General features: G+C 59.3%; 79 protein-coding genes, 5 tRNA genes, 1 rRNA gene and 2 pseudogenes. 58 read left to right on the top strand and 29 right to left on the bottom strand.

Translation table 11 applies throughout. The features are described from left to right. Positions 1–388 precede the first annotated feature (388 nt). Entirely contained in the window at positions 389–1,345 is a 957-nt protein-coding gene (locus HNR62_RS12080) for an AEC family transporter (protein WP_204796339.1), read from the bottom strand. Positions 1,346–1,467: 122 nt separating this feature from the next. Then, complete coding sequence (gene rnk / locus HNR62_RS12075; RefSeq protein WP_204796338.1) at positions 1,468–1,875, bottom strand: nucleoside diphosphate kinase regulator; 408 nt, start codon at positions 1,873–1,875, stop codon at positions 1,468–1,470. 242 nt (positions 1,876–2,117) lie between these two features. Between rnk and HNR62_RS12070 the strand changes: the two are divergent. The 4 genes and pseudogenes from HNR62_RS12070 to HNR62_RS12055 all read left to right on the top strand — a co-directional run bounded on the left by HNR62_RS12070 (position 2,118) and on the right by HNR62_RS12055 (position 5,603). Next, a pseudogene (locus HNR62_RS12070) lies at positions 2,118–2,707 on the top strand (OmpW family outer membrane protein). A gap of 501 nt (positions 2,708–3,208) precedes the next feature. Beyond that, positions 3,209–3,538: pseudogene (locus HNR62_RS12065) on the top strand (5-methyltetrahydropteroyltriglutamate--homocysteine S-methyltransferase); the annotation flags it as partial. Between the two features lie 39 nt (positions 3,539–3,577). Next, positions 3,578–4,480, top strand: a complete 903-nt coding sequence (metF, locus tag HNR62_RS12060) for a methylenetetrahydrofolate reductase (RefSeq protein ID WP_204796337.1) — start codon at positions 3,578–3,580, stop codon at positions 4,478–4,480. A gap of 505 nt (positions 4,481–4,985) precedes the next feature. Further along, complete coding sequence (locus tag HNR62_RS12055; RefSeq protein WP_204796336.1) at positions 4,986–5,603, top strand: LysE/ArgO family amino acid transporter; 618 nt, start codon at positions 4,986–4,988, stop codon at positions 5,601–5,603. A gap of 113 nt (positions 5,604–5,716) precedes the next feature. Here HNR62_RS12055 and HNR62_RS12050 read toward each other — a convergent pair whose 3' ends face one another. The 3 genes from HNR62_RS12050 to HNR62_RS12040 form a co-directional block, all read right to left on the bottom strand. Further along, positions 5,717–6,985: an O-acetylhomoserine aminocarboxypropyltransferase/cysteine synthase family protein gene (locus HNR62_RS12050; RefSeq protein ID WP_204796335.1), complete on the bottom strand. Its 1,269-nt coding sequence runs from the start codon at positions 6,983–6,985 to the stop codon at positions 5,717–5,719. Between the two features lie 68 nt (positions 6,986–7,053). Beyond that, positions 7,054–8,433 (bottom strand): ATP-binding protein, encoded by a 1,380-nt coding sequence (locus HNR62_RS12045; RefSeq protein ID WP_204796334.1) that lies wholly within the window; start codon positions 8,431–8,433, stop codon positions 7,054–7,056. Next, positions 8,423–9,148: a response regulator gene (locus tag HNR62_RS12040; protein WP_204796333.1), complete on the bottom strand. Its 726-nt coding sequence runs from the start codon at positions 9,146–9,148 to the stop codon at positions 8,423–8,425. The genes HNR62_RS12045 and HNR62_RS12040 overlap by 11 nt, the downstream gene beginning before the upstream one ends. A 177-nt stretch (positions 9,149–9,325) precedes the next feature. Here HNR62_RS12040 and HNR62_RS12035 point away from each other — a divergent pair, with 177 nt between their 5' ends. Further along, positions 9,326–9,847, top strand: a complete 522-nt coding sequence (locus HNR62_RS12035; RefSeq protein ID WP_204796332.1) for a hypothetical protein — start codon at positions 9,326–9,328, stop codon at positions 9,845–9,847. A gap of 63 nt (positions 9,848–9,910) precedes the next feature. On the opposite strand, the gene asnC is transcribed toward HNR62_RS12035, so the two are convergent. Next, on the bottom strand, positions 9,911–10,381 hold the full coding sequence (gene asnC, locus HNR62_RS12030) for a transcriptional regulator AsnC (protein WP_204796331.1): 471 nt from the start codon (positions 10,379–10,381) through the stop codon (positions 9,911–9,913). Positions 10,382–10,523: 142 nt separating this feature from the next. Between asnC and asnA the strand changes: the two genes are divergently transcribed. Next, on the top strand, positions 10,524–11,516 hold the full coding sequence (gene asnA / locus HNR62_RS12025) for an aspartate--ammonia ligase (RefSeq protein ID WP_204796330.1): 993 nt from the start codon (positions 10,524–10,526) through the stop codon (positions 11,514–11,516). A gap of 67 nt (positions 11,517–11,583) precedes the next feature. On the opposite strand, the gene HNR62_RS12020 is transcribed toward asnA, so the two are convergent. Beyond that, positions 11,584–11,970: a CBS domain-containing protein gene (locus HNR62_RS12020; protein ID WP_420827160.1), complete on the bottom strand. Its 387-nt coding sequence runs from the start codon at positions 11,968–11,970 to the stop codon at positions 11,584–11,586. Positions 11,971–12,243: 273 nt separating this feature from the next. Here HNR62_RS12020 and HNR62_RS12015 point away from each other — a divergent pair, with 273 nt between their 5' ends. The 10 genes from HNR62_RS12015 (at position 12,244) to birA (ending at position 23,234) form a co-directional block, all read left to right on the top strand. Further along, positions 12,244–13,698, top strand: a complete 1,455-nt coding sequence (locus HNR62_RS12015; RefSeq protein ID WP_204796328.1) for a sensor histidine kinase — start codon at positions 12,244–12,246, stop codon at positions 13,696–13,698. Then, complete coding sequence (locus tag HNR62_RS12010) at positions 13,691–14,263, top strand: hypothetical protein (protein WP_204796327.1); 573 nt, start codon at positions 13,691–13,693, stop codon at positions 14,261–14,263. Before HNR62_RS12015 ends, HNR62_RS12010 begins: the two co-directional genes overlap by 8 nt. Then, the gene (locus tag HNR62_RS12005; protein WP_204796326.1) at positions 14,260–15,603 is read left to right on the top strand and encodes a sigma 54-interacting transcriptional regulator; all 1,344 of its coding nucleotides are present in this window, start codon (positions 14,260–14,262) and stop codon (positions 15,601–15,603) included. Before HNR62_RS12010 ends, HNR62_RS12005 begins: the two co-directional genes overlap by 4 nt. A 75-nt stretch (positions 15,604–15,678) precedes the next feature. Next, positions 15,679–16,704, top strand: coding sequence for a protein-methionine-sulfoxide reductase catalytic subunit MsrP (gene msrP / locus HNR62_RS12000; protein WP_204796325.1), 1,026 nt, complete (start codon positions 15,679–15,681; stop codon positions 16,702–16,704). After that, a complete protein-coding gene (msrQ, locus tag HNR62_RS11995; protein WP_204796324.1) occupies positions 16,704–17,348 on the top strand; it encodes a protein-methionine-sulfoxide reductase heme-binding subunit MsrQ in 645 nt (214 codons plus the stop codon). Before msrP ends, msrQ begins: the two co-directional genes overlap by 1 nt. A gap of 81 nt (positions 17,349–17,429) precedes the next feature. Beyond that, on the top strand, positions 17,430–17,891 hold the full coding sequence (locus tag HNR62_RS11990) for a hypothetical protein (protein WP_204796323.1): 462 nt from the start codon (positions 17,430–17,432) through the stop codon (positions 17,889–17,891). Positions 17,892–17,974: 83 nt separating this feature from the next. After that, the gene (locus HNR62_RS11985; RefSeq protein WP_204796322.1) at positions 17,975–19,918 is read left to right on the top strand and encodes a DNA topoisomerase III; all 1,944 of its coding nucleotides are present in this window, start codon (positions 17,975–17,977) and stop codon (positions 19,916–19,918) included. A 105-nt stretch (positions 19,919–20,023) separates the two neighbouring features. Beyond that, positions 20,024–21,130, top strand: coding sequence for a trypsin-like peptidase domain-containing protein (locus tag HNR62_RS11980; RefSeq protein WP_204796321.1), 1,107 nt, complete (start codon positions 20,024–20,026; stop codon positions 21,128–21,130). A gap of 107 nt (positions 21,131–21,237) precedes the next feature. Further along, a complete protein-coding gene (murB, locus tag HNR62_RS11975) occupies positions 21,238–22,272 on the top strand; it encodes a UDP-N-acetylmuramate dehydrogenase (protein ID WP_204796320.1) in 1,035 nt (344 codons plus the stop codon). Continuing rightward, on the top strand, positions 22,260–23,234 hold the full coding sequence (birA, locus tag HNR62_RS11970) for a bifunctional biotin--[acetyl-CoA-carboxylase] ligase/biotin operon repressor BirA (RefSeq protein ID WP_204796319.1): 975 nt from the start codon (positions 22,260–22,262) through the stop codon (positions 23,232–23,234). Before murB ends, birA begins: the two co-directional genes overlap by 13 nt. Before the next feature lie 126 nt (positions 23,235–23,360). On the opposite strand, the gene coaA is transcribed toward birA, so the two are convergent. Beyond that, the gene (gene coaA, locus HNR62_RS11965) at positions 23,361–24,302 is read right to left on the bottom strand and encodes a type I pantothenate kinase (RefSeq protein ID WP_204796318.1); all 942 of its coding nucleotides are present in this window, start codon (positions 24,300–24,302) and stop codon (positions 23,361–23,363) included. Between the two features lie 313 nt (positions 24,303–24,615). On the opposite strand from coaA, the gene HNR62_RS11960 reads away from it, so the two are divergent. The 18 genes from HNR62_RS11960 (at position 24,616) to cysG (ending at position 44,688) form a co-directional block, all read left to right on the top strand. Beyond that, positions 24,616–24,691 (top strand) — tRNA-Thr (locus HNR62_RS11960). A 9-nt stretch (positions 24,692–24,700) separates the two neighbouring features. Continuing rightward, positions 24,701–24,785 (top strand) — tRNA-Tyr (locus HNR62_RS11955). 71 nt (positions 24,786–24,856) lie between these two features. Beyond that, a tRNA-Gly gene (locus HNR62_RS11950) sits at positions 24,857–24,931 on the top strand. Between the two features lie 3 nt (positions 24,932–24,934). Continuing rightward, positions 24,935–25,010: transfer RNA gene (locus HNR62_RS11945), tRNA-Thr, on the top strand. Positions 25,011–25,119: 109 nt separating this feature from the next. Further along, positions 25,120–26,304 carry an elongation factor Tu gene (gene tuf, locus HNR62_RS11940; protein WP_204796317.1) on the top strand — a complete coding sequence of 395 codons (1,185 nt, stop codon included), beginning with the start codon at positions 25,120–25,122 and terminating at the stop codon, positions 26,302–26,304. Between the two features lie 52 nt (positions 26,305–26,356). Continuing rightward, positions 26,357–26,433: transfer RNA gene (locus HNR62_RS11935), tRNA-Trp, on the top strand. Positions 26,434–26,498: 65 nt separating this feature from the next. After that, positions 26,499–26,870, top strand: a complete 372-nt coding sequence (gene secE, locus HNR62_RS11930; RefSeq protein WP_204796316.1) for a preprotein translocase subunit SecE — start codon at positions 26,499–26,501, stop codon at positions 26,868–26,870. A 9-nt stretch (positions 26,871–26,879) separates the two neighbouring features. Then, on the top strand, positions 26,880–27,428 hold the full coding sequence (gene nusG, locus HNR62_RS11925) for a transcription termination/antitermination protein NusG (RefSeq protein WP_204796315.1): 549 nt from the start codon (positions 26,880–26,882) through the stop codon (positions 27,426–27,428). A 128-nt stretch (positions 27,429–27,556) separates the two neighbouring features. After that, the gene (rplK, locus tag HNR62_RS11920) at positions 27,557–27,985 is read left to right on the top strand and encodes a 50S ribosomal protein L11 (protein WP_204796314.1); all 429 of its coding nucleotides are present in this window, start codon (positions 27,557–27,559) and stop codon (positions 27,983–27,985) included. Between the two features lie 4 nt (positions 27,986–27,989). Next, positions 27,990–28,685, top strand: a complete 696-nt coding sequence (rplA, locus tag HNR62_RS11915) for a 50S ribosomal protein L1 (RefSeq protein ID WP_204796313.1) — start codon at positions 27,990–27,992, stop codon at positions 28,683–28,685. 241 nt (positions 28,686–28,926) lie between these two features. Next, entirely contained in the window at positions 28,927–29,430 is a 504-nt protein-coding gene (rplJ, locus tag HNR62_RS11910; RefSeq protein ID WP_204796312.1) for a 50S ribosomal protein L10, read from the top strand. Positions 29,431–29,484: 54 nt separating this feature from the next. After that, positions 29,485–29,847, top strand: coding sequence for a 50S ribosomal protein L7/L12 (gene rplL, locus HNR62_RS11905; RefSeq protein ID WP_204796311.1), 363 nt, complete (start codon positions 29,485–29,487; stop codon positions 29,845–29,847). Positions 29,848–30,070: 223 nt separating this feature from the next. Then, positions 30,071–34,099: a DNA-directed RNA polymerase subunit beta gene (gene rpoB / locus HNR62_RS11900; RefSeq protein WP_204796310.1), complete on the top strand. Its 4,029-nt coding sequence runs from the start codon at positions 30,071–30,073 to the stop codon at positions 34,097–34,099. 87 nt (positions 34,100–34,186) lie between these two features. Then, a complete protein-coding gene (rpoC, locus tag HNR62_RS11895) occupies positions 34,187–38,398 on the top strand; it encodes a DNA-directed RNA polymerase subunit beta' (protein WP_204796309.1) in 4,212 nt (1,403 codons plus the stop codon). A gap of 455 nt (positions 38,399–38,853) precedes the next feature. Continuing rightward, a complete protein-coding gene (locus HNR62_RS11890; protein ID WP_204796308.1) occupies positions 38,854–40,650 on the top strand; it encodes an assimilatory sulfite reductase (NADPH) flavoprotein subunit in 1,797 nt (598 codons plus the stop codon). Continuing rightward, positions 40,650–42,353: an assimilatory sulfite reductase (NADPH) hemoprotein subunit gene (cysI, locus tag HNR62_RS11885; protein ID WP_204796307.1), complete on the top strand. Its 1,704-nt coding sequence runs from the start codon at positions 40,650–40,652 to the stop codon at positions 42,351–42,353. Before HNR62_RS11890 ends, cysI begins: the two co-directional genes overlap by 1 nt. After that, on the top strand, positions 42,331–43,110 hold the full coding sequence (locus tag HNR62_RS11880) for a phosphoadenylyl-sulfate reductase (RefSeq protein ID WP_239552768.1): 780 nt from the start codon (positions 42,331–42,333) through the stop codon (positions 43,108–43,110). The genes cysI and HNR62_RS11880 overlap by 23 nt, the downstream gene beginning before the upstream one ends. 168 nt (positions 43,111–43,278) lie before the next feature. Beyond that, positions 43,279–44,688 (top strand): siroheme synthase CysG, encoded by a 1,410-nt coding sequence (gene cysG / locus HNR62_RS11875; RefSeq protein ID WP_204796306.1) that lies wholly within the window; start codon positions 43,279–43,281, stop codon positions 44,686–44,688. Positions 44,689–45,095: 407 nt separating this feature from the next. Here the strand turns inward: cysG and ppa are convergent, their stop codons facing one another. Beyond that, entirely contained in the window at positions 45,096–45,626 is a 531-nt protein-coding gene (gene ppa, locus HNR62_RS11870) for an inorganic diphosphatase (RefSeq protein ID WP_204796305.1), read from the bottom strand. A 205-nt stretch (positions 45,627–45,831) separates the two neighbouring features. On the opposite strand from ppa, the gene mpl reads away from it, so the two are divergent. From mpl to HNR62_RS11845, 5 genes are all read left to right on the top strand, one after another. Next, positions 45,832–47,205, top strand: coding sequence for a UDP-N-acetylmuramate:L-alanyl-gamma-D-glutamyl-meso-diaminopimelate ligase (gene mpl / locus HNR62_RS11865; RefSeq protein WP_204796304.1), 1,374 nt, complete (start codon positions 45,832–45,834; stop codon positions 47,203–47,205). Continuing rightward, entirely contained in the window at positions 47,192–47,824 is a 633-nt protein-coding gene (locus tag HNR62_RS11860) for a flavin prenyltransferase UbiX (protein ID WP_204796303.1), read from the top strand. The genes mpl and HNR62_RS11860 overlap by 14 nt, the downstream gene beginning before the upstream one ends. 98 nt (positions 47,825–47,922) lie before the next feature. Then, positions 47,923–48,453 carry a hypoxanthine phosphoribosyltransferase gene (gene hpt, locus HNR62_RS11855; protein ID WP_204796302.1) on the top strand — a complete coding sequence of 177 codons (531 nt, stop codon included), beginning with the start codon at positions 47,923–47,925 and terminating at the stop codon, positions 48,451–48,453. 92 nt (positions 48,454–48,545) lie between these two features. Continuing rightward, entirely contained in the window at positions 48,546–49,469 is a 924-nt protein-coding gene (locus HNR62_RS11850) for an ABC transporter ATP-binding protein (RefSeq protein WP_204796301.1), read from the top strand. Beyond that, positions 49,466–50,239, top strand: a complete 774-nt coding sequence (locus HNR62_RS11845; RefSeq protein ID WP_204796300.1) for an ABC transporter permease — start codon at positions 49,466–49,468, stop codon at positions 50,237–50,239. The genes HNR62_RS11850 and HNR62_RS11845 overlap by 4 nt, the downstream gene beginning before the upstream one ends. A gap of 59 nt (positions 50,240–50,298) precedes the next feature. On the opposite strand, the gene panD is transcribed toward HNR62_RS11845, so the two are convergent. From panD to dksA, 7 genes are all read right to left on the bottom strand, one after another. Then, the gene (gene panD / locus HNR62_RS11840; protein ID WP_476703923.1) at positions 50,299–50,685 is read right to left on the bottom strand and encodes an aspartate 1-decarboxylase; all 387 of its coding nucleotides are present in this window, start codon (positions 50,683–50,685) and stop codon (positions 50,299–50,301) included. Between the two features lie 100 nt (positions 50,686–50,785). After that, positions 50,786–51,634, bottom strand: coding sequence for a pantoate--beta-alanine ligase (panC, locus tag HNR62_RS11835; protein ID WP_204796299.1), 849 nt, complete (start codon positions 51,632–51,634; stop codon positions 50,786–50,788). Positions 51,635–51,643: 9 nt separating this feature from the next. Further along, positions 51,644–52,438 (bottom strand): 3-methyl-2-oxobutanoate hydroxymethyltransferase, encoded by a 795-nt coding sequence (panB, locus tag HNR62_RS11830; protein ID WP_204796298.1) that lies wholly within the window; start codon positions 52,436–52,438, stop codon positions 51,644–51,646. Between the two features lie 11 nt (positions 52,439–52,449). Beyond that, on the bottom strand, positions 52,450–52,938 hold the full coding sequence (folK, locus tag HNR62_RS11825) for a 2-amino-4-hydroxy-6-hydroxymethyldihydropteridine diphosphokinase (RefSeq protein ID WP_204796297.1): 489 nt from the start codon (positions 52,936–52,938) through the stop codon (positions 52,450–52,452). Then, on the bottom strand, positions 52,935–54,290 hold the full coding sequence (gene pcnB, locus HNR62_RS11820; RefSeq protein ID WP_239552772.1) for a polynucleotide adenylyltransferase PcnB: 1,356 nt from the start codon (positions 54,288–54,290) through the stop codon (positions 52,935–52,937). Before pcnB ends, folK begins: the two co-directional genes overlap by 4 nt. Before the next feature lie 73 nt (positions 54,291–54,363). Then, positions 54,364–55,287: a tRNA glutamyl-Q(34) synthetase GluQRS gene (gene gluQRS, locus HNR62_RS11815; protein WP_204796296.1), complete on the bottom strand. Its 924-nt coding sequence runs from the start codon at positions 55,285–55,287 to the stop codon at positions 54,364–54,366. 15 nt (positions 55,288–55,302) lie between these two features. Next, positions 55,303–55,755, bottom strand: coding sequence for an RNA polymerase-binding protein DksA (gene dksA / locus HNR62_RS11810; protein WP_204796295.1), 453 nt, complete (start codon positions 55,753–55,755; stop codon positions 55,303–55,305). A gap of 308 nt (positions 55,756–56,063) precedes the next feature. On the opposite strand from dksA, the gene sfsA reads away from it, so the two are divergent. Beyond that, entirely contained in the window at positions 56,064–56,822 is a 759-nt protein-coding gene (gene sfsA / locus HNR62_RS11805) for a DNA/RNA nuclease SfsA (RefSeq protein WP_338044109.1), read from the top strand. A 24-nt stretch (positions 56,823–56,846) separates the two neighbouring features. Here the strand turns inward: sfsA and thpR are convergent, their stop codons facing one another. Next, positions 56,847–57,368, bottom strand: a complete 522-nt coding sequence (thpR, locus tag HNR62_RS11800; protein WP_239552767.1) for an RNA 2',3'-cyclic phosphodiesterase — start codon at positions 57,366–57,368, stop codon at positions 56,847–56,849. Between the two features lie 70 nt (positions 57,369–57,438). Between thpR and hrpB the strand changes: the two genes are divergently transcribed. The 3 genes from hrpB (at position 57,439) to HNR62_RS11785 (ending at position 62,829) form a co-directional block, all read left to right on the top strand. Beyond that, positions 57,439–59,871 (top strand): ATP-dependent helicase HrpB, encoded by a 2,433-nt coding sequence (hrpB, locus tag HNR62_RS11795; RefSeq protein WP_338044108.1) that lies wholly within the window; start codon positions 57,439–57,441, stop codon positions 59,869–59,871. 2 nt (positions 59,872–59,873) lie between these two features. Next, on the top strand, positions 59,874–62,204 hold the full coding sequence (gene mrcB, locus HNR62_RS11790; protein ID WP_204796292.1) for a penicillin-binding protein 1B: 2,331 nt from the start codon (positions 59,874–59,876) through the stop codon (positions 62,202–62,204). A 199-nt stretch (positions 62,205–62,403) separates the two neighbouring features. After that, positions 62,404–62,829, top strand: a complete 426-nt coding sequence (locus HNR62_RS11785) for a VOC family protein (protein WP_204796291.1) — start codon at positions 62,404–62,406, stop codon at positions 62,827–62,829. A 5-nt stretch (positions 62,830–62,834) separates the two neighbouring features. On the opposite strand, the gene hemL is transcribed toward HNR62_RS11785, so the two are convergent. After that, the gene (hemL, locus tag HNR62_RS11780) at positions 62,835–64,121 is read right to left on the bottom strand and encodes a glutamate-1-semialdehyde 2,1-aminomutase (RefSeq protein ID WP_204796290.1); all 1,287 of its coding nucleotides are present in this window, start codon (positions 64,119–64,121) and stop codon (positions 62,835–62,837) included. 219 nt (positions 64,122–64,340) lie between these two features. Here hemL and HNR62_RS11775 point away from each other — a divergent pair, with 219 nt between their 5' ends. The 4 genes from HNR62_RS11775 to HNR62_RS11760 are packed head-to-tail and all read left to right on the top strand — an operon-like array spanning position 64,341 to position 65,701. Further along, positions 64,341–64,499 (top strand): hypothetical protein, encoded by a 159-nt coding sequence (locus HNR62_RS11775; RefSeq protein WP_204796289.1) that lies wholly within the window; start codon positions 64,341–64,343, stop codon positions 64,497–64,499. A gap of 55 nt (positions 64,500–64,554) precedes the next feature. Then, positions 64,555–64,899, top strand: coding sequence for an iron-sulfur cluster insertion protein ErpA (gene erpA, locus HNR62_RS11770; protein WP_204796288.1), 345 nt, complete (start codon positions 64,555–64,557; stop codon positions 64,897–64,899). Positions 64,900–64,937: 38 nt separating this feature from the next. Further along, positions 64,938–65,279, top strand: a complete 342-nt coding sequence (locus HNR62_RS11765) for a glutaredoxin family protein (RefSeq protein ID WP_204796287.1) — start codon at positions 64,938–64,940, stop codon at positions 65,277–65,279. Continuing rightward, positions 65,276–65,701 (top strand): HIT domain-containing protein, encoded by a 426-nt coding sequence (locus tag HNR62_RS11760; RefSeq protein WP_338044107.1) that lies wholly within the window; start codon positions 65,276–65,278, stop codon positions 65,699–65,701. Before HNR62_RS11765 ends, HNR62_RS11760 begins: the two co-directional genes overlap by 4 nt. Before the next feature lie 25 nt (positions 65,702–65,726). On the opposite strand, the gene HNR62_RS11755 is transcribed toward HNR62_RS11760, so the two are convergent. Next, the gene (locus tag HNR62_RS11755) at positions 65,727–67,025 is read right to left on the bottom strand and encodes a peptidoglycan DD-metalloendopeptidase family protein (RefSeq protein ID WP_204796286.1); all 1,299 of its coding nucleotides are present in this window, start codon (positions 67,023–67,025) and stop codon (positions 65,727–65,729) included. 168 nt (positions 67,026–67,193) lie between these two features. Here HNR62_RS11755 and tyrS point away from each other — a divergent pair, with 168 nt between their 5' ends. After that, entirely contained in the window at positions 67,194–68,390 is a 1,197-nt protein-coding gene (gene tyrS / locus HNR62_RS11750; RefSeq protein ID WP_204796285.1) for a tyrosine--tRNA ligase, read from the top strand. A 191-nt stretch (positions 68,391–68,581) separates the two neighbouring features. Here the strand turns inward: tyrS and HNR62_RS11745 are convergent, their stop codons facing one another. From HNR62_RS11745 to gltB, 6 genes are all read right to left on the bottom strand, one after another. After that, the gene (locus HNR62_RS11745) at positions 68,582–69,211 is read right to left on the bottom strand and encodes a trimeric intracellular cation channel family protein (protein WP_204796284.1); all 630 of its coding nucleotides are present in this window, start codon (positions 69,209–69,211) and stop codon (positions 68,582–68,584) included. A gap of 64 nt (positions 69,212–69,275) precedes the next feature. After that, positions 69,276–70,121, bottom strand: a complete 846-nt coding sequence (locus tag HNR62_RS11740) for a cobalamin-binding protein (RefSeq protein ID WP_204796283.1) — start codon at positions 70,119–70,121, stop codon at positions 69,276–69,278. 22 nt (positions 70,122–70,143) lie between these two features. Next, complete coding sequence (locus HNR62_RS11735) at positions 70,144–71,073, bottom strand: cobalamin biosynthesis protein (RefSeq protein WP_204796282.1); 930 nt, start codon at positions 71,071–71,073, stop codon at positions 70,144–70,146. A 5-nt stretch (positions 71,074–71,078) separates the two neighbouring features. Continuing rightward, a complete protein-coding gene (gene mtnN, locus HNR62_RS11730) occupies positions 71,079–71,777 on the bottom strand; it encodes a 5'-methylthioadenosine/S-adenosylhomocysteine nucleosidase (RefSeq protein WP_204796281.1) in 699 nt (232 codons plus the stop codon). A gap of 141 nt (positions 71,778–71,918) precedes the next feature. After that, positions 71,919–73,334: an FAD-dependent oxidoreductase gene (locus tag HNR62_RS11725; RefSeq protein ID WP_204796280.1), complete on the bottom strand. Its 1,416-nt coding sequence runs from the start codon at positions 73,332–73,334 to the stop codon at positions 71,919–71,921. Between the two features lie 12 nt (positions 73,335–73,346). Further along, on the bottom strand, positions 73,347–77,804 hold the full coding sequence (gltB, locus tag HNR62_RS11720) for a glutamate synthase large subunit (RefSeq protein ID WP_204796279.1): 4,458 nt from the start codon (positions 77,802–77,804) through the stop codon (positions 73,347–73,349). A gap of 615 nt (positions 77,805–78,419) precedes the next feature. Here gltB and arcB point away from each other — a divergent pair. Genes arcB through HNR62_RS11705 form a run of 3 tightly spaced genes read left to right on the top strand, consistent with a single transcriptional unit; the run spans position 78,420 to position 83,551 of the window. Further along, positions 78,420–80,852, top strand: coding sequence for an aerobic respiration two-component sensor histidine kinase ArcB (arcB, locus tag HNR62_RS11715; RefSeq protein ID WP_204796278.1), 2,433 nt, complete (start codon positions 78,420–78,422; stop codon positions 80,850–80,852). Beyond that, complete coding sequence (dgt, locus tag HNR62_RS11710) at positions 80,849–82,216, top strand: dGTPase (RefSeq protein WP_204796277.1); 1,368 nt, start codon at positions 80,849–80,851, stop codon at positions 82,214–82,216. The genes arcB and dgt overlap by 4 nt, the downstream gene beginning before the upstream one ends. Positions 82,217–82,222: 6 nt before the next feature. Then, entirely contained in the window at positions 82,223–83,551 is a 1,329-nt protein-coding gene (locus tag HNR62_RS11705; RefSeq protein ID WP_204796276.1) for an inverse autotransporter beta domain-containing protein, read from the top strand. 56 nt (positions 83,552–83,607) lie between these two features. Here the strand turns inward: HNR62_RS11705 and rfaH are convergent, their stop codons facing one another. The 4 genes from rfaH to metN form a co-directional block, all read right to left on the bottom strand. Further along, the gene (rfaH, locus tag HNR62_RS11700; protein WP_204796275.1) at positions 83,608–84,105 is read right to left on the bottom strand and encodes a transcription/translation regulatory transformer protein RfaH; all 498 of its coding nucleotides are present in this window, start codon (positions 84,103–84,105) and stop codon (positions 83,608–83,610) included. A 97-nt stretch (positions 84,106–84,202) separates the two neighbouring features. Then, positions 84,203–85,027 carry a methionine ABC transporter substrate-binding lipoprotein MetQ gene (metQ, locus tag HNR62_RS11695; protein ID WP_204796274.1) on the bottom strand — a complete coding sequence of 275 codons (825 nt, stop codon included), beginning with the start codon at positions 85,025–85,027 and terminating at the stop codon, positions 84,203–84,205. Positions 85,028–85,045: 18 nt separating this feature from the next. Then, entirely contained in the window at positions 85,046–85,699 is a 654-nt protein-coding gene (locus HNR62_RS11690) for a methionine ABC transporter permease (RefSeq protein WP_204796273.1), read from the bottom strand. Next, complete coding sequence (metN, locus tag HNR62_RS11685; protein WP_204796272.1) at positions 85,680–86,723, bottom strand: methionine ABC transporter ATP-binding protein MetN; 1,044 nt, start codon at positions 86,721–86,723, stop codon at positions 85,680–85,682. The genes HNR62_RS11690 and metN overlap by 20 nt, the downstream gene beginning before the upstream one ends. 248 nt (positions 86,724–86,971) lie before the next feature. Between metN and HNR62_RS11680 the strand changes: the two genes are divergently transcribed. The 7 genes from HNR62_RS11680 to HNR62_RS11650 form a co-directional block, all read left to right on the top strand. Next, complete coding sequence (locus HNR62_RS11680; protein WP_204796271.1) at positions 86,972–87,991, top strand: ABC transporter permease subunit; 1,020 nt, start codon at positions 86,972–86,974, stop codon at positions 87,989–87,991. Further along, the gene (locus HNR62_RS11675) at positions 87,984–89,057 is read left to right on the top strand and encodes an ABC transporter permease (RefSeq protein ID WP_204796270.1); all 1,074 of its coding nucleotides are present in this window, start codon (positions 87,984–87,986) and stop codon (positions 89,055–89,057) included. The genes HNR62_RS11680 and HNR62_RS11675 overlap by 8 nt, the downstream gene beginning before the upstream one ends. A 12-nt stretch (positions 89,058–89,069) precedes the next feature. Beyond that, positions 89,070–90,872, top strand: a complete 1,803-nt coding sequence (locus tag HNR62_RS11670) for an extracellular solute-binding protein (protein WP_204796269.1) — start codon at positions 89,070–89,072, stop codon at positions 90,870–90,872. After that, positions 90,872–91,852, top strand: coding sequence for an ABC transporter ATP-binding protein (locus HNR62_RS11665; protein ID WP_204796268.1), 981 nt, complete (start codon positions 90,872–90,874; stop codon positions 91,850–91,852). The genes HNR62_RS11670 and HNR62_RS11665 overlap by 1 nt, the downstream gene beginning before the upstream one ends. Positions 91,853–91,884: 32 nt before the next feature. Continuing rightward, positions 91,885–92,949 carry an ABC transporter ATP-binding protein gene (locus HNR62_RS11660; RefSeq protein ID WP_204796340.1) on the top strand — a complete coding sequence of 355 codons (1,065 nt, stop codon included), beginning with the start codon at positions 91,885–91,887 and terminating at the stop codon, positions 92,947–92,949. 31 nt (positions 92,950–92,980) lie between these two features. Beyond that, positions 92,981–93,538, top strand: a complete 558-nt coding sequence (gene gmhB, locus HNR62_RS11655) for a D-glycero-beta-D-manno-heptose 1,7-bisphosphate 7-phosphatase (protein WP_204796267.1) — start codon at positions 92,981–92,983, stop codon at positions 93,536–93,538. A gap of 356 nt (positions 93,539–93,894) precedes the next feature. Further along, positions 93,895–93,960, top strand: a 16S ribosomal RNA gene (locus HNR62_RS11650); the annotation flags it as partial.

The raw sequence follows: 93,960 nt of genomic DNA, 5'->3' as shown, positions 1-93,960 counted from the left end.
AGTGCACTGAAGTCGGTTTGTTGAAGGTTATCCATAGAATCAATCATCAAGATAGGATGAGAGTAATTAGATCACATTTTTACTTAGATTGGTATTACAGCCATTACCGGGGCGCCAGTGCAGAGGAGAAGCGTCAGCTGCTGATCATTGGCCTGATGATGCTGCTGACAGCCATCGGGATGAACCAACTGTGCCGGGCGGTTCCGGTGGAAAGACCGAGCCCGACCCTGACTTTCGAGCATGTTTTCCGTCTGACCGAACTGGCAGGCTTCAAGACCAAGGACGCCTCCGGTGACAGCTTTCCCGGTGATCACGGCCTTATGCTGATGATCTTTACCGCCTTTGTCTGGCGTTTTCTGTCCTGGAAGGCTGGGCTGATTCGAGCCTCTCAGAACCAGCCCAGCCCCTTTAGCAGGGCGGCGCCGAGGCTGGTGCTCAGCAAGGAGCCAAGGGTGGTGACGGCAATGATATTGGCGGCGAGTACGGCGTTGCCGCCCATGGCGCGTACCATGACGTAGCTGGCGGCGGCGGTGGGTGAGGCGTTGAGCAGAAACAGAATTGCCAGCTCAACATCACGAAAGCCGACCAGGTAGCCGCCCAGGGTAAGACATGCGGGGATGGCCAGTAACCGCAGCAGGGCAACGGTTGGCAGCAGTCCGTTCTCTTCCTTGCCGCTTTTCAGGCTCAGGCTGGCACCGGTGCAGAGTAGCGCCAGAGGCAGCGTCATCTGGGCAAGATACTGGCCGGTTTTCATCAGCGTCTCCGGCACAGTCCAGTCGTTGGCGGCAAAGGGCAGGGCCGCGACAATACCGATGATCAGCGGGTTTTTGACGATCCCCCTGAGTACTTTCCCCACCGGCAGACTTTCGCCTTGGTTCAGGCTGCGATTCAGCGTGATCACGGCCAGAATATTGAACAGTATGGTCAGGCAGGCCACGTACATGGCGGCGGCGGCGACTCCCTGGCTGCCATAGGCATTATTGACGTAGGCAAGGCCGATAATGCCCATATTGGCACGAAAGGCGCCCTGCACCAGAATACCACGCACAGGTTTGTCGGCGGTCATGCGAATAGTCAGCCATTCCAGCAATACAAAGGCCAGCAGGGTGGCCGCTATGCCATAAAGAATGAGGGAGGGGCTGGCCATCTGGTTGAAGTCGGTTTGCGCTATGCTGGTAAACAACAACATCGGCAGGGCGATATTGAATATCAGCTTGCTGGCCCCGTCGATAAAACCTTCATTCATCATCTGGCTTCGACGCAGGCCAATACCCAGTAATAGCAGCAGGCAGATAGGACCGGTAATGGAGATGGAAAACAGGATGCTGTCAATAAGCTGGTTCATTAGGTCTGTAATTCGGGTCTAGGGGTAATCAGCATGCCTCGAGCGCTCATGATGAGCAAGACACGTATTACCTTTGACAGTCTATAAATAGAAAAAGGCGCATCCACTGCGCCTTTTTCTATTTATGACCGATAATCGCCAGCACGCTCCGGCTGGTAATCAATGGAGGTAATGGTGACCTGCAGCGTTTTGCCGTTGGGTCCGGGCCACTGGATGCTCTGGCCAATGGCCAGACCGATCAGGGCCGCGCCAATAGGTGCCAGTACCGAAATTTTTTCTTTGGCACCATCCATATCCCGTGGGTAGCACAGCGTCTTGGTAAAGGTCTCTTTGCTGCCGGCCATGGTAAAGGTGATGGTGGAATTCATGGTCACGATATTGTCCGGAACCTCGGTGGGACCGACGACATTCGCCCGATCGAGTTCGTCTTCAAGTCGTCTGACGGCATCGGAGTCGGGCTGTTTTTCAAGCAGGGCCTCGAGCCGGGCCAGATCCAGAGTAGATACAGTAATAGGTGGCAACTGGGCCATATAAACCTCCATAAAAAAGCAGGCAACGCTAAAAGCGCTGCCTGAACCCGATGGTTAAGATATACCTCAAGCCGTTCACTTTAGCCAGTGATAGCGCAGGCTATTTGTTTGAAAAATGCCAAAACTCAAGGGGTAAAGGGGTTTTGGGCACTGGTTTGCGTTAAATCAAAAAAGCTCTGTTTCGAATGAGGCAAACTGCCCGCAGTTGACTTGTTTGCCTCAAAATACATTAAGGACAGTGTATGAAAAAGCATTCCCTGCTGGTTGCCGTCGCTTTATTAGCCCCTTCCGCCTTCGCCCATCAGGCCGGTGATATTCTGGTGCGCGGTGGTGCTATCAACGTCAGCCCGACCACCGACACCAATGATGCCCTCGATGTACAATCCAACACCCAATTGGGGCTGACTCTGTCCTATATGATAACCGACAACTGGGGGGTGGAATTGCTGGCCGCTACCCCCTTCTCTCATGATGTTAATCTGGGTGGCAGTGAAGTGGCGAATGTAAAGCACCTGCCGCCGAGCCTGATGGCCCAGTACTACTTCGGTGATGCCCGGAGCAAGGTGCGTCCCTATGTGGGGGCCGGTATCAACTACACCTTCTTCTTCGATGAAGAGGGGCGAGGGATCCTAACTGGAACCAATGTCGAAGCCGATGACTCCTGGGGCTGGCGGCCCAGGCCGGTATCGACATGGACATCAACGACAACTGGTTCGTGAATGGCTCCGTCTGGTAGATGGACATCGACACCGAGGTGAAAATCACTGCGGGTACTTTTGACACCAGCATAGATCCCATCGGTCTGATGGTCGGTCTGGGTTACTGTTTCTGAGTGATTTGCAATGTGGGTTGAGAGGCGTTAAGCCTGTCACTGTTTGGGCAGACCGCTTGGTCTGCCCTTTTTTAGCTGTTGGGTGCGCCAGATGCCATCAGGCGACGACTGCGCCTTCCTCGACCCGGGTGCTGTCCAAGCGGGGCGTGCGCTAACAGCCTCTACCGAATACCGAAGCGGGCGGCCGCCCGACCTGGCTGTTATCTGCTCTTGTTCTCTCCTTTTGTCTTCTTCAGCCATAGATATACATCACTCGAGCCTTTCCTTCCTTAATATGCTTTTACGTATTAATAAATCAGTGTTTATCACTTTTTTAAAAGAAGGCCTTGCTCTCGGAAGTTCGGACGTGTAAATATAAAGCCATTCAGACGTCTGAACGTCCCTTTGGCTGGGGAGAGCGCGGAGATAACAACGATGGTGTTATCGCACAACCTGGGGTTTCCCCGCGTCGGCCATCGCCGCCCACTGAGGTTTGCATGCTAGTCTTGCAGGAAAGAGCAGGCCGCCTACCTGAATTGGGCCGAAAAAGCCTGCCGCTTGAGTGCATCGGCAGTGGCGGACAGTACCCGGATCCACACGCACATGTGTTATTCTGAGTGCAACGACATCGGGCCTGGCGTGTACGATATTCGCTCCCCGCGGACCCCGTTGGTAGCGGAAATGGTCAAGCGGATTGAAAAAGCCGTGGAGCCTCTGCCCAAGGAGTGTATCTGGGTCAACCCCGATGGCGGTCTCAAGACTCGCAACCGGGAAGAAACTCGTGCAGCCCTGGCCAGGATGGTGGCGGCCACGCAGGAATTGCGTAAGGCCTACGCCGAAGCCAAGGCATAAGGAATTGTTTTAATTTAAGTTGTCAGGAGATAAATAAACATGGGTTTTCACAGCGCGCGTCATGTCGAAGCGCTTAATCAGTCAATGGCCGAGCTGAATGGCGATATCAACGTCTCGTTCGAGTTTTTTCCGCCCAACAGCGAGCAGATGGAGCAAACCCTGTGGAGTTCCATCGAGCGGCTGAAAACGCTGGCACCCAAGTTTGTCTCCGTCACTTACGGCGCCAACTCCGGCACCCGGGACAGAACCCATAAGGTGATCAAGGACATTCAGGATAAAACCGGCCTGATTGCGGCTCCGCACCTGACCTGTATCGATGCCAGCCGTGACGAGCTGCGCGGTATCGCCCGGGATTACTGGAACAACGGCATTCGCCAGATCGTGGCCCTGCGTGGCGACCTGCCCAAGGGCATCGAAAAGCCGGACATGTACGCCGCCGATCTGGTGAGCCTGCTGAAGGAAGAAGCCGATTTCGATATTTCGGTAGCGGCCTATCCCGAGGTGCATCCGGAGGCGAGAAGTGCCCAGGCCGATCTGCTCAGCCTGAAGCGCAAGATAGACGCCGGCGCCAACCGGGCCATTACCCAGTTCTTCTTCGATGTGGAGTCTTACCTGCGGTTTCGTGATCGCTGCGTGACCATAGGTATCGACGTGGAAATCGTGCCGGGCATACTGCCGGTGTCCAACTATCAAACGCTGATCAAGTTCGCCGGTTTTTCCAACGTCAAGATCCCGAACTGGATGCACCAGCGTTATCAGGGTCTGGAAGACGATCAGAATACCCGCAACCTGCTGGGTGCCAGCATTGCCATGGATCAGGTTCGGGTACTGAGCCGGGAGGGGGTGAAGGACTTCCACTTCTACACTCTGAACCGCTCCGAACTGACCTACGCCATCTGCCACAGCCTGGGCGTAAGGCCGCCGGTTGCCGTCGCTCAATAAGCTTCCCTTATAAAAAGCCCCCGCAACGTCGTTGCGGGGGCTTTTTTTTTTACATGTGCAGAGTGAAGAGTGAAGGGTGAGGAGCGAGGTGATCCTCATTCCTTATACCAATCGGATTGGCTATGTACTAGTTCAGTGTGTCTGATTCGGCAATAACCTGTTTTTATTGGAGTTAATGTAAGCACGAAAGAGCCTACTCTAAGGCTGATACACGGATAGACACAGTTAACTCATACATAGCCAATCGGATTAATCATGTGCCCAGTCCATCATCCTGACGAAAGTCAGGATCTCCATGCAGGAAGATACCGGGTACGTCATGCTGATACTGAATCAAGTTCAGCATGACGAAGATTCAGTACCGGTATGACTGGACTTTAAGCCCTGGAGATACCTCCCGAGTCAAGCGGTGGCCTGATTTGGCGGATTTTGTCATGGTATAGGGTGTACTAACCCCGGCTCACTCATTAGTCTGGCAGTCAAAAGAATCAGAGGGATGAATGGGATGATGTACTGGTTACCCTGGGTGCAGGGATTTACGCTGGGGGCGGGACTGATTATTCCCATCGGGGCGCAGAATGCCTTCGTACTCAATCAGGGCATACGGCGGCAATATCACCTGCTGGTGGCGGCCATCTGCAGCCTGTTCGATGTGGCATTGATAAGCTTGGGGGTATTCGGTGGCGGTGCCGCCCTGCAGTCTCACGGTGTGCTCTACTGGGGCATCAGCCTGGCGGGCATGGCATTTTTGCTGTTGTACGGTGCTCATTGCTGGCGTCGGGTGTTCCGGCAGGGGCAGGCGGTGGCGCTGAGCGGGCGTGAACGGGGGCTGAAGGCGGTGATTATCGGGGTGCTGGCGGTGACTCTGCTCAATCCTCAGGTCTATATCGAAACCGTGATGATACTGGGTTCGGTCGGCGGCGGTTTTGCCGAACGGGAAAAATGGGCCTTCGCTATCGGGTGTTTCAGTGCCTCGCTGATCTGGTTTTTCACCCTGGCGCTGGCGGCGGCGCGGATGAGCCGCTGGCTCAACCGGCCTCTGGTGCAGAAGGTCATGGATGCCACCATCGGCACCCTGATGTGGCTGCTGGCCGCCAAGCTGGCGCTGGGGTTGATGGAGTAAGCGGTGAAGCCGTGAACGTCGGCGCATCACCTCAAAAACCGGCCCCGTCGAGCTTGGTTCGACGGGGCCCTTGTCATTAACCGCGGCTTACCTGAAACCGGTTTTCTTCCGGCTCAGGCCTTCAGCGCCTGCTCCAGGTCGGCAATGATGTCGTCGCTGTGCTCGATACCGATGGACAAACGGATCATCTCCGGCTTGACGCCGGCCTGGGCCTGCTCGGCTTCGCTCATCTGGCGGTGGGTGGTGGAGGCCGGGTGGCAGGCCAGGGACTTGGCGTCACCTATGTTCACCAGTCGCTTGATGAGCGCGAGCGCATCGTAGAAACGAACACCCGCATCAAAGCCACCCTTGAGGCCGAACGACAGTATGGCCGAGGGTTTGCCGTTCATGAAACGCTGAGCGCGTTCGAAGTCCGGGTGTTCCTTTAACCCGGCATAGTTGACCCAGGCCACCTGCGGATGCTCTTTCAGGAAGTTGGCCACCTTGAAGGTGTTTTCCACATGGCGTTCCATGCGTAACGGCAGGGTTTCCAGACCCTGCAGCAGCAGGAAGGCGTTGAGCGGCGCCAGGGCGCTGCCGGTGTTGCGCAGCGGCACGGTGCGGGCGCGGGCGATGAAGGCCGCCGGGCCGAAGGCCTCGGTATAGACGACACCGTGGTAGGCCGGTTCGGGCTCGTTGAACTGGGGGAAACGCGCCTTGTGCTCGGCCCAGGGGAATTTTCCGCTGTCGACGATGATGCCGCCCAGGGAGTTGCCGTGACCGCCGATATATTTGGTGAGCGAGTGCACCACTATGTCGGCGCCGAAGTCGATGGGCTTGCACAGCAGGGGCGTGGCGACTGTGTTATCTACGACCAATGGCACGCCCTGGGCATGGGCCACGTCGGCCAGCCCCTGCAAGTCGGCGACGTTGCCCGCCGGGTTGCCGATACTTTCGCAGAATACCGCCTTGGTGTTGGCGTCGATAAGCTTGGCAATGGCTTCGGGGCTGGCGTCTTCGGCGAAGCGCACCTCGATGCCGAGGCTGGGCAGCATGTGGGCAAACAGGGTATAGGTGCCGCCGTACAGCTGGGGCGTGGTGACAATGTTGTCGCCGTTCCTGGCCAGGGTGATCAGGGCGTAATGGATGGCGGCGCTGCCCGCCGACACCACCAGGCCGGCGATGCCACCCTCCAGCGCGGCCACCCGTTGCTCCAGCACGTCGTTGGTCGGGTTCATGATGCGGGTATAGATGTTGCCCGGTACTTCCAGGTTGAACAGATCGGCCCCGTGCTGGGCACTGTCGAACTCGTAGGCCACGGTTTGATAGATAGGCACGGCCACGGATTTGGTGGTGGGATCCGTGGTATAGCCGTGATGGACCGCCAGGGTTTCGTCTTTCATCGGATACGTTCCTTGTAGGTGTCAAGCCGTCCAATGTAGGAGCTTTCATTCCGACTGTAAAGCCGCCCTCAGCGGGGTAACAGCACCTGAACCAGCAGGCCTCCCCGGGGGTGATTGTCCAGCGTGAGTTCGCCGCCGTGCTGGTGGATCAGGGTGCGGGCGATGGCCAGCCCCAGCCCTATGCTGCCGTCTTCCGGGTTGCGGGCCGGATCCAGCCGGGTGAAGGGTTTGAACACCTCTTCCAGCTGATCCTGTGGAATGCCGGGACCGAAGTCACGGATCAGCACGCGCACCCGTCTCGGTTCGGCCAGCAAGCTGACTTCCACCTTGCCGCCGTATTTGACGCCGTTTTCCAGCAAATTCTGCAGCGCCCGACGCAGGGCGGTGGGGCGGCCCCGGTAGATGACGGTATCCTGCTCTTCCAGCGAGACCTCATGGCCGTTGTCCTGCAGATCGTCGCACAGGCTTTGCAGCAGGCTGGGCAGATCCAGATCCCGTACCGGCTCGGACAGGCCGTCTTCCCGGGCAAACCGCAGGGTGGCGTTCAGCATCTGTTCCATCCGTTTCAGACCCTGCTGCAGTTTCTGTTTGTCGTCGCCTTCGGGCAGAAACTCGCAGCGCAACTGCAATGTGGTGATGGGGGTACGCAAGTCGTGTGAAATGGCTGCCAGCATGCGGGTGCGATCGGACACGAAGCGATCGAGCCGGTCCTGCATGCGGTTGAAGGCGGACAGCATTTCGCGAATTTCGCTCGGGCCGCTTTCAGGGAGGGGATCCAGCTTGTCGCCCCGGCCCAGCCGTTCGGCCTGGCGGGCCAGCTCTTTCAAGGGCCGGGTGGTGCGCTGCAGTAGCCAGATCATCATCCCGGCCAGCAAGGCGGCCAGCACCACAAAGGACAGTATCGCCCTGGCGGACCAGGCGGGAAGGTCTCGGTCGAGCAGCGAAGTAAAACTCAGCCAGCGGCCGTCGGCCAGCTCGATCACACCATGGAGGCGAATATCGGACCGCAGCGGAGGGGGGTGATGCCGACGTCGCTCCTGTCCCCGTTCCCGGGGGGGCCAGTCGCGCAAGCCCTGGCGGGACTCGATGCTGATATGAATGTCTCGCCGCGCGGGGTAGTCGAGCTTGTTGCGTATGATGCGTTCGAAGTTTGTGCTGCGCACACCGGGCTGGGGGCGGATGTCCGTCACGGTCAGCAGCAGGGTTTCGCTGCGGCTGGCGCGTAGAATCTCGTCGTGCAGGGCGGGGGGCGCCTGATTGAGCAGGCGGGTGACCGCAATCAGCCGTTGCAGGGTAAAGCGGCTGTTGACCATCCCCAGGGTTTCTTCCCGCTCCATGCGGTAAATCTGTACGCCTACCAGCTGGATCAGCACCAGGGCAAACAGGGCGACCAGTATCACCTGGCCGGTGAGGCTGCCCAGCCAGTAGCGCAGGCGATTAGTCCCCATGGTGAATATCGGCCGCCAGCATATAGCCGCCGCCCCAGATGGTCTTGATAAGCTGCGGGTGCCGGGAGTCGGACTCCAGCTTGCGCCGCAGCCGGCTGACCAAGGTGTCGATGGCGCGGTCGAAAGCCTGAGCCTCCCGCCCCCGGGCCAGATCCAGCAGCTGATCCCGGCTCAGCACCCGGTGGGGATGTTGGGTAAAGACCCGCAGTAGATCGAATTCGGCGGTGCTCAGGCTGATGGTCACGCCCTTGTCGTCGAGCAATTCCCGGCGGGCCAGATCCAGGGTCCAGTGATCGAAGCGGAGCCGCCGGGGTTCATCGGCCGATGGTGTCAAGCCCGGTTCCGGCCGGCGGCGTAATACCGCCTTGATGCGGGCCAGCAATTCCCGCGGGTTGAAGGGTTTGGGCAGATAGTCGTCCGCGCCCATTTCCAGCCCCACGATGCGGTCGGTTTCCTCACCCACGGCGGTGAGCATGATGATGGGCACCTCGTTGCCCTGGCCACGCAGCTCGCGGCACAGGGTCAGGCCGTCGTCTCCGGGCAGCATCAAATCCAGAATGATCAGATCGGGGCTATGGCGGCTCAGATACTGGCGCATTTCCTGGCCGTCACGCGCGCCCTGTACCCGATAGCCGTGCTGTTCCAGAAAACGCTTCAGCAGATCGCGGATCTCCCCGTGATCGTCCACCACCAGTAACTGCCTGCCTTTGTTCATATCTCACCCCTCATTTTGACCCCGCCAGTATAGGCGTCTTCAAACGGGAAATAATGCCAAAGTATGGCAGTGGGCAAAGGTGTCACATTCTGTGACAAAAAAGCCGCCGGGTGACACAGTTGGCTGACAAGCGGCTGCTTTAATTGATGATGAAACCACCACTCGATAGAGGTCATTATGATGAAAGCCAAACACAGCACCCTGTTGCTTGCCGCCACCTTGTTGACGGCTCCCGCTCTGGTGAGTGCCGCTCACCACGACACCGACGGCCAGCCGGGGGCGCATGAAGGGCGCAAGGCGCAAATGATGAAAGAGGGCTGCGAAGGCGATGGCAGAGGCATGAAAAATCGGGGCCATCATGGCCAGGATCATCACGGGCAGCGCCATCACGGCCGGGGTCATCATGGCATGATGGACGGCAATATGATGGATCCGGCCCGCTTCGAGCAGCACCTGAACAAGAAACTGGAAAAGCTGGACAGCCCCGAGCTGAAGGCGCAGTTTCTGGCCACGCGCAAGGCCGGTCTGGCGGCCATGGAACAGCAGATGCTGCTGCACAAGCTGATGGCCGAACACAAGGCGGACAGGATAGAAAATGCGGAGCTGAAAGCCGCCACCCTGGAGAAAATTGCCGCCGACAGCAAGGTGAAACAGCTGCGCCTCAAGCAGATGCAGGAGACGTTGAACAAGCTGAACTGAGTAAGGTGTGAGGGGGGGGGGAAATTACTCACTCCTCACCCCTCACCCCTCACCCCTCACAGTTCAAGGCTTCACATCTCTGTCTATCGGCTGTTGCAGGGAGATCAGGGTTTCGGTGGACTGGATCTCGTCGATGGGTTGCAGCCGGTGGACCAGTACCTGTTGCAGTTCGTCGATGGAGCGGGTCATTACCTTGATGAAGATGTTGTAGTGGCCCGTGGTGTAGTAGGCCTCGACCACTTCTTCCAGCTGTTCCAGCTTGGCCAGCGCCTGGGGATAGTCCCGGGCGCTTTTCAGTATGATGCCGATAAAACAACAGACGTCATAGCCCAGCTTCTTGGGGTTCACCTGCACGCGGGTGCCTTCGATGATGCCCGCCTGTTTCATCTTTTCTACCCGCACATGAATGGTGCCGGGGCTGACCGCGAACCGCTTGGCCAGTTCCGCATAGGGCACACGGGCATTTTCCATCAATGCCATCAGAATGGATTTGTCCAGATTGTCGATTCGATAATGAAGGTCGTTTTTTTCCATTATATTTTAAACATCCTGCAAAAATAAGGCGGTATTTTGATGAATTTAAATTAAGTATCGAGACTTTACCATTCAATGTTGAATTTAAGGTGATATTCCCTGAGTATTCATCAAAACCAATCAGCAACCTCAGGTGAATGAGATGAAGCAATCCTATATTGAACGCCAACGTCAGATCCGTTTTGTGAAGGAGTATTTCTCCGGCCAACTGGCGCAGCAACTCAATCTGCTGGAAGTGCAGGCTCCCATTCTCAGCCGCCTGGGTGACGGTATGCAAGACAACCTGTCCGGCTCCGAAAAAGCGGTACAGGTAAAGGTCAAGGCCATTCCCGCCGCTTCCTTTGAAGTGGTGCATTCACTGGCCAAATGGAAACGGCATACCCTGGGTCGCTTCGGCTTCGAACCGGGCGAGGGTATCTATACGCACATGAAGGCGCTGCGCCCGGACGAAGATCGCCTGAGCCCCATCCACTCCGTCTATGTGGATCAGTGGGACTGGGAGCAGGTGATGTCGGCGCAGGAGCGGGATGCCGATTTTCTGGTTGGCACCGTTAATCGTATCTATGGCGCCATCAAGCGCACCGAACAGGCCGCCGCCGCCGAATTCGGCCTGACGCCCTTCCTGCCCGAGCAGATCCAGATTCTGCATGCGGAAGAACTGCTGACCCGTTATCCGGATCTGGACGCCAAGGGCCGCGAGCGCGCCATTGCCAAAGAGCTGGGGGCCGTCTTCCTGGTCGGCATCGGCTGTCAACTCAGCCACGGCGATATTCACGATGTGCGGGCCCCGGACTATGACGACTGGTCGAGCGCAGGCAAGGACGGTCTGGCCGGTCTGAACGGCGATATCCTGGTGTGGAACCCGGTACTGGAAGACGCCTTCGAGCTTTCCTCCATGGGGATTCGGGTCGACCAGGAAGCGCTGCGCCGCCAGCTGGCGCTGACCGGTCATGAAGACAGGGCCGGTCAGGAATGGCACCAGGCCCTGCTGGCCGGTGAACTGCCCCAGACCATAGGTGGCGGCATCGGTCAGTCGCGCCTCGCCATGCTGCTGCTGCAACTGTCGCACATCGGTCAGGTGCAGTGCGGCGTCTGGCCGGCCGAGCTGCATGAGTCGGTCGACGCCCTGCTGTAATTGACCGCACGAATGGCATAAAAAACGGGAACCCAAGGGTTCCCGTTTTGCATTCCGAATGCGGTGGTCAGTAATTGGTGGAGCAGCTCTGCAGTTGCCTGTTGAGAAACTGCATGACCTGATGCCGGGTGACTATGCCGATGACCTTGGTGTCTTCGACCACCGGATAGAGCTTGGGTTTGGCGCCGCCCATGATGCGGGCCAGCTCGAAGACGTCGTCATCGGGCGTGACCGTCAGCGGATCTCTGCGCATCAGATCATTGACCGTGACCCTGCTGTCACAATGGTAGCTGGCATTGATCAACTTGGGAATACAGTCCTGCTCGGAAAGAAAGCCGATAATCTGTCGCTGCGCATTCACCACCGGCAAGCCGCTCAGGCCGGACTCCAGCAGCCTGTCCAACGCCTCGGTGATGGGCATGTCGGCTCTCAGCATCGGCAGGCTGTGCCGCATGATTTCACTTACTGTTGCCATCGCCATTCTCCTTTTATTGCTCATAAGCTGAGTGTGGCATCGTTACGTCAGGTAAGCCAATCGGTGCAGCCTGAACCATTGATAGGCAGGGCCCTGCCGTTGCAATAGCCGCCACTGCGTTGCGGCCAGGGCCTGGCTTACCAAGACATCAAGGGGGACCGTTGTTGTTTCTGCAGTCTGCGTTTGCGGGCATTTTTGTTATCCTGCGTTGCTAGGCCAACAGACCCTAATAACCGAGTGAGTGGATGGATAATGGCTAACGTGGTCGGGGGATTCACCCCCCGCTCTTTGCTGCGACTGGTGTTGATCGCCTTTACCCTGGTATTGCTGCCGCTGATCCTGCTGATCATCCAGAATGGCCGCAGCCTGGACCGGGTCAACCTGCTGGCGCAGGAGGGGATTGAAAGCGCGGTTATCGATACCCGGCGGGCGTCGGACATGAACGACCTGGCCCTCGAGATGGAGCGGGCCATCCGTCGCTATGCGGTATTGGGCAATCCGGAACTACGCCACTCTTACCTGCGATTGCTGGAGCGCTACCGGCTGGAGTTGAACCAGCTGTTGCTGGGGATAGACGGTGGCAACCTGGGTGCCTCGCTGCAGCATCAGCTGGTGTATCTGGTGGATCTGGCCCAGGCCAGTGGTGAGCAGATTCGCGAGCGGGTAGAGATGTTCAACGCCTTCAACAGTGCCACCCTGGCACTGGATCAGCTGACCCGGGCGCAGATTGACGGACGCATTCGGCAACTGCGGGAACATGTCATTCAGGTGCGGCAGCAACTGTGGATGCTGAGTGCGGCCCTGGGAGGGGCCAGCCTGTTACTGGTGCTGCTGTTTACCTACCTCATTATCCGTCCGGTACGACAGCTGGAGCGGCGTATTCTTAGCCTGGGCGCCGGGATCGAGCCGGACGAAAAACCGATACGGGGGCCGGCGGAGCTGGTGGCGCTGGGTGACAAGCTGCAGTGGCTGCACCTGCGATTGCGCGAGCTGGAAGCGCAGAAGCTGCAGTTTTTGCGTCACCTTTCCCATGAGCTGAAAACGCCGCTGGCCAGCCTGAGGGAGGGCGCCGATCTGTTGCTGGAACAGGTGACGGGCCCGCTGACCGCCGAGCAGGAAGAAATCTGCGAACTGCTGGTGCATAACAGCTTTCGCCTGCAGGGTCTGATCGAGCAACTGCTCGATTACAACCGTATTCAGCAGGTGCAGGTCTATCAGGAGCCGGTGATGGTGTTACCCTTGCTGGAACAAAGCCTGGCGGCCCATCGGTTGGCCATCGAAAACAAGAGATTAGAGGTCAGTCTGACGTTGGATGATGCATGCCCGCTGGCGGATGGGCACCGATTGAAGCTGGTACTGGATAATCTGATCTCCAATGCGGTCAATTACGCCGATGTGGATGGCCTGTTGCGGGTGGAAGCCCGGCTCGAGCCGGAAGCGTATGTGCTGACGGTGGCCAACACCGGCCAGCCAATACCGGAACGGGACCGAGAGCGCATTTTCGAACCCTTCGTGCAGGGTAGCCAGGTGCGCAAGGGGGTGCTGAAAGGCTCCGGCATCGGGCTGAGCATAGCGCGGGAGGCCGCCATCAGCATGGGCGGGCGCCTGATATTGAATACCTCTATGGCAGATACCACTATGGCAGAGCTGGTTTGTTTTGAACTGAGCCTGCCCGGAAACAAGGATCAAGGAACCATACATGACTAGAGCCTGGTGTTGCGGTGTGCTGGCACTGATGTTGTCCGCCTGCTCATTGCCTTTTTCGCAGCCTTATTGGCAGCAAGCAGAACCCACCCGGAATCCGGCCTCCGACAGGCTGGAGCTGAATGACTGGTTGCAGCTGTCGGCCGAGATGATGCGCAGCAGCGAAAGCGAGCGCCGGCAAGAGTTGCAGCAGTTGCAGAACATGTCCACCAAGAATCAGCCCGCCAACCATCAGTCTATCAACCATCAGCCCATCAACCATCAGTCCGCTAACCTTCAGCCCGCTGACAGGGAGTTGCAGCTGGCCCTGTGGCTGAGTCATCCCGAGGCCGGTATCAACCAGCGGCAGCAGGCCCAGCAGCTGTTCAAACAACATTTGCCGGCGGTGAGTACCCGGGTGCAGCAATTGTTAGGTGCCTATCAGATCTATAATCAGGAGTTGCTGACCCTTAACCGGCAACTGGCCGATCGGCAGCAACAGATCGACAGCCTGACCCGTAAACTGAAGGAGCTGGCCAGCATCGATGAGCAGATCAACGAACGTAAATTCCGAGAGCAGATGCCATGAAGCGTAAAGCCAGAATACTGCTGGTGGATGACGACGTCAGCCTGCTGAAGCTGCTGGGGCTGCGCCTGAAGAGCGAAGGCTTCGAGGTGAGTACGGCCGCAAGCGGCGCCGAAGCGTTGGAATGGCTGGAGCAGGAAAGGCCGGATATGGTGTTGAGCGATTTGCGCATGGATGGCATGGATGGCCTGGCCCTGTTCGACCGGATTCAGCGCCAGCATGTGGGGCTGCCGGTGGTGATCATGACCGCCCATGGCTCCATTACCGATGCGGTCACCGCCACGCGTTCCGGTGTGTTCGGTTTTCTGACCAAGCCCATCGACAAGGAAGCGCTGCGCCAGACCATCAACCAGGCCCTGTCGGTGTCGCTGCCGGCGATGGAAGACGAATGGCAACAGAGCATCATGACCCGCAGCCCGACCATGGTGGCCTTGCTGGAGCAGGCCCGGCGTATGGCCCCGCTGGATATCAGCGTGATGCTGACCGGGCCCTCCGGCTCGGGCAAGGCCTTGATGGCCGAGGTATTGCACTATGCCAGCCCGCGGCGGGATTACCCCTTTATTTCCCTCAATTGCGGCGCCATGACAGAGCAACTGCTGGAATCCGAGCTGTTCGGCCATGTCAAGGGGAGCTTCGAGGGAGCCGTGTCCGATCATCCGGGGGTTTTTCTCACCGCAGAGGGGGGCACCCTGTTACTGGAAGAAGTAGGTGAACTGTCATCGTCGCTGCAGATAAAACTGTTGCGGGCACTGGAGCAGCAACAGGTGCGACCGCTGGGCGCCACTCGCAGCATCAAGACCGATGTGCGGGTGCTGTCTTCCACCAATCGGGATCTGGTGTCTGCCATGGAACAGGGGATCTTTCGGGACGACTTGTTTTATCGGCTCAACGTGGTGAACCTGAACCTGCCGGCGTTGCAGCAAAGGCCCGAAGATATTCCACTGCTGGCGCGCCATGCGCTGGATCGGCTCAGGCAGCGCCAGCAGACCCAGGTGACCGGTTTTGCGCCCGAGGCGCTGTCGATGCTGGCGACGGCAAGCTGGCCGGGGAATGTGCGGCAATTGCTGAATGTGGTAGAGCAGGCGGTGGCGCTGGCTTCGGCCCCGGTCATAGGCCCGCAGCTGCTCGAAGGCATACTGGCGGGCAGCGGCGAACCCTTTCCCACTTTCAACGAGGCCAGAGCCGAGTTCGAGCGGCTGTATCTGCACAAGATACTGCGCATGACAGAGGGTAATGTCAGCCAGGCGGCGGGGCTGGCCGGTCGCAACAGAACCGACTTCTACAAGCTGCTCAACCGGCACGGTATAGAGGCAGGCACCTACAAGGAAAAGGGCAAGGGGTGAAATTTTTCCGCAGGGGTGACGCTCTTTGTATGCAACAAGATCGGTATGCAAGCAGGCAGACACAAGAGACCTCATATGCGGATTCACAACAAGAAAAAATCACAACTGAGCGAAAACCGGGTGACGCCGGAGCCCATTTACCGCCAGCGCCGGCAGATATTGCAAGGCCTGGGGTTCGGCCTGGGGGCGGCGGCACTGAGCGGCCCGGCCAGCGCCGGCTTTCTCGGCTCTCTGCTGGGTAACAAGGAATCCGCGCCCAGTACCGGCGCGGCCACCACAGACCCCCTTACCTTTGCGCGTCCCGACGCCTATCGGCTGGCCCTGCCGCAAACGGCCGAGCGGGTGGCGACCAGCTACAACAACTTTTACGAGTTCGGCGCCGACAAGTCGGATCCGGCACGGTATGCCCAGCAGTTCAAGACCCGGCCCTGGACCCTGACCATTTCCGGTGAAGTGGATAATCCCCAGACGCTGGATGTATGGGCATGGATGGAAAAACAGCGACTCGAAGAGCGAATCTATCGCCATCGCTGTGTCGAGGCCTGGTCCATGGTCATCCCCTGGCTGGGGGTGCCCCTGGCGGACATCATCACGGCGGCCGGGCCCACCTCCAGGGCCAGGTATGTCGCCTTTGAAACCCTCTACGATCCGGAGCAGATGCGCGGCCAGGCCTCGCGTTTTACCGGCGGTGGCATTGATTATCCCTATGTGGAAGGGCTGCGCCTGGACGAAGCCATGCACCCGCTGGCACTGCTGACGGTAGGAATGTACGGCAAGACGCTACCGCCCCAGAACGGGGCGCCGATTCGGCTGGTGGTACCCTGGAAATACGGTTTCAAGGGCATCAAGTCCATCGTTCGCATCCACCTTACCGACAGGCAGCCGCCCACCACCTGGAATCGGCTCGCTTCCTACGAATACGGCTTTTATGCCAACGTTAACCCCAAGGTGGATCATCCCCGCTGGAGTCAGGCCAGCGAGCGGGTGATCGGCGAAGGCGGCCTGTTCGGCAGCGAGCGGCAGCCGACCCTGATGTTCAACGGCTATGAAGACGAAGTGGCCGGCCTCTACCGGGGCATGGATTTGAGGAAATTCTACTGATGAAACTGACTCCCAAAGGCCTGGGGTGGCTAAAGGCGGGGCTGCATGTGGCGGCCGTGCTACCGCTGCTGTGGTTGCCCTGGGCCTTCGAGCTCGGGCGCTTCAGCGCCGACCCCATTCCCGAACTGATGCAGTATCTCGGTGACTGGGCGCTGCGGCTCTTGCTGCTGACGCTGTGCATCTCGCCCCTGGCCAAACAACTGAAAAGCGGCGCCCTGATCAGGGTGCGTCGCTTGCTGGGACTCTGGTGCTTCACCTATGCCAGCCTGCATCTGCTGGTGTGGCTGCTGCTCGACCTGCAGCTGGCCTGGGGCCAGATTGGCGAGGAGATCGTCAAACGCGGCTTTATTACCCTGGGCATGGTGTCCTGGCTGGTATTGCTGTTGCTGGCGCTCACCTCTACCCGGGGCTGGCAGCGCCGACTCGGCAGCCGCTGGCAGCGGTTGCATAACTGGGTGTATCTGCCGGCACTGCTGATACCGATACACTTCTGGTGGGGCGTCAAGTCCGGCTGGATAGAGCCGGCCATTTATCTGGCGCTCAGCCTGGGTCTGTTGTGGTGGCGGCGTGACAAGCTGAGCCGCTGGTGGCAAACCCGGCTGAAAGCGAAGAGCGAGAAAAAAGCGGTCAACAACAAGGCCTGATCGGGCCTTGCAGCTCACCCCTCACATCTTTGCCGGCTATCGGTTAAACTGGCGGCTTTTGGGCAAGCAGCGGAGTAGTGAATGGATAACCGGTTATGGGGATTGTGTTTTCTGGATGAAGGGGTGGCGCTGTCGGTGATCAGCCGCAAAGAGACCCGCTGCCAGTGGCTGAGCGACGAAGATCAGGCCCGGCATTATCTGCTCAATGATTACCTGGAACATGTGGCCGAACTGGGTGAGCTGGATCAACAACAAACCACGGTAGCCCGGGAGCGGTTCGAGTTGCTGATGGAGCAATATCCGGAGCCGGAAACCCTGGTGGAATACCTCAACGATCTCACCAGTGGTCTGACCCGCATCCTCTGGTTTGGCCCGCTGTCTGCCCTGGCCGAAGACTACGGTGACTTTCCGCTGGCACTGCGCGCCTATTACTGGGAAGAGTACGGCGAGGGTGATGAAGACCCGGTAACACCTGTAGTGGAAGACGACTGGATTTATCTGGTGGAAGCCATGGACGACTTCTTGCTGCAGGACGATTATTGAAGTCGATCCCGCCCTGCTGCTAACCTGTATCCATATACAGTAGCCTATAGGCAGCCATTATTTGCAGTAAAAAGCGCACCCCTATGATCCTCTATATTGCCGAAAAACCCAGCCTGGGCCGCGCCCTGGCCGAGGTGTTGCCCAAACCCCATCAGAAGGGAGAGGGTTTTATTCGTGTGGGCAACGGTGATGTGGTCAGCTGGTGCATCGGCCACCTGCTGGAGCAGGCCCAGCCCGACGCCTATGATCCGGCCTTCAAGCAATGGCGGCTGGAACACCTGCCGATCATCCCCCGCGAGTGGAAGCTCGAAGCCAAGCCCAAGACCCGCAGCCAGCTGACGGTGCTGAAAAAGCTGCTGAAACAGGCGAATGACATCGTCCATGTTGGCGATCCGGACCGCGAGGGCCAGCTGCTGGTGGACGAGGTGATCAGCTTCTGCGGGGTCTCCGCCGCCCGTCGGGAAAAGGTGCAACGTTGCCTGATCAGCGATCTCAATCCTAGTGCGGTCAAAAAGGCGCTGGCGGCGCTGCGGCCCAACCGGGACTTTGTGCCGCTGTCGGTGTCGGCGCTGGCCCGTTCCCGGGCCGACTGGCTCTATGGCATCAACATGAGCCGGCTCTGTACCCTTCAGGGTCAGAAAATGGGTTATCAGGGGGTGCTGTCGGTCGGGCGGGTGCAGACCCCGCTGCTGGGGCTGGTGGTGCGCCGGGATCAGGAGATTGGCGCCTTCACCGCCAAACCCTACTTCGAGGTGCAGGCGCTGCTGCAGACCGAGGCCGGCGAGCGGTTCAAGGCCAAATGGCAACCCAGCGAAGCCTGTCGGCCCTGGCAGGATGAAGAAGGTCGGGTCTTGTCCCGCGCCCTGGCAGAAAACGTCATCAAACGCATTCAGGGCCAGCCGGGGCGGGTGGTCGGGGCCGAACGCAAGCAGCGTCGGCAGGCGCCGCCCCTGCCTTACAACCTGTCGACCTTGCAGATTGACGCGGCTCGTCGCTTCGGCCTCAGTGCCAAGCAGGTGCTGGATGTGTGCCAGACCCTGTATGAGCGGCACAAGCTGATCACCTATCCCAGATCCGACTGTCGCTACCTGCCGGAAGATCATTATCATCAGGCCGGGTTGGTTACCGGGGCCCTGGCTCAAACCTGTCCCGAGCTGGCGCCGGCGGTGGCCGAAGCGAAGTTAAGCCTGCGCAGCAAGGCCTGGAACGACAAGAAAGTCGAGGCACACCATGCCATTATTCCCACCGCCAAGGCGATGGACGGCGGCAAGCTGTCCGGGGCCGAGCAAAATGTCTATCAGTTGATTGCCCGCCAGTATCTGGCCCAGTTCTATCCGCCCTGGGAATACGACGACAAGCAGCTGGATGTCGATATTGCCGGTGGCCGCTTTATCGCGCGGGCGCGGCAGCAGCTGAAGCCAGGCTGGAAAGCCCTGTTTGCCCGCCCGGACAAGAAAGAAGAGGAAGATTCCGAGTTACAGCCAACTCTGCCTGCGCTGGCAGTGGGGGATGCGCTCTTGTGTCTCGAAGGCGAGCTGCTCGACAAGCTGACCCAGCCGCCGAAACAATTTAGTGACGCCACCCTGCTGGCGGCCATGACCAATATCGCCCGTTATGTCACCGACGCCGAGCTGAGAAAAATACTGCGCGACACCGATGGCCTGGGCACGGAGGCGACCCGGGCCGGCATTATCGAGCTGCTGTTCAAGCGCGGTTTTCTCGTGCGCGAAGGCAAGCAGATCCGTGCTACCGAAGCGGGCATCAAGCTGATTGCCAGCCTGCCCGTGTCGGCCACCACCCCGGACATGACCGCGCGCTGGGAGGCGGTGCTCGATGCCATCAGTCGAAAACAGGCCGGTTATCAGGCCTTTATGGCCGAGCTGGAAGCCTCGCTGCCGGTGCTGATAAGCCAGGTAGATCCGGCGGCGTTCAGTGGGCTGCAGGGCGGCGGCAAGCCGAAGCAATTTCGCAAGCGCAAGCCGCGCAAGGCGGCCACCGGCGCCTCGACCAGGGCGAAAAAACGCTAGACGAGCAACTGCAAAGCTCGGCGGAATACTGCGTTGGTGGCCTGCTATGCTTAGGCTTTCAACTCGCCGGTGCCGTGGTTGTTGCGCCGCAGACGGAAGCCCATCATGGACAAGACACCCCTGCTGTTCGCCCTCGGCGCCCTGTTGCTCGTCGGCTGCGGCCTGAGCGGAGAGGCCGGGTATCAGGCCGGTTACGCCGCCCGGCTCGCCGGAGACGACGACAAGGCCTTTGCGTATTATCTGGATGCGGCCAAGAGCGCTGATTACCCCGAGGCGCGCCTTGAAATCGCCGCTATGTATCTGGAAGGCAGGGGAACCCGGCAGGATACCGGCCAGGCCATCGGCTGGTTAACGCAACTGGCGAATGCCGATGATCCGCAGTGGAGCCGCCAGGCGCATCGACAGCTGGGTCTTATCTACCGGGGCGATTATGGGGCAGGATATCGGGATCGGCGTCAGGCGGCGGCGCATTTCCGTCTCTGCGCCGGGCAGGGCAATGCAGACTGTGGCCGCTTGCTGGCGCTGCTGTCCCCGCCGTCCTTGCGGGTCGTGGCGGCAAGCAACGAAAGCGCGGCTTCCGGCCTGTCGGCGGTGGATATCTATGCCCGCCATGCGCCCAGCGTGTACAAGATAGTGGTGTACGAGCAACTGGGGGCGGGCCTCGAGCCCATCAGTGTCGGTTCGGCCATTGCCATAGATCCGTATCGTGCCATCAGCAGTTATCATCTGCTGCAGGCCGGCGGCGTGCCGGTCAGCATAGATAGTCGTGGCGATAATCAAAACGTGCGGGAATCGGATGTGCGGGTATGGCGGGTTACCCGGGTGGATCCCCGGCGGGATCTGGCCCTGCTGACCCTGGCCGAGCCGGTTCGCCCCCTGAACTTCACCCATACCATGGCGCCATTCGACCGGGTGCGGGTCGGCGAAAGGGTGTTCGCCATCGGCGCCCCGGCCGGGCTGGACAAAACCCTGACCGAGGGCATTGTCTCGGCGTTGCGAACCGAACGCGGGGTGCGGTTGATCCAGACCACGGCCCCCATCACCTATGGCTCTTCGGGCGGCGCCCTGTTCGATGCCGAAGGCAAGCTGATCGGCATGACCATCAAGGGCGTGCAGGCCTGGGGCAACTTCAACTTCGCCCTGTCGATGGACGAGGTGCAGGCCTTTCTGACGGAACAACGGGCGTCATCACTCGAGCTGGACTCGCGGTAACGAGCGGTCAGCGGGTGTCGGAATTGTACCTGTGTCGTTGCGGCGCGGCTTAACCCGCTTGGGCACTTGGGGTACACTTGGGCGGCATTTATTCAGGAACCGCGACCATGCAGCTCACCCCGGCATCCCTTGCCCCCTATAACACCTTTGCCCTGACCCAGACCGCCGATCGCGTGACGGTGCTGGAGCAGAGGGAACAATTGCTCGCCTTGTGGCACGCCCGACAGGACGAGCCCCTGCTGATCGTGGGAGAAGGATCCAACCTGCTGTTTACCGCGCCTTTTCACGGCCTGGTGCTGGTTAACCGCCTCAAGGGTATCAAGGTGACCGAAACCGATGATGCCTGGTTGCTGAAGGTGGAGGGCGGCGAAAACTGGCATCAGCTGGTGTGCTGGACCCTGGCGCAGCAGATGCCGGGGCTGGAAAACCTGGCGCTGATCCCCGGCACCGTCGGTGCCTCGCCGATCCAGAATATCGGTGCCTACGGAGTGGAGCTGGCCCAGTATTGCGAGCAGGTGGAAAGCCTTGACTGGCAGACGGGGGAGAGCCATTACTGGTCGGCCGCCGAGTGCGCCTTCGGCTACCGGGACAGCGTGTTCAAGCATGAGGCGCGTCATCACCTGATCCTGAGCGTCACCCTGCGGCTGCCCAAGGCCTGGCAACCGGCGCTGGGGTATGGCCCGCTGACGGAGCTGGGCGAGGCGGCGACGGCAGAACAGATTTTCGAGCGGGTCTGCGCCACCCGCCAGGCCAAGCTGCCGGATCCGGCAGTGCTGGGCAATGCCGGCAGCTTCTTCAAAAATCCCAAGGTGGTGACCGCCCAGGCCGAGGCGCTCAAGCTGGCCTGGCCCGCGCTGCCGGTGTTTGCGGCAGAAAGCGGACGGAGCAAGCTGGCGGCCGGTTGGCTTATCGACAAGGCAGGCCTCAAGGGTACCCGTGTCGGTGATGCCGGTGTGCATACCGAACAGGCACTGGTACTGGTCAATCATGGCGGCGCCACCGCCGAAGATGTGTTGCGGCTGGCGGCGTTGGTGCGGGAGCGGGTAGAGCAATTGTTTGGTGTGCGGCTCGAACCCGAGGTGCGCATGATAGGCGCCGTTGGCGAAACTCATCTGGATGAGGCGCTGGCATGTCTGAACTGACCCCATTGCGCGGGACACTGCTCCGTCTGCTGGCCGATGGCCAGTTTCATTCCGGCGAACAGCTGGGCGAGCGACTTTTGGTCAGTCGAGCGGCGGTCGGCAAGCATGTGCAGGCACTCAAGGCGCTGGGGCTGGATGTCTACAGTGTGAGCGGTAAGGGCTACCGGCTGGCGGTGCCGCTGCAACTGCTGGATCAGGCGCGGCTGAACGAGGCGCTGGCGCCGGGCCGGGCCGAACTGGTGCCGGTGATTGGCTCCACCAATCAGCACTGGATGGAGTCGCTCTCCCGGCTGGAAAAGGGCGATATCTGCGTGGCCGAATGTCAGACCGCCGGGCGTGGTCGACGCGGTCGTCAGTGGATCTCTCCCTTCGGCGGTCAGCTGATCATGAGCATGTACTGGCGGCTGGAGCAGGGCATGGCGGCGGCCATGGGCCTGAGCCTGGTGGTGGGCATTGCCGTGGTGGAAGCGCTGGAGACGCAAGGTTTTGCCGGCGTGCAGCTCAAATGGCCCAACGACCTCTACCTGAATGGTCGCAAGCTGGCGGGCATACTGGTGGAAATGTCCGGCACCGCCGGAGGCCCCTGTCAGCTGGTCATCGGCATGGGGCTGAATCTGTTGCTGCCGCGGACCGAGCAGGAACGTATCACTCAGCCCTGGGCCGAGCTGGCCGAGCTCGGCAATATCGAGGATCGCAATGGTCTTGTTATTGCGCTGAGTCGGGGCCTGCAGCGTCGTCTGGCCCTGTTTGAGAGCGAAGGTATTGCCGCCTTTCGCGAGCAGTGGAACCGGCTGGACTACTTCAACGGCAAGGCGGTACGGGTGTTGATGGGCGAGCAGGAGATACAGGGTATTGCCCGGGGCATTGACGACCAGGGCGCCCTGCTGCTGGAGCTGGAAAGCGGTGAAATCAAACGTTACCTGGGCGGCGAGATCTCGCTGCGCGGGGAAAAGCAGCGGTAAACCGTAAACGGGTAGACAGGTTGGAATGAGCACAGCGAATTCCAACACCAGGCCGGCGGTGAAATGTTGGGATTCGCTTCGCTCATCGCCAACCTACACCCTATTCCCTAACCCCTAATCCCGTTTTTATTTTTTGAGCCACACCTGATCTATGCCGTGTTCTCTGCCCTTGGTGAGAATGAGCTCGGCCCTGTCCTTGGTGGGCAGGATATTCTGCTTCAGGTTCTTGTAGTTGATTTCCTGCCAGATGCGGCTGGCAGTGGTGATGGCCTCTTCTTCCGACAGCCGGGCATAATGATGGAAGTATGACTCGGGGTTGCTGAAGGCACCGGAACGCAGCGTGAGAAAACGCTCCACATACCAGGTTTTCAGCAGCCGCTCGTCCGCATCCACGAAGATGGAAAAATCCACGAAATCAGACACAAATACCCTATGCGGCTCGTGCGGATAATCCATGCCGCTCTGCAGCACGTTCAGGCCTTCGATAATCACGATATCCGGCTGCTCCACCACGACTTCCTGTCCCGGCACCACATCATAGCTCAGGTGAGAATACACCGGCGCCGTGACCCTGGGTTTGCCGGACTTGATATCGGAGACAAACTGTACCAGCCGGCGAATATCATAAGACTGGGGGAAGCCTTTCTTGCGCATCAGCCCCCGTTCTTCAAGCACCGCATTGGGATAGAGAAAGCCGTCGGTCGTCACCAGTTCCACCTTGGGATGCTGAGGCCAGCGCTCCAGCATGGCCGCAAGAATACGCGCCGTGGTGCTTTTGCCCACCGCGACCGATCCGGCGATGCTGATGATATAGGGCACGTGACGGGGTTCTTTACCGAGAAACTGATCCAGCACCCGATTACGGCGCTGCTTGGCCTTGATGTAGAGGTTGAGCAGGCGGGACAGGGGCAGATAGATGTCTCTGACTTCCGCCAGTGACACCTTGTCGTTGATACCCCGCAGACGCTTGAGTTCTGCTTCGCTCAGGGGCTGATGTATCGCATCGCGTAATTCTGACCAGGTTTCGCGAGAAAAGGCCAGATAGGGGGAATAGTTGTCTATCGTCATGGGCGTGTCCTGTGGGTGCCCGAGGACGATACACTATGGTTCGGGAGTGAACAAGGCGAGGTTCGAGGGCGAACAAGGCGGGGTTCGAGGGTGAACAAGGCGGCAAAGGGTTACAGCCGGAGCCGTAAACCGCGCTTTTATGCCGGTGAGCATGCCGGTGAACGGCGAATACCCGACCCGCCGCGGGGGAGGCGACGTCAAAAGGGGCTTGATTTGTTGTTTTTTTGCTCATTCGAACCCGCAACTGAAAAAACTTGCGGTAAAGGTATTGCATAGAGTCATGGCCTTGCCCTAGAATTCCGCTCGCTCAAGTGCCGGCATAGCTCAGTTGGTAGAGCAACTGACTTGTAATCAGTAGGTCCCGAGTTCGACTCTTGGTGCCGGCACCATTAAAATCTGGAGGGGTTCCCGAGTGGCCAAAGGGATCAGACTGTAAATCTGACGGCTCAGCCTTCGCTGGTTCGAATCCAGCTCCCTCCACCACATTTCCGGATTTGTCCATCGCGACGGGTTCGAAATAAAACAGCCAATCGCTGTTAAAAGTAAAGCGTATTGCGGGCATCGTATAATGGCTATTACCTCAGCCTTCCAAGCTGATGATGCGGGTTCGATTCCCGCTGCCCGCTCCAGTTGCTGATATAGCTCAGTTGGTAGAGCGCACCCTTGGTAAGGGTGAGGTCCCCAGTTCGAATCCGGGTATCAGCACCACTTCTTTGCTCCTCTAGCTCCCCATACATCAAGCCTGTTTTTGCTATATACTTTCTAATTGCGATTCGCGTGGTTTAGTTGTGCCACACAACCAGTTAGAGGGACGAGCATGTCTAAAGAAAAATTTGAGCGTAATAAACCGCACGTAAACGTCGGCACCATAGGCCACGTTGACCACGGTAAAACGACCCTGACCGCTGCCATCACCAATGTCCTTGCCAAACAGTGGGGCGGCGCTGCCCGTGCCTTCGACCAGATCGATAACGCTCCCGAAGAAAAAGCCCGCGGTATCACCATCGCCGCTTCTCACGTCGAGTACGACACCGAAGCACGTCACTACGCCCACGTTGACTGCCCCGGCCACGCCGATTACGTTAAAAACATGATCACCGGTGCTGCCCAGATGGATGGCGCCATCCTGGTGGTTGCCGCGACCGACGGCCCCATGCCGCAAACTCGTGAGCACATACTGCTGGCCCGCCAGGTAGGCGTACCTTACATCGTTGTGTTCATGAACAAGTGTGACATGGTCGACGATGAAGAGCTGCTCGAGCTGGTGGAAATGGAAGTGCGTGAACTGCTGTCCGAGTACGATTTCCCGGGTGACGATATTCCGGTTATTCAGGGTTCTGCGCTGAAAGGCCTGGAAGGCGACCCCCAGTGGGAACCGAAGATTCTGGAACTGGCCGCTGCTCTGGATTCCTACATCCCCGAGCCCGAGCGTGCCGTTGACGGTGCCTTCCTGCTGCCGATCGAGGACGTGTTCTCCATCCAGGGTCGTGGTACCGTGGTGACCGGTCGTGTCGAGCGCGGTATCGTTAAAGTGGGTGAAGAAGTGGAAATCGTGGGTATCAAGGATACCGTCAGGACCACTTGTACCGGCGTTGAAATGTTCCGCAAGCTGCTGGACGAAGGCCGTGCCGGCGAGAACGTCGGCGTGCTGCTGCGTGGTACCAAGCGTGAAGACGTCGAGCGTGGTCAGGTGCTGGCCAAGCCGGGCTCCATCAACCCGCATACCGGCTTCGAATCCGAAGTCTACGTGCTGTCCAAGGAAGAAGGCGGTCGTCACACGCCGTTCTTCAAGGGCTACCGTCCCCAGTTCTACTTCCGTACCACCGATGTGACCGGTACCATAGAACTGCCGGAAGGCGTTGAAATGGTCATGCCCGGCGACAACATCCAGATGGTGGTCAACCTGATTGCGCCCATCGCGATGGAAGAGGGTTTGCGCTTCGCGATTCGTGAAGGTGGCCGTACCGTGGGTGCCGGTGTAGTCGCCAAAATCATCGAGTAATTGCGCTTACAATCGCATCGGAAAGCCCCTATAATAGGGGCTTTCTTGTATTAGGGGCGTAGTTCCAATTGGTAGAACGGCGGTCTCCAAAACCGACGGTTGGGGGTTCGAGTCCCTCCGCCCCTGCCATTTACCTCGCCAACAGCGGGGTTTTCGCGTCTGTGACAGACTTCAAGTTTTTAGACAGGTAGCTTATGAGTGTAAACACCGAGAGCCAGGGCGGGGCCAAAGACACCCTGTTATGGGGGCTGGTTTTCATCATTTTGATCGCAGCCGTGGTCGCCAACTATATCTACAGTGACCTGGCGGTGGTTATTCGCGCTGCCGGTGTCGTGGTGGCGGCCGGCGTAGCCGGTGTGCTGGCCTATCAGACCCAGAAAGGCAAGAACAGCTTTGCCTTTGCCAAAGAATCCCGTCTGGAAATGCGTAAAGTGGTCTGGCCGAGCCGCCAGGAAGCGATCCAGACCACCCTGATTGTATTGGCCGTCACCGCTCTGGTTGGCCTTTTTCTGTTTTTGCTGGATGGCCTGCTGGTGTGGCTGGTCAATCTGGTCACCGGAGTATAAGGATTAACCATGTCAGAACCAGAACAAAGAATGCGTTGGTATGTGGTCCAGGCGTTTTCCGGGTATGAAGGTCGCGTTGCCAAGACGCTGCGTGAATATATCAAGATGCAGGACATGGAAGAACAGTTCGGCGAAGTGCTGGTTCCTACCGAAGAAGTGGTAGAAATGCGCGCCGGCCAGAAACGCAAAAGCGAACGCAAATTCTTCCCCGGCTATGTGCTGGTGCAGATGCAGATGAACGATGCCACCTGGCACCTGGTGCGCAGTATTCCCCGGGTGATGGGCTTTATCGGTGGTACCCCCGAGCGTCCGGCACCGATTTCCGACAAGGAAGCGGACGCCATCCTCAACCGTCTGCAGGATGCGATCGACAAGCCGAAACCCAAGACCCTGTTCGAGCCGGGCGAAGTGGTTCGGGTCTCCGACGGTCCCTTTGCCGACTTCAACGGCGTGGTGGAATCGGTCGATTACGAGAAGAGCCGGGTCAAGGTATCGGTACTCATCTTCGGTCGTTCTACACCGGTGGAGCTGGAGTTCGGTCAGGTAGAAAAATCCTGAGCGAAATTCAGCCATAAAACTTGCGAGGGGCGGCAAATAAAACTACAATCTGCCGCCCTTTTAACACTGGGGAGCCGTTCTGGAGCCAGACTCCGAGGCGTTATCACCCATTAACGAGGTATTAAACAATGGCTAAGAAAGTACAAGCCTACATCAAGCTGCAGGTTGCAGCCGGTGCAGCTAACCCGAGTCCGCCCGTTGGTCCCGCTCTGGGTCAGCACGGCGTTAACATCATGGAATTCTGTAAGGCGTTCAACGCTCGTACAGAAAGCCTGGAAAAAGGCTCGCCGATCCCGGTTATCATTACCGTGTACAGCGACCGCTCTTTCACCTTCGAAACCAAGACTCCGCCCGCAGCCTACCTGCTGCTGAAAGCGGCTGGTCTCAAGTCCGGTTCCGGCAAGCCCAACACCGATAAGGTGGGTACCGTTACCCGCGCTCAGCTGGAAGAAATTGCCGGCGTGAAGCAGCAAGACATGACCGGCGCCGATCTGGATGCTCGTGTTCGTTGTATCGAAGGTACTGCCCGGTCCATGGGCCTGGTAGTGGAGGGCTAAGACGATGGCTAAACTGACTAAGCGTATGCGTACTATCCGTGAGCGTGTAAGCGCCACCAAAGAGTACCAAATCAACGAAGCCGTTGCCCTGCTGCAAGAGCTGGCTACCGCCAAATTCGTAGAAAGCATCGATGTTGCCGTTAACCTGGGCATCGACGCGCGTAAATCCGACCAGAACGTACGTGGTGCTACCGTACTGCCGAACGGCACCGGTCGTGACGTTCGCGTTGCCGTATTCGCCCAGGGCGCCAACGCCGAAGCCGCCAAGGCTGCCGGTGCCGAACTGGTTGGTATGGACGATCTGGCCGACCTGGTCAAGAAAGGCGAAATGGACTTCGACGTCGTTATCGCTTCTCCCGATGCCATGCGCGTTGTGGGTCAGCTGGGTCAGATCCTGGGCCCGCGCGGCCTGATGCCGAACCCGAAAGTAGGTACCGTGACCCCGAACGTAGCCGAAGCCGTTAAAAACGCCAAGGCCGGTCAGGTGCGCTACCGCAACGACAAGAACGGTATCATCCACACCACTATCGGTAAGGTTGATTTCGACGCTGAAAGCCTGAAAGGCAACCTGGAAGCCCTGCTGGGTGCGCTCAAGCGCGCCAAGCCTGCTTCCGCCAAAGGCGTGTTCATCAAGAAAGTGACGCTGTCCACCACCATGGGTGCCGGCGTGACTATCGAACAGGCTAGCCTGGACGCTTAATAAGCATTTACAAGGCGCACTGATTCCCGTAGAATTTTGCGCCTTGTGATTTGGTTGGGGGCTTCGACTCCCGTCCAAGACCGCTGGAGACTTTAACGTCTTAATTTTCCAGCGTAGATGGTGCCGGGACCCAGTTAGAAAGCATTCCTTTCTTCTGGAATCTGCCACCTTGGTGCCCCTTGTGAATAAGGGGCGTGTGTTTAATCTGGGTATATCCCAGGTGGATCCAGGAGTTTAGCCAATGGCATTAAGACTCGACGACAAAAAAGCAATTGTTGCTGAAGTCAACGAAGCTGCCAAGGGCGCCCTGTCTGCGGTAGTTGCCGATTCTCGTGGCGTTACCGTGGCTGCCATGACCACACTGCGCAAGCAAGCCCGTGAAAACGGAATCTACCTCAAGGTAGTCCGTAACACGCTGGCTCGCCTGGCCGTGAAAGAGACCAGCTATGAATGCCTGAACGAGGTATTTGTTGGTCCTACCCTGATTGCGTTTTCCAACGAACACCCGGGCGCTGCCGCTCGTCTGTTCAAGGATTTTGCCAAAGAGCAAAACGCTTTCGAGGTGAAAGGTCTGGCATATGAGGGCGAGTTCATCCCCGCAGCCGATATTGACCGTCTCGCAAAACTGCCGACTTACGACGAAGCAATTGCGAAGCTGATGGCGACTATGAAAGAAGCCTCCGCTGGCAAGCTGGTTCGTACCATCGCTGCCCTGCGCGACAAGAAAGAAGCCGAAGCCGCCTAAGCTGTTTCTGGCTGCTTGATTACCGAAAACTTCAGAACATTAGGAATTTGAGTCATGTCTATCACTAAAGACCAAATCATCGAAGCCGTTGCAGAAATGTCTGTAATGCAAGTTGTTGAACTGATCGAAGCAATGGAAGAGAAGTTCGGCGTTTCTGCCGCTGCTGCTGTTGCCGTTGCCGGCGAAGCTGCTGTTGTTGAAGAGCAGACCGAATTTGACGTTATGCTGACTGCAGCTGGCGCCAACAAGGTTTCTGTTATCAAAGCCGTACGTTCTGCTACCGGTCTGGGCCTGAAAGAAGCCAAGGGCCTGGTTGAAGCCGCTCCGTGTGCTGTTAAAGAAGCACTGAGCAAAGGCGAAGCCGAAGCACTGAAGAAAGAACTCGAAGAAGCCGGTGCTTCTGTTGAGCTCAAATAAGCTAGACTATAGCTTAGCGGCCTGAGCAATCAGGCTAGGGCTGGTGAATCTTTATTCACCGGCCCTTTTGCGCTGTGGGATGAGAGGAATTTTCACATCGTTTCTACCTCTCGTTGTACCAGCCACCGGGTGTTGTCGAGACGTCCGGTCTGACAAAAAACGATGTTTTAGAGCTGTCCCATTTGGACAGAGTGGGTCACTTATCAGCGAGCTGAGGAACCCTATGGTTTACTCTTACACAGAGAAAAAGCGCATTCGTAAGGACTTCGGTAAACGTGACCAGGTCTTGGACACGCCTTACCTGCTATCAATCCAGCTTGACTCCTTCAAACAGTTTATTGAAGCAGATCCGCAAGGCGAGTACGGACTGGAAGCGGCTTTCCGCAGCGTTTTCCCCATCACCAGCTATTCCGGCACTGCCGAATTGCAGTATGTCAGTTTCCGTCTGGGCGAGCCCGTGTTTGACGTGCAGGAATGTCAAATCCGCGGAGTTACCTATTCGGCACCGCTGCGTGTTAAGTTGCGGATGGTCCTGTATGACAGAGAGGCTGCGGCCGGTACTGTCAAGGACATCAAAGAGCAAGAAGTCTACATGGGCGAAATCCCGCTCATGACTGAAAACGGTACCTTCGTCATCAATGGTACCGAGCGGGTAATTGTCTCCCAGCTGCACCGCAGCCCGGGTGTGTTTTTCGATCACGATCGTGGCAAGACCCACTCTTCCGGTAAGGTCCTGTATAACGCGCGCGTGATCCCCTACCGTGGTTCCTGGCTCGATTTTGAGTTTGATGCGAAAGACAACCTGTTCGTTCGTATCGACCGTCGTCGCAAGCTGCCCGCGTCCATCATACTGCGCGCGCTGGAGTACAGCACCGAAGAGATCCTGGAGCTCTTCTTCGAAACGACCCGTTTCGAGGTGACCGACGGCAAATTGATGATGGAGCTCAAGCCCGATCGTCTGCGTGGTGATACCGCCTCTTTCGACATCCTGGTGGATGGCGAAGTGCTGGTGGAAACCGGACGCCGCATTACTGCCCGCCATATCCGTCAACTGGAAAAGGCCGGCATCGACAAACTTGAAGTGCCGGTGGAATATGCCGTCGGTAAAGTGGCCGCCAAGGACTATATCAACGCCGATACCGGTGAAGTGATTATCCCTGCCAACAGCGAGCTGAGCCTGGAAAACCTGGCCAACCTGTCTGTGGCCGGCATCAAGCAGTTCGAGACCCTGTTCACCAACGAACTGGATCACGGCGCCTACATGTCCGAGACCCTGCGTATCGATTCTTCCAACAGCCGCCTCGAGGCGCTGGTGGAAATCTATCGCATGATGCGTCCCGGCGAGCCGCCGACCCGCGAAGCGGCCGATACCCTGTTCGAAAACCTGTTCTTCTCCGAAGACCGTTACGATCTCTCCACCGTAGGCCGGATGAAATTCAACCGTCGCCTGTTCCGTGATGAGTCTACCGGTGCCGGTACCCTGACCAAGTCCGATATCGTCGACGTGATGAAGCGTCTGATCGATATCCGTAACGGCAACGACGAAGTGGACGATATCGACCACCTGGGTAACCGTCGTATCCGTTCCGTGGGCGAAATGGCAGAGAACCAGTTCCGCGTCGGTCTGGTCCGCGTCGAGCGGGCGGTGAAAGAGCGTCTGTCTCTGGGCGATCTGGACACCCTGATGCCGCAGGATCTGATTAACGCCAAGCCGATTTCGGCGGCCGTTAAGGAATTCTTCGGTTCCAGCCAGCTGTCCCAGTTTATGGATCAGAACAACCCGCTGTCGGAAGTGACCCACAAGCGCCGTATTTCGGCCCTGGGCCCGGGCGGTCTGACCCGTGAGCGCGCCGGCTTTGAAGTGCGAGATGTACACCCGACCCACTACGGTCGTCTGTGTCCCATCGAAACGCCTGAAGGTCCGAACATCGGTCTGATCAACTCACTGGCCTGTTACTCGCGCACCAACGAATACGGTTTCCTCGAGACCCCGTATCGCAAGGTGAACGACGGCCAGATTACCGATGAAGTGGATTACCTGTCCGCCATCGAGGAAGGTCACTTCGTGATCGCCCAGGCCAACGCGGCCATCGATGAAGAAGGCCGTCTGCTGGACGAACTGGTTCCGTCCCGTCACAAGGGTGAAGCCACCTACATGAATGCGGACCAGGTTCAGTACATGGACGTGAGCCCGCAGCAGATCGTGTCTGTTGCTGCCTCCCTGATCCCCTTCCTCGAGCACGATGATGCCAACCGGGCCCTGATGGGTTCGAACATGCAACGTCAGGCCGTACCGACCCTGCGCGCCGACAAGCCGCTGGTAGGTACCGGTATCGAGCGCGCGGTGGCGGTAGACTCCGGTGTGACCGCGGTCGCCAAGCGTGGCGGCACCGTCGACTACGCCGATGCGTCTCGCATCGTGGTCAAGGTGAACGAAGAAGAGATGCTGCCGGGCGAAGCCGGTATCGACATCTACAACCTGACCAAATACACCCGTTCCAACCAGAACACCTGTATCAACCAGCGTCCCTGCGTGATGCCGGGCGAGCGGGTACTGGCCGGTGACGTACTGGCCGATGGCCCGTCCACCGATCTGGGCGAACTGGCGCTGGGTCAGAACCTGCGCGTCGCCTTCATGCCCTGGAACGGTTACAACTTCGAAGATTCCATCTTGCTGAACGAGCGGCTGGTTGAAGAAGATCGTCTGACCACCATTCACATTCAGGAACTGACCTGTATCTCCCGTGACACCAAACTGGGTCCGGAAGAGATCACCGCCGATATCCCCAACGTGGGTGAAGCGGCGCTGAGCAAGCTGGATGAGTCCGGTATCGTCTACGTGGGGGCAGAAATGCAGCCCGGCGATATCCTGGTCGGCAAGGTCACGCCGAAAGGCGAAAGCCAGCTGACCCCCGAGGAGAAGCTGCTGCGAGCCATCTTCGGTGAGAAGGCCTCCGATGTGAAGGACTCTTCACTGCGGGTGCCCAACTCCGTATTCGGCACCGTCATCGACGTGCAGGTCTTTACCCGTGATGGGGTGGAAAAAGACAAGCGTGCTCAGGACATCGAGCACATGCAGCTCAAGCAGGCCAAGAAAGATCTGACCGAAGAGTTCAGCATCCTCGAAGACGGCGTTTACGCGCGTGCCCGTAATGTGCTGATCGCCTCCGGTGTCAGTGCGGCCCAGGTCGATAAAATTGCCCGTAATCAGTTGCTGGAACAGGCAATCGACGACGAAGCCAAGCAAATCGAGCTGGAACAGCTCGCCGAGCAGCATGCCGAGCTGAAAGCCGACTTCGACAAGAAGTTCGAAAACAAGCGTCGCAAAATCACCCAGGGCGATGATCTGGCCCCGGGCGTACTGAAAATCGTCAAGGTGTACCTGGCGGTGAAGCGTCGCATCCAGCCCGGTGACAAGATGGCGGGTCGTCACGGTAACAAGGGGGTTATTTCCACCATAGTACCGGTAGAAGACATGCCGCACGATGAACACGGCACCCCGGTCGATATCGTACTGAACCCGCTGGGCGTACCGTCGCGGATGAACATCGGTCAGATCCTCGAAACGCACATGGGCCTCGCGGCCAAGGGTGTGGGCGAGAAAATCGACCGCATGATCAAGGAACAGCAAGAGCTGGCCCGGCTGCGCGAGTTCATCCAGGAAGTTTATAATCTGGGTGACAAGGTGCAGCAGAAAGTGGATCTGTCCACCTTCAGCGACGAAGAAGTCCGGGTGCTGGCCAACAACCTGCGCAAGGGTGTGCCGATTGCCACGCCGGCCTTTGATGGTGCGAGTGAGCAAGAAATCAAGCGCCTGCTGAAGCTGGCCGATCTGCCGGAATCCGGTCAGATCACCCTGTTCGACGGTCGTACCGGTAACACCTTCGAGCGTCCGGTCACCGTGGGCTATATGTACATGCTGAAGTTGAACCACCTGGTGGACGACAAGATGCATGCCCGTTCTACCGGTTCCTACAGTCTGGTTACCCAGCAGCCGCTGGGTGGTAAAGCCCAGTTCGGTGGTCAGCGTTTCGGTGAGATGGAAGTGTGGGCACTGGAAGCATACGGTGCCGCCTATACTCTGCAGGAAATGCTGACCGTCAAGTCGGACGATGTTAACGGTCGTACCAAGATGTACAAGAACATCGTGGACGGCGATCACCGTATGGAGCCGGGCATGCCCGAGTCCTTCAACGTATTGTTGAAGGAAATTCGCTCCCTCGGTATCAACATCGAGCTGGACGAAAGTTAAGGCGACAGACTGCCTCGGAAATAACGGCGCCCCTATCTTCTTCGGGAGAGTGGGGCGCCCAGGTAGAACTCCTCACAGGAGACTAACGTGAAAGACTTGCTTAAGTTTTTGAAAGCGCAGAATAAGACCGAAGAGTTTGACGGTATCAAAATCGGTCTGGCTTCGCCGGACATGATCCGCTCTTGGTCCTATGGCGAAGTCAAGAAGCCAGAGACCATTAACTACCGTACCTTCAAGCCGGAGCGTGACGGCCTTTTCTGTGCCCGGATTTTCGGTCCGGTCAAGGACTATGAGTGCCTGTGCGGTAAGTACAAGCGCCTCAAGCACCGCGGTGTTATCTGCGAAAAATGTGGCGTCGAAGTTACCCAGACCAAGGTACGCCGTGAGCGCATGGGTCACATCGAGCTGGCCAGCCCGGTTGCCCATATCTGGTTTTTGAAGTCCCTGCCCAGCCGTATCGGCCTGTTGCTGGACATGACCCTGCGTGACATCGAGCGGGTACTGTACTTCGAATCCTTCGTCGTTATCGAACCGGGTATGACCAACCTGGAGCGGAGCCAGATGCTGTCTGAAGAACAGTACCTGGATGCGCTGGAAGAATGGGGTGATGAATTCGACGCCAAGATGGGTGCCGAAGCCGTACTGGCTTTGCTGCGCGACATCGATCTGGAAAGCGAAATCAACACCATGCGCGAAGAGCTGGGTCAGACCAACTCCGAAACCAAGCGCAAGAAGATCACCAAACGCTTCAAGCTGATGGAAGCCTTCTTTGGCTCGGGCAACAAGCCCGAGTGGATGGTCATGACAGTGCTGCCCGTGCTGCCGCCGGACCTGCGTCCGCTGGTACCGCTGGACGGTGGCCGTTTCGCGACCTCGGATCTGAACGATCTGTATCGTCGAGTGATCAACCGTAACAACCGTCTGAAGCGCCTGCTGGATCTGGCCGCGCCCGATATTATCGTGCGCAACGAAAAGCGCATGCTGCAGGAATCCGTGGATGCACTGCTGGACAACGGTCGTCGCGGCCGCGCCATCACCGGCTCCAACAAGCGCCCGCTGAAGTCCCTGGCCGACATGATCAAGGGTAAGCAGGGTCGTTTCCGTCAGAACCTGCTGGGTAAGCGTGTCGACTATTCCGGTCGTTCCGTTATTACCGTGGGTCCGACCCTGCGTCTGCATCAGTGCGGTCTGCCCAAGAAGATGGCGCTTGAGCTGTTCAAGCCCTTCATCTACGGCAAACTGGAAGCGCGCGGCCTGGCCACCACCATCAAGGCGGCCAAGAAAATGGTCGAGCGCGAAGAAGCCGTGGTCTGGGATATCCTGGACGACGTGATTCGCGAACACCCGGTACTGCTGAACCGGGCACCGACCCTGCACCGTCTGGGTATCCAGGCGTTCGAGCCGGTGCTGATCGAAGGCAAGGCGATTCAGCTGCACCCCCTGGTGTGTGCGGCCTATAACGCCGACTTCGATGGTGACCAGATGGCGGTACACGTACCGCTGACCCTGGAAGCCCAGCTCGAAGCCCGTGCCCTGATGATGTCCACCAACAACATACTGTCACCGGCCAACGGCGAACCCATCATAGTGCCGTCCCAGGACGTGGTACTGGGGCTGTACTACATGACCCGCGACAGGATCAATGCCAAGGGCGAAGGCATGTTGCTGACCAGCGCGAAAGAGGCCGAAAAGGTCTATCGTGCCGGCCATGCCGAACTGCACGCCCGGGTCAAGGTGCGCATCACCGACTACGAGAAAATGGAAAACGGTGACATGGTTGAGCGTACCGCCATCCACGATACCACCGTCGGTCGTGCCATCCTGTCCCTGATCGTGCCCAAGGGCATGCCCTTCGAGCTGATCGATCAGGCCATGGGCAAGAAGCAGATCTCCAAGCTGCTGAACGGCTGTTACCGTCGTCTGGGTCTGAAGGATTGCGTTATCTTCGCCGATCAGCTGATGTACACCGGTTTCCATTACGCCACCCTGTCCGGTGTCTCTGTCGGTATCAACGACATGGTGATCCCGGATGCCAAGAAAGACATCATTGCCGATGCCGAAGCGGAAGTGACCGAGATTCAGGACCAATTCCAGTCAGGTCTGGTTACCGCCGGTGAGCGTTACAACAAGGTTATCGATATCTGGGCCAGCGCCAACGAGCGCGTGTCCAAGGCGATGATGGAAAACCTGTCGAAAGACGTGGTGGTCAACCGTGACGGCAAAGAAGAGCTGCAGGATTCGTTCAACAGCATCTTCATGATGGCCGACTCCGGCGCTCGAGGCAGTGCCGCCCAGATCCGTCAGTTGGCGGGTATGCGGGGTCTGATGGCCAAGCCGGATGGCTCCATCATCGAAACGCCCATCATCGCGAACTTCCGTGAAGGTCTGAACGTACTGCAGTACTTCATCTCGACCCACGGTGCCCGTAAGGGTCTGGCGGATACGGCACTGAAGACCGCTAACTCCGGTTACCTGACTCGTCGTCTGGTCGACGTGGCCCAGGATCTGGTGATCACGACCGACGACTGTGGCACCTTGAATGGCTTGTGGATCACCTCCCTGATTGAAGGTGGTGACGTGGTCGAGCCCCTGCGCGAGCGGGTGCTGGGTCGCGTGGTTGCGGAAGACGTGATCAAGCCGGGTACCGAAGACGAAATCATGGTTGCCCGTAACACTCTGCTCGACGAGAAGTGGTGTGACGAGCTGGAAGAAAACTCCGTCGACCGGGTCAAGGTACGCTCCGTTATTACCTGTGATAACGACCATGGCGTCTGTGCCCACTGTTACGGTCGTGACCTGGCCCGTGGCCATCTGGTGAACCAGGGCGAAGCGGTCGGTGTTATCGCCGCTCAGTCCATCGGTGAACCCGGTACCCAGCTGACCATGCGGACCTTCCACATCGGTGGTGCGGCCTCGCGGGCGGCGGCAGAAAACAGTATCCAGGTGAAAAACGCCGGTACCGTCAAGCTGCAGAACGCCAAGTTCGTTACCAATGCCGATGGCAAGACCGTTATCGTGTCGCGTTCTTCCGAACTGAATATCATCGACGAGATGGGTCAGACCCGGGAAAACCACAAGCTGCCCTATGGTGCCCTGCTGGACAAGGCAGACGGCGAAACCGTGCAGGTTGGCCAGCTGGTCGCGACCTGGGATCCGCACACCCACCCGATCGTGACCGAGGTGGCGGGCCACATCAAGTTCATCGACATGATCGACGGCGTGACCATCAGCCGTCAGACCGACGAACTGACCGGTCTGTCCAGCATAGTGGTGATGGATGTCAACGAGCGTCCGAGCTCCGGTAAGGAGCTGCGTCCGACCGTTAAACTGATTGACGACAACGGCAAGGATGTATTCATTCCCGGTACCGACCTGCCTGCTCTCTACTTCCTGCCTGGCCGCGCCATCGTCAGCCTGGAAGATGGCGCCGTGGTGAACGTGGGTGACGCGGTTGCGCGTATCCCGCAGGAATCCAGTGGTACCAAGGACATCACCGGTGGTCTGCCGCGGGTTGCCGACTTGTTCGAAGCCCGTCAGCCGAAAGAACCGGCCATTCTGGCCGAAGTGTCCGGCACCATTTCCTTCGGTAAAGAGACCAAAGGCAAGCGCCGTCTGGTCATTACCCCGCTGGAAGGTGGCGATGCCTACGAAGAGATGATTCCGAAATGGCGTCACCTCAACGTGTTCGAAGGTGAAAAGGTCGAAAAAGGCGAAGTACTGGCCGACGGTCCCGAATCTCCCCACGATATTCTGCGTCTGCGCGGTATCAGCCCGGTGGCGAACTATATCGTCAACGAGGTACAGGAGGTTTACCGTCTGCAGGGCGTTAAGATCAACGACAAGCACATCGAGACCATAGTGCGTCAGATGCTGCGTCGTGCCGAGATCCTGAATGCCGGTGACTCCGACTTCATCACCAGTGAACAGGCCGAAGTGGTCCGTATCCGTCAGGCCAACCGTGCACTGGAAGCCGAGGGCAAACAGCCTGTGGTCTTCCGTCACGTGCTGATGGGTATCACCAAGGCCTCTCTGAGCACCGAATCCTTCATCTCGGCGGCGTCCTTCCAGGAAACCACCCGAGTGCTGACCGAAGCAGCCGTCTCCGGCAAGGTAGATGATCTGCGCGGCCTGAAGGAAAACGTGATTGTGGGCCGCCTGGTACCTGCCGGTACCGGTTTCGCCTACCATCAGGGCCGCCATGCCAACCGCAATCCGGAACAGCCGATGACGGTATCGGCTGACGAAGCCGAACAGAACCTGGCCAACCTGCTGAACGCGGCCGGCGGCAACGAAGAATAGCAACGAAGAATAAAGTTATCTCGACTCGCTGATAAGACAAGGGCTCCCGCAAGGGGGCCTTTTTTTTTGGCAGGATTTTGCGACTGAAGCTGCGACTACAGAATGGTGCCATATGTAGGCACTGCTGTAGGCGATGCTTCAGCTTCGCAATGTGGCGTAGCCACATCCTGCAATATCGCGTCGCGATATCTTTGCTCCGATACTGCATATCTCACCCTATAACGATAACCAATCACGGCTCTGGGTTGGACCTGTGCGTCAGATCCTGCTGCGCAGGATTTCGCGGCTGAAGCACGCGACTACATTCGTGCAATATGTTGGCAGCGACGCTGCTTTCAGCTCGGCGGTTCGCCTGGTTATGCCTTTAAAGTATAAAAAATCATCTTTTATTCTTTATTGTTTATCCTTGCCTTGGCTTAAGCTGTAAGCAATCTGGAAAAGTGGAAGTGAATGTCATGCTTTTAAAGGAACTCGCGGCGTCTGCCAGCCCGCTCAACGAACAGCAAGTCCATAAGCTTACTCAGGTGGCAGCCGAGTTGAGTGCGACTCAGCTGGCCTGGGTCAGCGGTTATTTTTACGGCATCAGCCAGCAGCAGGGCGGCGTTTCCGTACCGGCGGCGGCCGCACAGCCTGCCGGCAAGCTGACCATTATCTATGCCTCTCAGACCGGTAACGCCAAGGGCGTGGCCGAAGCACTCAAGGCTCAGGCCAGTGCCAGTGGTGTGGCGGTCGATCTGTTCAACGCAGCCGATTACAAGATCAAGCAGCTCAAGAAAGAGACCCATGTTCTGATCGTCGCCAGCACCAATGGTGAGGGGGAGGCGCCCGATGATGCCATCGAGTTCCACAAGCAACTGAAAGCCGGCAAGGCCGGCAAGCTGGACGGTCTGCACTACGGTGTGCTGGGACTGGGCGACTCTTCCTACGAGTTTTTCTGCCAGACCGGCAAGGACTTCGACGAATACCTGAGCAAGGCCGGGGCGACTCCTTTACTGGGCAGGCTCGATTGCGACGTGGACTACGATGCGGCCGCCGAGAGCTGGAGCCAGTCTGTGGTTGCGTTGGTAAAGGATGCGCTGCAGCTGGAGGCCGCCAATGAAGCAGCTCCGGTGGTGCCTCTGACTCAGGGTGCGGCCAGCCTGTACAACAAGAAGAACCCCTTTGCTGCCGAGCTGGTGACCAATCAGAAGATCACCGGCCGGGATTCCGACAAGGATATCCGTCATTTCGAGATCTCGCTCGACGGCTCGGATCTGAGCTACCAGCCCGGCGATGCCCTGGGTATCTGGTTCAGCAACGACGAAAGCCTGGTCGATGCCCTGCTGGCATTGGTGGAACTGGCGCCCGAGACCCCGGTCAAGGTGGGTGACGAGTCGCTCAGCCTCCGCGAGGCGCTGGTCAACCACTACGAGCTGACCCAGGGTTACGCCAGCTTCGTGCAGGCCTATGCCGAATGGTCTGACAGCGAGAAACTGAAGGCGCTGCTGGAAGACAAGGCGGCCCTGCGCGAATATTGCGCCAACCACCAGATCCTGGACATAGTTCGGGAGCAGCCTGCCAGCCTCACCGCCGAGCAGCTGCAGGGGGCCCTGCGTCGCCTGACCCCGCGCCTCTACTCCATTGCTTCGTCTCAGGCGGAAGTGGAAGATGAGGTGCATCTGACCGTGGGCGTGGTGCGTTTCGAGCAGGACGGCGAAGCCCGTGCCGGCGGTGCTTCTTCCTTCCTGTCGGATCGACTGGAAGAAGGCGGCCAGGTACGGGTCTTTGTCGAGCACAACGACAATTTCCGCCTGCCGGCCAACGACGACACCCCGGTGATCATGGTGGGTCCCGGTACCGGCATAGCGCCTTTCCGCGCCTTCATACAGGAGCGGGAAGCCCGGGAGGCGGCGGGCCAGAACTGGTTGTTCTTCGGTAATCCGCACTTTACCCAGGACTTCCTCTATCAGACCGAATGGCAGCGTTACGTCAAGTCCGGCCTGCTCAACAAAATCTCGCTGGCCTTCAGCCGGGATCAGCAGGAAAAGGTCTACGTTCAGCACAAACTGCGCGAACAGGGTGCCGAAGTGTATGCCTGGCTGGAGCAGGGTGCCCACTTCTATGTGTGTGGCGATGCTAACAAGATGGCCAAAGACGTACACGAGGCCCTGATCGAACTGGTGGCCGAGCACGGCAACAAGAGCCGTGAGCAGGCCGAAGACTATATCGATGCGCTGCGCAGCGCCAAGCGTTACCAGAGGGATGTTTACTGATGAGCGAACAAAAACTGTCCGACAACGAGCGCCTCAAGCGCGAGAGCCACTTTCTGCGCGGCACCATAGCGCAGGATCTGCAGGACGAACTGACCGGTGGCTTCAACGGCGACAACTTCCAGCTGATCCGCTTTCACGGCATGTATCAGCAGGACGATCGCGATATCCGCAACGAGCGTACCGCCCAGAAGCTGGAGCCCCTGCACAACGTCATGCTGCGTGCCCGCCTGCCCGGCGGTATCATCACCCCCGAGCAGTGGCTGGTGATCGACCGGTTTGCCGAAGAGAGCAGCATTTACGGCAGCATTCGCCTGACCACCCGCCAGACCTTTCAGTTTCACGGCGTGCTCAAGCGTGACATCAAGCACATGCACCAGCTGCTGAACAGCACCGGCATCGACTCCATCGCCACCGCCGGCGACGTCAACCGTAACGTGCTCTGTACCAGCAATCCGGTCGAGTCCGAGTTGCATCAGGAAGCCTACGAGTGGGCCAAGAAGATCTCCGAGCACCTGCTGCCCAAGACCCGTGCCTACACCGAAATCTGGCTGGACGGCGAGCGGCTGGATACCCCGGACGAAGAGCCCATCCTCGGCTCCAACTACCTGCCGCGCAAGTTCAAGACCACGGTAGTGATACCGCCGCAGAACGACGTGGACGTGCACGCCAATGACCTGAACTTCATCGCCATCGCCGACAACGGCAAGCTGGTGGGCTTCAACGTGCTCGTGGGTGGTGGTCTGGCCATGACCCACGGCGACAACGCCACCTATCCGCGCAAGGCCACCGACTTCGGGTTCATACCCCTGTCGCACACCCTGGAAGTCGCCGCCGCCGTGGTGACCACCCAGCGCGACATGGGTAACCGCAGCAATCGCAAGAACGCCAAGACCAAATACACCCTGGAACGGGTCGGGGTCGAGGTGTTCAAGGCGGAAGTCGAGAAGCGGGCCGGTATCAAGTTTGCCGACACCCGTCCCTATGAATTTACCGAACGCGGTGATCGTTTCGGCTGGGTGGAAGGCATCGATGGCAAGCACCATCTGACCCTGTTTATCGAAAACGGCCGTCTGCTGGATTATCCGGGCAAGTCGCTGAAGACCGGCATGCGCGAGATTGCCAGGGTGCACAAGGGCGACTTCCGCCTGACCGCCAACCAGAACCTGATCATCGCCGGCGTGGCCGCCGAGGATAAGGCTCAAATCGAGCGGCTGGCACGGGAACACGGTCTGCTGGAAGAGGGTGTATCCGAGCAGCGCAAGAACTCCATGGCCTGTGTGGCGCTGCCGACCTGTCCGCTGGCGATGGCCGAAGCGGAGCGTATGCTGCCCGCCTATGTCACCGACATCGAAGGCCTGCTGGCCAAACATGGCGTGGCCGATGAAAACATCATCTTCCGGGTCACCGGTTGCCCCAACGGCTGTGGCCGGGCCATGCTGGCCGAAATTGGTCTGGTGGGCAAGGCGCCGGGGCGCTACAACCTGCACCTGGGCGGTAACCGGGAAGGTACCCGCATTCCGCGCATGTACCGGGAAAACATCACCGACGCCCAGATCCTGGAAGAGATAGACGGCCTTATCGGTCGCTGGGCGACCGAGCGGGAAGCGGGCGAAGGCTTCGGTGACTTCGTGATCCGGGCCGGCATCATAGCGCCGGTGATAGACTCAGCGAGGGATTTTTATGACAGCAACAATGGTCTCTAGTTTGTTGCCCAGCCTGGATGAGCTGAACCGGTTGTCCCGGCTGGAACAGGAGGAGTCACTGGCTCCCCTGAACCGGCAACTGGCGGCCATGACGGCCGCCGAGCGGGTGCGCTGGGCGCTGGATAATCTGGAAGGGGAGCCGGTGCTCTCCTCCAGTTTCGGTATTCAGGCGGCGGTGATGCTGCATCTGGTGACCCAGGAGAAGGCCGACATACCGGTGATCCTCACCGATACCGGCTATCTGTTTCCGGAAACCTATCGTTTCATCGACGAACTGACCGAGCGGCTGGGGCTCAACCTCAAGGTCTATCGGGCCGCCAGCTCGGCGGCCTGGCAGGAGGCCCGTTACGGCAAGCTGTGGGAGCAGGGCGTCGAGGGCATCAGCCGCTACAACCAGCTCAACAAGGTGGAGCCGATGCAGCGTGCCCTGCGCGATCTGCAGGCCGGCACCTGGTTTTCCGGCCTGCGCCGCAGCCAGTCCGATACCCGCGGCAAGCTGCAGGTGCTGGGGCTGCAGAACGGCTTGTTCAAGTTTCTGCCGATCATCGACTGGAGCAACAAGGACGTTCACTACTACCTCAAGGAATTCGATCTGCCGTATCATCCCTTGTGGGAGCAGGGCTATGTCTCGGTCGGCGATGTGCATACCACCACCAGGTGGGAGCCGGGCATGAACGAAGCCGATACCCGCTTCAATGGCCTGAAGCGTGAATGCGGCCTGCATGAAACCCCCGAGTCAGACGGCAGCGGTATCTGACCGAACAGCACGGGCCGGCACCGGTCGGCCGTGCTTCTTTATCCCTTATCCTTGACCGCTCCCGCCTCCTTAATTCCAGTTTGGCATAAAAAGTCATTTTATATTCTTTTGTGCGCTAGTCATTTCTGTTTATAGTCGTTCTATCTCAATGCATCAACGGAGCCGGCCATGGAACATCTGCCCCTGTTTATCAAAATCAAGCAACGCCCTTGTCTGGTGGTGGGTGGTGGTGCCGTGGCGGCCCGCAAGGTCCGGGTGCTGCTGGCGCGGGGGGCCCGGGTCACGGTCGTGGCCCCCGCGCTTTCTCCCGAGTTGCAGCAGCTGCAGGGGCAGTTTGTCTGGCAGAACGCTGTGTTTTCCGAAAGCGACCTCGACGACCAGTTTCTGGTGGTGGCCGCGACCGACAGCAGCGAGGTCAACGCCCGTGTCTATCAGCTCGCCAATCGGCGTGGCCTGCTGGTCAACAAGGCCGACGACAGCAAGCGCTCGGCGGTGATCTTTCCTTCCATTATCGAGCGTCTGCCGATACAGGTGGCCTTCAGCACCGGTGGCGATGCGCCCTGGCTGGCGCGTCTGTTGCGGGCCAGGCTGGATGCCCTGCTGCCGAAACACTGGGGTCAGCTCAGCCAGGTGGCGGGAAAAGTGCGACAAAAGGTCAAGCGGACGCTGAGCAGCAGCGATGCACGGCGTCGGTTCTGGGCCCGAACCCAGGACGATTCGACCCTGAATGCCTTTCTGAAGCAGGGCAACCTGGCCGCTGCCGAGCTGTGGCTGCAGCAAGAAATAGAGCAGGAGATGCAGGCGCCCCAGACCGGAGAAGTCATTCTGGTGGGGGCAGGCCCCGGTGATCCGGACTTGCTGACCGTCAAGGCCCTGAACGAATTGCAGAAAGCCGAGGTGGTGCTGTTCGATCAACTGGTGTCGGAAGAGATACTGGCGCTGATCCGCCCCGAGGCCGAGTTGATCTCGGTGGGCAAGAAAGCCGGTCATCACAGCGTACCCCAGGATCAAATCAATCGGTTGCTGGTGGAGCAGGCCCAGGCCGGCAAGCGGGTGGTGCGGCTGAAAGGGGGCGATCCCTTCATGTTCGGTCGCGGCGCCGAAGAGCTGCAGACCCTCAAAGCCGCCGGCATTCGCTATCAGGTGGTGCCGGGTATTACCGCCGCCGCCGGTGCCACCGCCTATGCGGGTATTCCCCTGACCCACAGAGATCATGCCCAGAGTGCGGTCTTCATCACGGGTCACTGCAAAAAAGACGGCAAGGAGCCGGACTGGGCCTCGCTGGCCCGCAGTCGCCAGACCCTGGTGATCTACATGGGGCTGATGCGCTCGGCGCATATTCAGCAGCGGTTGATCGAACAGGGCCTGGATGCCGCCACCCCGGTGGCGCTGATCGAACGCGGCACCACGGCGCAGCAGCGGGTGGTACGCGGTGAACTCAGGGAGCTGGGTGCCCTGGCGGAGCAGGTGGTCAGCCCCTCTCTGATGGTGATTGGCGAGGTGGCGGCATTGGCCGACTCTCTGGCCTGGTTCAATCCCCGGCCCGACACCGAACTCGGGCAAGAACAGTACGCCTGAAGAAATGCTCCATCAAGGATCAGGAATAAGGTGCGGCTGCAGAGTCGCACCGGATTAACTGGTTCGCCTCACCCCTCGCCTCACGCTTTTCGACATTCGCCGTTTTAGTATTGATAGACCCCCCATTGTTAACCATGTTGCTGTTGTGTTAAAATTAATTCCTGTATTTTGAAAGGAGCGCCGGATGTTCATGCAACAAATTCTGAAAGGTAAACCCGGCATGGGCAGGTTGCTTCTGTTGGTCGCTTATCTCTCAAGCCTGGGAATACTGGCGACCATCATCGCCATCATGGAATAAGCCCCGCAGGCCGGGTTCCGTTCGCAATATCTGCTGTCTGCGGCGTTCGTCGCCGGCATAAAAAAAGAGCACCGAAGTGCTCTTTTTACGTTTTGTCACCAGCAGGCAATCAGGCCTGGTTGTAACGCTCGGCGGAGCTGATGATCTCGGCAACGGCCGAGGCTTTATCTTCCCAGCCTTCCACTTTCACCCATTTGTTGGCTTCCAGCTCCTTGTAGCGCTCGAAGAAGTGCTTGATCTGGGCCTTGAGCAGCTCGGGCAGGTCGTTGACGTCCTGAATATGGTCGTATTCCTTGGTCAGCTTGCTGTGCGGCACCGCCACTATCTTGGCGTCTTCACCGGACTCGTCGGTCATCTTCAGTACGCCCACCGGGCGGCAGCGGATCACGGAGCCGGGCACCAGCGGGTGCGGCGTGGGTACCAGTACGTCAACCGGGTCACCGTCCAGAGACAGAGTCTGGTTTACGTAGCCGTAGTTGCAGGGATAGAACATGGGGGTAGACATGAAACGGTCGACAAAAATCGCCCCTGTGTCTTTATCTACTTCATATTTGATGGGATCGGCATTCTGCGGGATCTCGATCACTACATAGATATCTTCGGGCAGGCTCTTTCCGGCCGGTACCTGGTTCAGGCTCATGACGTTTCCTTTAGTGTTGTCTGTGACGGGTTGATAACCGAGTTGATAACCGAGTTTATCACCCTTGCCGGGGGACATCTGTTATACAAATGGTTAACGGTTACCGGGCGCACATTATAACCGCTGTCGCACAGATCACCATACAAGTGCCCAAAGCGACGGCGGATTGTTAGAATGCGTGCAATACAGTAGCCAAGGGCATTTTATGCACATTCATATTCTCGGTATTTGCGGCACCTTCATGGGCGGGCTGGCGGTACTGGCCAAACAGCTGGGCTATAGCGTCACCGGCAGCGATGCCAATGTCTATCCGCCGATGAGCACCCAGCTTGAAGCGCAGGGCATAGCACTGATTGAAGGCTACGATCCCGCCCAGCTGGATCCGGCGCCGGATCTGGTGGTGGTGGGCAATGCCATGAGCCGGGGCAACCCCTGTGTGGAGGCGGTGCTGGATCGTCGCATTCCCTATACCTCGGGCCCCCAGTGGCTGCTGGAGCATGTGCTGCAGGATCGCTGGGTGCTGGCGGTGGCCGGCACCCATGGCAAAACCACCACCGCCGGCATGCTGGCCTGGATCCTGGAAGACTGCGGCCTGGCGCCCGGCTTTCTGATCGGTGGCGTGCCCGGCAACTTCGAGGTGTCCGCCCGCCTGGGCGAGGCGCCCTTCTTCGTGATCGAGGCCGACGAATACGACAGCGCCTTCTTCGACAAGCGATCCAAGTTTGTCCACTATCGCCCCAGCACCCTGATCCTCAACAATCTCGAGTTTGATCATGCCGATATTTTCGACGATCTGGCGGCTATCCAGCGGCAGTTTCATCATCTGTTGCGGATGGTACCCGGCCATGGCCGGGTGCTGGTGCCCACCCGCACACCGGCGCTGGACCAGGTGCTGGCCATGGGGTGCTGGAGCGAGGTGGAATATCTGGGTGAAGAGGGTCTGTGGCAGGCCGAGCCCCTGCAAGCCGATGGCGGGCACTTTATGGTGCTGCTCGACGGCAAACCGATGGGCGAGGTGCGCTGGGGCTGTATCGGCCTGCATAACGTGCACAACGGCCTGATGGCGCTGGCGGCGGCCCGTCATGCGGGGGTGCCGGTGGCGGAAGCCATCAAGTCGCTATGCCTGTTCGTGTCGCCGAAGCGACGGATGGAACTGAAAGGCGAGGTGGCCGGCATTCGGGTATGGGACGATTTTGCCCATCACCCCACTGCCATCGAATGGACCCTGACCGGGCTCAGGGCTCGGGTGAAGGCGCAAGCCGCCGGCCGGGTACTGGCGGTGCTGGAGCCCCGTTCCAACACCATGAAGATGGGGGTGCATCAGCAGCCCCTGGCAGACTCGCTGCAAGCGGCGGATCAGACCTATCTGTTCCGGCCCCCGGGCCTGAACTGGGATCTGGCGGCGGTGGCCGATGCCTGCCCCCGGGGACGGATGTTCGAGGAGCTGGACGTGCTGATTTCCGCCCTGGTCGAGGCGGCGCAGCCGGGCGATCAGATACTGGTGATGAGCAACGGCGGCTTCGGCGGCATTCACGATCGGCTGCTGCAGGCACTGGAGGCGGCTCATGTCTGCGCATAAATACCCGCGTCATCGACAAATAACCCTGGCCCTGTCCGGCGCGTCCGGCGCCCCCTATGCGCTGGCGCTGCTGGGGCGGCTGCTGGCCGCCGGCATCCAGGTGCACCTTTTGGTGTCCAGCGCCGCGCGAGTGGTACTGGCCACCGAAGAAGGCGAGCAGTGGCCGGGCAAGCCGGAACAAGTGGCGGCCCTGCTGAGCGAGCGTTATCAGGCGGCGGCGGAGCAGTTGCAAGTCTATGGCAAGGAAGAGTGGTTTTCGCCGGTGGCTTCCGGCTCGGGTGCCCCCCGGCGCATGGTGATTTGCCCCTGCTCCATGGGGACGGTGGCGTCCATCGCCAGTGGCGCGTCCGACAATCTGATCGAGCGCGCCGCCGATGTGGTGATCAAGGAAAAGGGCCAGTTGATCCTGGTGCCGCGAGAGTCGCCCTTTTCGGCGCTGCATCTGGAAAATCTGCTCAAGCTGGCGCGTCTGGGCGTGACCATAATGCCGGCCTCACCCGGGTTTTATCATCAGCCGCGCACCATAGCGGATCTGGTCGATTTCATGGTGGCGCGTATTCTGGATCACCTCGAGGTGGAGCAGGAGCTGGTGCCACGCTGGGGTTACGGCCATAAGTGACCATTCACCCCTCACGCCGGATATGAAGATAAGCGAGAATTCCGTTAGAATACCGCTTTAATCACAGTCGGGCATGTCAGGCCCAACGGAGCTAAACAATGAAACACAGAGTAGAAGTCCTGATCAGCACCGATGAAGTAACCGCCAGGATCCAGGCCCTGGGCGAGCAGATCAACGCTCATTATCGGGGAGTTGACGAGCTGGTGATGGTCGGATTACTGCGCGGCTCCTGTGTGTTTATGGCCGATTTGTGTCGTCAGCTTACCCTGCCGGTACGGCTCGATTTCATGACCGCTTCCAGCTACGGCAGCAGCATGGAAAGCAACCGCGACGTGAGGATCCTCAAGGATCTGGACGACGAAATCCACGGCAAGCATGTGTTGATCGTCGAAGACATCATCGATACCGGCTACACCCTGAGCAAGGTCAAGGAAATACTGTCGCTGCGCAACCCGGCCTCACTGACCATCTGCTCCCTGCTCGACAAACCCGAGCGGCGCGAAGTGGAGGTGCCGGTAGACTGGATCGGCTTTACCGTTCCCGACGATTTCGTGGTTGGCTACGGCATCGATTATGCCCAGCTTTATCGCAACCTGCCCTATATCGGCAAGGTGATACCGCTCGATTAAGTATTCTTGCTTACTCGCTAAGTCTGCCCGGGATCGGGACGACGGGCTTCTGCCCGTTACCTGCCTCGGGTCTTTTTTCTATGGAGCCAATAATGACCAAAGCACTGGAGATTGATGGCCTGCGCAAGACCTACACCGGTGGTGTAGAAGCCTTGAAAGGCATAAATCTAACAGTCAACAAGGGCGATTTTTATGCCCTGCTCGGCCCCAACGGGGCGGGTAAATCCACCACCATAGGTATTATTTCTTCTCTGGTGAACAAGACGGCCGGCAAGGTAAAGGTCTTCGGTTTCGATATCGATACTCAGCTGAATCAGGCCAAGACCCAGATTGGGCTGGTGCCTCAGGAGTTCAACTTCAACCAGTTTGAAAAAGTCGGCCAGATAGTGGTCAACCAGGCCGGCCTGTACGGGGTTGAGCGTAAAGAGGCCAAGATCCGTGCAGAACGCTACCTGAAGCAGCTGGATCTGTGGGACAAGCGTGATGTTCCTGCCCGCACCCTGTCCGGTGGCATGAAGCGACGACTGATGATAGCCCGGGCGCTGATGCACGAGCCCAAGCTATTGATTCTGGATGAGCCGACCGCCGGGGTGGATATCGAAATTCGCCGGGCCATGTGGGATTTTCTCAAGGATATCAACGAGCAGGGGATTACCATCATACTGACTACCCACTATCTGGAAGAAGCGGAGATGCTGTGCCGGAATATCGGCATCATCGACAAGGGGCGCCTGGTCGAGAACACCAGCATGAAGAGGTTGCTCGGCAAACTCAACGTGGAAACCTTTATTCTGGACCTGGCTACCGACTGCCGCGAACCCTTTCTGTCCGGTTTCAACTGGCAGTTGCTGGACGATCACACCCTTGAAGTGGAAGTAAAGAAAGATCAGGGGTTGAACGGCGTCTTTGCCCAGCTCAACGAGCAGGGTATTCGGGTGCTGAGTATGCGTAACAAAGCCAACCGACTGGAAGAATTATTTGTCACCTTGGTGGAGCAGGGGAGAGCGACAGCATGAGCGGAAAACACTATTACGTTGCTTTCAACAGCATATTGCACCGGGAAATCGTACGCTTTACCCGGATCTGGGTGCAGACCCTGGTGCCGCCGGCCATCACCATGACCCTGTATTTCGTGATTTTCGGCAACCTGATCGGCAGCCGTATCGGCGAGATGGGCGGTCATTCCTACATGGCCTTCATAGTACCGGGTTTGATCATGATGTCGGTGATCACCAACTCCTATTCCAACGTGGCCTCGTCGTTCTTCAGCAGCAAGTTTCAGCGCAACGTGGAAGAGCTGCTGGTGGCGCCGGTGCCGACCTATGTGATCATCGCCGGCTATGTGGGCGGCGGCGTGGTGCGGGGCCTGCTGGTGGGATTTATCGTCAGCCTGGTGTCGCTGTTTTTTGTCGACCTGCAGATAAGCCACCTGTTCAGCGTCATCTTCACCGTGTTTCTGACCTCGGTGCTGTTCTCGCTGGCGGGGCTGCTCAACGCCATTTTTGCCCGCAGCTTCGACGACATCAGCATCATTCCGACCTTCATACTGACGCCGCTGACCTATCTGGGCGGGGTTTTCTACTCCATCAATCTGTTGCCCGAGTTCTGGCAGGCCGTTTCTCACGCCAATCCGGTGCTCTATATGGTGAACGCCTTCCGCTACGGCTTTCTGGGTATCAGTGATGTGCCGCTGACCGTGGCCTATGGCATCATCATCGGCTTTATCGCCCTGTTCTACGGGCTGGCCTGGTATCTGATCCACACCGGGCGTGGATTACGCACCTGAATGAAAAAAGGCAGCCAACTGGCTGCCTTTTTTCTGTTACCTGCGGGTAATGGTGGCGATCAGGCCAACTGCAGGGGGATGTTCTTGCTGGTGCGTACTATGTTGTTGTCCGCATCCAGATACACCAGATTGGGATCGTAGCTTTCGATCTGCTGCTCGCTCATCGGTGCATAGGCGCAGATGATGATGCGGTCGCCCACGGCGGCCTTGCGGGCGGCGGCGCCGTTCAGCGAGATCATCCTGGAGCCACGTTCGCCGGAAATGGCGTAGGTATGAAAGCGCTCGCCGTTTTCGATGTTGTAGATGTCGATCTGCTCGTACTCGCGGATATTGACCGCGTCCAGCAGGTCCTGATCGATGGCGCAGGAGCCTTCGTAGTTCAGCTCGGCGTGGGTGACCCGGGCCTGGTGCAGCTTGCCTCTGAGCATAATGCGTTGCATGTCCATTGTTATCTTGTCTCCATTTTTACTACTGCCTCGAGGGCTTACTGGTTCGGTGCCGGCACACAGAAGAGGAATCAGGCTCCTCCCTGGCGACAGCTGAGTGTCACTTCAGGGGCACGACTTTATTGTCTATCAGTCGGGCCTTGCCGAGAAAGGCGGCCATCAGGATGACGACGGCCCGACTCTGCGTTGTTAACGGCAGCAGGCTGTCCGCATCGACGATATCGATGCCGTCGGTGCGAAAACCGGCGTCGTTCAGCCGAGCACTGCCTGCTGCTGCCAGGTGTTCAATATCCCGTTCGCCGTCGGCCAGGCGACCGGCCAGCCAGTTCATGGTGGCGGCAAGCTCGGGGGCCTGAGCACGTTCGGCATCGGTCAGATAACCGTTGCGGGAACTCAGTGCCAGGCCGTCTTCGGCGCGTACCGTGGGCACGCCCAGGATCTCGACCGGCATATTCAGATCGGCGGTCATTTTACGGATCAGCGCCAGCTGCTGGTAGTCTTTTTCGCCGAAACAGGCCAGATCCGGCTGTACCAGGTTGAACAGCTTGCATACGACAGTGCTGACACCGTCGAAGTGACCCGGGCGCAGGGCACCTTCCAGCACTTCGGCGATGCCGGGTACCGCGACCCGGGTTTGCTGCTGCTGACCGTTCGGGTACATCAGCGCCGGCGTGGGCGTAAAGACGATATCCGCCTGTTCACCCAGCCGCTCGCAGTCCTGCTCCAGGGTGCGCGGATAGGCGTCGAGATCGGTGGCCCGGTCGAACTGCAGCGGGTTGACGAAGATACTGACCACGACGCGATCGCAGCGGTGTCTGGCCTGCTTGACCAGCTCCAGGTGCCCCTGGTGCAAATTGCCCATGGTGGGTACGAAGCCGATACGCTCGCCGTGACGGCGCCAGCCGTTGATGACGGCTCTTAATTCATCCAGGGTGCTGACCAACTGCATTGTCTGTCCTCAGTTGAAACTGTGTTCCGGGCCCGGGAAGCGGCCCTCGATCACATCACTCACATAGGCTTCGATGGCGGCTCTGACGTTGCCGTTATCGGCCAGGAAGTTCTTGGTAAACCTGGGTACATAGCCGCTGGTGAGCCCCAGGGCATCCTGCATGACCAGCACCTGACCGTCGGTATCGGCACCGGCACCGATGCCGATGACCGGTATGCTCAGCATCTGGCTGATGTCGGCGGCAAGCCGGCTTGGCACGCATTCCAGCACCAGCAGTTGAATGCCGGCGGCTTCCAGCGCCCCGGCATGGCGTTTGATTTGCTCGGCCTGCTCGGTCTCGCGGCCCTGCAGCTTGAAGCCGCCGAACACATGTACCGATTGCGGGGTCAGGCCCAGGTGTCCGCACACCGGAATGCCCTGTCGGGTCAGCTGGGTGACGGTCTCGGTCAGCCAGTCGCCGCCTTCCAGCTTGACCATGTGGGCACCGGCCCGCATCAGGGCGGCGGCGCTGGCACAGGCCTGCTCCGGATTGCTGTAACTCATGAACGGCATGTCGGCGACGATCAGCGATTTTTTACAGCCATTGGCCACAGATCTGGTGTGATAGGCGATATCCCCGACCGTCACCTTGAGGGTGCTGTCTTCACCCTGCAGCACCATGCCGAGCGAGTCGCCGATCAGAATGGCATGCACGCCGGCCTGTTCGAACAGCTGGGCAAAGGTGGCATCGTAGGCGGTGATCATGGCGATTTTCTGCCGGGCCTGTTTCATCGCCAGCAGGTGCGCCGTGGTGATTTTATTCATGAGTGATTCCTTTACTGCGGGGGCAGTCGGGTCATGCTGTTGACCGGGCACTGTTGCAGCAGCCGGGCCAGGGGAGTGCCGCAAGGCAGTATCAGGCCCGGGGCCAGATCCGCCAGCGGGTAAAGCACAAATTCCCGTTGCTTCATGCCATAGTGGGGGACCGTCAGCCGTTCATCTTCTATGTGGCGTTCGCCATAGAGCAGCATGTCCAGATCCAGGGTGCGCGGCCCCCAGCGTTCTTCCTTGCGTACCCGGCCGTGGGCCTGCTCTATGCGTTGTAACGCATCCAGCAGCTCATGTGGCTCGAGTCGGGTATCAAACATCGATACCCCGTTGATATAGGGCGGCTGATCCGCCGGCCCCATGGGCAGACTCCGGTACAGCGGCGAATGCCGCAGGCTGCCCGGTGTGGCCAGCGAGGCCAGGGCGAGCTGAGCCGCCCTGATGTGTGCCAGCGGTTCGCCCAGGTTGGCGCCGAGGGCGACAAAGACGGGGGTCACGCGTCTTTTTTCCGACGCGGACGACGACGCGGCCGCTTGCGGGGCTTGCGCGGTTCGGACTCGCTGGCCGTGGCAGGGCGATCTTGTGTGCTCCGGGCCTGCGGGTGCCGCTCGACCGGATTGGCGACCTGAAAATCGGTCCACCATTCGGCCAGCTCCTTGAGTCTCGGGTCCAGTTCGGCACGCAGCAGCAAGAAGTCGTAGCCGGCGCGGAACTTGGGATGCTCGAGCAGACGGTGCGGTCGCTTGCCGCTGCGCTTGGTGAGACGATCCTGCAGTTGCCAGATATCGCGGACCACCGAGCTGAAACGACGAGGAATGGCGACGGTTTTCACCTGTCGACCCAGCACATCATCGGTCGCCAGCATGAAAGCGTCGTAATGGTTCAGGCCGCCTTCATTCATGAAGGCCTGGGTGCGGGTTTCCACCGGCCCCCACAGCAGGGCGGCGTACAGGAAGGCCGGGGTCACCCGCATCTCCTGGGCGATACGTTCATCGGTATTGGTCAGCGCCAGCTCGATAAAGCGACCGTAGCGATTCTTGCCCGTGCCCATCACCTCGGCGGCTTCCGGAAACAGCGGCGCAAAGAGGCCGTATTGCTGCAACTGACGATAGGTTTCCAGACCGTGGCCGGCAAGAAACAGCTTGAGGGTTTCTTCGAACAATCGGGCCGGGGGAATGTCGGCCAGCAGCGGCGCCAGGTTGTGAATGGGCGCTTCCGTGCGGGGGCTGATGGTCAGACCCAGCTTGGCGGAAAAACGGACCGCCCGGATCATGCGCACCGGGTCTTCCCGGTAGCGGGTTTCCGGGTCACCGATCAGTTCCAGACGACGAGCTTCCAGATCCTTGATGCCATTGGCAAAGCCGACCACGCTGAAATCGGCAATATTGTAATAGAGGGCGTTAACGGTAAAGTCGCGGCGCTCTGCGTCTTCTTCGATGGTGCCATAGACATTGTCGCGCAGCAGCATGCCTTCGGAAGACTGGGACGAGACGTTTTTGTTGGTATTGACCTGATGATGGTGGCCGCGGAAGGTGGCCACCTCGATCACATCGCGACCAAACAGCACATGGGCCAGGCGAAAACGGCGACCCACCAGGCGGCAGTTGCTGAAAAGCTGCTTGATCTGTTCAGGGGTGGCGTTGGTGGAGACATCGAAATCCTTGGGCTGGCGACCCAGCAGCAAGTCACGCACACCACCACCGACCAGGTAGGCATCGAAGCCCGCCTTGTTCAGGCGATACAGTACTTTGAGGGCGTTTTCACTGATTTGTCGGCGCGAAATACCATGTTGGTCGCGCTTCAGCACCACGGGTTGCAATGGCAACGCCTCCTGTTGTCGGGTAAGCAGCTTTCTACAAAAGCCAGCAATCTGGGAAAAAATAGGACACCTCGCAAGGCCTTAAGCTAAAAAAATCGGCGCACTATAATAGCGCAGGGCGCTGAAAATGCGAACTGTCTGCGCACTTCAGCTCGATATTTGGTCTGCCGGGCACCCGATCCAGACGCCAGTGACGGCAGGCCCAGTGCAGTAGTTCGGCCGCTCCGGCGCCAAAAAGTGCCGGTGGGGGGGCTTGTCCGAGAAAACGCAGCGCATGCCAGAGCGCCTTGCCCGGCTGCCGGTCATCCAGTGCCGGGGCGTGATTCTGCTTGGACAGTTTATGGCCCGAATACAGCGCCAGCGGCAGATGCAGCCACCCGGGTTCCGGTGCATTCAGCATCCGGTAAAGTGCAATCTGGCGCACCGTGGGATCGAGCAGATCGGCACCCCGTACCACCTCGGTAATGCCCGCCTCGGCATCGTCGACCACCACCGCCAGATTATAGGCGTAGAGCCCGTCGCGACGGCGCACGATAAAGTCTTCTTCGGCCAGGGCGATGGGCACAGTGATGTCCCCCTGCAGCCGGTCATGAAAGCCGTAAACCGGCTGGTCCATGACCAGTCGGAGGGCCGCGTGCTCGGCCGGTAAAGCAAGATCACGACAATGGCCGCGATAAAAGCCACCGGCTTCGCTTATCATCTTGCGGGTACAATGACAGTGATAAGTCAGCCCGCGTCGGGCCAGATCGTCCAGCACGGCCCGGTAGGCATCGAGTCGCTGACTCTGATACACGGCAGTGCCATCCCAGTGCAGGCCAAAGGCATCCAGGGTGCGCAATATGGCATCGGCCGCCCCGGGAACTTCCCGAGGCGGATCCAGATCTTCGACACGCAGCAACCATTGCCCCCGATGACTTCTGGCTTGCAGATAGCTGCCGAGGGCGGCTATCAGAGAGCCGAAGTGAAGGGGGCCGCTGGGCGAGGGGGCAAAGCGCCCAAGGTAGCGGGTGGGCGCGGTCGTGTTCATGGTAGCCGGGACGGTTTAGTAACCGGCCATCTGTTTTTCCTTGATCTCGGCCAGGGTCTTGCAGTCGATGCACAGATCGGCGGTAGGACGCGCTTCCAGTCGGCGGATACCGATTTCCACGCCGCAGTGCTCGCAATAGCCGAAGTCGTCTTCTTCGATTTTCTGCAGGGTTTTCTCGATCTTCTTGATAAGCTTGCGTTCCCGATCCCGGGCGCGCAGTTCAAGCGCGAATTCCTCTTCCTGAGCGGCCCTGTCCACCGGATCGGGGAAGTTGGCTGCTTCGTCTTTCATGTAGCCCATGGTGCGATCCACTTCTTCGCGCAACTGATTGCGCCAGGCACCCAGAATTTTGCGAAAATGCGTTTTTTGCGCATCGTTCATGTATTCTTCGTCGGGCTTCGCCTGGTAGGGCTCAACACCGGCAATGGCCAGAATACCGAGAGATTTTTTGGTTTCGACTGCTGGCATTCCGTATCTCCTAAAAAGCAATATTGCGCTAACCAATGTTAAGAAGCGGCTATCTATAGCAGAAAGCATATTGGCAAGGCAATTTTGCATTGCTGTTTCTGCGAAAATCGGCCCTTAAATACGACCATGAGCACTTTTTCTGACATGATTCAGGTTGAGTGGTCCGGGTCATAAAGAGCGGCAGCTTCCTGGTGAGCCCTCCATATGGGGATGAGGAATGGCATTTTCAAGAGTCGAGTCGGGGCCGTGATACCGATTACTATCGAACTCTATGTATGAATTTCTATTTATGAACTATAGGTACTATCGTGCAGTTTTCCTCTTCTTTGTGCCGTGGCCAACTGGTCCGGCGTTACAAGCGCTTTCTGGCCGATGTTATCTATCAGGGCGCTTCACCCGAGCAGGGCACTTCACCCGAGGCACCGCTGACCATACATTGCCCCAATACCGGCAAGATGACCGGCTGTGCCGAGCCGGGCTGGACCGTGTATTTCTCTACATCAGACAACCCAAAACGTAAATATGTTCATACCTGGGAACTGGTCGAAAACCGGCGCGGAGACTTCATCTGTGTCAACACCGGCCGGGCCAACCAGCTGGTGGCCGAGGCGCTGGCGCGGAAGCGTATCCCACCGCTGGCGCAATATGCCGATATCAGAGCCGAAGTCCGTTACGGCAACGAAGGCAGCCGGATCGACTTTCTGCTGAGCGGTGGCCTTGAGCCGGACTGTTATGTAGAGGTCAAGAGCGTGACCCTGCTGGATGAGGGGGAGGCGGGGCGGGGCTATTTTCCGGATACCGAGAGTCTCAGGGCGCAGAAGCATGTGCGGGAGCTGATCGACTGCGTGAATAACGGGCACAGGGCAGTACTGTTGTTCTGCGTGCTGCATACCGGCATCGAACGGGTCAGCCCGGCCAGTCACCTGGATCCGGCCTATGGTGCCCTGGTGGCCGAGGCGCTGGCGGCGGGGGTGGAATGCCTGGCCTGGCGGGCCGAGATCAGCCCCGACGGCATGCAGCTGGTACAGCCATTGCCGTTTGAAGTTCATATGAAGCATGGGGTGTGAGGGGGAGGATGCACCCCCTCACTCTCACCCCTCACCCTCTGTCAGTGGCCAGGATTGCAGAATATGGTAGTTGGGGCCCTGCTCGCTCAGGGTGGAGCTGTAGAGGCACAGCCGCGAGGGACGATAGCGGATGGGAGCGATCGGCGGCAGTTCCTGGGTGCTGTCGTGGCGGAACAGGGTGATATGCGGCCGAAAGGCTCTGTGAGGCGGCCCCAGCTTAAGGGCGGCACAACGTGCGGCCAGCTCATCGGATAGCGCCGAGAGGGCGGAGGGAACCCGAGAAGGGCCTATCCAGACCACCCTGGCCCGAGGAAAACAGCCTAGCCTGTCCAGCTCCAGTTCGAAGGCGGTCAGCCGTATCTGCGACAGTTGTTTCAGCAAGGATCCGGATTGTATCGGGGTCAGTGGCCCGAGAAAGCGCAGGGTCAGGTGAAACTGGCTGGCCGGTATCCGTCGTCCGGACAGCCCCAGACTGTTCTGCAACCGACTCAGGGCCGGAGCCGGCTCGTCGGCGGGAAAGGCCAGAAACAACCGTGATGTGTCCATGTGCAATATCGTAGTTCTTCTCCGGGGCTTTTGGCACAATATAGCCGTTTTCGCTCACTCAGGTAATCACGTGAACCAGCTTCCCATCGTCGAGGCCCTGCCCCGGTTACAGCAGGCGCTGACGGCGTCCCAGATCATCATCGAAGCGCCGCCCGGCGCCGGTAAATCCACCTGGTTGCCATTATGGTTGCTGGAGCAGGCCGAGATCCGGGGCCGCATCATCATGCTGGAGCCCCGACGGCTGGCCGCACGCACCATAGCCCAGTATCTGGCGACGCAGCTGGGCGAAACGCCGGGTGGCCGCATCGGCTATCGCATGCGCGGTGAAAGCCGGGTCGGCAAAGACACCCGGCTGGAGGTGGTCACAGAGGGGGTGCTGACCCGTATGCTGCAGGCCGATCCTGAGCTGGACGGCGTCGGGCTGCTTGTCTTCGACGAATTTCACGAACGCAGCCTGCAGGCGGATCTGGCGCTGGCCTTCGCCCTGGAATGCCAGGCGCTGCGTGAAGATCTCAAAATCATGGTGATGTCCGCCACCCTGGAGGGGCTGGCGCTCGACAGCCTGCTGCCCGAGGCGGCCCTGGTGCAGAGCGCCGGGCGCAGTTTTCCGGTGACGCTGGAATATCAGCCCCGTAATCAGCACAGCCGGCTGGATGAGGCCATGGGGCGGGCCATACTGACGGCGCTGGATCGTTTTGATGGCAGCGTGCTGGCCTTTCTGCCCGGTGAGCGGGACATTCGTGGCACCCAGGACTGGCTGAACGGCAAAACAGGCACGGAGGTCGAGCTCAGGCCGCTTTATGGCCGCTTGACGCTGGCCGAACAGCAGGCGGCCATTGCCCCCGCCGAACCCGGACGACGCAAGGTGGTGCTGGCCACCAATGTGGCGGAGACCTCGCTTACCATCGACGGCATCAGCATAGTGGTGGACTCGGGACTGGAGCGACAGGCTCAGTTCGAGCCCCAGTCCGGCATTACCCGGTTGCACAGCCGCCAGATTGGCCAGGCCTCGGCCACCCAGCGAGCGGGCCGGGCCGGGCGCTTGCAGCCCGGCGCCTGTCTGCGGCTGTGGAGTCAGGAACAACAGGAGCGGCTGGCGCCCCGGCGACCGGCGGAAATAGAACAGAGTGACCTGGCGAGTTTCGTGCTGGAATGCGCCGCCTGGGGCGCCGAACCCGAGCAGTTGCCCTTGCTGACGCCGCCGCCCTCGCCTCTGCTGGCGGCGGCCCGCAGTCAGCTCGCCAGCCTGGGCTTGCTGACCGGCGCACAGCTCACGCCGCTTGGTCGTCGGGTCTGGCAGCTGGGTACAGAGCCCTGGCTGGGGCAGCTGCTGTTGACGGCGCAAGAGTGGCAACGGCAGGGCCGAACCGGAGCCCTGGCCGACGCCGTTTATCTGGTGGCCCTGCTGGATGAGGGGCGCTGGGACAATGGCCCCTTGTCGGGGCAGCTGCTGGCGCGTCAGGGACGGCTGAAACCGGCGGCCCGGCGTTGGTTCAAACGGCTGAAGCAGGACGAAAGTGCGCCCTCGGGCCAGTATCTGGGGCCCTTGCTGGCCAACGCCAGATCCGAATGGGTTGGTCTGCTGCGTCAGCAAAGCCGTTATGGTCTGGCCGGCGGTCTGAGCGCGGACCTGCCTCAGGGCAGCCCGCTGCTCGGCAAGCCGATGCTGGTGATGGCGGCGCTGGGGCGGGGCGAGCGAGGGGTCTTTATCCAGGCGGCGGAACCGGTCAGCCTGGAGCAGTTGCAGCAGTTTGTGCCCGAGCGTTTCGGCGAGCGGGAGCATCTGGAGTGGGATAACGACGCCAACCGGGTGCGGGCCGAACGCCAGTGGTGCTTCGGCGGCCTGATATTGCAGCGCTCGCCCTTGAACAAGATCAGTCCCGAGCAGCGGGCTCGTTGTCTGCTGGAAGAGCTGGTACGGCGCGGCTGGTCGGCCTTGCCACTGGATGAGGCAAGCCAGCAATATTGGCTCAGATTGAAGCTGGCCGGACAAAAACTGGCCGATTGCGGCTTCGAATCCTGTGACGAAAGCCGCTGGCTGGCCGAGGCGGAACACTGGTTGTTGCCCTATCTTACGGGGCTGGGACGGTGGGAAGAGCTGTCCAGGCTCGATTGGGTCGGTATTTTCAAGAGCCGGCTGGACTGGTCACAACGGCAATTGCTGGATACCCTGCTACCAGCGGCTATCGAACTGGCCACGGGGACCAGGGCCAGTATTCGCTATCGGGAAGACGAGGATCCCGTGCTGCCGGTGCGGCTGCAGGAAATGTTCGGCCAGTCTGCCACGCCCGAGCTGGCGCGCGGCCGGGTCGCGCTGGTGCTGGAGCTCTTGTCTCCGGCCCGGCGACCCTTACAGGTCACCCGGGATCTGGCCGCCTTCTGGGCCGGATCCTACCTGGATGTAAAGAAAGAGATGAAGGGACGCTATCCCAAACACGTGTGGCCGGATGATCCCGCCAATACGGCGCCGACCCGGCACACCAAGAGGCATATGAAGCACTGATTATGGCAAAAAAACAGACCCGAAAATCGAGAAAAAAGCCCGTGAAACCGCGTCGTTCATGGTGGGGCCTGCTGTTCAAGCTGGCGCTGGTGGGTGCCGTGCTGATGGGCATCTTCGGCATCTATCTGGACGGCCAGGTAAAGGAACGTTTCGAGGGCCAGAAGTGGGCGCTGCCGGCGCTGGTCTATAGCCGGCCGCTGGAGCTGTTTCCGGGGCAGAAGCTGTCCCATGCGCAGATGCTGCGGGAGCTGCAGTTGCTCAACTACCGCAAGGTAGCCAGCCCCGGCCGCCCCGGTGAATATTCGGTGACCGACAGCCGCATTGAAATTCATCGCCGGGCCTTCAATTTCTCCGACGGCGCCGAGGCGGCCCGCTCCATGTTGCTGACCTTCGAAGGCCAGCGGTTGAAGCGGATGCAGAATCCGGGCAACGGCCGGGAGCTGGGGTATGCGCGCATGGATCCGGTGTTGCTCGACAGGCTCAACGTAGAGCAGCGGGAAGATCGCTTGCTGGTGCGGCTGGAGCAGGTGCCTCCCTTGCTGGTCACCGCCTTGCTGACGGTCGAAGATCGGGATTTCTATCAGCACGACGGTGTCTCGCCGTTGGCGATACTGCGTGCCCTGGTGGTCAACATCAAGGCCGGGCGCACCGTGCAGGGCGGCAGCACCCTGACCCAGCAGCTAGCCAAGAACTTCTTCCTGACCCAGGATCGCAGCCTGTGGCGCAAGATCCAGGAAGCCTATATGGCGTTGATCATCGACTTTCGCTATGAAAAGGACGAGATCCTCGAAGCCTACCTCAACGAGGTCTATCTCGGACAGAATGGCGCCCAGGGCGTCTATGGCTTTGGTCTGGCCAGCTATTTCTATTTCGGCCTGCCGCTGAGCGAGCTGAATCCGGATCAGATGGCGCTGATGGTGGCGCTGGTGAAGGGGCCTTCCTATTACGATCCCTGGCGTAATGCCGAGCGGGCACAGGAGCGGCGCGATCTGGTGCTGCGGTTACTGGCCAACGAAGGCCATATCGACCGGCAGACCTATGAGCGGGCCAGCAGCACGCCACTGCAGCTGATCGAGCGGGGACGCATGGGCTACGGTCGGACGCCGGGCTTCATGGGCCTGCTTCGGCAGGAGCTGAAGGAGCGGTTCGGCGCCGATTTTCTGCGTCAGAACGGCCTCAAGATTTTCAGCAGCCTGGATCCCATCGCCCAGCACAGCGCCGAGCTGGCGGTGATAGAGCAGTTGAAGCAGTTGCGCGCCAACACCAAAAAATCCGATCTGGAAGCCGCCATGGTGGTGACCAACTGGCGTAAGGGGGAAGTCAGTGCCGTGGTCGGTGGCGCGGACCCCAGCTTTGCCGGCTTCAACCGGGCGTTGTCGGCGCGACGGCCCATCGGCTCGCTGATCAAGCCGGCCGTATATGTAGAAGCGCTGGCCAACGGCTATACCCTGGGCAGTGTGATCAAGGATGAGCCCATCAGCCTGCGCAGTGATGCGGGACAGGTGTGGCGACCCAATAACTACGATCGCCAGTTCCGGGGGCAGGTGATGCTGATCGATGCCCTGTCCAAGTCGCTGAACGTGCCGACGGTAAATCTGGGCATGGCCATCGGGCTGGACAAGGTGATCGAGGGTCTCAAGCGGCTGGGAGTGGAGCAGCCGATCCCCGCCTATCCGTCGCTGATGCTCGGCACCCTGGAACTGACCCCCTTCGAGGTCAATCAGATGTACCTGACCCTGGCCAATCAGGGGCTCTATCAGCCGCTGACCTCGATTCGCGCCATTCAGGATGAGCAGGGTGAACTGCTGTATCAACACGGCGCCAAGGCGGTGCGGGTGCTGGAGCCGGAAGCCGGGTATCTGGCGCTCTATGGCATGACCAAGGCGGTGGACGGTGGTACTGCCGCACATCTGGCGGCACGATTCCCCAATCGGGTGATGGCGGGCAAGACCGGTACCACCAACGATCTGCGGGATACCTGGTATGCGGGTCTGGATAACGAAGAGCTGGTCAGTATCTGGGTGGGCCGTGACGATAACGGCGTGACCGGTCTGACCGGATCCAGCGGTGCCCTTCGGGTATACAGTCGTTATCTGGATGGGCGGGGAGTCGACTCGCTGGAACTGACGTCGCCCGCCGGTATCGATCAGGTCAACTTCGCGGTCAGCGATGGCATGCCGGCCGATCCCCGCTGTGAACCGACCCGATTATTACCGGCCAGGGCCGCCGATTTGCCGGGGATTAGGGGTTGTCGACCGAGCTCGCCGACGCTGCCCGAGGCCGGTGAGCAGATTAGCGACTGGCTGAAGGATATCTTCAACTTCGCCCGCTGACAGAGCACGCAAGGGATGAGGAGTGAAAGATAAGCGGTATCACCCTCACCCCTCACCCCTCACCCCTCACCCCTCACCCCTCACCCCTCACCCCTCACCCCTCACCCCTCACCCCTCACGGGCCCTCTCTTCGGTCATAGAAAGGTGAAAGCTTCCATCTCCGTATATGCTCAATAGTATGTAGATGGAGGAACGGCTCATGTTTTCTTTTCATCATGTCACCCTGAGTGTGCATGACCTGTCTGTTTCTGAAGGCTTCTACAAGGGGTTGGGGTTCGAGTCGGTTTATCGCTGGCAGGATGATGCAGGCCAGCTGCAGATTTGCCATCTACGACTGGGCCAGGCCTTGCTGGAACTTTACTGCTTTCGTGCCGATGCTGAAGACGAGTTGTCTTCTCTGCCGCCCTGGGCCACCGGTTATCGGCTGGGGCTGCGCCATTTTGCCTTGCAGGTGGATGATCTGGACAAGGCGCTGACCGGGCTGCACGGCGCCGGCATACTGACGGAAAAACCGTCGCCGGTCACGGGACAGACCTGCTTGCGCTATGTGTTCATTGTGGATCCGGATGGGAACAGCGTGGAATTGCTGGAAGGGCCGCTGGTGGAGATCCAGCGGCCGGAGTAGGCGAGTTAGCCTTTCATGATGGCGAAGGCCTTGTCGGCGGCGGCCAGGGTATGGGCGATTTCCTGCTCACCGTGGGCCAGCGACATAAAGCCCGCTTCGAAGGCGCTGGGCGCCAGGTAAACGCCTTCTTCCAGCATCAGATGGAAGAAGCGCTTGAACGCCTCCAGGTCACAGCGAGTCACCTGCTCATAGCTGCTGATGTGCTTTTCCTCGGTGAAGAAGAAACCGAACATGGCGCCTACCCGGGTGGTGGTGAAGGGAATGCCGTGCCGGTCGGCGGCGGCCTGCAGGCCGTCCACCAGGGCTTTGGTGCTTTGTTCCAGCTGTTCGTAAACCCCCGGCGCACTGATGGCATTCAGGGTCGCCAGACCGGCGGCCATGGCCACCGGGTTGCCGGAGAGGGTACCGGCCTGATAAACCGGGCCGGTCGGGGCCAGATGCTCCATCACGTCGCGACGACCGCCGAAGGCGCCCACCGGCATGCCGCCACCGATGATTTTGCCGAGCGTGGTCAGATCCGGTTTGACGTCGAAACGTTCCTGAGCGCCACCAAGGGAGGCGCGGAAACCGCACATCACTTCATCGAATATCAGCAGGGCATCGTATTGGTCACAGATGGCGCGCAGGCCCTCGAGGAAGCCGGGGGCCGGCGGGATGCAATTCATGTTGCCGGCGATGGGCTCGACGATGATACAGGCGATGTCGGTGGGGGCCGCTTCGAAGGCGGTCTTGACCGAGTCCAGATCGTTGAAGGTGGCGGTCAGGGTATGTTTGGCAAAATCGGCCGGCACGCCCGGCGAGTTGGGCTGTCCCAGGGTGAGGGCGCCGGAGCCGGCCTTGACCAGCAGGCAGTCGGCGTGGCCATGGTAGCAGCCTTCAAACTTCAGGATCTTGTCGCGACCGGTAAAGCCACGAGCCAGACGGATGGCGCTCATGGTGGCTTCGGTGCCGGAGTTGACCATGCGTACCTGCTCCATGGAGGGCACCAGCTGGTTGACCTTTTCGGCCATGGTCACTTCCACCCCGGTGGGGGCGCCATAGCTCAGACCGCGTTCTACCGCTTCCAGTACGGCTTCTCGTACCACGGGCGCGTTGTGGCCCAGGATCATCGGGCCCCAGGAGCCGATGTAATCCACATAGGACTGGCCGTCTACATCGAAGATATAGGCACCGTCGGCGCGCTCGATAAAGCGAGGTGTGCCACCTACGCCATTGAAGGCGCGTACCGGAGAGTTCACACCACCGGGAATGAAGCGGCGGGCCTGGGCAAATAAATCGTCAGACTTGGACATGTCGGTATCCTTTGAAGAGGGTCGGAGGCGGCGGGTGCGGCCAGGGTGACCAGACTATAACAAAAAGCGGACTGACCTTGAATGGGGGCCTTGCTGCTGGCGCCGGACTCATGGCTTTGGCATCATTCGCGGCTATCGCCGGCACCATTCACGGCTAACGCCGGTACCATTCACGGCTAACGCCGGTACAACAGCGGCTATCGTTATCGGGAGTGTATTATGCTCCAGCCGCTCGGTCGTCGTTTAATGGTGGTATCCTTGATCGCCGGCCTGCTGGCCGTTACCGCTTATCTTGGGATACGTTATCAGGAGCAGCAGATGGATCGCCGGCCCGTGCGAACCCCGAGTCTTGACTGGCCCACCCCGGACAATACTTGAACTGTTTACTCGGGTATTAGATAATTTTGGTTGATAACTAATCCAAGAGGTAGTGATGAGCGATGCAATTCCTTTGCCGATCCAGATGAGCGATGCGGCAGCCAATAAAATTCAGGCTCTGATCAGCGAAGAGGAAAATCCCGATCTGCGCCTGCGAGTCTATATCACCGGTGGTGGTTGCTCCGGCTTTCAGTACGGTTTTACCTTCGATGAAAAAACCAACGAGGGTGACACGGTAATCGAAAAGAACGGCGTCATCATGGTGGTGGACGGCATGAGCCTGCAGTACCTGATTGGCGGTACCGTCGATTATATCGACGGCCTGGAAGGTTCCCGCTTTCTGGTGACCAACCCCAACGCCACCAGCACCTGTGGCTGCGGCTCATCTTTCAGCGTGTAACCGCGTTTAATGACGCTTAACAACAAATAAGGCGGCCTATGTCCCTGTTTGACTGGCTCAAGGGAGCCGAAAACGAGCCCGCACCTGCAGTGGATTCCGTCGACAAGCTGGCGTTGTATCAGCGAGCCTGGTGCCCCTATTGCGAGCGGGTCAAGATGGTGATCGGAGAACTGGGGCTCGACATCCGTGAATGCGACACCAATGAAGCGGAGCACCTGCAGGCGCTGCTGGCCGGTGGTGGCCAGCGTATGGTGCCCTGCCTGCGCATCGAGCCGGAGCCGGATCAGTATTTCTGGCTGTACGAGTCTGCCGATATCATCGCCTACCTGCGTCGTCATTTCGGGGCAGAAAAAGGGGCAGAAAACGGGGCAGAAAAGTGAGTCGTTTTCAGCTGCATCCCCAGCTGGCGGCAGACACCATCATACTGGGTGAGCTGCCTCTGAGCCTGGTGTTACTGGCCAGAGACGGCCAATACCCCTGGTTGATACTGGTGCCGAAGCGAGCCGGTATTCGCGAGATCCACTGGTTGAACGAAGAAGAACAGCAGCAGCTGATGCGAGAGTCCTGCGCGGTGGCCGCTCTGATGGAAACCGAACTGGCGGCGGACAAAATCAATGTGGCCGCCCTCGGCAACATGGTGCCTCAGCTGCACCTGCATCATGTGGCCCGTTTTACCGGCGATGCCGCCTGGCCCGGGCCCATCTGGGGCAAGCATCCGGCACAAGCGTACGAGGATCCCGAATCGGTTGCCGATGAGTGGCGGCAACGACTGGCTGCATTGACGGGGTTTAGCGCCCGCTAAACCCCCGGCGGGGCCGCTCCCGGCCTTAGTGATTGGCCAGCATCACCTCGCTGACCTTGCTCAGCTGGGCCAGCAGCTTGTCTGCCTTGGGGCGAAATCTGTCCAGCTCGCCCCGAGACAGAAAGGCGGCCTGAGGCAGGTCCACGCTCTTGGGGTCCTTGTGCACCCCGTTAACCAGAAACTCGTAATGCAGATGGGGCCCCGTGACCCGTCCGGTGGCACCGACGGTGCCGATCTGCTGTTCCTGTTTGACCTTCTCTCCTTTTTTTACCCTGCGCTGATGCAGGTGCAGGTATTTGGTGAGGTAGGTACGGTCGTGGCGGATGACCACATAATTGCCATTGAAGCGGTTATAGCCGGATTCGACCACCACGCCGCTACCGGCGGCCACCACGGGGGTGCCGGTGCGGGCCGCATAATCGATGCCGCGGTGCGGCTTGACCTGGCCGGTGACCGGATGCAAACGGCGCGGGTTGAAGTTGGAGCTGATATGGGAAAAGTTGACCGGCGCACGAAGAAAGCTTTTGCGCATGGCCCGGCCTTCGGGTGAATAGTAATTGCCGTCATCGTGGCGTACGGCCCTGTAAATCTTGCCCTGATTGATAAACTCGGCAGCCAGGATGTGGCCGGTGTCGACCAGAATCCCGTCCTTGTAGCGCTGCTCGTACAGCACGGCAAAGCGATCGCCGGCACGGATGTCGAGGCCAAAGTCCAGATCCCAGGCAAACATGGCGGCCAGGCTCATTATTTGTCCCGGACTCAGTCCGGCACTGACGCCGGCCCCCCAGAAGTTGGAGCTGACCGAGGCCTGGGCGTACTGGATGCGATGCTCCAGTGTGACGCTGATGATACGACTGCGCAGTTCGGCGCCGCTCTGGCGGATGTCCAGGGTGCGCGCCGCGTCCAGCGGATAACTGAGGCCGGCAAAACGTCCTTTTTGGTCGAAGGAAAAGGTCAGGCGCTCTCCGGGATGGATTTTCTGCAGCGACTCGGCATGGGCGCCCAGCTGGCTGATCTCGTGTAACAGGGCGGAAGGCAGTCCCTGGCGGGCAAAAATAGAGGACAGGGTATCGCCCCGACGGACCTTGACCAGCAGCTCTCGTACGGGCCGGTGATCGTCGATCACCGGCCCGTCTTCCACGTCCAGCTCGAGTGGCTGGCGTGTGTCCCGCACCGGCTGTGACGGGGGAAGGACGGGCCGATCACGGCTGGCCACAGCCGGTTCCGTTGGCATCATGATCAGCACCGCCATGGCGGCGTTCAATAGTCCGAGGGCGATTTTATGGCCGCGGGGCAGTGACTTGAGTCTGTTAATGACGGACATGCGATACTCTTCCCTGGATCAAGTCCGAATTTTACAGCCTTTCCAATTTATCCGCCATTCCAGTAATATGCTTCCCTTATTTTGTTTGGGTCATCCAAATCGTTGTTCCGAGTAGCAGGCAGTATTCGGAACAGCCATTCAGGTGTACATCACAGGAGTAGAGTCGTCATGTCCCAGCTGGAAGCGGCGTTAGCGGAAATCAAGCGTGGTGCCGAAGAGATACTGGTTGAAGAAGAGCTGATTGCCAAATTAAAGGAAGGCCGCCCCCTGCGGGTCAAGCTGGGTATGGATCCCACCGCGCCCGATATTCACCTGGGACACACGGTGATCCTCAACAAGTTGCGCCAGTTTCAGGATCTGGGCCACGAGGTCCTGCTGCTGATCGGTGATTTTACCGCTCAGGTAGGCGATCCCAGCGGCAAGAACAGCACCCGGCCGCCGCTGACCCCGGAGCAGGTTGCCGATAACGCCAAAACCTACGCCGAACAGGCATTCAAGGTGCTGGATGCGGAAAAAACCCGGATCGTCTACAACTCCAGCTGGCTCGGCGAGCTGGGCGCGACCGGCATGATCAAGCTGGCCTCCAAGCTGACCGTGGCCCGCATGCTGGAACGGGACGACTTCAAGAAGCGCTACGGCTCCGGTCAGTCCATCGCCATCCATGAATTCATGTATCCGCTGCTGCAGGGTTACGATTCGGTCGCCCTCAAGGCCGATATCGAGCTGGGCGGCACCGATCAGAAGTTCAACCTGCTGATGGGCCGAGAGCTGCAGAAAGATGCCGGCCAGTCGCCGCAGGTAGTGCTGACCATGCCGTTGCTGGAAGGGCTGGACGGCGTGAAGAAGATGTCCAAGTCGGCCGGTAACTACATCGGTGTGGACGAGGCGCCGGGCGAAATGTTCGGCAAGATCATGTCCCTGTCCGACGAGCTGATGTGGCGTTACTTCGAGTTGCTGTCCCGTCGTAGCCTGGACGAGCTGGCCGGACTCAGACAAGAGGTGGTAGAGGGTGCCAACCCGCGTGATATCAAGATACTGCTGGCCAGGGAGATCATCAGCCGTTATCACAATGAGGCGGCGGCCGAGCAGGCCCATCAGGACTTTGTGCAGCGTTTTCAGAAAAACGCCATTCCCGATGATCTGCCGGAAGTGACCCTAGTCGCCGATGCCGAAGGCATCGCCATCGCCAACCTGTTGAAAGACGCGGGTCTGGTGGGCTCGACCTCGGAAGCGCTGCGCATGATCAAGCAGGGCGCGGTCAAGATTGACGGCAACAAGCTGGAAGACGGCAAGCTGATGGTCCAGGCCGGCGAGGCGGTCTATCAGGTTGGCAAGCGCAAGTTTGCGAAGGTGACCGTCGCCTGACGCCGACGGTTAACCACGCAAAAAGGGCAGACCATGGGTCTGCCCTTGTTAGTTAGACAGGATTTCACGGCTGAAGCGCGACTACAGAATGGCGCCCTGTAGGCATTGCTTCAGCTGTGCAATGGTGAAGAGGTTGGAATTTGCTGCGCTCATTGCCAAGCTACCGCCCTTTTCACCTCACACCCTTGTCTTCAGCGGTTCAGTGAAAACGCCGGCAGTGACAGGTGCCAGCGAATGGCGGCGATCCGCAGGATGAAGGTGCCCAGCATGCCGAGCAGGGTGGCCAGCAGCGGTGTGATCCCCAGGGCCAGTGAGCAGGTGTAGAGCACGCCGCCGAGAATACAGGCGGTGGCGTAGATTTCCCGCTGCAGCACCATGGGTACTTCGCGTGCCAGCACATCGCGGATCATGCCGCCGGCGACGCCGGTGATCACCCCCATCACCACAGCCACCATGCCCGAAGTTCCGTAACTCAGCGCTTTTTCGGTGCCGATAATGGTGAATATCGCCAGGCCGAAGGCGTCGGCCAGCGGCAGAATATACCAGGGTAGCCGCCGGGGCAGCTTGGCGATATATTGTCCAATCAGGGCCGTGGCCAGTATCACCCACAGATAGACGCTGTTCGCGGTCCAGAATACCCGCTCGGCATCGATGATAAGGTCACGGATGGTGCCGCCGCCGATGGCAGTCACGGCAGCGAGTACTATGACGCCAAAGCCGTCCATGCGCAGCCGGCCCGCCACCAGTACGCCGGAAAAGGCGAATACAGCCGTGCCGAACAGATCACTCCAATAGAATACCGACTCAACCAGGGGCTGCATTGTTTCTTGCCTCATATCAAAAGGGCGCCATTGTATAGGGGTAGCCAGATGAACACAATTGCCGCTATTTTGCGGCCCTGACCTTATCCAGTTGCCTGCATAACTGACGAATTCCGCCAGGGGTACGCGGCGTAAACCGGTGGAGGAGCTCGGCGTCGATAGTCAGCAAATGGCCTAGCGCCACCGCCTGCAATGCAGGCCATTGCCGCCAATGCTGCAGCTCTGCCTTCTTGTCTGCCAGTATCAGCTGCGGATCCTGCACCAGTACCTGCTCGGCATTCACCTGCGGATAGGGCGCCGGGCTGTCGGCCATGATATTGACCCCGCCACACAGGCTCACCGCCTGGCCCATCCAGGTATCACCGTTGGCCGACATCAAGGGGGTGCTGGCAATCTGATAAAACACCGTCACCGGGCTGGCATCGCGATAGTCCTGTTCAAGCTGGTGTAACTGCCGTTGATAGTCGGCGACAACCGCACTGGCCTCTTGCCGATGACCGGTCAGCTCACCCAGTTGCAGCAATTCATCGCCAAGCGAGGCAAAGGTCCCGGGTGCGGAATAAAACACGGCCACTCCCAGTTGCTCAAGCGGCTGCACCATTTGTTGCTGGGCCGTCCCCCAGGCGACGATCAGATCCGGCTGTAATGCCAATATCCGCTCCATATTGAGCGAGCGGTAATTGGCGACCCTGGGCAATGTATTGACCGCTTCCGGATAGTCACTCGCGTCATCTGTTGCAATCACCCGGTCGCCGGCGCCGATGGCGAACAGCATCTCGGTGATATGGGGGGCCAGGCTGATGATGCGCCGGGCCTCGTCCGCCCGGGCCTCGTCCGCCCGGGCCTGATTTGTGGCGAACAGGGCTGCGAACCACAGGGGAAGTAACCACAAGACCTTGGGTTTAACCATTGAAAACTTCACCATGAAACGCTTAGCCATAAAACAAGGGCACCAATACCAGGGTCCAGGCCAGCGACAGCCAGAACAGCAGGGCGATCACCAGCCGCCATAACAGCGCCCGGGTCGAGGCGGCATTCAGGTAGTTCTTGCCGCCCAGCTTGGGGTAGTAATCGGTGGCGTCGGTGTAACGTCGGGGGCCGCCCAGTCCGGCATCGACCCCGGCCGCCGCCACCGCCAGCAGGCGACCGCTGGCCGGGTAGGCCCAGAGACGCCCCAGGGGCCAGGCCTTGATGGCGCGCCGCGACCCCGGATAGATAAGCAGGGTCAGTGCCAGCAGATGGAACGGCAACCAGGCCATGATGCGATACAGCAGTGAGGGCAGCAGACCGAAGGCGCGCCACGGCACCAGCTTGCGCGGCCAGGCTTGCACCGCATAGCGCAGCAGGGCAAACAGCAGGGCGGCATAGATGCCGCCGGCCAGATACCAGTACAAGAGAGCGGCATCGGCTGCCAGCCGCAATACCGCCACTTCCGCCAGCGTCTTGTGCAGTCCCAGCGGCGACAGCGGATCTGTCTGGCGCAGGCACAAGGGAGCCAGCGTAAGGCGGGCCAGTGGCTGTTGTTCGCTACTGGCCCGCAGACACAGGGGCAGGGCGCGGCTGAGTCGCCCCAGATCCAGACAACACCACAGCAACAGCGATTCCAGCAGTGCCGGCCAGGGCGACAGCACCGTCAGTGCCCAGTAGCAGGCCGCCAGCGGCGGCAGCAGGCAGAGCAGCAGCGCCCCGCCGGCGGCATGCAGATAGCGGGCACTGTAGTGTTCACCGTTGAGGCGACTCCCCAGTTGCAGCAGGCCATGCGTCAGCATGCGCTGCACGCGAGAGGCGGGCAGCAACAGGTTCAGCAGTATGGCGATGCTCAGCAGGGTGACGGGCTGCTCGAGCAGCGAGAGAGCCAGCATCGCATTCAGCCTGGCATGCGCGCGACCATGGCCAGCACCATGGCGGAGGAATGGCGGGCCGCCACTTCCAGGAAGGCCTCGAAGGACTCGGCCTGTTCCTTGCCGGCGATATCGGACAGGGCACGCACTACCACGAACGGCACCTGGAACTGATGGCACACCTGGCCTACGGCCCCGGCTTCCATTTCACAGGCCTTCATGGTCGGGAACCGGGTGACGGCTCTCTGCAGCTGATCTTCCCGGTGCATGAACTGATCGCCGGTGCAGATAAGGCCGGTGGCCGAGTTGATGTCATCCTGCTCGGCCAGGCACTCCTGCGCCAGCGCTATCAGTCCGGCATCGGCGACGAAGGCGGCCGGTTGCTGCGCCATCTGGCCCATTTCGTAACCGAAGGCGGTCACATCCACGTCGTGAAAGCGCACTTCGCTGGAAATGACCACATCCCCCACATGCAGCGCCGGATCGAAGCCGCCGGCGGAGCCGGTGTTGATGACGGTCTTGGGGGAAAAGCGTTCCAGCAGCAGGGTGGTGGCGATGCTGGCGGCGACCTTGCCGATGCCGGAGCGGGTAATGACCACCTCTTTGCCCGCCAGGGTGCCCTGGTAGAATTCACAGCCCGCGACCGTGATGGTCCGGGCGTTGTCCAGCTGAGCGCGCAGCTCGGCAACTTCCTGCTCCATGGCGCCAATAATACCGATAGTCATAAGGGGTTCTCTCGCAACGAAAATAATGAGGGAGTTTATCATCATCAACCCGAAAGGCCGATCGGGGTGGGCGGATTCATATTGCTGAAATAATAAAAAAGGCCGCTCGATGAGCGGCCTTGGCAACGGAGTGAAGCGGGCTTACACCCCGATGTAATCCATGATGCCTTCGGCGGCCTTGCGGCCCTCGGCGATGGCGGTGACCACCAGATCCGAGCCGCGCACGGCGTCGCCGCCGGCGAAGATCTTGGCGTTACTGGTCTGGAAGGCGAAGTCGGCCTGCTCGGGGGCTATGATGCGGCCCCACTGGTCGGCTTCGATGCCGTACTCTTTCAGCCAGGGCTGATCATGCGGCTGAAAACCAAACGCCATGATCACCACATCGGCCGGCAGTACCTGCTCGGAGCCGGACACCGGCTCCGGGCGACGACGACCGTTGGCATCGGGTTCGCCCAGCTGGGTGGACACCACCTCGACGCCGCTCACCTTGCCGCTGGCATCGATCTGCACACCGGTGGGCTGCAGGTTGAACATGAAGTTCACCCCTTCTTCCTTGGCGTTCTGCACCTCGCGGCGAGAGCCGGGCATGTTGGCCTCGTCCCGACGATAGGCACAAACCACGTTATCGGCACCCTGGCGGATGGAGGTCCGCACACAGTCCATGGCGGTATCGCCGCCACCCAGTACCACCACTTTCTTGCCGGCCATGTCGATGTAGTCGGACGCCTGTTTTTCGAATCCCAGCACCCGGTTGGCATTGGAGATCAGGAAGGGCAGGGCGTCGTACACGCCTTCGGCCTCTTCGTTGCTCAGACCGCCACGCAGATACTTGTAGGTACCCACGGCCAGGAACACCGCATCGTAGTCGTCGAGCAGAGTCTGGAAGCCGATGTCCTTGCCTACTTCGGTGTTCAGTCGGAATTCGATGCCCATTTCGGTAAAGATTTCCCGACGACGGCTCATCACCGTCTTCTCCAGTTTGAAGGAGGGAATGCCGAAGGTCAGCAGACCGCCGATTTCCGGGTAACGATCGAACACCACCGGGGTCACGCCGTTACGCGCCAGCACATCGGCACAGGCCAGACCGGCAGGGCCGGCGCCGATAACGGCCACCTTGCGATCGGTTCTTACCACGTTGGACATGTCCGGACGCCAGCCCATTTCGAAGGCCTTGTCGGTGATGTATTTTTCTATGTTGCCGATGGTTACGGCGCCGAACTCGTCGTTGAGGGTACAGGACCCCTCACAGAGCCGGTCTTGCGGGCAGACCCTGCCGCAGACTTCGGGCAGGCTGTTGGTCTCGTGACACAAGTCCGCCGCCTCGAAGATGCGCCCCTCGTTGGCCAGTTTCAGCCAGTTGGGAATGTAGTTGTGTACCGGACACTTCCACTCGCAGTAGGGGTTGCCGCAGTCCAGACAGCGATCGGCCTGCATCTCGACCTGGCTGTCGGAAAAGGGTTCGTAGATTTCCACGAACTCGATTTTACGGGTGCCGATCGGCTTCTTGGGCGGATCAACACGTTGTACATCTATAAACTGAAATACGTTCTGGCTCATCACAATCTTCCTTTACTGCGCCTGGACCCGCAGCTCTGCGGTGGAACGGCTCTGGTGGCCCAACAGGGATTTCACATCACTGGATTTGGGTTTGACCAGCTTGAATTTGGGCAGGTACTGGTCGAAGTTGGCCAGAATTTCCTGCGCGCGGTTACTGCCGGTTTCCTGCAAATGTTGCGTGATGATGCCGCGCAGATGTTCCTGATGGATCATCAGCTCGTCCAGTCCCAGCAATTCGACCAGCTCAAAGTTGGTCTTGAGTTCGAAATCATCGTCTTCATCCAGTACGTAGGCAAACCCCCCTGTCATGCCGGCGGCAAAGTTGACCCCGGTACGGCCCAGTACGGTCACGATACCGCTGGTCATGTATTCACAGCCGTTGTCACCCACGCCTTCGACCACGGCGATGGTGCCGGAGTTGCGCACCGCAAACCGTTCACCGGCACGGCCGGCCACATACAGGTGGCCACCGGTGGCACCGTACAGACAGGTGTTGCCGACCAGGGTGGCCTCGTGAGAAGAGAAGGCCACGCCGACGTGGGATTTGATCACCAGCTTGCCGCCGGTCATGCCCTTGCCCACATAGTCGTTGGCGTCGCCGGTCAGGATCATTTCCAGACCGCCTGCGTTCCACACCCCGAAGCTCTGGCCGGCGGTGCCGTCCAGATGGATGCGAACCGGATCCGCCGCCATGCCCTGGTTGCCGTGACGTCGGGCGATTTCGCCGGACAGCCGCGCACCCACAGAGCGGTCGGTATTACGGATGTTGTAGTAGAAATCACCACCACTGCTGGCTTCTATTGCGCTCATCGCATCTTCGGTGATCTTCAGATTGAGCGCACCCTTGTCGAAGTTGGGGTTGCCGGTCTGGCAGAACACGCCCAGACCCGGTTTGGGCTCGGGCCTGGCGATGATGCCGGACAGGTCCAGCTTCTGCTGTTTGGCGGTCTGACCCGGCAGTACCTCGAGCAAGTCGGTGCGGCCAATCAGATCGGTCAACTGGGTCACACCCAGTTGCGCCATCAGCTCGCGGGTCTCTTCGGCGATGAACTTGAAGTAGTTCTCCACCATCTCGGGCAGGCCGTGGAAGTGGTCCCTGCGCAGTTTTTCGTCCTGAGTGGCCACGCCGGTGGCACAGTTGTTCAGGTGACAGATACGCAGGTACTTGCAACCCAGGGCGACCATGGGGCCGGTACCGAAGCCGAAGCTCTCGGCACCCAGAATGGCGGCCTTGACGATGTCCAGCCCGGTCTTGAGACCGCCGTCCACCTGCAGCCGTACCTTGTGACGCAGGCCGTTGGCCACCAGTGCCTGCTGGGTTTCGGCCAGACCCAGTTCCCAGGGGGAACCGGCATACTTGACCGAAGACAGGGGGCTGGCACCGGTGCCGCCATCGTAACCGGAGACGGTGATCAAATCCGCATAGGCCTTGGCCACGCCGGTGGCGATGGTGCCGACGCCGGGCTCGGATACCAGCTTGACCGACACCAGACAGCCGGGGTTGATCTGCTTGATATCGAAGATCAGCTGGGCCAGATCCTCGATGGAATAGATATCGTGGTGCGGCGGCGGCGAAATCAGGGTCACGCCCGGTACCGCATAACGCAGCTTGGCAATTTCCGCCGTCACCTTGTGGCCGGGCAGCTGACCACCCTCACCGGGCTTGGCGCCCTGGGCCACCTTGATCTGAATGACCTCGGCGTTCATCAGGTAGTGCGGGGTCACGCCGAAGCGACCGGACGCCACCTGCTTGATCTTGGAGTTCTTCAGGTTGTTGAAACGACGGGCATCTTCACCGCCCTCGCCGGAGTTGCTCTTGCCGCCGAGGCGGTTCATGGCGATGGCCAGTGCCTCGTGGGCTTCGGGACCCAGGGCGCCGATGGACATGGCGGCGCTGTCGAAGCGGGGAAACAGCGCATTCGCCGACTCTACCTGCTCCAGCGCTATGCCCCGACCATTTTCCTTGAGGGTCAGCAGGTCACGCAGCATGGCGACCGGACGCTCGTTCACCAGCTTGGCGTAAACTTTATAGTCCTCGTAGTTGCCGGAGCGCACCGCGGTTTGCAGGCTATTGACCACATCCGGATTGTAGCTGTGGTATTCGCCGTCGTGCACATATTTGAGCAGGCCCCCCTGGTTCAGGGGCTTGCGGGCAATCCAGGCCATCCGGCTCAGGTTGAACAAGTCCTGCTGAAAGTCCTCGAAAGAGGCGCCCTGCACGCGGCTGGAGACGCCCTTGAAGCACATCTCGATCACGTCCTGATGCAGACCGATGGCTTCGAACAGCTGGGAGCAGCGGTAGGAGGCGATGGTGCTGATACCCATCTTGGACATCACCTTGTACAGGCCCTTGTTGATGCTGTTGCGGAAGTTGAGCAGCGCCTCGCGCAGGGGCATCTTGAGTACGCCGTCTTCCACCATGCGACCCAGGGTTTCATAGGCCAGGTAGGGGTAGATGGCGGTCACGCCGAAGCCGAGCAGGACGGCAAACTGGTGCGGATCCCGGGTACTGGCGGTTTCCACTATGATGTTGGAGTCGCAGCGCAGGTTGTGCTCTACCAGGGTGCGCTGAACGGCACCCGCGGCCATGGCGGCGGGGATCGGCAGCTTGTCCTTGTCGATGTTGCGGTCGCTCAGCACCAGCAGTACGGTACCGGTTTCGACCGCCGTTCTGGCCTCTTCACACAGGCGCGCTATGGCGGCCTGCAGGCCTTCTTCCGGCGCGAAGTTCAGATCCAGCACGGTATTCTTGTAGTGGGTTTGCTCCAGGCTCATCAGCTGATGGAAGTCGGAGTACAGCAGAATCGGCGACTCGAACTGAACCCGATGGGCGTGACCGTGGGTCTCGTTGAAGACGTTCTGCTCCCGGCCGATCAGGGTGGCCAGCGACATGACGTGATTTTCCCGCAGCGGATCGATGGGCGGGTTGGTCACCTGGGCAAACATCTGGCGGAAGTAATCGTAGACGGAACGGGACTTGCTGGACAGCACCGCCATGGGGGCGTCGTCGCCCATGGAGCCGACCGCTTCCTGGCCGTTCTCGCCCATGACCCGGATCACCTGATCCAGCTCTTCCATCGAGTAGCCGAACAGTTTCTGATAGGTGCGCAGCGAGCCGGCATCCAGCTCGCACTGCCCGGCCTGGTCTTCGGGCAAATCTTCGAAGCGGGTCAGGCGGCGCTTGTGCCTGGTCATCCATTCCTTGTAGGGGTGGCGTCCCTTGAGATCGTCGTCGATTTCGAAGCTGGTCCAGATCTTGCCCTTGGCGGTATCCACCACGAACAGTTCGCCCGGGCCGACCCGGCCCTTTTCGAGCACTTCGTCCGGGGTGTAGTCCCAGATGCCGATTTCGGAGGCCAGGGTGATAAAGCCGTCCTTGGTGCGAACGAAACGGGCCGGGCGCAGGCCGTTACGATCCAGGGCGCAGGCGGCGAAGCGACCGTCGGACATCACTATGCCGGCGGGGCCATCCCAGGGCTCCATGTGCATGGAGTTGAAGTCGTAGAAGGCGCGCAGATCTTCGTCCATCGACGGGTTTTTCTGCCAGGCCGGCGGGATCAGCATGCGCATGGCGCGGAACAGGTCCATGCCGCCGGCCAGGAACAGTTCCAGCATGTTGTCCAGGCTGGAGGAATCGGAGCCGTCGATGTTGACGTAGGGGGCGGCGTCCTGCAGATCCGGCAGCAGCGGCGAACCAAACTTGTAGGCGCGGGCCTGCGCCCAGCGACGGTTACCGCCTATGGTGTTGATTTCGCCGTTGTGGGCCAGAAAGCGGAACGGCTGTGCCAGCGGCCAGCGTGGCTGAGTATTGGTGGAAAAACGCTGGTGGAACACGCAGATGGCCGATTGCAGACGAATGTCCGCCAGATCCAGGTAGAAACGGGGCAAATCGGCGGGCATGCACAGGCCCTTGTAGGTCATCACCAGATTGGACAGGCTGACCACGTAGAAGTATTCGTCATTGATGCGCTTTTCGATACGACGACGCACTATATAGAGACGACGTTCAATGTCATTTACAACCCAGCCGGCGGGGGCATTGACGAACACCTGCTCAATGCGGGGCAGGGACGCCTTGGCGATGTCGCCCAGCACCTGGGTATTCACCGGCACCTCGCGCCAGCCAACCAGGCTCAGGGTTTCCTTTTCCAGTTCTTCGTTGACTATTTTGCGGCACTGTTCGGCCAGTACCGGATCCGGATTGAGGAACATCATGCCGACGGCATACTTGCGACCCAGATTCCATCCTTTATCTTGTGCGACAGCGCGAAAAAAGCTATCGGGTTTTTGCATCAGCAGACCGCAACCGTCGCCGGTTTTGCCATCGGCGGCGATACCGCCGCGGTGTTGCATGCGATCCAATGCCGAAATTGCGAGTCGGACAAGCTTGTGGCTGGCTTCGCCTTCTGTATGGGCGATGAGCCCGAAACCACAGTTATCCTTTTCAAGCTTTGGGTCATAAAGAGACATTGCATTCCTCCATTGCTCAAGCCGTTGGGCCGAGCGACTACTTTGTCAGCACGACATGCTCTGAAGCGTCCGTTGCCATTGGTGGCTAATTTACCAAAATATAGGGATTTTTTTGTGAGGTCAATGAAAGGAATAACGCGATAAGTCGCCCCTTTCTCCGACATCAAGTAATATATTCCAGCGTAAAACCCAGTTGTTTGGCGATAAATCTTAATTATGAACTAAATATCGGATTATTGTGTTGTGTTTTAGTTAATATCAGTCAAATATAAAATTAAATGTTTTTTGTTGTTTTTTTACTACATTTTGCGACTCAGGTTTGACCCAAGTCTCACTTTTTTCTGGTTTAGTAGCCACATTTATCGCAATTTGCGAGGATTAAACCCCTTATTTTGAGATTATAAATGCATTTTAACAGCATAACATTTCATTTTCTCAGGTAAACCAAATGAGAAGTAATTCGTTTGAGATAAAGTTACTCGCCTATTGATCAGTTATATTGCTCCGTTCATCCTGACTTCATTTTAGAGCATATCCGGCCATCGGCTCATCGGCATGACAGCCTGCGACTAAGCCGGTATCCTGCTTTTATGCTGTTGTTGACGGGAATAACCGATGAAACCCATAAAAACATGGGCGCAATACTATGTTGATCTGATGAGCAAGCTGGGCATAGTACGTTTCAGCATGTTGCTGGCCGCTTGTATCATACTGCTGGCCATCTTTATCCAGGTGGGCGTGACGCTGTTTCTCAGAGGAACGGTGGAATCCATCGATATGGTTCGCTCCGTCTTTTTCGGACTGCTGGTCACGCCCTGGGCGGTCTACTTTCTGTCGGTGGTGGTGGATCAGCTGGAAGATTCCCGCCAGCGGCTCAGCCGACTGGTGCAGCGGCTGCAGCAGATGCGGGAGCGGGATCTGGAGCTCAACAACGAGTTGCAGGAAAAAATAGAGCTGCTCAATCGCCAGATAGAAGAAACTCACAAGGCAGAGACTGCCCGCCAGCAAGCCATTGAGGATCTGGAGGCGGAAGTCTACCAGCGGGAGAAGGCGCAGCTGGAATCTCAGGAGCGCTCAGCCCTGTTGCGTTCCTTTATCGATACTTCGCCGGATCTGGTGTATTACCGCAACGAACTGGAAGAATTTTCCGGCTGTAACCGAGCCATGGAGAACCTGCTCGGCCGCCAGGAAAAAGAACTGATCGGACTGACCCCCTTCGATGTATATCCGGCAGAGGTGGCCGAGAAGGTGGTGGAAACCGACAAGGAAGTGTTCGTCCGCAATGAAAGCCAGACGTACGAGCAATGGTTGCAGTATCCCGATGGCCACCATGCCTGCTTCGAGCTGCGCAAGGTGCCCTTCTTCGATCGCAATGGCAAGCGTCTTGGGTTGCTGGGCTTCGGCCGGGACATTACCGAGCGCAAGCGCTATCAGGAGGAGCTGGAAAAAGCCAGCCGCGATAAAACCACCTTCATCTCCACCATCAGTCACGAGCTGCGTACGCCGCTGAACGGCATCGTCGGCCTGAGCCGCATTCTGCTGGCCACCAGGCTGGATCAGGAACAGCGACAGCACCTCAAGACCATTCACTTCAGCGCCGTGACCCTGGGGAATATCTTCAACGACATCATCGATCTGGACAAGGTGGATCGCAGTCGACTGGAACTGGCTCCCGAGCCGATGGACTTCCCCGGGTTTCTGGATGATCTGGAAAGCCTGGCCCGGCTGCAGGCCGAGCAGAAAGGGCTTTACCTGCACTTCGACCGGGACGGTGACATTCCCGAGTGGATCCTGGCTGACGGTACCCGTTTGCGGCAGGTACTGTGGAACCTGGTCGGCAATGCGGTCAAGTTCACCGATGATGGCGGCGTCACCATCCGCTGCATGGCCGACGAGCTGACCCCGGGCGAAGTGACCCTGCGCTTCGATATCGAAGACACCGGCATCGGCATTCCGGTCGAGCTGCAGCAGAAAATCTTTGCGCTCTATTTTCAGATAGAGGGCAACAAGCACGCTACCGGCACCGGCATCGGCCTGGCGGTGTCGCAGCAATTGGTGGATGCCATGCACGGCACCATAGAGCTGGACAGCGAACCCGGAGAAGGCTCCTGCTTCAGCATGACCATCAGGGTGCCGAGAACTCAGGCGCCGGTCGACGATCCTGTGGTCGCACACTTGCCACCGCTGTCGGTGTTGCTGGTCGAGGATGTGGAGCTTAACGTGACCGTCGCCTGTGCCTTGCTGGAAAAGCTGGGCCACAAGGTGACCGTGGCCCGGGACGGGGGCGAGGCATTCGCCTGGCTGGCGCAGATGCCCTTTGATCTGGTGTTCCTCGATATCCAGCTGCCGGACATGACCGGCTTCGATATTGCCGCCCGCCTGCGGGAAGAGGCGCGGGAACAGTCGAAGAGCCTGCCGCCGCTGGTGGCCCTGACCGCCAACGTGATCAGCGACAAGGAGGAATATCTGGCGCGGGGCATGGACGATGCCATCAGCAAGCCGCTGTCGTCCAAGGCCATCAAGGGCGTGCTGGCCCGCTTCTTTGCCCATAGACCCCAGCCTCAAGACCAGCCGCAACACCAGTCGCAACCCCAGCCGCAACCCCAGCCGCACCCCCAGTCCAAAACCCGACCGGCGCTGGTGGCGGTTACCGAACCCGCCATGGCAACCGATACCGGGACCGCAGCTCACGCCGATGAGCAACAGGTGCTGGATACGGTGTTTCTGATCGATTATGTGGACACGGTCGGCGCCAGCATTCTGTTATCCAGCGTCGATATGCTCGACAGCATGGCCGGGGATTACCTGAGCAAGCTTAATGGTTTTATGACGGAGAAGGACAAGGACGGCATCGTCGAGGAAGCCCACAAGATCAAGGGCGCCGCCGGCTCGGTCGGCTTGAAACGGGTGCAGCTGCTGGCACAACAGATTCAGAGTCCGGATCTGCCCGACTGGTGGCAACGGCTGGATGCCCGGGTGAATGAGCTGAACGTCCTGCTACCTGCGGATCTGGTGGTACTGCGCCGGTGGCTGGAGAGTCGGGTATGAGTGATTATCAGGCGCTGATCCTGGGTGAACGTCAGCGGCCCGGGCCTGAATCCGATGCCGAGCCGGAAACGGCGCTGGCGGCGATAGAGGCGGATCGCAGCCGTATCGTGCAGTGCTCGCCGGTGCGGCGGTTGCAGCAAAAAACCCAGGTGTTCCCGCTGGACGTCAAGGCCTCGGTGCGCAGTCGCTTGACTCATTCGCTGGAGGTAAAGGAAACCGGCCGTCAGCTGGCGCTGAAGGTGCTGGCCAACATGAAGCAGGACGTCGACAAGGCGGCCTTCGTCAGTCTGGTAGAGATGGCCTGCCTGCTGCACGATGTCGGTAATCCGCCATTCGGCCATTTTGGCGAAGTGGTGATGATCGACTGGCTCGGCACCCGGTTGCCGTCACTGTTCGAACAGGCGGTCGGCAAAGGTTCCCGGCAGTGGCCCATGTTGATGGCCGATCTGCAACAATTCGAAGGTAACGCCCAGAGTTTGCGGTTGTTGCACAGCCTGCAGGGATTGAATCTGACCCTGAGCCAGCTGGCAGCCTTGCAAAAATACGTGCGCGGCGCCTACCAGCGCAAAACCGGCGGACGCTGGCAACAGAAGCCGGGGCATTTTTTCAGCGAGCGCTCTCTGGTGCAACAGATAAGGGCACGCTTTCCGAGCACTACCCGGGGGCGTTATCCGCTGGCCTTTTTGATGGAGGCAGCCGACGACATGGCCTATGGGGTGGCGGATCTGGAAGATGCCGTCGACCGGGGCGTACTGAGTCTGGCGGAGCTGGAGCTGGCGCTGTTGAGCGAAGCGAATGATTATCTGAAAAACTGCTGGCAACAGGCGAGGGTGGGCGAGCCCGGCTTTTTCAGCCGTTTTCGTCAGGCGATCAACGATGACTTGCTCATTCTGGTCAGCGAGCAGTACCTGTTTCATCATGAGGCCATTCTCGAGGGCAGCCATGATGGCGCCCTGCTGGCGGTGGAGCAGGCCCCGGCCCAGGCCCTGCAGTGGCTGAAGGACTTCGCCCACCGGCGGGTATTCAATCGTCGCGAGGTGGAGGCGCTGGAGCTGTCGGGTTTTGCCGCCCTCAAAGGTGTACTGGAAGCCTTTGCCCCCTTGCTGGCGTTGCCGGAGCGGGAGTTCACCAGCCTCGAAAGCCGGCGGGATGCCAAGGGCCTGGTGTTGCGTCGGCTTTATCATCGCCTGCCACCGCGCCATCTGGCGGCGTATCGACGGGACAGTCGCAGTGCGGCTTTCTTCGAGAGCGAGCGGGAACGGGAATGGTACTTTCGGGTCCGGCTGTTGCTGGATTTTGTCAGTGGCATGACGGACACTTATTTATTGGAAGAATATCGTCTGCTGTGTGGCTTTCAGGGCTGAGATCCGATGCGCTGGTTCGATAGCCAAAGTGGTATAGCCAAGGCTCGATATCATCGTCATCATCATCATCGTCATCGCCACTTGCTGCAGAGATATCGTCTCTTTGCCCTGACGGTGGCCGGAGCCAGCTTCATGCGTTGTTTTCTGTTATTGCTGTTGCTCTGCTTCAGTATGTTGTCGCAGGCCGCGGGCCCCTTGATGGTGATGCACCAGGTGTTGCCCGGTGAAAGTTGGCGCTCGCTGGCGGCACGCTTTCAGCTGACCGAGCGCCAGCTGCGGCTGAACTTCAATAACGAGCGCTTCATGATGCCGTTGACGACGGGAGACTGGATTTGGGTGCCGGACCGACCTCTCTTGCCCCGGCCCCGCCTGCCGGTGAAGGGCCAGACCGCAGCCACCGCTTCCCCGCCCGGCATGTCTCTGGCCACCAATACGCCGCTCGAGCTGCCTCGACTGGGGCCGCCCGATCCTGCCCGGGCACCCAAAACCGACCGGGTTTTGCTCACCATAGCGACGGCAGCCAGGGCAGCGGCGACCGATCAGCTGGATCAATTCGTGGAGCAGCAAGGTGCCTCCCTGGCCGATGATACCCTGCGGTTTGGCTCCCGGCAGTTAAGCGCACTGCCCTGGCTCAATCCCGAGCAGTGGAACTGGGATTATCAGCTGCCCCTGTTCGACAAGGAGCCCCTGCTCAGCAGTCGCATGGTGTTGCCGGTCATGTCCCGCTGGCAGGGGGTGCTGGGGCTGGATTACAGAGACGAACGACTGACCTATCAGGCCGGGCTGCACTTCGAGCAGCCGTTGACCGAGACGATAAGCGGTCACCTCGAGCCGGTAATGGATTATCAGACCCCCTGGCATCATCGACGTGGTGGCCTGCTGCTGTTTCTGGATCACCGAGACTGGATTCTGGGTGCCGGGCAATACCGGGGGCTGTCCGACTGGCAGGGGCAAGCGGGCCGGCAGGAGCGACCGGCATCCGGACGGCTGTGGTTCGGTGAGGGTCGCCTGGGATTTTTGCCGGGTTTGAGTGTGTCGGGGCGGTATTATCAATGGCAGGGGCGGCAACTCAGCCTGTATGGCAGTGGCGATAAAGACAAGGCGGCCTTGTCCCGGCAGTGGTCGCTCAATTATGCGCCCTGGCGAATATTCCGCTTGCAGAGCTCGCTGTTGAGCAACAGCAAGGATAATGTCGAGTCCCGCTTTCGGTTGGGACTAGAGCTGCCGCTGGGAATGGCACCGGGCCGGTGGTGGAAAAGCCTGATGGAAAAGCCGCGCTATGACCGCTATCGGCCGCTGCAGCACCACAAGGTGATGGTGCTGGAACACAGGTAATTTCATCTTATCATTCACGCCTCACGCCTCACGCCTCACGCCTCACGCCTCACTTTTTACAGCCGGCTAAACTCGTCGTTGGCGAAGCTGGTCGGGATCGCCTTCTGCAGCATGGTCAGCAGCAGTATGCCGCGGGTCTCGCCGTCGGCTTCCTGATAGATTGCTTCCAGCCCGGCGAAGGGGCCTTCCGTGATACGCACCTTGTCACCGCTACGGGGAACGTCGCTCAGTTTTTCTCTGAGCTCATCGCTGTCGCAGTGACACATGAGATCATAAACCACCTCGGCGGGCACCTCGCAGGGGCCGCCGCCAAAGCGCACCAGGTTGCGCACGCCACGGGTAGAGCTGATAGTGATGGAGCTGGTTTTGGTCAGATCGGCACGTACGAAGATATAGCCGGGAAACAAGGCTTCGGTCAGCACCACGACTTTGCGCCGGCGCAGTTTCTTGACCTCGGCGTAAGGGTAAAAAGCCTCTATCTCCTGATTGTTCAGGTTCAGCAGTGCCCTCTCTTCTTCCCTGGGACGGCAATGGGCCAGGTACCATCTCTGCATACAAGTTCCCTAAAGCTCGGTTTGACTCGTTATTATGGCAGCACAAAGAAAAAAGGCCACGGCAAGCCGTGGCCTCGAACGGTTTTTGTGGGCCGGGTTACCAGCCTTTGACCACACCGCCCTTGAACAGCTCCAGCGCGGCCTGATAGACCTCTTCGCTCTGATAGGCCTTGATGAAGGTCTGCACCCGCTCGTCGTTCTGGTTGTCTTTGCGGGCGACAATCAGGTTCACGTAAGGAGATTCCTTGTCTTCCACGAACAGGCTGTCCCGCCCGGGCAGCAGATCGATCTGCGAGGCGTAGGTGGTGTTGATCACCGCAAAGGCCACGTCATCCAGCGAGCGGGGCAGCTGAGGCGCTTCCAGTTCGATGATGTTCAGCGCTTTCGGGTTGGCGGTGATGTTCAGGGTGGTGGCTTCCAGGCCAACCGCATCATCCACCTCGATCAGGCCCCGTTGCTCCAGCAGCAGCAGGGTACGGCCCAGGTTGGTCGGGTCGTTCGGTACCGCAACCTTGGCGCCGTCTTCCAGCTCGTCCAATGACTTGATCACCTTGGAATAGGCGGCGATGGGGTAGACGAAGGTGTTGCCCACGGCCACCAGATCGTAACCGCGATCTTCAATCTGCTTGTCGAGATAAGGCTGGTGCTGGAAGGCGTTGAGATCCAGGCTGCCATCGTTCAGGGCCACGTTGGGGGTGACATAATCGCTGAATGACACCAGCTCTACATCCAGGTCGTATTGCTCTTTGGCCACCTTGATGGCGACTTCTGCCACCTGTTCTTCGGCACCGGCAATCACACCCAGACGCAGGGGCTTGGCGGCTGCTTCGGCGGTGTCCTTGGCCTTTTCACCACAGCCGGCCAGGGCCAGAGCAGAGGCCAGTACACTCAGGGTCGCAAACGATTTAAAACCTAACTTCATCGGGTAACTCCTTTTCAATCAACGATGATCTACACGAGCGACCAGGCGTTCGCCGGCGCTTTGAATGATTTGTACCAGTACCACCAGCATCACCACGGTAATCAGCATGATCTGAGGATCGAAGCGCTGATAACCATAACGAATTCCCACATCCCCCAGGCCGCCGCCACCGATGGCACCGGCCATGGCGGAATAGTTCACCAGCGTCACCAGGGTGATGATAATGCCATTGAGCATGCCGGGCAGGGCCTCGGGCAGCAATACCTTGGTGACTATCTGCAGGCGGCGGGCGCCCATGGCCTGAGCCGCTTCCACCAGGCCCGCCGGAATTTCCATCAGGGCGCCTTCCATCAGTCGGGCCACGAAGGGAATGGCGGCCACGGTCAGCGGCACCACGGCGGCAACGGTGCCGATGCTGGTGCCGACTACCATTCGGGTAAAGGGAATAATGGCCACCAGCAGTATGATAAAGGGGATGGAGCGGCCGATATTGACGATGGTGCCCAGTACCTTGTTGAAGGCGGCGTGTTCCCAGATCTGACCGGGCTTGCTGACGTGCAGCGCTATCCCCAATGGAATCCCCAGGGCGCAGGCGATGATGCCCGAGCCAAAGGTCATGATCAGGGTTTCCCACAGGGCGGATAACAGCAGATTAATCATGGCGTCGGACATAACCGAGTAACTCCACCTGAATTTTATGATCCTGAAGATAAGCCAGTGCGGCCCGAGTCTGTGCCGGTTGTCCGTCCAGTTCGGCCAGCATGAAGCCGAATTTGACGCCACCGGCATATTCGATATCGGCACTGAGAATGGTCACATCGACATCGAGATCCCGGCTTAAAATAGAGATAAGCGGGGTGTCCACGGTTTCGCCGGTAAAGCCGAGCCGCACCAGTGGCAGGGCGCCGGTTTCCGGTTCGGTCGACAGCCGCCGCCGATATTCCTCCGGAATGTCCAGGTTAATGGTGGAGGAAATGAAGCGCCGGGCCAGTTCGGTTTTGGCGTTGGCGAAAAACCAGGCCACGTCGCCCTGCTCGACCAGTTCGCCATCGTTGATAATGGCGACCCGGTCGCAGATACTCTTGACCACATGCATCTCGTGGGTGATCAGCAGTATGGTCAGGCCCAGGGTGCGGTTGATGTCTTTCAGCAGGCCGAGAATGGACTGGGTGGTCTGGGGATCCAGCGCCGAGGTGGCCTCGTCGCACAGCAGTACCTTGGGCTTTGGCGCCAGGGCGCGTGCTATGGCGACCCTTTGCTTCTGGCCGCCGGACAGCTCTTTCGGGTAGGCACTGGCTCGATGTGACAGACCCACCAGTTCCAGCAGCTCGTTGACGCGCTGTTTGATGGCGGCCTTGTCCATGCCCGCCAGTTCCAGCGGCAGGGCCACGTTGGCGAACACGGTGCGGGAGGCCAGCAGGTTGAAATGCTGGAAAATCATGCCGATGTTACGACGGGCACGGGGTAGCTCGCCGTTGCTGAGCCGGGTCAGATCCTGGCCGTCGACGAAGACGCCACCCTCGGTGGGGCGTTCCAGCATGTTGACGCAGCGGATCAGGGTGCTTTTGCCGGCACCGGACTCCCCGATAACGCCCATGATCTGGCCGGCGGCCACTTCCAGGTCGATGTTTCTGACGGCGTGGACGGCGGCGTCACCTTCACCGTAGCGTTTACTGATATTGGTTAGCTTTATCATCGGAGGATGAGCCTTTCCGGTATGGTTATTCACTGCTTTAACAGATGAGTGTAGAGACAAGTCATGCAAGCATGACTAATAGCAGTGGATGCTAGGCCGTCTGGACGTCCAAGTCAACGTAAATTTCCCCGGGGAGCCGGTGGGCGGGCGGGGGCCGGTATCTTTCTTGCTAAGTCGCCGGTTCATGGGATAGGGTGATACTTAGACTCGGTCGAGCCGTGTTCAGGGAACGAACTTAAGGGAAAACCATGGGCCAGTATTTTCTGCGTCGGTTATTGTTGCTGTTACCCACCTTTCTGGGCATCACCCTGGTGGTGTTTGCCATCACCCGGTTCGTGCCCGGTGGACCGGTAGAGCGCATGCTGATGGAAAGTCAGTTGCACAGCAGCGAATTCAGTCAGAGTTCTCGCGGCAGCCAGATGCTGTCATCCGAGCAGATTGAAGAACTGAAGGCCTTCTATGGCCTCGACAAGCCGGTGTTCCAGGCCTATTGGGAGTGGCTGGGCAAGCTGGTACGGCTGAATCTGGGCGAGTCGACCCGTTACTACCTGCCGGTGTGGGAGCTGATTCAGGAGCGACTCCCCATCTCTGCTTTCTTCGGCATCTGCACCTTCCTGCTCAGCTATCTGGTGTCCATTCCGCTCGGTATCCTCAAGGCACTGAAACACAACAGCCGCTTCGACAGCATCAGCTCCATGCTGATCTATGCCGGTTATGCGCTGCCGGCCTATGTGGTCGGTATTTTCCTGCTCACCGTATTCTCCTTTCAGCTCGGCTGGTTTCCCATGGGCGGCTTCGTCGGTGATGATTTCTATTATCTGGACGGTTTCTGGCCCAGGGTTTTCAATCTGTTTCACCATGCGCTGTTGCCGTTGATCGCCTACGCCATCGGCGATTTTGCAGTCCTGACCATGACCATGAAAAACAGCCTGATGGAAAACCTGTCGGCGGATTACGTGCGTACCGCCGTGGCCAAGGGGTTGCCCTTTCACAAGGCGGTAACCGGCCATGCCCTGCGCAACAGCATGATCCCCATCGCCAGCCATTTCGGCAACGTGATCTCGGTGTTTTTTGCCGGCTCCTTCCTGATTGAGGTGATTTTCAATATCGACGGTCTGGGACTGCTCGGCTACGAGGCCATCGTCGAGCGGGATTATCCGGTGGTGATGGGCATACTGGCCGTGACCTCGCTGTTGATGCTGGTGGGCAATATACTGTCGGATATCTGCGTGGCGATGGTGGATCCCAGGGTGCGTTTCGATGGCTAGACTGTTCTCCGATCTTACTTACAAGAAGCTGCGCCGCTTTCGCAGCATACGCCGCGGCTACTATGCCTTCTGCCTGTTCATGCTGATGGTGGTGCTGGCGCTGGCGGCCGAGCTGTGGGCCAGCAACCGGGCCTTGCTGGTCAAATACGAAGGCCGGCTCTATTTCCCCGCCTACGGCGCCGTGATCACCGGCGATACCTTCGGGCTCGGTTACCAGTACGAAACCAACTACCGGGAGCTGAAAACCTTATTTGCCGAACAAGCTGCCGAACAGGCCGAGGCCGGTCAACCCGGCAACTGGGTGCTGCTGCCCCTGGTGCCCTGGAGCCCTTATGAGCAGGACTACAGCAGCGGCAGTTATCCGCCCAACGCCCCCAGCCTGGAGCACAGGCACTATCTGGGCACCGACAATTCGGGCCGGGATATTCTGGCCCGGCTGGTATACGGCTTTCGTACCGCCGTGGGTTTCGCCTTTATCGCCCTGACCGCCAGCTATGCCATCGGCGTCTTGCTGGGCTGCGTGATGGGCTTTGTCGGCGGCAAGTTCGATCTGTTGTTTCAGCGCTTTATCGAGATCTGGTCCCAGGTGCCCTTTCTCTACGTCATCATGATACTGGTGTCGTTGACACAACCGAATTTCACGTTGTTTGTGGGTATCAATGTCCTGTTCGGCTGGATGGGTATCACCTGGTATATGCGCACCCTGACCTATCGAGAGAAGGTGCGGGATTACGTGCTGGCGGCCCGGGCACAGGGTGCCGGACTGGGGCGCATTATCGTGCATCATATTCTGCCCAATACCCTGGTGATGATAGTGACGCTGGCACCCTTTACCGTGGTGGCCAATATTTCCTTACTGACGGCGCTGGACTACCTCGGCTTCGGTTTGCCACCGCCCACGCCCAGCTGGGGTGAGCTGCTGCGCCAGGGCGTCAATCATCTGGATGCCCCCTGGATCGTGGCCTCGGTGGTGACGGCGGTGTCGCTGGTGCTGATCACTGTTTCCTTTATCGGCGAGGCCATTCGGGAGGCCTTCGACCCCAAACATTTCTCTCGTTATGAATAGGCAGGGAATGCGATGAAAAAATGGATAACAATACTGAGTACCTGGCTGCTGGCCTTTGGCGTAAGCGCGGCCGAGTTACCGAACCAGCTGGAATGGCTGACCAATAACGAGGATCCCATCTTCGCCTCGCCCGAGGCCAGGCGGGGCGGGGTCTTCAACAGCAGCCTGCAGAGCTTTCCGCTGACTTTCCGTACCGTGGGGCCGGACTCCAACACCTCGTTTCGCTCCTTTATTCTGGAAAATCAGCTCGGCCTCTATGCCCTGCATCCCGACACCGAGCGGCCGATACCGGCGCTGGCGAGCCACTGGGCCTTCGGTGACGACAACAGAACCATGTATTTCAAACTCAATCCGGCCGCACGCTGGTCCGATGGCGAGCCGGTGACCGCCGACGACTTTCTGTTTGCGCGGGAGATGATGCGTTCCGAGGTGATCCGTGCCCCCTGGTACAACAACTACTACACCGAGGAAATCGTCGATATTACCCGATACGACGCACACACCCTGTCGGTTACCGCCGGCAGCCCCAAGAGCCGACGTGAATTGCTCAATACCGTAGGGCTGGCCCCCCAGCCCCGTCACTTTTATGAGCTGACCGACGACTGGGTGCGCCGCTATAACTGGGCCAAGGCACCCGTCACCGGCGCCTATGTGATTGATGATGTCAAACGGGGGCGCTCCATCACCTTCAAACGACTGGATGACTGGTGGGGTAACGAGCTCACCTATTACCGGCATCGTTTTAACGTGGACCGGATCCGTCTGAATGTGGTGCGGGACATGAACATCGCCTATCGGCATTTTCTGCGCGGTGACATCGACACCTTCGGCCTGATACTGCCGGAGTGGTGGCACGACAAAACCGATACCCCCGAATATCGCAAGGGGTTGATCAACCGCATCTGGTTCTACAACGACATTCCGCACGGCGCTCAGGGCTTTCATCTCAATACCGCTCACCCCAGGCTCGGCGATGTGCGGATACGCCGGGGCATCGCTCATGCCATCAACATGCGGCGCATGCTGGACACCATATTGCGCGGCGACTACGAGCGGATGCACACCTTCGGCACCGGCTACGGTGATTTCATGGATACGGATATCCGGGCTCGGGAGTTCGATATCGAGCGGGCTCGGACGCTGTTTGCCGAAGCGGGCTACGACCGTCAGGGGCCGGGCGGCATACTGCACAACGCGGCCGGTGATACGCTCAGCCTGGCGGTCACCTATACCACGCCCGAACATACCGCCCGGCTGGCTATTCTGCGGGAAGAGGCGCGCAAGGCGGGGCTGGATCTGCAACTGAACCTGGTGGACGGCGCCAGTGGCTTCAAGGTGATGCTGGAGAAAAAACACGAGGCGGCTTGGTTGGGTTGGGGCGGTAGCGGCCTTTACCCCCAGTACTGGGAGTTCTTCCACTCGGTGAACGCGGATCAACCGCAGACCAATAACCTGTTCAACATCAGCGATGCGGAACTGGACACCCTGATAGAGCAATACCGGGTGACCATGGATCTGGATGCCAAGGCCGGTATTTCTCGCCGGATACAGCGACGAGTGCACGAGCTGGCGATCTTTATTCCCGGTTATCAGGTGCCCTATACCCGCGAGGCCTACTGGCGTTATGTGCGTCTGCCCGAGCACAAGGGGACGCGCCATTCGCCATCGCTGTTCTGGCCGATGGAAGGGGCGCCCCACAGCACCGGTGGCCTGTTCTGGATTGATGACGCGCTGAAGGCGGAAGTTGAAGCGGGCAAGCGCAGCTTCGAACCGGTATTGGAAATTGATGAAACCTGGCGGCAGAAGGAGCACTGATGGAGCCGCTGCTGGAAGTCGAAAACCTGGCGGTCAGCTTTACCACCGAGGCCGGCCGGTTTCGGGTGGTGGACGATGTCAGTTTTTCGCTGGCCTCGGGTCAGACCCTGGGCCTGGTCGGTGAGTCCGGTTGTGGCAAGAGTGTGACGGCGCTGAGTCTGCTGGGGCTGCTGCCCAGGCCGGCAGGCGAGGTAGTGGGCGGCCGGGCACGGTTTCAGGGACAGAACCTGCTGACCCTGACGGCCGAGCAACGCTATCGGGTCCGTGGCAACAAGATAGCCATGATCTTTCAGGAGCCGATGACGGCGCTGAATCCGGTGCATACGGTCGGGCGCCAGTTGATGGAGGTCTATCGGTTACACAGACCCGAACTGGGCAAACGGGCGCAAAAACAGGCGGCGGCGCAGATGTTGCGCCAGGTGGGTATACCGGAAGCCGAGGCGAGGCTGCAAGCCTATCCGCACCAGCTGTCCGGCGGCATGCGGCAGCGGGTGATGATCGCCATGGCCCTGGCCTGCGAACCGGACCTGCTGATCTGTGATGAACCGACCACGGCGCTGGATGTGACCATTCAGGCGCAGATACTGCATCTGATCCGCGAACTGCAGCAGAGAACCGGCATGGCGGTGTTATTCATTACCCACGATCTGGGCGTGGTGGCCCAGGTCTGCGATCAGGTGCTGGTGATGTATGCGGGCCGCAGTGCCGAACAGGCCGATGTCTTTACCCTGTTCGAGCGACCGGTGCATCCTTATACCAAGGGACTGCTGTCGGCCATTCCTCGACTCGATCAACCCGGCAAGACGGAGCTTGCCACCATCAAAGGCCAGGTACCGTCGCTTGAAGAGCAGCAGGAAGGCTGCCGTTTCGCCAATCGCTGTCCTTACATGACCGAGCGCTGTCGGCGGCAACCGGCAGTGGAACGGGTAGAGGAGGCGCATCATGTCTGGTGTCATCACTGGCGGGAGTTACGTCGATGAGTGAACTGCCGAAAGCAGGCATGAGCCCGCGGATGCAAGCGGCTTCGAGCCCGGAGCTGGAAGCCGCCAGGAGCCCGTTATTGAAAATAGAAGGGCTGCAGCAGCACTTTACCCTGGGGAGTGGCCTCTTGCGCCGTGGCAAAACCCTGTATGCAGTGGATGGGGTCAGTCTGGAGCTGGACGCGGGCAAAACCCTGGGCCTGGTGGGGGAGTCCGGTTGCGGCAAGTCGACCCTGGCTCGCAGCCTGCTCAAGCTGCACGAACCCAGTGGCGGGCGTATTCTGTTTGAGGGGCGGGATATCACCGATTACAGCCGTTCACGGATGCGGCCCCTGCGCCAACAAATGCAGCTGGTGTTTCAGGATCCTCAGGAGTCGCTCAATGGCCGCCATACCATAGGTACCATACTGCAGGAGCCCTTCATTATTCACGGGCTGGGCACGGCGGCGGAACGCAAGCAATGGGCGGCCGAGCTGCTGGAACGGGTCGGCTTGCCGGCCTCGGCGCTGGAGCGTTACCCTCATGAATTTTCCGGTGGTCAGCGGCAACGCATCGGCATAGCCCGGGCCATGGCGCTCAAGCCTCGGCTGCTGGTCTGTGATGAGGCGGTGTCGGCACTGGATGTCTCGGTGCAGTCCCAGATCCTCAATCTGTTGCTGTCGCTGCAACAGGAATACCAGCTGGCCATGCTGTTTATTGCCCATGACCTGTCGGTGGTAAAACACATCTCGGATCATATAGCAGTGATGTATCTGGGGCGTATCGTCGAGCTGGCGCCGGCAGAAGAATTATATCGTCGCCCCCTGCATCCCTACACGCGCGCCCTGCTCGCCGCTATTCCGGAGCCGGATCCCCGCCGGCGCAAGGTGCCGACTGTGCTGTATGGCGAGCCCCCCTCACCGGCCAGTCCGCCGTCCGGCTGTCACTTTCGTACCCGTTGCCCTTATGTGGGAGAACGCTGCATTGCCGAGGTTCCAGCGCTTATCGGTGAGGAGCACAGCGTCGCCTGTCATTTTCAGCGGGAGATAGAGCGTGGACAACGGCTGGCTCAACCGCCCCAGGGCTGTGATATTATTGCCACTGTAACTGCGTCTTAACCCATTGCGTCTTAAACCATAGGAACTTCTAGTGACTACAGCGGCAATTTTTCTGGACCGGGATGGTGTCATCAATCAGGACACCGGCTACGTGTCCCACAGTGACGACTTTATCTTTATCGATGGCGTGATCGACGCCATGAAACAACTGAAGCAGAAAGGCTATCAGCTGGTGGTGGTCACCAACCAGTCGGGTATCGCCCGTGGTCTGTTCAGTGAAGATGACTTTATCCGCCTGACCGAATGGATGGACTGGTCACTGGCCGATCGGGGCGTGGATCTGGATGGCATCTATTTCTGCCCGCATCATCCTACCGAAGGTCAAGGTCCCGAAACTCAGGTGTGCGATTGTCGCAAGCCGGCGCCGGGCATGTTTCTGGAGGCCGCCGAGGAGCTGAACATCAATCTGGCCGCCTCTTATATGGTGGGTGACAAGGTCTCGGACATGAAGGCTGCCGCAGCGGCGGGTGTCGGCCACAAGATCCTGGTGCGTACCGGCAAGGAAATTACCGCCGAAGGCGAGGCTCTGGCGGAAGCTGTCTATCCGTCGCTGGTCGAATTTGCGCAGAATGCCGCCGATCTGACGTAATATTTAGCATATCGAATAAAAACCAACCGGACGGTTGGTTTTTATTAAAAAAGCCCTTGCGCAAAATCGGGCGCTCCCTATAATGCGCATCCACTGACACGGGGCAACACGCCTACGGTCACAAGGGTTTGAGAGACAGAAGATTAAGTCGCTTTAAACACTTGACGAACAATACGGAATGCGTAGAATACGCATCCCTGACCAGAACCACGGTCACGCTCTTTAACAATTTATCAAGCAAACTGTGTGGGCACTCGCAGGTAGTTGGGAAACAAAAAAATATTGTTTTTCAATGTCTTGTCGAAGTGCACTAGAAATAGCAGCAATCCAGATATATTCATTGAGCATCAAGTCTTTAATTGAAGAGTTTGATCATGGCTCAGATTGAACGCTGGCGGCAGGCCTAACACATGCAAGTCGAG

It is taken from the genome of Oceanisphaera litoralis, from assembly GCF_016907015.1.
Classification (GTDB): Bacteria; Pseudomonadota; Gammaproteobacteria; order Enterobacterales; family Aeromonadaceae; genus Oceanimonas; species Oceanimonas litoralis.
Note: the sequence above shows the minus strand (reverse complement) of the source record. Positions and strands in the feature narration are given on the sequence as shown.

Bases quoted from the DNA above. Each gene is read 5' to 3' on its own strand.
- HNR62_RS12080 (WP_204796339.1), bottom strand. From the start codon at position 1,345: ATGAACCAGCTTATTGACAGCATCCTGTTTTCCATCTCCATTACCGGT.
- rnk (WP_204796338.1), bottom strand. From the start codon at position 1,875: ATGGCCCAGTTGCCACCTATTACTGTATCTACTCTGGATCTGGCCCGG.
- metF (WP_204796337.1), top strand. From the start codon at position 3,578: ATGGGTTTTCACAGCGCGCGTCATGTCGAAGCGCTTAATCAGTCAATG.
- HNR62_RS12055 (WP_204796336.1), top strand. From the start codon at position 4,986: ATGATGTACTGGTTACCCTGGGTGCAGGGATTTACGCTGGGGGCGGGA.
- HNR62_RS12050 (WP_204796335.1), bottom strand. From the start codon at position 6,985: ATGAAAGACGAAACCCTGGCGGTCCATCACGGCTATACCACGGATCCC.
- HNR62_RS12045 (WP_204796334.1), bottom strand. From the start codon at position 8,433: ATGGGGACTAATCGCCTGCGCTACTGGCTGGGCAGCCTCACCGGCCAG.
- HNR62_RS12040 (WP_204796333.1), bottom strand. From the start codon at position 9,148: ATGAACAAAGGCAGGCAGTTACTGGTGGTGGACGATCACGGGGAGATC.
- HNR62_RS12035 (WP_204796332.1), top strand. From the start codon at position 9,326: ATGATGAAAGCCAAACACAGCACCCTGTTGCTTGCCGCCACCTTGTTG.
- asnC (WP_204796331.1), bottom strand. From the start codon at position 10,381: ATGGAAAAAAACGACCTTCATTATCGAATCGACAATCTGGACAAATCC.
- asnA (WP_204796330.1), top strand. From the start codon at position 10,524: ATGAAGCAATCCTATATTGAACGCCAACGTCAGATCCGTTTTGTGAAG.
- HNR62_RS12020 (WP_420827160.1), bottom strand. From the start codon at position 11,970: ATGCGGCACAGCCTGCCGATGCTGAGAGCCGACATGCCCATCACCGAG.
- HNR62_RS12015 (WP_204796328.1), top strand. From the start codon at position 12,244: ATGGCTAACGTGGTCGGGGGATTCACCCCCCGCTCTTTGCTGCGACTG.
- HNR62_RS12010 (WP_204796327.1), top strand. From the start codon at position 13,691: ATGACTAGAGCCTGGTGTTGCGGTGTGCTGGCACTGATGTTGTCCGCC.
- HNR62_RS12005 (WP_204796326.1), top strand. From the start codon at position 14,260: ATGAAGCGTAAAGCCAGAATACTGCTGGTGGATGACGACGTCAGCCTG.
- msrP (WP_204796325.1), top strand. From the start codon at position 15,679: ATGCGGATTCACAACAAGAAAAAATCACAACTGAGCGAAAACCGGGTG.
- msrQ (WP_204796324.1), top strand. From the start codon at position 16,704: ATGAAACTGACTCCCAAAGGCCTGGGGTGGCTAAAGGCGGGGCTGCAT.
- HNR62_RS11990 (WP_204796323.1), top strand. From the start codon at position 17,430: ATGGATAACCGGTTATGGGGATTGTGTTTTCTGGATGAAGGGGTGGCG.
- HNR62_RS11985 (WP_204796322.1), top strand. From the start codon at position 17,975: ATGATCCTCTATATTGCCGAAAAACCCAGCCTGGGCCGCGCCCTGGCC.
- HNR62_RS11980 (WP_204796321.1), top strand. From the start codon at position 20,024: ATGGACAAGACACCCCTGCTGTTCGCCCTCGGCGCCCTGTTGCTCGTC.
- murB (WP_204796320.1), top strand. From the start codon at position 21,238: ATGCAGCTCACCCCGGCATCCCTTGCCCCCTATAACACCTTTGCCCTG.
- birA (WP_204796319.1), top strand. From the start codon at position 22,260: ATGTCTGAACTGACCCCATTGCGCGGGACACTGCTCCGTCTGCTGGCC.
- coaA (WP_204796318.1), bottom strand. From the start codon at position 24,302: ATGACGATAGACAACTATTCCCCCTATCTGGCCTTTTCTCGCGAAACC.
- tuf (WP_204796317.1), top strand. From the start codon at position 25,120: ATGTCTAAAGAAAAATTTGAGCGTAATAAACCGCACGTAAACGTCGGC.
- secE (WP_204796316.1), top strand. From the start codon at position 26,499: ATGAGTGTAAACACCGAGAGCCAGGGCGGGGCCAAAGACACCCTGTTA.
- nusG (WP_204796315.1), top strand. From the start codon at position 26,880: ATGTCAGAACCAGAACAAAGAATGCGTTGGTATGTGGTCCAGGCGTTT.
- rplK (WP_204796314.1), top strand. From the start codon at position 27,557: ATGGCTAAGAAAGTACAAGCCTACATCAAGCTGCAGGTTGCAGCCGGT.
- rplA (WP_204796313.1), top strand. From the start codon at position 27,990: ATGGCTAAACTGACTAAGCGTATGCGTACTATCCGTGAGCGTGTAAGC.
- rplJ (WP_204796312.1), top strand. From the start codon at position 28,927: ATGGCATTAAGACTCGACGACAAAAAAGCAATTGTTGCTGAAGTCAAC.
- rplL (WP_204796311.1), top strand. From the start codon at position 29,485: ATGTCTATCACTAAAGACCAAATCATCGAAGCCGTTGCAGAAATGTCT.
- rpoB (WP_204796310.1), top strand. From the start codon at position 30,071: ATGGTTTACTCTTACACAGAGAAAAAGCGCATTCGTAAGGACTTCGGT.
- HNR62_RS11890 (WP_204796308.1), top strand. From the start codon at position 38,854: ATGCTTTTAAAGGAACTCGCGGCGTCTGCCAGCCCGCTCAACGAACAG.
- cysI (WP_204796307.1), top strand. From the start codon at position 40,650: ATGAGCGAACAAAAACTGTCCGACAACGAGCGCCTCAAGCGCGAGAGC.
- HNR62_RS11880 (WP_239552768.1), top strand. From the start codon at position 42,331: ATGACAGCAACAATGGTCTCTAGTTTGTTGCCCAGCCTGGATGAGCTG.
- cysG (WP_204796306.1), top strand. From the start codon at position 43,279: ATGGAACATCTGCCCCTGTTTATCAAAATCAAGCAACGCCCTTGTCTG.
- ppa (WP_204796305.1), bottom strand. From the start codon at position 45,626: ATGAGCCTGAACCAGGTACCGGCCGGAAAGAGCCTGCCCGAAGATATC.
- mpl (WP_204796304.1), top strand. From the start codon at position 45,832: ATGCACATTCATATTCTCGGTATTTGCGGCACCTTCATGGGCGGGCTG.
- HNR62_RS11860 (WP_204796303.1), top strand. From the start codon at position 47,192: ATGTCTGCGCATAAATACCCGCGTCATCGACAAATAACCCTGGCCCTG.
- hpt (WP_204796302.1), top strand. From the start codon at position 47,923: ATGAAACACAGAGTAGAAGTCCTGATCAGCACCGATGAAGTAACCGCC.
- HNR62_RS11850 (WP_204796301.1), top strand. From the start codon at position 48,546: ATGACCAAAGCACTGGAGATTGATGGCCTGCGCAAGACCTACACCGGT.
- HNR62_RS11845 (WP_204796300.1), top strand. From the start codon at position 49,466: ATGAGCGGAAAACACTATTACGTTGCTTTCAACAGCATATTGCACCGG.
- panD (WP_476703923.1), bottom strand. From the start codon at position 50,685: ATGGACATGCAACGCATTATGCTCAGAGGCAAGCTGCACCAGGCCCGG.
- panC (WP_204796299.1), bottom strand. From the start codon at position 51,634: ATGCAGTTGGTCAGCACCCTGGATGAATTAAGAGCCGTCATCAACGGC.
- panB (WP_204796298.1), bottom strand. From the start codon at position 52,438: ATGAATAAAATCACCACGGCGCACCTGCTGGCGATGAAACAGGCCCGG.
- gluQRS (WP_204796296.1), bottom strand. From the start codon at position 55,287: ATGAACACGACCGCGCCCACCCGCTACCTTGGGCGCTTTGCCCCCTCG.
- dksA (WP_204796295.1), bottom strand. From the start codon at position 55,755: ATGCCAGCAGTCGAAACCAAAAAATCTCTCGGTATTCTGGCCATTGCC.
- thpR (WP_239552767.1), bottom strand. From the start codon at position 57,368: ATGGACACATCACGGTTGTTTCTGGCCTTTCCCGCCGACGAGCCGGCT.
- mrcB (WP_204796292.1), top strand. From the start codon at position 59,874: ATGGCAAAAAAACAGACCCGAAAATCGAGAAAAAAGCCCGTGAAACCG.
- HNR62_RS11785 (WP_204796291.1), top strand. From the start codon at position 62,404: ATGTTTTCTTTTCATCATGTCACCCTGAGTGTGCATGACCTGTCTGTT.
- hemL (WP_204796290.1), bottom strand. From the start codon at position 64,121: ATGTCCAAGTCTGACGATTTATTTGCCCAGGCCCGCCGCTTCATTCCC.
- HNR62_RS11775 (WP_204796289.1), top strand. From the start codon at position 64,341: ATGCTCCAGCCGCTCGGTCGTCGTTTAATGGTGGTATCCTTGATCGCC.
- erpA (WP_204796288.1), top strand. From the start codon at position 64,555: ATGAGCGATGCAATTCCTTTGCCGATCCAGATGAGCGATGCGGCAGCC.
- HNR62_RS11765 (WP_204796287.1), top strand. From the start codon at position 64,938: ATGTCCCTGTTTGACTGGCTCAAGGGAGCCGAAAACGAGCCCGCACCT.
- HNR62_RS11755 (WP_204796286.1), bottom strand. From the start codon at position 67,025: ATGTCCGTCATTAACAGACTCAAGTCACTGCCCCGCGGCCATAAAATC.
- tyrS (WP_204796285.1), top strand. From the start codon at position 67,194: ATGTCCCAGCTGGAAGCGGCGTTAGCGGAAATCAAGCGTGGTGCCGAA.
- HNR62_RS11745 (WP_204796284.1), bottom strand. From the start codon at position 69,211: ATGCAGCCCCTGGTTGAGTCGGTATTCTATTGGAGTGATCTGTTCGGC.
- HNR62_RS11740 (WP_204796283.1), bottom strand. From the start codon at position 70,121: ATGGTTAAACCCAAGGTCTTGTGGTTACTTCCCCTGTGGTTCGCAGCC.
- HNR62_RS11735 (WP_204796282.1), bottom strand. From the start codon at position 71,073: ATGCTGGCTCTCTCGCTGCTCGAGCAGCCCGTCACCCTGCTGAGCATC.
- mtnN (WP_204796281.1), bottom strand. From the start codon at position 71,777: ATGACTATCGGTATTATTGGCGCCATGGAGCAGGAAGTTGCCGAGCTG.
- HNR62_RS11725 (WP_204796280.1), bottom strand. From the start codon at position 73,334: ATGAGCCAGAACGTATTTCAGTTTATAGATGTACAACGTGTTGATCCG.
- gltB (WP_204796279.1), bottom strand. From the start codon at position 77,804: ATGTCTCTTTATGACCCAAAGCTTGAAAAGGATAACTGTGGTTTCGGG.
- arcB (WP_204796278.1), top strand. From the start codon at position 78,420: ATGAAACCCATAAAAACATGGGCGCAATACTATGTTGATCTGATGAGC.
- dgt (WP_204796277.1), top strand. From the start codon at position 80,849: ATGAGTGATTATCAGGCGCTGATCCTGGGTGAACGTCAGCGGCCCGGG.
- HNR62_RS11705 (WP_204796276.1), top strand. From the start codon at position 82,223: ATGCGCTGGTTCGATAGCCAAAGTGGTATAGCCAAGGCTCGATATCAT.
- rfaH (WP_204796275.1), bottom strand. From the start codon at position 84,105: ATGCAGAGATGGTACCTGGCCCATTGCCGTCCCAGGGAAGAAGAGAGG.
- metQ (WP_204796274.1), bottom strand. From the start codon at position 85,027: ATGAAGTTAGGTTTTAAATCGTTTGCGACCCTGAGTGTACTGGCCTCT.
- HNR62_RS11690 (WP_204796273.1), bottom strand. From the start codon at position 85,699: ATGTCCGACGCCATGATTAATCTGCTGTTATCCGCCCTGTGGGAAACC.
- metN (WP_204796272.1), bottom strand. From the start codon at position 86,723: ATGATAAAGCTAACCAATATCAGTAAACGCTACGGTGAAGGTGACGCC.
- HNR62_RS11680 (WP_204796271.1), top strand. From the start codon at position 86,972: ATGGGCCAGTATTTTCTGCGTCGGTTATTGTTGCTGTTACCCACCTTT.
- HNR62_RS11675 (WP_204796270.1), top strand. From the start codon at position 87,984: ATGGCTAGACTGTTCTCCGATCTTACTTACAAGAAGCTGCGCCGCTTT.
- HNR62_RS11670 (WP_204796269.1), top strand. From the start codon at position 89,070: ATGAAAAAATGGATAACAATACTGAGTACCTGGCTGCTGGCCTTTGGC.
- HNR62_RS11665 (WP_204796268.1), top strand. From the start codon at position 90,872: ATGGAGCCGCTGCTGGAAGTCGAAAACCTGGCGGTCAGCTTTACCACC.
- HNR62_RS11660 (WP_204796340.1), top strand. From the start codon at position 91,885: ATGCAAGCGGCTTCGAGCCCGGAGCTGGAAGCCGCCAGGAGCCCGTTA.